This window comes from Flavobacterium sp. MDT1-60 (assembly GCF_014844035.1).
Lineage (GTDB): Bacteria > Bacteroidota > Bacteroidia > Flavobacteriales > Flavobacteriaceae > Flavobacterium.
Genome location: NZ_CP062159.1, coordinates 3344584 through 3459926, shown reverse-complemented (window position 1 = coordinate 3459926; position 115343 = coordinate 3344584). Strand labels below are relative to the sequence as shown.

The 115343-nt window shown below is 32.6% G+C and carries 111 protein-coding genes, 1 tRNA gene and 2 pseudogenes (2 of these 114 only partly in view); 82 read left to right on the top strand and 32 right to left on the bottom strand.

Features of this window, described 5'->3' with window-relative positions; translation table 11 throughout:
• The 10 genes and pseudogenes from IHE43_RS14450 to IHE43_RS14405 form a co-directional block, all read left to right on the top strand.
• Nucleotides 1-725: the 3' portion of a SusC/RagA family TonB-linked outer membrane protein gene (locus IHE43_RS14450; protein ID WP_192184540.1), read on the top strand. It extends 3004 nt beyond the left edge of the window; the window shows 725 of its 3729 coding nt (coding positions 3005-3729); the start codon falls outside the window, past its left edge; the stop codon is at nucleotides 723-725.
• Nucleotides 726-736: 11 nt separating this feature from the next.
• On the top strand, nucleotides 737-2215 hold the full coding sequence (locus IHE43_RS14445) for a RagB/SusD family nutrient uptake outer membrane protein (RefSeq protein WP_192184539.1): 1479 nt from the start codon (nucleotides 737-739) through the stop codon (nucleotides 2213-2215).
• Between the two features lie 19 nt (nucleotides 2216-2234).
• Nucleotides 2235-3095 carry a substrate import-associated zinc metallohydrolase lipoprotein gene (locus IHE43_RS14440; RefSeq protein WP_192184538.1) on the top strand — a complete coding sequence of 287 codons (861 nt, stop codon included), beginning with the start codon at nucleotides 2235-2237 and terminating at the stop codon, nucleotides 3093-3095.
• Nucleotides 3096-3105: 10 nt separating this feature from the next.
• The gene (locus IHE43_RS14435) at nucleotides 3106-4479 is read left to right on the top strand and encodes a DUF4302 domain-containing protein (RefSeq protein ID WP_192184537.1); all 1374 of its coding nucleotides are present in this window, start codon (nucleotides 3106-3108) and stop codon (nucleotides 4477-4479) included.
• An 84-nt stretch (nucleotides 4480-4563) separates the two neighbouring features.
• Complete coding sequence (locus IHE43_RS14430; protein ID WP_192184536.1) at nucleotides 4564-4836, top strand: hypothetical protein; 273 nt, start codon at nucleotides 4564-4566, stop codon at nucleotides 4834-4836.
• A gap of 207 nt (nucleotides 4837-5043) precedes the next feature.
• Nucleotides 5044-5790: a 3-oxoacyl-[acyl-carrier-protein] reductase gene (gene fabG, locus IHE43_RS14425; RefSeq protein WP_192184535.1), complete on the top strand. Its 747-nt coding sequence runs from the start codon at nucleotides 5044-5046 to the stop codon at nucleotides 5788-5790.
• 139 nt (nucleotides 5791-5929) lie between these two features.
• A pseudogene (locus IHE43_RS14420) lies at nucleotides 5930-7956 on the top strand (hypothetical protein).
• An 83-nt stretch (nucleotides 7957-8039) separates the two neighbouring features.
• Nucleotides 8040-8936 carry a LysR family transcriptional regulator gene (locus tag IHE43_RS14415; RefSeq protein WP_192184534.1) on the top strand — a complete coding sequence of 299 codons (897 nt, stop codon included), beginning with the start codon at nucleotides 8040-8042 and terminating at the stop codon, nucleotides 8934-8936.
• A gap of 74 nt (nucleotides 8937-9010) precedes the next feature.
• Entirely contained in the window at nucleotides 9011-9988 is a 978-nt protein-coding gene (locus IHE43_RS14410) for a YeiH family protein (protein ID WP_192184533.1), read from the top strand.
• A 150-nt stretch (nucleotides 9989-10138) separates the two neighbouring features.
• Nucleotides 10139-11137 carry a zinc dependent phospholipase C family protein gene (locus IHE43_RS14405; RefSeq protein ID WP_192184532.1) on the top strand — a complete coding sequence of 333 codons (999 nt, stop codon included), beginning with the start codon at nucleotides 10139-10141 and terminating at the stop codon, nucleotides 11135-11137.
• A 172-nt stretch (nucleotides 11138-11309) separates the two neighbouring features.
• Here IHE43_RS14405 and IHE43_RS14400 read toward each other — a convergent pair whose 3' ends face one another.
• Nucleotides 11310-13400 carry an LTA synthase family protein gene (locus tag IHE43_RS14400; RefSeq protein ID WP_192184531.1) on the bottom strand — a complete coding sequence of 697 codons (2091 nt, stop codon included), beginning with the start codon at nucleotides 13398-13400 and terminating at the stop codon, nucleotides 11310-11312.
• A 197-nt stretch (nucleotides 13401-13597) separates the two neighbouring features.
• On the opposite strand from IHE43_RS14400, the gene IHE43_RS14395 reads away from it, so the two are divergent.
• From IHE43_RS14395 to hisIE, 13 genes are all read left to right on the top strand, one after another.
• On the top strand, nucleotides 13598-14263 hold the full coding sequence (locus IHE43_RS14395) for a response regulator transcription factor (RefSeq protein WP_192188226.1): 666 nt from the start codon (nucleotides 13598-13600) through the stop codon (nucleotides 14261-14263).
• Nucleotides 14264-15433 carry a HAMP domain-containing sensor histidine kinase gene (locus IHE43_RS14390; RefSeq protein ID WP_225585120.1) on the top strand — a complete coding sequence of 390 codons (1170 nt, stop codon included), beginning with the start codon at nucleotides 14264-14266 and terminating at the stop codon, nucleotides 15431-15433.
• A gap of 1 nt (nucleotide 15434) precedes the next feature.
• Complete coding sequence (locus IHE43_RS23660) at nucleotides 15435-15665, top strand: ATP-binding protein (RefSeq protein ID WP_225585501.1); 231 nt, start codon at nucleotides 15435-15437, stop codon at nucleotides 15663-15665.
• A 308-nt stretch (nucleotides 15666-15973) separates the two neighbouring features.
• Complete coding sequence (gene hisG / locus IHE43_RS14385; protein WP_065450122.1) at nucleotides 15974-16831, top strand: ATP phosphoribosyltransferase; 858 nt, start codon at nucleotides 15974-15976, stop codon at nucleotides 16829-16831.
• A 105-nt stretch (nucleotides 16832-16936) separates the two neighbouring features.
• Entirely contained in the window at nucleotides 16937-18220 is a 1284-nt protein-coding gene (gene hisD, locus IHE43_RS14380; protein ID WP_192184530.1) for a histidinol dehydrogenase, read from the top strand.
• 106 nt (nucleotides 18221-18326) lie between these two features.
• Nucleotides 18327-19376 (top strand): histidinol-phosphate transaminase, encoded by a 1050-nt coding sequence (gene hisC / locus IHE43_RS14375; RefSeq protein ID WP_192184529.1) that lies wholly within the window; start codon nucleotides 18327-18329, stop codon nucleotides 19374-19376.
• A gap of 10 nt (nucleotides 19377-19386) precedes the next feature.
• Nucleotides 19387-19821, top strand: a complete 435-nt coding sequence (locus IHE43_RS14370; protein WP_192184528.1) for a hypothetical protein — start codon at nucleotides 19387-19389, stop codon at nucleotides 19819-19821.
• Nucleotides 19822-19859: 38 nt separating this feature from the next.
• A complete protein-coding gene (gene hisB / locus IHE43_RS14365) occupies nucleotides 19860-20996 on the top strand; it encodes a bifunctional histidinol-phosphatase/imidazoleglycerol-phosphate dehydratase HisB (RefSeq protein WP_192184527.1) in 1137 nt (378 codons plus the stop codon).
• Between the two features lie 68 nt (nucleotides 20997-21064).
• Nucleotides 21065-21658: an imidazole glycerol phosphate synthase subunit HisH gene (hisH, locus tag IHE43_RS14360; RefSeq protein ID WP_192184526.1), complete on the top strand. Its 594-nt coding sequence runs from the start codon at nucleotides 21065-21067 to the stop codon at nucleotides 21656-21658.
• A gap of 91 nt (nucleotides 21659-21749) precedes the next feature.
• Nucleotides 21750-22475, top strand: a complete 726-nt coding sequence (gene hisA / locus IHE43_RS14355; RefSeq protein WP_192184525.1) for a 1-(5-phosphoribosyl)-5-[(5-phosphoribosylamino)methylideneamino]imidazole-4-carboxamide isomerase — start codon at nucleotides 21750-21752, stop codon at nucleotides 22473-22475.
• 113 nt (nucleotides 22476-22588) lie between these two features.
• The gene (locus IHE43_RS14350; protein ID WP_192184524.1) at nucleotides 22589-22900 is read left to right on the top strand and encodes an NIPSNAP family protein; all 312 of its coding nucleotides are present in this window, start codon (nucleotides 22589-22591) and stop codon (nucleotides 22898-22900) included.
• Between the two features lie 98 nt (nucleotides 22901-22998).
• Nucleotides 22999-23754, top strand: coding sequence for an imidazole glycerol phosphate synthase subunit HisF (gene hisF, locus IHE43_RS14345; protein WP_192184523.1), 756 nt, complete (start codon nucleotides 22999-23001; stop codon nucleotides 23752-23754).
• Nucleotides 23755-23839: 85 nt separating this feature from the next.
• Nucleotides 23840-24439, top strand: a complete 600-nt coding sequence (gene hisIE, locus IHE43_RS14340; RefSeq protein WP_370526747.1) for a bifunctional phosphoribosyl-AMP cyclohydrolase/phosphoribosyl-ATP diphosphatase HisIE — start codon at nucleotides 23840-23842, stop codon at nucleotides 24437-24439.
• Nucleotides 24440-24586: 147 nt separating this feature from the next.
• Here the strand turns inward: hisIE and IHE43_RS14335 are convergent, their stop codons facing one another.
• Nucleotides 24587-25285 (bottom strand): carbohydrate-binding family 9-like protein, encoded by a 699-nt coding sequence (locus IHE43_RS14335; protein WP_192184521.1) that lies wholly within the window; start codon nucleotides 25283-25285, stop codon nucleotides 24587-24589.
• 168 nt (nucleotides 25286-25453) lie between these two features.
• Here IHE43_RS14335 and IHE43_RS14330 point away from each other — a divergent pair, with 168 nt between their 5' ends.
• Entirely contained in the window at nucleotides 25454-27109 is a 1656-nt protein-coding gene (locus IHE43_RS14330; protein ID WP_192184520.1) for a M1 family metallopeptidase, read from the top strand.
• Nucleotides 27110-27392: 283 nt separating this feature from the next.
• Here IHE43_RS14330 and IHE43_RS14325 read toward each other — a convergent pair whose 3' ends face one another.
• Nucleotides 27393-28937: a hypothetical protein gene (locus tag IHE43_RS14325; RefSeq protein WP_192184519.1), complete on the bottom strand. Its 1545-nt coding sequence runs from the start codon at nucleotides 28935-28937 to the stop codon at nucleotides 27393-27395.
• A 155-nt stretch (nucleotides 28938-29092) separates the two neighbouring features.
• Here IHE43_RS14325 and IHE43_RS14320 point away from each other — a divergent pair, with 155 nt between their 5' ends.
• The 7 genes from IHE43_RS14320 to acs all read left to right on the top strand — a co-directional run bounded on the left by IHE43_RS14320 (nucleotide 29093) and on the right by acs (nucleotide 39767).
• A complete protein-coding gene (locus IHE43_RS14320) occupies nucleotides 29093-30268 on the top strand; it encodes a 2-isopropylmalate synthase (RefSeq protein ID WP_192184518.1) in 1176 nt (391 codons plus the stop codon).
• An 82-nt stretch (nucleotides 30269-30350) separates the two neighbouring features.
• Entirely contained in the window at nucleotides 30351-31469 is a 1119-nt protein-coding gene (gene leuB / locus IHE43_RS14315; RefSeq protein WP_192184517.1) for a 3-isopropylmalate dehydrogenase, read from the top strand.
• A 271-nt stretch (nucleotides 31470-31740) separates the two neighbouring features.
• Nucleotides 31741-33414, top strand: a complete 1674-nt coding sequence (ilvD, locus tag IHE43_RS14310) for a dihydroxy-acid dehydratase (protein WP_192184516.1) — start codon at nucleotides 31741-31743, stop codon at nucleotides 33412-33414.
• A 148-nt stretch (nucleotides 33415-33562) separates the two neighbouring features.
• Nucleotides 33563-35251, top strand: coding sequence for a biosynthetic-type acetolactate synthase large subunit (gene ilvB, locus IHE43_RS14305; protein WP_192184515.1), 1689 nt, complete (start codon nucleotides 33563-33565; stop codon nucleotides 35249-35251).
• Between the two features lie 86 nt (nucleotides 35252-35337).
• Entirely contained in the window at nucleotides 35338-35859 is a 522-nt protein-coding gene (gene ilvN / locus IHE43_RS14300; RefSeq protein WP_056191322.1) for an acetolactate synthase small subunit, read from the top strand.
• Nucleotides 35860-35901: 42 nt separating this feature from the next.
• Nucleotides 35902-37371: a ketol-acid reductoisomerase gene (gene ilvC, locus IHE43_RS14295; protein WP_192184514.1), complete on the top strand. Its 1470-nt coding sequence runs from the start codon at nucleotides 35902-35904 to the stop codon at nucleotides 37369-37371.
• Between the two features lie 485 nt (nucleotides 37372-37856).
• Nucleotides 37857-39767 (top strand): acetate--CoA ligase, encoded by a 1911-nt coding sequence (gene acs, locus IHE43_RS14290; RefSeq protein WP_192184513.1) that lies wholly within the window; start codon nucleotides 37857-37859, stop codon nucleotides 39765-39767.
• Between the two features lie 64 nt (nucleotides 39768-39831).
• Here acs and IHE43_RS14285 read toward each other — a convergent pair whose 3' ends face one another.
• The 4 genes from IHE43_RS14285 to IHE43_RS14270 all read right to left on the bottom strand — a co-directional run bounded on the left by IHE43_RS14285 (nucleotide 39832) and on the right by IHE43_RS14270 (nucleotide 43686).
• Nucleotides 39832-40428 carry a PolC-type DNA polymerase III gene (locus IHE43_RS14285; RefSeq protein ID WP_192184512.1) on the bottom strand — a complete coding sequence of 199 codons (597 nt, stop codon included), beginning with the start codon at nucleotides 40426-40428 and terminating at the stop codon, nucleotides 39832-39834.
• Nucleotides 40429-40431: 3 nt separating this feature from the next.
• Complete coding sequence (locus IHE43_RS14280; protein WP_192184511.1) at nucleotides 40432-42348, bottom strand: DUF294 nucleotidyltransferase-like domain-containing protein; 1917 nt, start codon at nucleotides 42346-42348, stop codon at nucleotides 40432-40434.
• A 428-nt stretch (nucleotides 42349-42776) separates the two neighbouring features.
• Entirely contained in the window at nucleotides 42777-43160 is a 384-nt protein-coding gene (locus IHE43_RS14275; protein WP_192184510.1) for a hypothetical protein, read from the bottom strand.
• Nucleotides 43161-43269: 109 nt separating this feature from the next.
• Entirely contained in the window at nucleotides 43270-43686 is a 417-nt protein-coding gene (locus IHE43_RS14270; RefSeq protein WP_192184509.1) for a hypothetical protein, read from the bottom strand.
• Between the two features lie 150 nt (nucleotides 43687-43836).
• Between IHE43_RS14270 and IHE43_RS14265 the strand changes: the two genes are divergently transcribed.
• Both IHE43_RS14265 and IHE43_RS14260 read left to right on the top strand, forming a co-directional pair.
• Nucleotides 43837-45066, top strand: a complete 1230-nt coding sequence (locus tag IHE43_RS14265; protein WP_192184508.1) for a multidrug effflux MFS transporter — start codon at nucleotides 43837-43839, stop codon at nucleotides 45064-45066.
• 155 nt (nucleotides 45067-45221) lie between these two features.
• Complete coding sequence (locus tag IHE43_RS14260) at nucleotides 45222-45473, top strand: DUF4242 domain-containing protein (protein WP_192184507.1); 252 nt, start codon at nucleotides 45222-45224, stop codon at nucleotides 45471-45473.
• A gap of 47 nt (nucleotides 45474-45520) precedes the next feature.
• On the opposite strand, the gene IHE43_RS14255 is transcribed toward IHE43_RS14260, so the two are convergent.
• The 5 genes from IHE43_RS14255 to IHE43_RS14235 form a co-directional block, all read right to left on the bottom strand.
• The gene (locus IHE43_RS14255; RefSeq protein ID WP_192184506.1) at nucleotides 45521-46789 is read right to left on the bottom strand and encodes an NAD(P)/FAD-dependent oxidoreductase; all 1269 of its coding nucleotides are present in this window, start codon (nucleotides 46787-46789) and stop codon (nucleotides 45521-45523) included.
• Nucleotides 46790-46914: 125 nt separating this feature from the next.
• Complete coding sequence (locus tag IHE43_RS14250; RefSeq protein WP_192184505.1) at nucleotides 46915-47442, bottom strand: GNAT family N-acetyltransferase; 528 nt, start codon at nucleotides 47440-47442, stop codon at nucleotides 46915-46917.
• An 83-nt stretch (nucleotides 47443-47525) separates the two neighbouring features.
• Nucleotides 47526-48860, bottom strand: coding sequence for a DEAD/DEAH box helicase (locus tag IHE43_RS14245; RefSeq protein ID WP_192184504.1), 1335 nt, complete (start codon nucleotides 48858-48860; stop codon nucleotides 47526-47528).
• 225 nt (nucleotides 48861-49085) lie between these two features.
• Nucleotides 49086-50624: a DEAD/DEAH box helicase gene (locus IHE43_RS14240; protein ID WP_192184503.1), complete on the bottom strand. Its 1539-nt coding sequence runs from the start codon at nucleotides 50622-50624 to the stop codon at nucleotides 49086-49088.
• A gap of 108 nt (nucleotides 50625-50732) precedes the next feature.
• The gene (locus tag IHE43_RS14235; RefSeq protein ID WP_192184502.1) at nucleotides 50733-51266 is read right to left on the bottom strand and encodes a DUF6155 family protein; all 534 of its coding nucleotides are present in this window, start codon (nucleotides 51264-51266) and stop codon (nucleotides 50733-50735) included.
• Nucleotides 51267-51368: 102 nt separating this feature from the next.
• On the opposite strand from IHE43_RS14235, the gene IHE43_RS14230 reads away from it, so the two are divergent.
• Entirely contained in the window at nucleotides 51369-51656 is a 288-nt protein-coding gene (locus IHE43_RS14230; RefSeq protein WP_192184501.1) for a DUF3817 domain-containing protein, read from the top strand.
• Nucleotides 51649-52905 carry a mechanosensitive ion channel family protein gene (locus IHE43_RS14225; RefSeq protein ID WP_192184500.1) on the top strand — a complete coding sequence of 419 codons (1257 nt, stop codon included), beginning with the start codon at nucleotides 51649-51651 and terminating at the stop codon, nucleotides 52903-52905. Before IHE43_RS14230 ends, IHE43_RS14225 begins: the two co-directional genes overlap by 8 nt.
• 181 nt (nucleotides 52906-53086) lie before the next feature.
• On the opposite strand, the gene IHE43_RS14220 is transcribed toward IHE43_RS14225, so the two are convergent.
• On the bottom strand, nucleotides 53087-53515 hold the full coding sequence (locus tag IHE43_RS14220) for a hypothetical protein (RefSeq protein WP_192184499.1): 429 nt from the start codon (nucleotides 53513-53515) through the stop codon (nucleotides 53087-53089).
• 60 nt (nucleotides 53516-53575) lie between these two features.
• Nucleotides 53576-53959: an acyl-CoA thioesterase gene (locus IHE43_RS14215; RefSeq protein ID WP_192184498.1), complete on the bottom strand. Its 384-nt coding sequence runs from the start codon at nucleotides 53957-53959 to the stop codon at nucleotides 53576-53578.
• 69 nt (nucleotides 53960-54028) lie between these two features.
• Between IHE43_RS14215 and IHE43_RS14210 the strand changes: the two genes are divergently transcribed.
• The 4 genes from IHE43_RS14210 (at nucleotide 54029) to IHE43_RS14195 (ending at nucleotide 56754) form a co-directional block, all read left to right on the top strand.
• Nucleotides 54029-54436 carry a glyoxalase gene (locus IHE43_RS14210; RefSeq protein ID WP_192184497.1) on the top strand — a complete coding sequence of 136 codons (408 nt, stop codon included), beginning with the start codon at nucleotides 54029-54031 and terminating at the stop codon, nucleotides 54434-54436.
• A gap of 57 nt (nucleotides 54437-54493) precedes the next feature.
• Nucleotides 54494-55063: an RDD family protein gene (locus tag IHE43_RS14205; protein WP_225585118.1), complete on the top strand. Its 570-nt coding sequence runs from the start codon at nucleotides 54494-54496 to the stop codon at nucleotides 55061-55063.
• A complete protein-coding gene (locus IHE43_RS14200) occupies nucleotides 55056-55631 on the top strand; it encodes a Crp/Fnr family transcriptional regulator (RefSeq protein ID WP_192184495.1) in 576 nt (191 codons plus the stop codon). The genes IHE43_RS14205 and IHE43_RS14200 overlap by 8 nt, the downstream gene beginning before the upstream one ends.
• Before the next feature lie 151 nt (nucleotides 55632-55782).
• Nucleotides 55783-56754, top strand: a complete 972-nt coding sequence (locus tag IHE43_RS14195) for a zinc-binding alcohol dehydrogenase family protein (protein WP_192184494.1) — start codon at nucleotides 55783-55785, stop codon at nucleotides 56752-56754.
• 68 nt (nucleotides 56755-56822) lie between these two features.
• On the opposite strand, the gene IHE43_RS14190 is transcribed toward IHE43_RS14195, so the two are convergent.
• Both IHE43_RS14190 and IHE43_RS14185 read right to left on the bottom strand, forming a co-directional pair.
• Nucleotides 56823-58565, bottom strand: coding sequence for a DUF885 domain-containing protein (locus IHE43_RS14190; RefSeq protein ID WP_192184493.1), 1743 nt, complete (start codon nucleotides 58563-58565; stop codon nucleotides 56823-56825).
• A gap of 69 nt (nucleotides 58566-58634) precedes the next feature.
• Nucleotides 58635-60611, bottom strand: coding sequence for a thiamine pyrophosphate-dependent enzyme (locus IHE43_RS14185; protein ID WP_192184492.1), 1977 nt, complete (start codon nucleotides 60609-60611; stop codon nucleotides 58635-58637).
• A gap of 176 nt (nucleotides 60612-60787) precedes the next feature.
• Between IHE43_RS14185 and IHE43_RS14180 the strand changes: the two genes are divergently transcribed.
• The 10 genes from IHE43_RS14180 (at nucleotide 60788) to IHE43_RS14135 (ending at nucleotide 67656) form a co-directional block, all read left to right on the top strand.
• Nucleotides 60788-61738 (top strand): isopenicillin N synthase family oxygenase, encoded by a 951-nt coding sequence (locus tag IHE43_RS14180; RefSeq protein WP_192184491.1) that lies wholly within the window; start codon nucleotides 60788-60790, stop codon nucleotides 61736-61738.
• Nucleotides 61739-61848: 110 nt separating this feature from the next.
• Nucleotides 61849-62181 carry a translation initiation factor gene (locus tag IHE43_RS14175; RefSeq protein WP_192184490.1) on the top strand — a complete coding sequence of 111 codons (333 nt, stop codon included), beginning with the start codon at nucleotides 61849-61851 and terminating at the stop codon, nucleotides 62179-62181.
• 211 nt (nucleotides 62182-62392) lie between these two features.
• Nucleotides 62393-63262, top strand: coding sequence for a nucleoside phosphorylase (locus tag IHE43_RS14170; protein WP_192184489.1), 870 nt, complete (start codon nucleotides 62393-62395; stop codon nucleotides 63260-63262).
• Nucleotides 63263-63281: 19 nt separating this feature from the next.
• Nucleotides 63282-63722 carry a DinB family protein gene (locus IHE43_RS14165; protein WP_192184488.1) on the top strand — a complete coding sequence of 147 codons (441 nt, stop codon included), beginning with the start codon at nucleotides 63282-63284 and terminating at the stop codon, nucleotides 63720-63722.
• A 3-nt stretch (nucleotides 63723-63725) separates the two neighbouring features.
• Nucleotides 63726-64118, top strand: a complete 393-nt coding sequence (locus tag IHE43_RS14160; protein WP_192184487.1) for a VOC family protein — start codon at nucleotides 63726-63728, stop codon at nucleotides 64116-64118.
• 93 nt (nucleotides 64119-64211) lie between these two features.
• Nucleotides 64212-64685 carry a DUF4265 domain-containing protein gene (locus IHE43_RS14155; protein WP_192184486.1) on the top strand — a complete coding sequence of 158 codons (474 nt, stop codon included), beginning with the start codon at nucleotides 64212-64214 and terminating at the stop codon, nucleotides 64683-64685.
• Between the two features lie 48 nt (nucleotides 64686-64733).
• Complete coding sequence (locus IHE43_RS14150) at nucleotides 64734-65585, top strand: substrate-binding domain-containing protein (RefSeq protein WP_192184485.1); 852 nt, start codon at nucleotides 64734-64736, stop codon at nucleotides 65583-65585.
• Nucleotides 65586-65603: 18 nt separating this feature from the next.
• The gene (locus tag IHE43_RS14145; RefSeq protein ID WP_192184484.1) at nucleotides 65604-66536 is read left to right on the top strand and encodes a transglutaminase; all 933 of its coding nucleotides are present in this window, start codon (nucleotides 65604-65606) and stop codon (nucleotides 66534-66536) included.
• A 137-nt stretch (nucleotides 66537-66673) separates the two neighbouring features.
• On the top strand, nucleotides 66674-67042 hold the full coding sequence (locus tag IHE43_RS14140; RefSeq protein WP_192184483.1) for a hypothetical protein: 369 nt from the start codon (nucleotides 66674-66676) through the stop codon (nucleotides 67040-67042).
• A gap of 185 nt (nucleotides 67043-67227) precedes the next feature.
• Nucleotides 67228-67656, top strand: a complete 429-nt coding sequence (locus IHE43_RS14135; RefSeq protein WP_192184482.1) for a GNAT family N-acetyltransferase — start codon at nucleotides 67228-67230, stop codon at nucleotides 67654-67656.
• A gap of 76 nt (nucleotides 67657-67732) precedes the next feature.
• Here the strand turns inward: IHE43_RS14135 and IHE43_RS14130 are convergent, their stop codons facing one another.
• Both IHE43_RS14130 and IHE43_RS14125 read right to left on the bottom strand, forming a co-directional pair.
• A complete protein-coding gene (locus tag IHE43_RS14130) occupies nucleotides 67733-69193 on the bottom strand; it encodes a glycosyltransferase family 2 protein (RefSeq protein WP_192184481.1) in 1461 nt (486 codons plus the stop codon).
• Nucleotides 69194-69475: 282 nt separating this feature from the next.
• On the bottom strand, nucleotides 69476-69916 hold the full coding sequence (locus IHE43_RS14125) for a PepSY-like domain-containing protein (protein ID WP_192184480.1): 441 nt from the start codon (nucleotides 69914-69916) through the stop codon (nucleotides 69476-69478).
• A gap of 142 nt (nucleotides 69917-70058) precedes the next feature.
• On the opposite strand from IHE43_RS14125, the gene IHE43_RS14120 reads away from it, so the two are divergent.
• The 4 genes from IHE43_RS14120 (at nucleotide 70059) to IHE43_RS14105 (ending at nucleotide 72433) form a co-directional block, all read left to right on the top strand.
• The gene (locus IHE43_RS14120) at nucleotides 70059-70508 is read left to right on the top strand and encodes a GNAT family N-acetyltransferase (protein ID WP_192184479.1); all 450 of its coding nucleotides are present in this window, start codon (nucleotides 70059-70061) and stop codon (nucleotides 70506-70508) included.
• A gap of 18 nt (nucleotides 70509-70526) precedes the next feature.
• Nucleotides 70527-70988, top strand: coding sequence for an SRPBCC family protein (locus tag IHE43_RS14115; RefSeq protein ID WP_192184478.1), 462 nt, complete (start codon nucleotides 70527-70529; stop codon nucleotides 70986-70988).
• 59 nt (nucleotides 70989-71047) lie between these two features.
• Complete coding sequence (locus IHE43_RS14110; RefSeq protein ID WP_192184477.1) at nucleotides 71048-71617, top strand: Crp/Fnr family transcriptional regulator; 570 nt, start codon at nucleotides 71048-71050, stop codon at nucleotides 71615-71617.
• A 78-nt stretch (nucleotides 71618-71695) separates the two neighbouring features.
• Complete coding sequence (locus IHE43_RS14105) at nucleotides 71696-72433, top strand: SDR family NAD(P)-dependent oxidoreductase (protein ID WP_192184476.1); 738 nt, start codon at nucleotides 71696-71698, stop codon at nucleotides 72431-72433.
• Between the two features lie 160 nt (nucleotides 72434-72593).
• Here IHE43_RS14105 and IHE43_RS14100 read toward each other — a convergent pair whose 3' ends face one another.
• On the bottom strand, nucleotides 72594-73208 hold the full coding sequence (locus IHE43_RS14100) for a pyridoxamine 5'-phosphate oxidase family protein (protein ID WP_192184475.1): 615 nt from the start codon (nucleotides 73206-73208) through the stop codon (nucleotides 72594-72596).
• Nucleotides 73209-73255: 47 nt separating this feature from the next.
• Nucleotides 73256-74239: a type I glyceraldehyde-3-phosphate dehydrogenase gene (locus IHE43_RS14095; RefSeq protein ID WP_192184474.1), complete on the bottom strand. Its 984-nt coding sequence runs from the start codon at nucleotides 74237-74239 to the stop codon at nucleotides 73256-73258.
• Between the two features lie 326 nt (nucleotides 74240-74565).
• Here IHE43_RS14095 and IHE43_RS14090 point away from each other — a divergent pair, with 326 nt between their 5' ends.
• The 6 genes from IHE43_RS14090 (at nucleotide 74566) to IHE43_RS14065 (ending at nucleotide 82951) form a co-directional block, all read left to right on the top strand.
• Nucleotides 74566-75219 (top strand): AraC family transcriptional regulator, encoded by a 654-nt coding sequence (locus tag IHE43_RS14090; protein ID WP_192184473.1) that lies wholly within the window; start codon nucleotides 74566-74568, stop codon nucleotides 75217-75219.
• Nucleotides 75216-75392 (top strand): helix-turn-helix transcriptional regulator, encoded by a 177-nt coding sequence (locus IHE43_RS14085; protein WP_192184472.1) that lies wholly within the window; start codon nucleotides 75216-75218, stop codon nucleotides 75390-75392. The genes IHE43_RS14090 and IHE43_RS14085 overlap by 4 nt, the downstream gene beginning before the upstream one ends.
• A 145-nt stretch (nucleotides 75393-75537) precedes the next feature.
• Entirely contained in the window at nucleotides 75538-77274 is a 1737-nt protein-coding gene (locus IHE43_RS14080) for an amidohydrolase family protein (RefSeq protein WP_192184471.1), read from the top strand.
• 266 nt (nucleotides 77275-77540) lie between these two features.
• Nucleotides 77541-78827, top strand: coding sequence for a hypothetical protein (locus IHE43_RS14075; RefSeq protein WP_192184470.1), 1287 nt, complete (start codon nucleotides 77541-77543; stop codon nucleotides 78825-78827).
• Between the two features lie 225 nt (nucleotides 78828-79052).
• Nucleotides 79053-79505 (top strand): response regulator, encoded by a 453-nt coding sequence (locus IHE43_RS14070; protein ID WP_192184469.1) that lies wholly within the window; start codon nucleotides 79053-79055, stop codon nucleotides 79503-79505.
• Nucleotides 79506-79585: 80 nt separating this feature from the next.
• Nucleotides 79586-82951 (top strand): CheR family methyltransferase, encoded by a 3366-nt coding sequence (locus tag IHE43_RS14065; protein WP_192184468.1) that lies wholly within the window; start codon nucleotides 79586-79588, stop codon nucleotides 82949-82951.
• A 341-nt stretch (nucleotides 82952-83292) separates the two neighbouring features.
• Here IHE43_RS14065 and IHE43_RS14060 read toward each other — a convergent pair whose 3' ends face one another.
• Nucleotides 83293-84171 carry an SDR family oxidoreductase gene (locus tag IHE43_RS14060; protein ID WP_192184467.1) on the bottom strand — a complete coding sequence of 293 codons (879 nt, stop codon included), beginning with the start codon at nucleotides 84169-84171 and terminating at the stop codon, nucleotides 83293-83295.
• Nucleotides 84172-84250: 79 nt separating this feature from the next.
• Between IHE43_RS14060 and IHE43_RS14055 the strand changes: the two genes are divergently transcribed.
• Nucleotides 84251-84625 carry a helix-turn-helix domain-containing protein gene (locus IHE43_RS14055; protein WP_192184466.1) on the top strand — a complete coding sequence of 125 codons (375 nt, stop codon included), beginning with the start codon at nucleotides 84251-84253 and terminating at the stop codon, nucleotides 84623-84625.
• A 138-nt stretch (nucleotides 84626-84763) separates the two neighbouring features.
• Here the strand turns inward: IHE43_RS14055 and IHE43_RS14050 are convergent, their stop codons facing one another.
• Nucleotides 84764-85075 (bottom strand): helix-turn-helix domain-containing protein, encoded by a 312-nt coding sequence (locus IHE43_RS14050; protein ID WP_192184465.1) that lies wholly within the window; start codon nucleotides 85073-85075, stop codon nucleotides 84764-84766.
• A 260-nt stretch (nucleotides 85076-85335) separates the two neighbouring features.
• On the opposite strand from IHE43_RS14050, the gene IHE43_RS14045 reads away from it, so the two are divergent.
• Complete coding sequence (locus IHE43_RS14045) at nucleotides 85336-86256, top strand: DsbA family protein (protein WP_192184464.1); 921 nt, start codon at nucleotides 85336-85338, stop codon at nucleotides 86254-86256.
• A gap of 143 nt (nucleotides 86257-86399) precedes the next feature.
• Here the strand turns inward: IHE43_RS14045 and IHE43_RS14040 are convergent, their stop codons facing one another.
• Nucleotides 86400-86771 (bottom strand): helix-turn-helix domain-containing protein, encoded by a 372-nt coding sequence (locus tag IHE43_RS14040; protein ID WP_192184463.1) that lies wholly within the window; start codon nucleotides 86769-86771, stop codon nucleotides 86400-86402.
• Nucleotides 86772-86897: 126 nt separating this feature from the next.
• Here IHE43_RS14040 and IHE43_RS14035 point away from each other — a divergent pair, with 126 nt between their 5' ends.
• From IHE43_RS14035 to IHE43_RS13995, 9 genes are all read left to right on the top strand, one after another.
• A complete protein-coding gene (locus IHE43_RS14035; protein ID WP_192184462.1) occupies nucleotides 86898-87527 on the top strand; it encodes an FMN-dependent NADH-azoreductase in 630 nt (209 codons plus the stop codon).
• A gap of 148 nt (nucleotides 87528-87675) precedes the next feature.
• Nucleotides 87676-88689, top strand: a complete 1014-nt coding sequence (locus IHE43_RS14030) for an LLM class flavin-dependent oxidoreductase (protein ID WP_192184461.1) — start codon at nucleotides 87676-87678, stop codon at nucleotides 88687-88689.
• 609 nt (nucleotides 88690-89298) lie between these two features.
• The gene (locus tag IHE43_RS14025; RefSeq protein WP_192184460.1) at nucleotides 89299-89694 is read left to right on the top strand and encodes a hypothetical protein; all 396 of its coding nucleotides are present in this window, start codon (nucleotides 89299-89301) and stop codon (nucleotides 89692-89694) included.
• A 24-nt stretch (nucleotides 89695-89718) separates the two neighbouring features.
• Entirely contained in the window at nucleotides 89719-90561 is an 843-nt protein-coding gene (locus tag IHE43_RS14020) for a DUF5777 family beta-barrel protein (protein WP_192184459.1), read from the top strand.
• 20 nt (nucleotides 90562-90581) lie between these two features.
• Nucleotides 90582-90980, top strand: a complete 399-nt coding sequence (locus tag IHE43_RS14015; RefSeq protein ID WP_192184458.1) for a cytochrome c — start codon at nucleotides 90582-90584, stop codon at nucleotides 90978-90980.
• A 5-nt stretch (nucleotides 90981-90985) separates the two neighbouring features.
• Nucleotides 90986-91540: a YceI family protein gene (locus IHE43_RS14010; protein WP_192184457.1), complete on the top strand. Its 555-nt coding sequence runs from the start codon at nucleotides 90986-90988 to the stop codon at nucleotides 91538-91540.
• Between the two features lie 163 nt (nucleotides 91541-91703).
• Entirely contained in the window at nucleotides 91704-92105 is a 402-nt protein-coding gene (locus IHE43_RS14005) for a hypothetical protein (protein ID WP_192184456.1), read from the top strand.
• 171 nt (nucleotides 92106-92276) lie between these two features.
• Nucleotides 92277-92624, top strand: a complete 348-nt coding sequence (locus IHE43_RS14000) for a transposase (RefSeq protein WP_192184455.1) — start codon at nucleotides 92277-92279, stop codon at nucleotides 92622-92624.
• 145 nt (nucleotides 92625-92769) lie between these two features.
• Nucleotides 92770-93600 carry a transposase gene (locus IHE43_RS13995; RefSeq protein WP_225585116.1) on the top strand — a complete coding sequence of 277 codons (831 nt, stop codon included), beginning with the start codon at nucleotides 92770-92772 and terminating at the stop codon, nucleotides 93598-93600.
• 111 nt (nucleotides 93601-93711) lie between these two features.
• On the opposite strand, the gene IHE43_RS13990 is transcribed toward IHE43_RS13995, so the two are convergent.
• A tRNA-Val gene (locus IHE43_RS13990) sits at nucleotides 93712-93789 on the bottom strand.
• A 250-nt stretch (nucleotides 93790-94039) separates the two neighbouring features.
• On the opposite strand from IHE43_RS13990, the pseudogene IHE43_RS13985 reads away from it, so the two are divergent.
• Nucleotides 94040-95829, top strand: a pseudogene (locus IHE43_RS13985) (ABC transporter ATP-binding protein).
• Between the two features lie 217 nt (nucleotides 95830-96046).
• Here IHE43_RS13985 and IHE43_RS13980 read toward each other — a convergent pair.
• On the bottom strand, nucleotides 96047-97216 hold the full coding sequence (locus IHE43_RS13980; RefSeq protein WP_192184454.1) for a proline dehydrogenase family protein: 1170 nt from the start codon (nucleotides 97214-97216) through the stop codon (nucleotides 96047-96049).
• 270 nt (nucleotides 97217-97486) lie between these two features.
• Between IHE43_RS13980 and aroB the strand changes: the two genes are divergently transcribed.
• The 5 genes from aroB to recQ all read left to right on the top strand — a co-directional run bounded on the left by aroB (nucleotide 97487) and on the right by recQ (nucleotide 103995).
• Complete coding sequence (gene aroB, locus IHE43_RS13975) at nucleotides 97487-98554, top strand: 3-dehydroquinate synthase (protein WP_192184453.1); 1068 nt, start codon at nucleotides 97487-97489, stop codon at nucleotides 98552-98554.
• A gap of 298 nt (nucleotides 98555-98852) precedes the next feature.
• Entirely contained in the window at nucleotides 98853-100256 is a 1404-nt protein-coding gene (locus IHE43_RS13970) for an arginine decarboxylase (RefSeq protein WP_192184452.1), read from the top strand.
• A 96-nt stretch (nucleotides 100257-100352) separates the two neighbouring features.
• Nucleotides 100353-101321, top strand: coding sequence for a deoxyhypusine synthase family protein (locus IHE43_RS13965; protein WP_026985069.1), 969 nt, complete (start codon nucleotides 100353-100355; stop codon nucleotides 101319-101321).
• 7 nt (nucleotides 101322-101328) lie between these two features.
• Nucleotides 101329-101736, top strand: a complete 408-nt coding sequence (locus IHE43_RS13960; RefSeq protein ID WP_192184451.1) for a DNA primase — start codon at nucleotides 101329-101331, stop codon at nucleotides 101734-101736.
• 150 nt (nucleotides 101737-101886) lie between these two features.
• Nucleotides 101887-103995 (top strand): DNA helicase RecQ, encoded by a 2109-nt coding sequence (gene recQ, locus IHE43_RS13955; RefSeq protein ID WP_192184450.1) that lies wholly within the window; start codon nucleotides 101887-101889, stop codon nucleotides 103993-103995.
• Between the two features lie 68 nt (nucleotides 103996-104063).
• Here the strand turns inward: recQ and IHE43_RS13950 are convergent, their stop codons facing one another.
• From IHE43_RS13950 to IHE43_RS13935, 4 genes are all read right to left on the bottom strand, one after another.
• Nucleotides 104064-104579, bottom strand: a complete 516-nt coding sequence (locus tag IHE43_RS13950; RefSeq protein WP_192184449.1) for a DinB family protein — start codon at nucleotides 104577-104579, stop codon at nucleotides 104064-104066.
• A gap of 40 nt (nucleotides 104580-104619) precedes the next feature.
• Nucleotides 104620-107205, bottom strand: a complete 2586-nt coding sequence (locus IHE43_RS13945) for a phosphoenolpyruvate carboxylase (RefSeq protein ID WP_192184448.1) — start codon at nucleotides 107203-107205, stop codon at nucleotides 104620-104622.
• 90 nt (nucleotides 107206-107295) lie between these two features.
• On the bottom strand, nucleotides 107296-107775 hold the full coding sequence (locus IHE43_RS13940; RefSeq protein WP_007805990.1) for an Lrp/AsnC family transcriptional regulator: 480 nt from the start codon (nucleotides 107773-107775) through the stop codon (nucleotides 107296-107298).
• A gap of 77 nt (nucleotides 107776-107852) precedes the next feature.
• Nucleotides 107853-109007, bottom strand: a complete 1155-nt coding sequence (locus tag IHE43_RS13935) for a M14 metallopeptidase family protein (RefSeq protein ID WP_192184447.1) — start codon at nucleotides 109005-109007, stop codon at nucleotides 107853-107855.
• Between the two features lie 312 nt (nucleotides 109008-109319).
• On the opposite strand from IHE43_RS13935, the gene IHE43_RS13930 reads away from it, so the two are divergent.
• Nucleotides 109320-109796 (top strand): helix-turn-helix transcriptional regulator, encoded by a 477-nt coding sequence (locus IHE43_RS13930; protein ID WP_192184446.1) that lies wholly within the window; start codon nucleotides 109320-109322, stop codon nucleotides 109794-109796.
• Nucleotides 109797-109959: 163 nt separating this feature from the next.
• Here IHE43_RS13930 and IHE43_RS13925 read toward each other — a convergent pair whose 3' ends face one another.
• On the bottom strand, nucleotides 109960-110967 hold the full coding sequence (locus IHE43_RS13925; RefSeq protein ID WP_192184445.1) for a hypothetical protein: 1008 nt from the start codon (nucleotides 110965-110967) through the stop codon (nucleotides 109960-109962).
• Nucleotides 110968-111042: 75 nt separating this feature from the next.
• Entirely contained in the window at nucleotides 111043-111594 is a 552-nt protein-coding gene (locus tag IHE43_RS13920) for a 1-acyl-sn-glycerol-3-phosphate acyltransferase (RefSeq protein WP_192184444.1), read from the bottom strand.
• 66 nt (nucleotides 111595-111660) lie between these two features.
• Between IHE43_RS13920 and IHE43_RS13915 the strand changes: the two genes are divergently transcribed.
• Genes IHE43_RS13915 through IHE43_RS13895 form a run of 5 tightly spaced genes read left to right on the top strand, consistent with a single transcriptional unit; the run spans nucleotide 111661 to nucleotide 114555 of the window.
• On the top strand, nucleotides 111661-112326 hold the full coding sequence (locus tag IHE43_RS13915) for a spermidine synthase (RefSeq protein WP_192184443.1): 666 nt from the start codon (nucleotides 111661-111663) through the stop codon (nucleotides 112324-112326).
• A 12-nt stretch (nucleotides 112327-112338) separates the two neighbouring features.
• Nucleotides 112339-113016, top strand: a complete 678-nt coding sequence (locus IHE43_RS13910; RefSeq protein ID WP_192184442.1) for a peptidoglycan DD-metalloendopeptidase family protein — start codon at nucleotides 112339-112341, stop codon at nucleotides 113014-113016.
• Between the two features lie 6 nt (nucleotides 113017-113022).
• Nucleotides 113023-113499, top strand: a complete 477-nt coding sequence (locus IHE43_RS13905) for a hypothetical protein (RefSeq protein WP_192184441.1) — start codon at nucleotides 113023-113025, stop codon at nucleotides 113497-113499.
• A 9-nt stretch (nucleotides 113500-113508) separates the two neighbouring features.
• Nucleotides 113509-114033, top strand: coding sequence for a hypothetical protein (locus tag IHE43_RS13900; protein WP_192184440.1), 525 nt, complete (start codon nucleotides 113509-113511; stop codon nucleotides 114031-114033).
• Between the two features lie 51 nt (nucleotides 114034-114084).
• The gene (locus IHE43_RS13895) at nucleotides 114085-114555 is read left to right on the top strand and encodes a nuclear transport factor 2 family protein (protein ID WP_192184439.1); all 471 of its coding nucleotides are present in this window, start codon (nucleotides 114085-114087) and stop codon (nucleotides 114553-114555) included.
• A gap of 345 nt (nucleotides 114556-114900) precedes the next feature.
• Here the strand turns inward: IHE43_RS13895 and IHE43_RS13890 are convergent, their stop codons facing one another.
• Nucleotides 114901-115343, bottom strand: partial view of an aminotransferase class V-fold PLP-dependent enzyme gene (locus IHE43_RS13890; RefSeq protein WP_192184438.1) — the final stretch only. 1045 nt of this gene lie beyond the right edge of the window; only the last 443 of its 1488 coding nucleotides appear in the window; the start codon falls outside the window, past its right edge; its stop codon occupies nucleotides 114901-114903.

Below are 115343 nucleotides of genomic sequence, written 5' to 3'. Positions count from 1 at the left end.
TTGATTTAATTGATGCGAATGGAGGAAATACAATTGGTCATCCAAGAAATTCATTATACTCCTACCAATTTACAGGTTTAAATAATCAAGGTCTACCTACATTTATTTTACAGGATGGAGCTGAAAATAATATTACAGAAGCTAATTTTCAGGATAATTTAAATGTTACAAAATATTTAAAATATGAAGGATCAATCGAGCCAAATAAATCTATAGGTTTAGCAAATACATTTACATACAAAAACTGGTCTTTATATGTGTTTTTTGTTGGGTCAGGCGGAAACAAAGTTCGATTGAATCCAATTTACGACAGTACTTACGATGATTTAACTGTATTTACAAAAGATTTCACAAATCGCTGGATCAATCCAGGAGATGAAAATTTCACAAATGTTCCGGTTATTGCAGACAGACGTTTAAATGCTAATTATGATGGAGCACGTAACCTTGCGAAAGCTTATAATACGTATAATTATTCAGATGTTCGTATTGCAGACGGTGATTTTGTCCGATTAAAAAATATATCATTGAGTTGGGAATTTCCTAGTGATTTCAAGAGAAAAATTGGAGTAAGTACTTTTACTTTAAAAGGATCAGCGGTTAATCCATGGTTAATTTATTCGGATAAAAGATTAAATGGTCAGGATCCTGAGTTTCGTAATTCAGGAGGAGTTGCTTTACCAGTAACATCTCAATATACCTTTACTTTAAACCTTTCATTATAATAGTCAAAATCATGAAAAACTTAAAAATAACATTATCCCTGTTAATACTTATTTGTATTACTAGCTGTGATGATTTTCTGTCTGAAAAGCCAGATAACAGAACCGAAATTGATACGCCTGCAAAAATATCAGAATTATTAGTTGAAGCTTACCCTCAAATGAGCTATTTTGAGATTGCCGAAACAATGTCAGATAACGTTTTTGATAGCGGATTGACGGAAACATTACCAAAAAATGAACAAAACTATAACTGGCTGATTCAAACAGAAACAGCAGATATTGATACACAAGCTTACTATTGGGATGCATGCTATAAAGCAATTGCACATGCAAACAAGGCTTTACAGGCAATTGAAGAATTAGGAAATTCACCGAGTCTTAATCCACAAAAGGGAGAAGCACTTATTGCCAGAGCTTATTCTCATTTTATGTTGGTTTCACTTTGGTCAAAACGTTACAACCCCGCTACGGCAGCATCAGATTTAGGAGTTCCTTATGTAACAAAACCAGAAACAGAATTATTGACTAAATACAAAAGAAATACAGTTGCTGAAGTTTTTGATTTTATCGAAAAAGATATTGAAGAAGGTTTAAAATATGTAACAAACGATTACAAGGAACCCAGATTTCACTTTAATATAAATGCATCAAAAGCTTTTGCCAGCAGATTTTATTTAGTAAAAGGAAATTGGGATAAAGTTATTGAATTATCAAATGATTTGGGTTCAAAGCCAGTAGGTAAATTAAGAGATTATTCAGCTTATGAATCTATAGGTGTTGAAGATCAACAATTAAAATATGGAGCAAGTAGTGTTGAAACAAATTTGTTAATTGTTTCTGCGAATACAATTGTAAGCAGAGTTTATTATTTAAATCGTTTTAACTTATCAGGTACACGTCAGCCAGAAATTTTTGGAGGATCTACAAATCTTTTTGGGAAACCATATTATTATAATCTTTATTCATCAAACAGCAGTATCACTTTATTTGTTCCAAAGTTTTACGAATATTTTAAATATTCAAACGTAACAGCTGGAATTGGAGATCCTTATGTTGCCGAAGTCTTATTAAGTAACGATGAGTTTTTCTTAAACAGAATCGAAGCACATGTTATGAAAGGTCAGACCGCTTTGGCAAACGAAGAATTGGAGTACTTTTTAGCAACAAGAACACCAACATATAATAGTACAACAGATAAAGTAACTGAAGCCAAAGTAGTAGCAAGATTTCCGGTTATTGCAGATGAATACACACCATTTTATCCAATGACGCCAGTTCAGACTTCTTATATAAAAGCGATTGCAGAAACGAGAAGAAGAGATTTTATACATGAAGGATTAAGATGGTTTGATATCAAGCGTTTTAATATTGTAGTGAAACATGAAACGGCAAATAAACCGGTTAATACATTAGTAAAAGATGATAACCGCAGAGCCTTACAAATTCCATTGCATGCATCAAGTACAGGTGTTGAGCTAAATCCTAGATAATCTTTAAAAGCAAATTCTTATGAAACTAATAAAATATAGTAAAATAGCACTTTTGGTTATGGTTTCGATGGCTATAATTTCCTGCGCAAATGATGAACGTCCGGGAGATAGTCAGTTAGATTATACACAGCCAACTAAAACAGCATTAGATAATTGGATTACAACTACTTATTTAAATCCATATAATATCAATGTCCAATATAAATGGAATCAAAATACAGTCGATAATAGTCGCTATCTATTTCCTCCAACAATTGATAAAGTACAACCAGCACTTGAGATTGTACAGACAATATGGCTTAAAAGTTATGCAACAATCGGGGGGGCGGATTTCGTAAAAAAAATAGCTCCAAGAGAAATTGTTTTAGTAGGAGGAGTAAATTTAAACAGTGTAGGTACCAGAACTTTAGGTTTAGCCGAAGGTGGACAGCGTGTTACTCTGTTTGAAACAGATTATATTGATCAATCAGATCGTGACAACGTATCAGAGTTTATACACACAATTCAGCACGAGTATATACATATTTTGAACCAAAATAAACCATTTGATGAAAAAGCATGGAAAGCCCTAACGCCAGGAGGTTATACGGCAGATTGGTACAATTACGATATACCGGAATCGAACGAACTTGGTTTTATTACCAGTTATGCAAGATCAAATATCAATGAAGATTTTGCAGAAACAGCTTCAATGATTTTAATCTATTCTAAAGCAGAATATGCTGCGTTTTTAGATGGTATTGAAAGTCCGACTGCTTATGCTGCGTTAAAAGCAAAGGAAGCAATTGTAGTAAAATATTTCAAAGAAGCTTTCAACATGGATTTCTACGCTTTAAGAGATGAAGCCGAAAAAAATACAACAGCTGTAATAAATAATTAAAAAAATTATTATGAAAGTAAAACACATATATAAGTACTTATTTGCAGCATTTTTAGTGCTGCAATTGAGCAGCTGTAATAATGATACAGATGCTGAACAAAAGTTTGACCAAACGCCAACAGAGCGTTTAAATGCTCAAAAATCAGAATTGAATAATCTGTTACTTTCTTCGGAATTTGGATGGAAAGCGGTTTATTTTACTGATAATACCGTTTTAGGCGGATATACTCATTTATTCAAATTTGCCAAAGACGGGACTGTACAAATGGCTTCTGATTTTGATAGTGATACCAACGTTTATAAAAGTGAATTCGAAATTCAATTAGGAAGTACTGTTAGTGTAGTTTTTACTACCAAGAACAGAATTCATCTTTTATCAGAGTCAGATAATTATCCAATTGCGGCGTTAAGAGCAAAAGGATATTTAGGAGATTTTCAGTTTTTATATTACGGACAGGAAAATGGTGAAATCATTTTTAAAACAAACAGAACTGCTAAGGAATTACGTTTTGTAAAAGCAACTGCACAAGATTGGACTGATTTGCCAAAAAACATTGACATGATTGATAATGTAGTAGGTGATGATACGCGTCCGCTTTTTAGATTATTAGAAACTAATGACGGAACAGCAAAACACCAGTTTGATTTCTCATTTTCAGATGTAACCCGTTTTGCAGAAGCAAATTCCATAGAAGCTGGTTATTCTGTAAGTTATAACATGGGAGTTGGTTACACGCCAACCGGAATTGTAGTAAGCCCGGCTGTAGAAGTTGCTGGACAAAAATTAACCAATTTTGTATACAATGATGTTGATGGAAGTTTTACTGCCACAGGAACGAATGGGGTTACTGCTATAATAAAGTACTCTTCTAAGCCTCTTGTTTTAACAGATGATTATAAAATATTATTGCCTGGAAGCGCTAATAATGTATATGCATATATCTATAATATTACAAAACCGGAACCGGCAAATTCTCCTTTGTTTCTATCTCTATTAGCAAATGCAGAAGCATTGGCAGGTACAGGTTTAATGATTACCAGAATACAACCTTGGTTTAATAATCCTGACGGAACAAGTTATATAGAATACAGATTTGCTGCTGTTTCAAACCCAGCCGTAACAATTGCGAGAAGATATCATTATTTTACGATTCAAAGTAATGCAACAAACAAAACTGTGACTTTAGTTCCGGGAGTTTGGAAATCAGTAGCAACTGCAGCTTCACCCGCAATTGCAACTCCATCTTTCTTAAAAGCACTTGATGACCAGTTTATGAACCCTCAGGGACTTTATTTTGCTAAAACACCAGTTTCGGGTTATACTGCGTATACCTTTACAAGTACAACGACACCTTTTAGAATGGTTGCATACTCATTTCAGTAACCAATAATTTTTAGTTTTATTTTAATTTTGGAAAAGCAGCTCAATTTGAGCTGCTTTTAATAACTTTTACTTCAATTATTCATAATGAAAAAAACTATTAGACCAATAAATGTTGTTTTCTTTTTATGGGCACTTATACTTATTGCTGTAACGGGATTTTACCCAGAATATAAAAGAGATTACCTATGGCTGTCTTTAATAGTAATCATTCCGGTAATTATTATTGATTTTATAAAGAAAAAAAAAGAAGATAAGCTTAATGATACAACAGAGTTTCAATCATCAATTTATAGAATGCTTATTATGGGCGTAATGCTATTGGTGTTTTTTCTCATTACAAAGCAAAATGATATATAAGAATTTAGTTTTAATTTTATTTTGAAGAAGGAGCAGCTCAATTTTGAGTTGCTTTTTTGATTTTGTTTTATCTATAATAGCACTAAATATTTTGAACTGTTGAAAGGTTATTGCGATTGTTATTTTTTTAAAAAGGGAATTATCATATATTTGACGAGTCATTCATAGCAGGAATAGCTACAAATAATATTAAAATTAATTTTGAATATGAAATTACTAGAAGGAAAAGTTGCCATTATTACTGGCGCTAGTCGTGGAATTGGAAAAGGAATTGCTGAAGTTTTTGCTAAACATGGAGCAAATGTTGCTTTTACTTATAGCTCATCTGCTGCTTCTGCAGAGGCACTAGAAGTTGAATTGAACGCTTTAGGAGTTAAAGCAAAAGGATACCAATCGAATGCGGCCGATTTTAATGAAGCGCAAACTTTTGTTGAAGCTGTTTTAGCTGATTTCGGAACGGTTGATATCTTGATTAATAACGCCGGAATTACAAAAGATAATTTATTGATGCGTATGTCAGAAGCTGATTTTGATCAGGTTATTGATGTAAACTTAAAGTCAGTATTTAATATGACTAAAGCCATTCAAAAAACTTTCTTAAAACAACGTGCTGGTTCTATTATTAATATTAGCTCTGTAGTTGGTGTTTCCGGAAATGCTGGTCAAACAAATTATGCAGCGTCTAAAGCGGGTGCAATTGGTTTTACAAAATCTGTAGCCTTAGAGCTGGGTTCTCGTAATATTCGTTGCAATGCAATTGCTCCTGGATTTATCGAAACAGAAATGACTGCAAAATTACCTGAAGATGTAGTAAAAGGATGGAGAGACGGAATTCCGTTGAAACGTGGCGGAACTACTGAAGATGTCGCAAACGCATGTCTTTTCTTAGCTTCAGATATGAGTGCCTATGTTACAGGACAAGTGCTTAATGTTTGTGGAGGAATGCTTACTTAAGAGTTGCAAAGGTTCAAAGTTACACAGGTTTTAGTAATCAGTTTTATCTGACTCTAGAATGAAACTGGAACCGAATAGTCGCAAAATGATGACTTTTGAAATCTGATTACTGTAAACTGATACTGAATACTAAAAATATATGACTACAAATACGATTCTATTATTATTGCTTTCATTAGTAATAGCGGGTGGTTTGTCGTATTTTCAATATTATTTTAAAGCCAAAAACAAATCCAATGTGATTGTGTTTTTGGCTTTTTTACGTTTTCTGGCTATTTTCGGATTATTGGTTTTATTAATAAATCCGATAGTTTCTAAAAATTCGCTTGAAATAACAAAAACACCGCTGGCTATTGCGGTTGATAATTCGAGTTCTATTGTTGCCTTAAAAGCAGACAAAAAGTTGCCGAATTATATCAAAAAATCATTTCAAATCCTGCACTTCAGGAGAAATTTGATATTCAGTCTTATCAATTTGATGCTGATTTCAAGCCTTCAGAAAAATTTGATTTCAAAGGAAAACAAACCAATCTTGATGAAGTTGCCAAGAATTTAAAAAGCATCAATAAAAATCTGATTTTCCCAACGGTTGTTATTACGGATGGAAATCAAACTACAGGAAACGATTATGTATATCGTTTTGATCCTGTCAATAAAGTTTATCCTTTGGTTGTGGGAGATACAACTACTTTTTTTGATTTAAAAATCAATCAGTTGAACGTAAACAAATACGCTTTTCATAAAAACAAGTTTCCTGTTGAAGTATTTTTACAGTATGCGGGAGATAAAGTTACAAATGCAGATTTTACAATTTCGCAAGGAAATTCAGTTGTTGCAAAAGAGGAAGTTTCTTTCTCGCCTTCTAAAAAAACAGCTACTATAAATTTACTTTTGCCTGCTGATAAAGTGGGTTTGCAAATTTTTAAAGCGACTATCTCATCAAACGAAAAAGAGAAAAACAGTTATAATAATATCAAGAACTTTGCAGTCGAAGTGATTGACCAAAAATCAACTATTGCAATTGTTTCATCAATAAATCATCCTGATATAGCGTCGTTAAAACGCTCCATTGAAGTTAACGCGCAACGTAAAGTGATTTTGGTTAAACCAAATGATATTAATCAATTACAAGATGCTTCTGTTTTGGTTTTATATCAACCAACAACAGCTTTCAAGGCAATTTTTGATAATAATAAATTAGCAGGAAGAAACACTTTTATCATTACCGGAAACAATACCGATTTTAATTTTTTAAATCAACAACAAAACAATTTGGTTTTTAAAATGAGCGGACAAAGAGAAGATTATTTATCCGAATTTAAATCTGAGTTTAATTTGTTTGCCATTGAGGATTTTGGTTTTGAGAATTTCCCGCCTTTGCAAAATTTATTCGGAACAATTTCAACTAATGGAAATGTATCGGTTTTGCTTTCTTCAAAAATTAGAAATGTTGCTACAAATGCGCCTTTGTTGGCTTTCGCCGAAAATCAAGGAAAAAGAACTGCCTTTTTATTAGGGGAAAATAGTTGGAAATGGCGTTTGCAAAGTCATATTGATAATCAGTCATTTGAAAAATATGATGTTTTCATAGATAAGATTATTCAATACTTAGCTTCAACGACTTCGAAAAAATCTTTGGTGGTAACACATGAAAGTTTTTATAATTCAGGGGAAGCGATTGCAATCAATGCGCAATATTTCAACAAAAACTACGAGTTTGACGAAAAAGCAAGATTGACAATTACAGTTACAAATGCCGAAACGAAACAAAGTAAAAATTACGATTTATTAAAAGGAAATAACTCTTTCTCTGTAAATCTAGATGGCTTAACAGCCGGAAAATATAATTTTTCAGTAAAAGAACTAAATTCAAATACTTCTTATTCAAGTCATTTTGAAATTCTGGATTTCGATATCGAAAAGCAATTTGTAAATCCTGATGTTTTAAAATTGAAACAATTGGCATTACAAACCAACGGAAAAGCTTTCTTCGAAAATCAGGCAGATGATTTAATCAATACACTTTTAGAAAATAAAGAATATAAATCAATCGAAAAAAATGTCTCAACCAAAACTCCATTGATTGACTGGGTTTGGTTGTTGATTTTAATTGCTGCTTTATTGACAACAGAATGGTTTGTGAGAAAGTATAATGGACTTCTTTAAAGTTGCAAAGGTTTATAGGAGCAAAGGCTCAAAGTTTTTCCTTAACTTGAAACTTTATACTTGAAACAAAAATAAACAGCATAATGGATTTCAGGCTAAAAGTATTTTACACCGTTGCGCTCCGCCTTAACTTTACTAAGGCGGCAACGGAATTATACATTTCCCAGCCTGCAGTTTCAAAACACATTCAGGAACTCGAAGAAACCTATAAAACTAAGCTTTTTGAACGTAACGGTTCTAAAATTGCTTTAACTCCAGCCGGAGAAATTCTTTTAAAACATACTAAAAATATTTTCGAGATTTACAGAGAAATTGACTTTGATATGAGTTCGTTTATCAACGAACGTCAAGGTTTATTGCGGTTGGGGGCAAGTACGACAATTTCACAATATATTATTTCTCCGGTTTTGGCTCGTTTTCATCAAAAACAAAAAGAGATCAAAGTCAATTTACTAAACGGAAATACGGAGCAAATTGAAAATGCTTTAATCAACAAAGAAATTGAAATAGGAATTGTAGAAGGACAATCTAAGAATCAGTCTATTAAATATATTCCGTTTTTAAAAGACGAATTGGTTTTGGTTTGTAATACCAAAAATCCTTTGGTAAAACAGCATAAAATTGCATTAGGAGATTTAAAAGAAATGAAATTCATAACGCGTGAAAGAGGTTCCGGAACACTTGAAGTTATAGAATATGCTTTGAAGCAACTAAATGTAAAATTTACAGATTTACAAATCGAAATGCAATTAGGAAGTACAGAAAGCATAAAATCGTATTTACTAAACTCAGATTGTTTCGCTTTCATGTCAATACACGCGGTAAGCAATGAATTGAAAAATAATGAATTGATCGTTTTAGATGTTGAGAGTTTAAGTATTGAAAGATATTTTTACATTATAACATTAGTCGGGAAGTCAGATTCTTTATCGGAGCTCTTTATTCAAAATTTATCATCTTACTATAATTTAAAGTTATAATCAATTGTATTTTACGATTGGTGTTTTCAATAAATATGGCGGACATTTGTACAATAATTATCAAATAGCATATTTTGAAAACGAAGCAACATTCTGAAACCCATTTATTCGAAGTGAATCTTTATTTCCAGCAAGTAGTTTTTGTATTAATTATTGCATTGTGTCTTTTCTCGCTACTTTCTCCGCCAATCGCTTTGTTATTGGGAGTTTTGACAGTAAATGTTTTCGGAAACCCATTTGTTGCATTCAATCATAAAGGCATTACTTTTTTATTGCAATTTTCAGTTGTTGGTTTAGGTTTTGGTATGAACGCTACATCAGCAATTTTAGCAGGAAAAGAGGGTTTTCTATTAACTGTCTTCTCTATATTTAGCACGCTAATTTTCGGAACGCTATTAGGAAAATGGCTTAAAACAGAGAAAAAGACATCGCATTTAATTTCGTGCGGAACAGCAATTTGCGGAGGAAGTGCCATTGCAGCAATTTCTCCTGTAATAAAATCAAATGAGAATCAGACTTCAATTGCTTTGGGTGTAATATTTATTCTGAACTCTATAGCGTTATTTATTTTTCCTTTTATTGGGCATCAACTTGATTTGTCTCAAAAAGATTTCGGTTTGTGGTGTGCTATTGCTATTCATGATACCAGTTCTGTAGTCGGTGCGGCAAATAAATACGGTGCAGAAGCCTTACAGGTTGCAACAACGGTAAAACTGGCCAGAGCTTTGTGGATCATTCCAATTTCACTCGGAACAGCCATGCTTTTTAAAAATCAATCCGGAAGCGTTGGAACAAAAATCAAGATTCCATATTTTATTGGTTTGTTTGTTTTGGCAATGCTTTTTAATACATATGTGCCAGAAGCCATCATTGTAGCTCCATATATTGTGAGTATTGCCAAAGTCGGTTTAACTATAACTTTGTTTTTAATTGGTGCAACTCTAAATGTAAATACTTTAAAATCAGTAGGAGTGAAGCCCTTGTTGCAGGGAGTCTTTCTTTGGATATTTATTACAGCTTTAAGCTTAATGTCAATATTATATTTTAGCTGATACAATTAAAATTAGAAGCAATTTTAAAAATGATTTTATTGCAATTATATCTTTAAAAACCTGAAAAAAATTAAATTAATACATTCTTAATTGGTTTTCTTTTGAATTTCCTTTAAATGAGATAAATTTGCCCTTCAAACAAATTTACAAATGAAAAACTTTAAAATGAAGCCAAGACTAATCGCCTTTTTTGCATTAGGAATTGGATTTTTAACCTTGTCATGGGGAATCGTTGGTCACGAACGTATTAACAAAGCAGCTGTAATGGCTCTGCCTCGACCAATACAAATATTCTTTTACAATCATATTGACTTTATTACGCAGGAAGCTTCTGTTCCGGACATTCGTAAATATGCCCTGAATTCTAAAGACGAAAATCCAAGACATTATTTTGATATGGAAAATTTTGGTTCTGTTGACAGTTTACCAAAAACTATGGAAGAAGCAAAGAAAAAATACGATGCTAAATTCTTGAACGACAACGGAATTTTACCTTGGTATATTGAAGATATGATGGTTAAATTAACTAAAGCTTTCAAAGATAAAAACAGAGCAGAAATTTTATTTCTTGCTGCTGATTTAGGTCATTATATTGGTGATGCTCATATGCCACTGCACACTTCTGCAAATCATGACGGACAATTAAGCGATCAAAAAGGAATTCATTCACTTTGGGAAAGCAGATTACCAGAATTGTTTGCTAAAAATTATAAACTAAATGTTCCGCAGGCACAATATTATGGAGATGTTCATAAGGCAGTTTGGGATATGATTAATGATACACATAGTTTAGCTCAACCGTTATTAGATATAGATAAAAAACTAAGAACGGCAACTCCTGAAAATCAGGTTTTCAAGATGGATGCTGATGGAAAAGTTTTGAAAAGTAAATACAATTCGGCGGTTTTCTCTGATGAATACGCTAAAAAACTGCATAAAGAGTTAAATGGAATGGTTGAAAACCAAATGAGAAAAGCTATTACTGCAACAGCTAGTTTTTGGTATACTGCGTGGGTAAATGCCGGAAAACCTGACTTAAGCGATTTAGATTCATCTGCAGTTACACAAAGAAACAATCAGGCTTTAAAAGATGATCTTCAATTATATCAAAACGGAGATCTTTTTGGAATGCAGAATCAAAATGATTAAAAGTTTTGTTTCAAGTTTCTTTAGTTTGCTTCGCCAATTCGGCTAAAGCCTCGTGTCATGTTTCAAGTTTGAAAACTAAACAAGAAAGCCTCAAATTCAATTAGAATTTGAGGCTTTCTTTTGAATTATTTCCTTGCTAAATTTGCGGTTAAACTTGAAACCTGAAACATTTTTACTTTTCATATTTCTTGTGTTTCAACATGTCAGAAGCAGTCTGGTAAAACGAAATAGTTTCATTGACCAAATCAGTTCTTTCTGTTTGCAACGGAATTTCATCATAATAAATTTGATATTCCGGAGCAACTCCTGGTTTTGGATTCAATTTTAGTTCAAATTGTTTTACTATTTGTTTAGGAGATAAAATGGTCAAAATATTATCTTTTATCAAACCTAAATCCTGATAAGTTGCAATAAAAGCTCTTGGTTTATAATCAGATTTCAAAACATCCTGCCCAAAAAACTTGCTTTGATAATCAAAATGTAATAATCCAAAAAGCGTTGGCATTAAATCAATTTGAGACATTAATTTACTGCATTTTGCAGGTTTTTTACCGGGACTATAAATAAAAGCCGGAATTCTATATTTATCCAAAGGGAGCTGTGTTTTTCCGGCACTTGAAGCGCAATGATCGGCTACAATAACAAAAACAGTATTCTGGAACCATGGTTGTTTGCTTGCTATTTCAAAGAATTTTCTCAATGAATAATCCGTATATTTTACGCCGCCGTCACGAGATTTAATATCGCCAGGAATATCAATTTTATTATTAGGATAAGTAAAAGGCCTGTGATTGCTAACCGTCATAATATGATTAAAGAAAGGTTTGTTTTGTGTAAACTCAGTATTCATAACCTTTATGGCTTTGTTATACATGTCTTCGTCACAAACGCCCCAAACATTTGAGAATGTAATTTCTTCAGGAGAAAAACTAGATTTGTCTACAATTTGATAACCGTTTCCAGAATAAAAGTCCTGCATATTATCAAAAAATGCATCTCCACCGTACATAAATTTTACATTGTATCCTTTTTGTGTGAATATAGCCCCTGTAGAAAATTTATTTTTATTGTCTTCTCTTTTTACAACACTTTCTCCTGCTGTTGGAGGCAAACATAAAGTTACGGCTTCCAATCCACGAACAGTTCTGTTTCCTGCTGCATATAAATTGGTAAATTGAAGACTTTTTTGTGCCAGGCTATCTAAGAAAGGAGTAATATTTTGATTATTTCCATAAGCCTTCATAAAGTTGGCGCTATAACTCTCGATAGTAATTAATACTACGTTTTTATGATTTTCAATAGAATCTCCGGTAATTTTTCGGGTTGTGTTTTCTCCGGAAATAGCGTTAAGCTGCTGCTTTAAAATTACGAATGCTTTTTCATTAGGAAGCGTTTTGTAAAACTTAAAGTAATCTAATTTGTTATTCTGAAAAGCCAAATAGAATTTATAAATACCATTAGCTTGCAATTCATTAACAAAAACATTTTTAGAATTTTCAGTTTTAGCCAACGTAGGAATAGCGATTAAAGAAAGGGCAAATAAACTAAGGTAAACTAAAGTGATTTTTACTTTTTCACTTATGGTTGGAATATTATCTATGTAATTTCTGGAATTTTTGAGAATAAAATAGGTAACAACTCCTGTTACTAAAAATAAAGCTGAAAATATAGGAATTACGGGATAAGACTGCATTATATTTCCGATAACCTCATTAGTGTAAATCAGATAATTAACAGCAATAAAATTGTATTTTACTCCAAATTCATTCCAAAAGAAATATTCGCTTAAACCATTTTGAAGAATTAATAGAACGTATAAAAAGATCACAAAGGCAAATAACCAAAATCTGATTTTAACTCTCCATTTTGGAAGGAAAAGCAAAAGAGCAAATAGTAACGTTTTTATTCCAATAAAAATTAAAATAATCTCAGGCAATGCACCTCCGTATTCATCAAAAATACTTTTTCCGGAAGCTACATATAGAAATAGTGCAACAAATATCCCAAGAATAATATATCCAAAAGGTTTGCTGTATTTCGAATTTGAAATAAAAATTAAATACAACCACAAAAAAACACTCGCTACAATAAATACGAAAAAATCTGAAACAAGACCTAAACTAAAGATTTTCAGACTCTGAAGAATAGTAAAAGAGCTTTGCGTAATAGGATGGAAAAACAGCACAATTCGCAGCAGAAAACTTATGGCAAAATAGAAAAAAGCAAGATTGTAAAAAGGGGCAAGTTTCTTGTAAAAAGTCATGAGATTATTTTTTTACAAAATTAATTCCGATTCATTAATTCGGGATTAAGTTCCGCTTTTACCTTACTTAGTGTTAACTTAATGTTTTCTTAAGATGATTAAGTTTGTTTTAATCTAACGTTTTGATTCTCTAGTGCGCCTTAAAATATTTATCTTTGACTAATTCAAAAGAAATCAAATCTAAATTAAATAAATACATGCATATTTTAATAGTTGAAGATGAGTTAGGAATTGTTCAGTTTTTGCAACAAGGTTTACAAGAGGAAGGTTATGAGGTAACAACTGCCAATGATGGCTCAAAAGGCTTTGAATTAGTTCAGAATCAACAATTTGATTTGATTTTGTTAGATTGGATGTTGCCTAAAATCAATGGTTTGGATTTATGTAAAGCCATTAGAATTAAAGATCAAAAAACACCAATAATCTTTTTAACTGCAAAAGATACCGTGCAGGAAACTATAGAAGGACTTAAAGCTGGTGCAAATGATTATATTAAAAAACCATTTAGTTTTGAAGAATTGGTTGAACGTATTAAAGTTCATTTTAGAAATAGAAAAGAAAACGAAATACTTACTTTAGGAACCATTAAAATAGATTTGTCCAAACATATTGTATTAAAAAATGATGAAGAAGTCGCTTTAACCCAAAGAGAATTTGAATTGCTAACTTATTTAATTCAGCACAAAGGTAAGGTTTGTACCCGAAATCAGATCTTAAAAGATGTCTGGGAAATCAATTTTGAATATGATACCGGAGTTATAGACGTTTTTATGAATGCTATCCGAAAAAAACTCAATTTAAAAATTGAAGAAGATTATATAAAAACAATTCGCGGTATTGGTTACATCGCAAACGACTTATAAATGATACAAATTTCTTTTAAAAACAGAATTGCGTTAAATTATATAATCACTACTGGTTTATTGATTTTAGTGGTTTTTTCGGTAATTTACTCGATCGTAAAACATACTGTTTACAGTCATATAGATGAAAATATAAAGGTTGAAATCAAGAACCATTTAGCAGAAATCAAGGTCGTTGGCGACAAAGTAATTTTAATTGATGAAGAAGAATGGAATGAGCGCGAACACAATACTGTAGATGTAAATCCGGTTTTTGTTGAGTTTTTAGATTTGAACAAAAAGATTATCGAAAAAGCGCCTAATCTAAAAACAGAAACTCTTGAATTTAAAGATTCAGTAGAAGATTATGAGTTGTTTGAGACCAAAATGGGAGATCATGATATTAGACAAATTCAGGTACCGCTTCATGTCAAAAAGAAACAAATAGGATATATTATAGTTGCTATGTCATTGGCCGATTCCAAATTGGTCTTAAATAATTTATTTGACATCATGTGTTTGTCATTTTTAGCAATTTTATTATTGCTGTTTTTTATTGCCAGATTCTTTGCCGGACGAAGTATAAAGCCGATAAATGCGATTATAACTACTTCAAAAATTATTACAAAAGACAATTTGAAAACTCGAATTCCGTTGCCTAAAACTCGTGACGAATTATATACGCTTTCAAAAACCATTAATAACTTATTAAACCGAATTGAAGATGCAATTGAACGTGAGAAACAGTTCACGTCTGATGCATCTCATGAATTAAGAACACCACTAACTGTTATTAAAGGAACACTTGAAGTTTTGATTCGTAAACCTCGTGATAATAAGGAATATGAAGAAAAGATAAATTATTGTATAAATGAAGTGGATCATCTAAACAGGCTCGTTGATCAGCTTCTTTTAATAGCACGTTTTGAGAATCAAAAGCAAAATATTAATACAGAATCGGTTTATTTGAATGCTTTAATTTTAGATGTTTTGATATTGAATTCAGAAAAAATAAACAACAAAAAGTTAAATATAAAATTTGATGCTGAACAGGATTATTATATTCAATCTGATAATTTTTTGGTGATTACTATTTTAAGGAATATTATTTCGAATGCAATTAAGTACACTAATAGTAATGGACAAGTTTTGATTTTACTATCAAAACAAAACGGAAAAAACAGTTTGTGAAATTTCAGATAACGGAATCGGAATTGAGAAGGGAGATTTAGACGCAATTTTAAATCCTTTTTTTAGATCAAACTCTACAGATCATCCCGAAATTAAAGGAACTGGACTAGGTTTGTCGATTGTGAAAAGAACTACCGAGTTACTTGGTATTAAATTTAAAATTGAAAGCGAAATAGAAGTAGGAACCTCAGTTATTTTAAGTTTTAACGAAAATATGAAAACGTTATCGTAATTGAAAAAATCTAATAAAAATAGCCTCTAGAATATTTTTTAACAATAAACTATCGTTAAGTTAAATTAAAAATTGTTTTTTTATGAAATTAACTAGTATATTTGCAACCGAATCAAAGAATTATAAAACAAACCAAACAATGATTTCAAATCAATTACATCACCATCATTTTCATTATTGCTCTCAGGCGATGTGTTAATGGTATGCATGTAAATCATCATATTTTAAAACCCGTTTGAGTACATCAAGCGGGTTTTTTAATTCCAATTCTTTGTACTCAAACTATTAATTCAACAAACAACTAAAAAATGAGTACTTTAAAAATTGCAATTCAAAAATCAGGTCGTTTAAACGAAGACAGCATTCAAATCCTAAAAGATTGTGGTATTTCGATCAATAACGGAAACGATCAGTTAAAAGCAGAAGCTTCCAATTTTCCATTAGAAGTTTTATACCTAAGAAATTCAGATATTCCTCAGTATTTAATTGATGGAGTAGTAGATTTAGCTATCGTTGGCGATAATTTATTAGTAGAAAAAGGAAAACATATCGAAGTAATTCAGAAACTTGGATTCTCGAAATGCAAGGTTTCTGTAGCTGTTCCTAAAACTTTCGAATATAATTCGATTCAGGATTTAGCAGGATTGCGTATTGCAACTTCTTATCCAAACACGGTTAACGAATATTTCAATTCTTTCGGATTGACGGTTGATATTCACCAAATTTCAGGTTCTGTAGAAATTGCACCAAACATTGGTCTTGCTGATGCTATTGTGGATATCGTTTCAAGCGGAAGCACTTTATTCAAAAACAATTTAAGAGAAGTAGAAGTGATTCTGAAAAGTGAAGCTGTTTTAGCGGTTTCTCCAAAAGTTTCTCCGGAAATTCAAAAACACATCGATACTTTAAAATTCAGAATTCAATCCGTTTTAAGAGCGCGAAATTCAAAATACATCTTGATGAACGTTCCAAACGATAAAATCGATGAAATCGGAAAAATTCTTCCAGTTTTAAGAAGTTTAACTGTTTTGCCATTAGCTCAGGAAGGTTGGAGTAGTGTTCACTCGGTAATCGATAAAGACACTTTTTGGGATGTAATTGATAAATTAAAAGAGGCAGGAGCCGAAGGGATTTTAGTTTGCCCAATTGAGAAAATGGTTCTTTAAGACTTCGTCCGCTTTAAGCTTTAGGCAATATGCTTTAGGCTAAAAAAATAAAGACAAAGTAAATAAAGCTTACAGCCTACAGTTTATAGCATAAAGCAAAAAATAATGAATAAGATAGACAATCCAAAACCAGAAACCTGGTCAGAAATATTAAAAAGATCAACCAAAACAATCGAAGATATCGAAGTTACGGTTAAAGAAATTTTTAAAGAAGTACAGAAAAAAGGGGATGAAGCCGTTGCAAAATACACATCAATTTTCGACGGAATTGCTTTTGACAATTATGAAGTTACTCCGGAAGAAATTGAAGAAGCAATTAATTCGATTTCAGACGAGTTGAAAGCTTCAATTCAATTGGCAAAAGCAAATATTCTAAAATTTCACACGGCTCAAAAAACAGATCGAATTTCAGTTGAAACGACAGAGGGTGTAAATTGCTGGCAGGAAAAAAGACCAATTCAAAAAATTGGTTTGTATATTCCGGGTGGTACAGCGCCTTTGTTTTCAACAGTTTTAATGTTGGCAGTTCCTGCTGAAATTGCAGGCTGTAAAGAAATTGTTTTGTGTTCGCCTCCAGACAAAACAGGAAAAATAAATCCGGCGATTTTGTATACGGCCAACTTATGCGGAGTTACCAAAATATTAAAAGTAGGCGGAATTCAGGCAATTGCGGGAATGACATTTGGAACGCAATCAATTCCGAAAGTGTATAAAATTTTCGGACCAGGAAATCAGTTTGTAACAGTAGCAAAACAATTGGCAACTCAGTTTGGAGTAGCGATCGATATGCCGGCCGGACCTTCAGAATTGTTGATTGTTGCTGATGATACCGCGGTTCCGTCATTTGTAGCATCCGATTTATTATCTCAGGCAGAGCACGGAACAGATAGTCAGGTCATTTTGGTTTCGACTTCAAATAAATTAATTGATGCTGTTGAAAAAGAAATTCAAATACAACTTGAAGCACTTCCGAGAAAAGCAATTGCTAAAAAAGCTATTGAGAATTCAAAATTAATTTATATTGAAAATGATCAGATTGCTTTGGATTTAATCAATGAATACGGTCCCGAACACTTTATTATTTGTTCCGAATACGATGATTTTTATTGCAACGGAATTGTAAACGCAGGTTCTGTTTTTATTGGTAATTATACACCGGAAAGCGCTGGAGATTATGCTTCTGGAACAAATCATACATTACCTACAAACGGTTACGCTAAGAATTATAGCGGAGTAAATCTGGATAGCTTTATGAAATCAATGACATTTCAGAAAATCTCTAAAACCGGAATTCTAAACATTGGAAAAGCTATTGAAATTATGGCTGAAGCCGAAGGGTTACAAGCGCATAAAAATGCTGTAACGTTGAGATTAAAGAGTATAGAGTAAAGAAAATAGAGTAAAGAATATAGAACAAAGAATATAGAAAATTTTACAGATAAAATGAGAAGTCTATTCTCTTTATTCTATTTTCTATATTCTAAAAATTAAGATAATGGAATTCGATATAAATACAATAACACGTGAAAACGTAAAAACATTAAAACCATATTCCTCTGCACGAGATGAGTTTGAAGATTTTGATACTGCCGAAATGATTTTTTTGGATGCCAATGAAAATCCGTTTCAGAATGGTGTGAATCGTTATCCTGATCCACAGCAAAGTTCAGTAAAGGCGATTTTGGCTAAGAATAATAATGTAAAATCAAGTCAGATTTTACTAGGAAACGGAAGCGACGAAGTTTTGGATTTACTTTTCAGGGCTTTTTGTGAACCAAAAACAGATAATATTATTTCATTGCCACCAACCTACGGAATGTACAGTGTTTTGGCGAATATTAATGCGGTAGAAAATAGGGAAGTTTTACTTTCAACAGATTTTCAACCACAGGTTGAGAAAATTTTAGAAGCTGTTGATGCTCATACAAAAATCATCTTTTTATGTTCGCCAAATAACCCAACAGGAAATTCTTTCTCTGATGAAAGTGTGGTGAAATTACTTCAAAATTTTAAAGGATTGGTTGTCATTGATGAAGCTTATATTGACTTTTCAGACAAAGAAAGCTGGTTGACAGAAATGGATGAGTATCCAAATTTGGTTATTACACAAACACTTTCAAAAGCGTATGGTTTGGCCGGAATTCGTTTAGGAATTTGTTATGCTTCTGAAGCTGTAATTTCGGTTCTGAACAAAATAAAACCACCGTATAACGTAAATGAATTAACTCAACAGAGGGCCATTTTACGTTTAAAGGATTCTGATAAGATAAAACAAGAAATAACTTCTATAATTGAGCAAAGAGAGGAATTACTTAAAGTTTTACTTGAGGTTAGTTTTGTTGAAAAAGTGTATCCAACAGAGGCAAATTTTGTACTCGTAAAAGTAGATGATGCCAACAAAAGATATGACGAATTAATTGCAAAAGGAATCGTAATTCGCAACAGAACAACTCAGCCCTTATGCGAAAATTGTTTGCGTTTTACAATTGGAATTCCAGAGGAGAATGATAAATTGAAGGACATTTTATTGGGATTAAATAAGTAGAAATTTTGAAATGAAAATAGTAAAACTAAATAAATTTTTAATTATAACTTTTTTGAGTATTACTGCACTAATGAAAGCGCAAGATAGCGTAAGTATTCCAAAAAAAGCAAAGGTGTATTTTTTAAGATCAACTGGTTTTGTAGGATCTGGAGCTTCTTTTAAAACCTATATTGACGGTGAACTCGTTTCTAAATTAAGTAATAAAAAATATTCGATTCATGAAGTTTCTGAAGGAAAGCATGAATGTTATGTTTTGTTTGGAGGATTAAAGATTAATGAAAAGGTTGAAAAATGTGAAATTGAGGTTCAACCAAACAAAATAACTTATGTTCAGTTTTTTTTAGATAATGGAATTTTAGGCTTTAAAATTTATTGTAAAGAAATCACAGAGGAAGATGCAAAAAAGAAAATAGAAAAAATGAAAGAAGAAGTAAAATACCTATGATTTTATTCTGAATTCATCATTAATATAAGAAATATAAAATGAAAAAAGTACTTTTTATCGATCGTGACGGAACGATTGTTTTAGAACCTGAAAATTTACAGTTGGATAGCCTGGATAAATTAGAATTTTACCCAAAAGCTTTTCAATATTTGGCTAAAATTGCCAATGAATTAGATTACGAATTGGCAATGGTTACGAATCAGGACGGATTGGGAACGGATAGTTTTCCGGAAGATACGTTTTGGCCAACACAGAATTTTATTTTAAAAGCCTTTAAAAATGAAGGGGTTTTGTTTGATGCTATTTTTGTTGACAGATCTTTTCCTGAAGACAATGCACCAACACGCAAGCCACGAACCGGAATGCTGACAAAATATTTGAATAACTCTGAATATGATTTAGCCAATTCTTTTGTTTTAGGAGATCGTTTGACGGATGTTGAATTAGCAAAAAACCTGGGTGCTAAAGCGATTTACATGAATATGACAGACGGAATTGGAAGCAATGAAATTTCGTCTAAACGTGAAGAATTGGATGATACAATTATCCTGCAAACAACGGACTGGAAAACAATTTATGAGTTTTTGAAATTGGAGGCACGTTCGGCATCGATTAAGCGTAAAACACATGAGACCGATATCTTCATTAATGTAAATTTAGATGGAACCGGGAAAAGCAAAATAGATACAGGTATCGCATTTTTCGATCATATGTTAGATCAAATTTCTCGTCACGGTCAAATGGACTTGGAAATACTCGTAAAAGGCGATCTTGAAGTTGATGAGCATCATACAATTGAAGATACTGCAATTGCTCTGGGAGAAGTTTTTGCAAAAGCATTAGGAAATAAATTAGGAATCGAGCGCTATGGTTTCTGTTTGCCAATGGATGATTGTCTGGCGCAAGTGGCAATTGATTTCGGCGGAAGAAACTGGTTAGTTTGGGAAACCGAATTTAAACGTGAAATGGTGGGTAAAATGCCAACGGAAATGTTTTATCATTTCTTTAAGTCATTCTCTGACGGAGCCAAAGCTAATATTAACATTAAAGCGGAAGGAATCAATGAGCACCACAAAATTGAAGCGATTTTTAAAGCTTTCGCAAAAGCTATAAAAGTAGCAGTGAAAAGAGATACTGAAAAAATGATTTTACCTTCAACGAAAGGAATGTTGTAAAACGCTATAAGCAATAGGCTATAGGCATTAGGCCTAAAGTTTAGAGCTTAAAGCTTAAAGCTTTTTTAATGAAAATAGTAATTATAAATTACGGAGCAGGAAATATTCAGAGCATAATGTTTGCTATTGAGAGGCTTGGTTTTAAAGCTGTTTTGAGTAATAATCCGGAAGAAATTAAGCAGGCTGATAAAGTGATTTTTCCTGGTGTGGGTGAAGCAAGTTCGGCTATGAAAAAACTGAAGGAAAGCGGTTTGGATAATTTGATTCCGACATTGAGACAGCCGGTTTTAGGTATTTGTCTGGGAATGCAATTGATGTGCAAATCATCTGAAGAAGGAAATACCAAAGGTTTGGGGATTTTTGATGTTGATGTGATTAAATTTACTTCGAAAGTAAAAGTACCACAAATGGGATGGAATCAGATTTACGATTTAAAATCAGATTTATTTAAAGGTATTCCGGAAAATGAATTTATGTATTTGGTACATAGTTTTTATGCTCCAAACTGCATTGAAGCTATTGCAACAACGGATTATGAGTTAGAATATGCATCGGCATTGCAAAAAGATAATTTTTATGGAACTCAGTTCCATCCGGAGAAAAGCGGAGCTGTTGGAGAGAAAATATTAGAGAATTTTTTGAAATTAAATTCCAATATCTAGAAATTCAAAAACAATATCAAAAATCAATTTCAATCCAATATCAGTTTTCAGAAATCTAAAATCTAAAATCTGAACTCTAAAATAATAAAACATGAGAATAATACCAGCCATAGATATCATTGACGGAAAATGTGTTCGTTTGTCAAAAGGCGATTACGATACCAAGATAATTTACAATGAAAATCCGCTAGAAGTGGCGAAATCATTTGAAGCGCACGGAATTGAGTATTTACATTTAGTAGACTTAGACGGTGCAAAATCGAGTAAAATTGTCAATTATAAAATTCTGGAGCAAATTGCGACACAAACGAGTTTGCAAATTGATTTTGGAGGTGGTTTAAAATCAGATGAAGATTTAAAAATTGCTTTTGAAAGTGGTGCAAATCAAATAACTGGCGGAAGTATTGCGATTAAAAACAGGGCAATCTTCGAAAAATGGATTTCAGAATATGGCTCTGATAAAATCATTTTAGGCGCTGACGCCAAAGACGAAAAAGTTGCGATTTCAGGTTGGTTAGAAGATTCTGATGAAGATTTGATTCCGTTTATTCAGGAATATCAAATGAAAGGAATTCAATATGTTATTTGTACAGATATAGCCAAAGATGGAATGCTTGAAGGCCCAAGTTTTGATTTATATAAGAAAATTTTAGATGAAGCAAATGGAGTAAAACTTATTGCTTCAGGTGGAATCTCGACTTTTGATGAATTGCCAAAATTAGCTGAATTAGGTTGCGAGGGAACGATAATCGGAAAAGCCATCTATGAAGGTAGAATTACGTTGAAACAGTTAGAGAACTACATAATTAGAAAATGAGAATTAATTAGATAATGTGCCAATGAGAAAATTAGAAAATTTTTGACATTGCGTTTAAATTATGTAATTTTCTAATTGACACATAAGAAACTAACACATTAAAACTACAGATTATGATAACTTGTCACTTAAAATACGTTATAGATCCTTATCAATTAGAGGCATTTGAAGATTACGGTAAAAGGTGGATTAAAATAGTAAATCGTTTAGGAGGCAAACATCATGGTTATTTTATGCCTTCGGAAGGAGCAAATAATATAGCCTATGCTTTATTTTCATTTCCAAGTCTATCAGATTATGAAAATTATAGAAAAAAAATGTTTTCAAAAGACGATCAGGAGTGTGTAGAAGCTTTTAAAATTGCTGAAAACACAAGATGCATTATAAGTTACGAAAGAACCTTTTTGAGTCCTGTATTCGAGTAGAAAAAATTAGATAATGAGAGAATTAGACAATTAGATAATTTAATACGGAGCGTAAAATTATCTAATTGTCAAATTTTCTAATTAACACATTTAAAAAGATGTTAGCAAAAAGAATCATCCCCTGTTTGGATATAAAAAACGGAAGAACCGTAAAAGGCGTTAACTTTGTTGACTTGCGCGATGCTGGTGATCCGGTAGAATTGGCGGAAATTTATTCAGCAGAAGGTGCGGACGAATTGGTTTTTCTGGATATTTCGGCTACTGAAGAACGTCGTAAAACGTTGGTCAATATGGTGCGAAGTGTTGCGGAAAAAATCAACATTCCGTTTACAGTTGGTGGTGGAATTTCATCTGTAGAAGATGTTGAAATTCTTTTGAATAATGGCGCTGATAAAGTTTCGATTAATTCATCGGCAGTTAAAAATCCACAGTTGATTAATGATTTGGCTCAGAAATTTGGAAGCCAATGTGTTGTGGTTGCTATTGATGCCAAACAAATCAACGGACAATGGATCGTACATTTGGTTGGTGGAAAAGTACCCACAGAACTAAATTTATTCGATTGGGCTATAGAAGTTGCTGAACGTGGGGCAGGCGAAATCTTATTCACATCAATGGATAATGACGGAACTAAAAATGGTTTTGCAAACGAAGCTTTAGCAAAATTATCTGAATTAATCAATATTCCAATTATTGCTTCAGGCGGAGCGGGAAACATTCAGCATTTTGTAGATTCATTCAAAAAAGGAAAAGCAGATGCAGCTTTAGCAGCCAGTGTTTTTCACTTTAAAGAGATTGAGATAAAAGCTTTGAAAGAGGAATTGCGAAAAAATGATATTGAGGTTAGACTTTAAGAGAATAGAGTCAAGAAGAAAGAAGAAAGAAAACTAAAATAAAAGAGATCAGCAATCTAAAATCTGAGATCTAAAATCTAAAATTATAATGAATATAGATATTAAAAGCTCACGCGGATTGATTCCGGCCATAATTCAGGATTCAGAAACAAAAAATGTTTTGATGCTGGGTTATATGAATGAAGAATCGATTCAAAAGACAATAGAAACTCAAAAAGTAACTTTTTATAGCCGTTCGAAACAAAGACTTTGGACAAAAGGCGAAGAGAGTGGTAACTTTTTAGAACTTGTAGATATTAAAAATGACTGTGATGGTGATACACTTTTAATCCAGGCAAAACCAGTTGGACCAACGTGTCACACAGGCGCAGATACGTGTTGGCAGGAAGAAAATAAAGAAAATTACGGTTTCATTTCTAACTTAGAAAAAACAATTGCAACTCGTAGAGAAAATGCCGATTCTGAGAAGAGTTATGTAGCTTCATTATTCGAAAAAGGAATCAATAAAATTGCTCAAAAGGTAGGCGAAGAGGCTGTTGAAGTCGTTATTGAAGCCAAAGACGACAATGACGATTTATTCTTAAGTGAAAGTGCTGATTTATTATTTCATTATTTGATTTTACTACAAGCAAAAGGCTTTCAATTGAATGATGTTGTTGATGTTTTGAAGAAACGTCAAAAGTAATACAAGATTGTCAGACTGAGCAAAGCCGAAGTCCGCAAAGTGATTCAGCATAAGAAACTTCGACTTCGCTCAGTCTGACAATAACAACAATAAGAATAAAATCAGCAATAATCCGTTAAAATCCGCGTCATTCGCGTTCCATTTTAATTAATCCACAAACTCAAAAATCGCAAATTCCTGTGGTTGATGAAATCCAAATTTTAAGCTTTTGTAAGATTGTATGGCAAGATATTCGGTAGTATTACCGTAATCAATTCTAAAAGTATTTCCTTTCCATTTTGTTCCAAATGTTGGCTTCTTGAAATTTCCATTTTGAACTTTATCCAAACTCGAAAACGGAATTTTAATTTCGGTAGTATAGCCTTCAGATGTAATTGTACTTACTGCTTCAAGACCTTCAATATCAAAAGTCATTGAAGTTTTCCATCCACCACAATCAGATGAAATGCATTTCAATAACATATCATAATTAGTTGAAAAAGCATTCACTCCAATTTCGATGTAATTTTGGCCATCCCCGTCAGGATCAATAAAAATTTCCACTAAATCATCAGTTTTAAATATTTGAGCATCTTTTTTCTTACTTGATCCAATGATTTTAGAATCGACTGAATTATAAGCAATATAAAGGTTTTCATCATTCCACAAAAGTGAAACCATTGTATTTTGAGTAGCATTTGCATCAGAATTATGAATTACAAATGGGCCCAAAAAAGGTGTTTTCCAATCTGATAAATCTCCATCAATAATTAATTTATCAGTTGTTTTATGAATCGGAATGTTTTGCGAATACATTGTTATCGAGCACAAACAATATAAAAAAGAAGCAATTGAAATGGTTTTCATAAAACAATAGTAAAAAAATGAATTGGCTAAAATAAGGAAGAATTGTAAACTTTAACATTAAATTTTTCTAATCGAAATTATAAAATTATTAAAAACTTGATTCGAATGTTTACTTTTGTTGACGATTAAGTTCGATTAAATACCCTATTTATTTCAAATTTCTAATTTATGAAAAATTACTTTGGAGGCATTTTTATTGCTTTTTTGGTTGGTTTTAATGCCAATGCGCAAGGACTTCTAAATAAGTCTGAGACTGCTTTTACACATCAGGATTCTTTACGCGGAAGCATTACAAAAGAACGATCCTGGTGGGATTTAAAATATTATCATCTTGATGTAAAAGTAAATCCGGCTGGAAAAACAATTACGGGTTCAAATACGGTAAAATATACTGTTTTATCAGAATACAATAAAATGCAGATTGATTTGCAGCAACCAATGCAGATTTACAAAGTAATTCAGGATGGAAAAGAATTGAAATTTGAAAGAGATGGAAATGCATTTTTCATTCAGTTAACAGCTAAACAAAAAGTAGGCGAGACCAAAGAAATCGTAATTTCTTTTGGAGGAAAACCTAAAGAAGCCGTTAGACCACCTTGGGATGGCGGAATTACATGGAAAAAAGATAATAACGGTAAAGATTTCATCGCTTCTTCTTGTCAGGGTTTAGGTGCCAGCGTTTGGTGGCCAAACAAAGACCATATGTATGATGAAGTTGAAAATATGTTGATTAGTGTTAATGTTCCGGGAGATTTGACAGATGTGTCGAACGGAAGACTAAAAAGCGTTAAAAAAGAAAAAGACGGTACTAAAACTTTTAATTGGTATGTTTCAAACCCAATTAATAATTACGGAGTAAATATCAATATTGGAGATTACGTTAATTTCTCTGAAAAATATAAAGGAGAAAAAGGAGAATTGGATTGTAATTATTATGTTTTGCGTGATAATTTGGCTAAAGCCAAAGAACAGTTTAAAGATGCTCCAAGAATGCTAAAAGCTTTTGAGAACTGGTTTGGACCTTATCCATTCTACGAAGACAGTTACAAATTGGTTGAAGCGCCTTATTTAGGTATGGAACATCAAAGTAGTGTTACTTACGGAAATGAATATAAAAATGGTTATTTAGGTCGTGATTTAAGCGGAACTGGCTGGGGATTAAAATTTGATTTTATAATTATTCACGAATCCGGACACGAATGGTTTGCCAACAATATTACGTATAAAGATATTGCAGATATGTGGATTCATGAGAGTTTTACAAACTATTCTGAAAGTCTTTTTGTCGAATATTATTACGGAAAAGAAGCCGGAGCAGAATATGTTCGTGGATGCAGAAAAAACATTCAGAACGATACGCCAATTATTGGGCATTATGATGTAAATAACGAAGGATCAGGTGATATGTATCCAAAAGGAGCAAACATGTTGCATACAATCCGTCAAATTATAAATGATGATGCAAAATGGAAATCTATTTTAAGAGGTTTAAACAGTACTTTTTATCATCAAACAGTTACTTCTAAACAGATTGAAGAGTATATCAATACGCAATCCGGAATTAATTTCAACAGAGTTTTTGCTCAATATTTAACCACAACTCAAATTCCGGTTTTTGAATATATGTTCAAAAACGGAACTTTAGGGTACCATTGGACTAATTGCGTTGCAAAATTTGATATGCCGGTAAAAGTAAAAATAAATGGTGTTGAAACTTGGTTGAAACCAACAACAGAATGGCAATCAGTGAAAACAGCCAATGAAAACAGAACTTTAGAAGTGGATAAAGATTTTTATGTAACGAGTTCTAATATTGTGGAATAAATTCTTTTAAATTTCAATAAAAAAATCCCAAATTCCAATTCTGGGGAATTTAGTAAACCCGACAGGTTTTTAAAACCTGTCGGGTTTGTTATATAAAAACTATTCACAAAGTATGTCATTTCGACGAAGGAGAAATCCTCGCAAGAAGCTCCGTGGAAAAAATCGGCAATCTTTGTCGAGTTACTTGCGGGGATTTCTCCTTCGTCGAAATGACATAAAAGGGTTAAAGATTAATAACCCTTTTATTGGAATTTGGAATTTTAAAAATTGGAATTTAAACTTTCTATCTGCTGCTTAATTTCGCTTTTTCCTTAATAATATCAGCAATTTTTCGGTTTTCAATTTTGCTTTCCAGCCACGAAATAATATCTAAATAAAGGAAAGCTCTTTTCTCGTAGGTATTTTTCTCCAATTCGATAAAACGCTCTCGCATCTTAATAAATTCTTTTTTAATGTCTGTTGGATAGAAGTTGTTTAAGTTTCTCAGGAATTTAATGATTTCCTTTTGAACTTCATGTAAATCATTCATTTTCAATAAAAACTTGTACGTGCTTTTAAGATGATTTTCTAAATAATAATCTTTTCCTAACTCATAATGTGCAATCAACGATAATAGTCTCGCAAAACACATTAAATCCTCACGCATCGTTAAGTTCTTGTTGTTAATTATTTTATCTAAATAAAGAATGCATTCGTTATACTTTTCATTTCCAAAGTAAATTGATGCAATTTTATAGAAAAATAACATTTCGTGATGTTCGTCAAGATGATCGCTGTGAATTTTTATTTTCTCCAGAATCTCCGGAATCAAATATTCGCTTTCGGCAAAAGTACCTTCTAGTATATGTAAATTTAACTTATTGTTATAAACATATAGAAATGATAGTGATGCAATGTTATCGTTTACCGGAAATTTATCATCCTGAATAGTTTGCTCTAAAAGCGATAAATATTTTTTGAAATTAGATTTGTATTTTAACATGTAAAGCGATTCCAAAAAGTAATGGTTTCCCTTTAAGAAAAAAACCGGATTTTGGTAAATCATATTTGGGTTATCATAAAATAATGTAACCCATTTATAAGCGTATTTATAACTTGCCAGGAAATCCTGAACAAGGAAACTGCGCCAAAGATTGGCATTGTAAAACCAATATTTTTCCCGGAATCCAAATTTACTTTCGTCTAATTTCGCAGTATGTCTGTTGAAATAATCATCAATATATTTATACTCTTCATCATTTTTTACGTAACCTGTTTTTAACATGATTCCGTATAACTGCAGCGATAAATTTGACAATTTGCTTGAAATGGTATTTCTGTAATTCAATTCTTTTGCCTGAATCACCAACTCATCTGCACGGCCCTGAATACTTCGGGTAATATATTGTGATTCGATTAGTTTTTCGAACTCGACAATTTCATATGCCATATATTTTTCATCATTTTCCAGTGCAATGATTTTTGTCTTATCCAGAATTTTCAAACTCTGTTTGTACAATCCTTTATTATATAAAATCCCTGCAAAATCAATTTGTTCACGCAATTGATATCGAATATTCTGACTCGGAATATTCAATCGAATACTGACTAGGATTTGTTTGTATAAATATGATTTTAAGTTAGATAGCTGTATTTTTTTTATGATGCCACTTTTTAGAATAAGCTTTTCATCATAGGTTTCAGATTTATCTAAAATATTAAATAATTCAATGAATTTAGTATTCGAACTTGTTTCCAATCGGCTTGCAAAAATTTTAAACTGTCTTTTTTCAGATTTGGAAAGCGATTTTATCAGAACAAATAAGAAATCTTTTTGATGGTTAGCCATTGTAAAATATAATAATATAACTTATTGATTGTTAGTGATTTAACTCGTTATAAATTGTGTTATGAACAGTATAATTTCATTAAAATGAATTTCATACTGTATAAGTACAATATATATTTGTTATCAAGATGTGAAATTACATTAAATAAATGAATATGAATAGAGAGAAAGTTCAAATTTTTGACACCACTTTGCGCGATGGTGAACAAGTTCCAGGATGTAAGTTAGATACTAAACAAAAATTAGTTATCGCAGAACGACTAGACAAAATGGGAGTTGACGTTATCGAAGCAGGTTTTCCTGTGTCAAGTCCGGGCGATTTTTTATCGGTCTCTGAGATTTGTAAAATTGTAGAAAATGCAACCGTCTGTGGACTAACAAGAGCCGTAAAAAACGACATCGATGTTGCTGCAGCAGCTTTAAAGCATGCTAAAAGACCTAGAATCCACACAGGAATCGGAACATCTGAATCTCATATACTCCATAAATTAAATACTACCAGAGAAGATATTATAGCAAGAGCAAAATATGCTGTTTCTCACGCAAAATCATATGTAGAAGACGTTGAGTTTTATGCAGAAGATGCAGGTAGAACAGATAACGCGTTCTTAGCACAAGTTTGTGAAGAAGTAATTAAATCCGGAGCAACTGTATTAAATATTCCTGATACAACAGGATATTGTTTGCCGGAAGAATACGGAGCAAAAATTAAATATTTAAGAGAAAACGTAAAAGGAATCGAAAACGTAATCCTTTCATGTCACTGCCATAATGATTTAGGAATGGCAACTGCAAACTCTATTGCAGGAGCAATAAATGGAGCAAGACAAATAGAATGTACTATTAATGGTATTGGTGAAAGAGCAGGAAATACTGCACTTGAAGAAGTGGTAATGATTTTTAAACAACATCCTTACCTTAATTTGGATACAAACATCAATACAAGAGAATTGAACGAAATGAGTCGTTTGGTTTCTGAAAGTATGGGAATGATTGTTCAGCCAAATAAAGCTATTGTAGGAGCAAATGCTTTTGCACACAGTTCAGGAATTCATCAGGATGGTGTGATCAAGAACAGAGCAACTTATGAAATCATGGATCCGCTTGATGTGGGTGTGAATGAATCATCCATTATTTTGACAGCAAGAAGCGGAAGAGCTGCTTTGGCGTATCGTGCTAAAAAAGTAGGTTACGAACTAACAAAAGTACAATTGGATATTGTTTATGTTGAGTTTTTGAAATTCGCCGACATTAAAAAAGAAGTTGTAGATGCTGATATTCATCAGATCATTGAAGCTTCTAAAATTCAGGGTGACTTGATCAGAAGCTAGTTAGAAATAAAATAGAGCAAAGAAGAAAGAAAATAGAAGAAAGATAAAAATAAAGATTTAAATACATAAAGAACGAGACGTTATGAATTTGAAAATAGCAGTTTTACCAGGAGACGGAATTGGACCAGAAGTAATTTTACAAGCCAAAAAAGCGTTGTACGCAATTGGTGAGGTTTACAATCATGAATTTGTATTTGAAGAAGCACTCATGGGTGCGATTGCTATTGACAAAACAGGTAATCCGCTTCCGGAACAAACTTTAAATCTTTGTTTAAATACTGACGCTGTTTTATTTGGAGCGATAGGAGATCCTAAATATGACAATAATCCAAATGCAAAAGTTCGTCCGGAGCAAGGATTATTGAAATTACGTAAGGAACTAGGCTTATTTGCAAATATTCGTCCAATAAAACCGTATAAATCACTAATTGATGCTTCTCCTTTAAAAAGAGAAATTATTGAAGGAGCTGATTTTACTATTTTCAGAGAATTAACAGGCGGTGCTTATTTTGGAGCCAAAACACTAAATGAAGAAGGAACACATGCTTCTGATTTATGTGAATATTCAGAAGAAGAAATTACCAGAATTGCACATTTAGCTTTTAAATCGGCACAAAACCGTCGTAAGAAGTTAACAATGGTAGATAAAGCAAATGTTTTAGAAACCTCAAGATTATGGAGAAAAGTAGTTCAGAAAGTAGGCGAAAACTATCCAGATGTAGCTTTAGACTTTTTGTTTGTTGATAATGCAGCAATGCAAATTATCTTAAATCCAAAACAATTTGATGTGATTTTGACAGAGAATTTATTCGGAGATATTTTATCAGATGAAGCAAGCGTTATCACAGGTTCAATCGGTTTACTGGCTTCGGCATCTTTAGGAGAAAAAAATGCTTTGTTTGAGCCAATTCACGGTTCTTATCCACAAGCAAAAGGAAAAAATATTGCCAACCCAATTGCTTCTATTTTATCAGCCGCAATGCTGTTAGAGCATTTTGGTTTGTTTAAAGAAGCCAATATAATTTATCAGGCAATTGAAAAAGCAATTGAATTTAAAGTAGTTACTGTTGATTTAAAACCAGATTCAAAATTCGGTACAAATGAAGTAGGGGAGTTTGTTTCTAATTTTATTTTCAGCAAAGACGACTTATTATATTTTAATAATGACAACGTTCATATCGGACAATCGACAATTGTTTAATATTTTTTGTTAAAACTTAAAAGAAATAACAAGAAGTATTTAAAATGTTGAGATTTTATTTTTTTAGTCACTTAAGTTTTTATACTTTTGTCACACTAAAAAAAATAAAAAGATGCAAATCTCAATTATTATTACTTCTGTCGTTGTTGTCAATGTGATTTTCACATCTGCATCGGGAATGGTATAAATATAATTGAAAAACTATATTATAAACCTTCCAAATACTGGAAGGTTTTTTTTTGAATAAAAATTAAAAATAAATTAATACATAATGGAATTAAATAAGTACAGCAAAACCATCACTCAAGATCAAACACAACCTGCGGCGCAAGCCATGTTGTATGGTATTGGTTTAACTGAAGAAGATTTGAAAAAAGCACAAGTAGGTATTGTGAGCATGGGTTACGATGGTAACACCTGCAACATGCACCTGAATGATTTAGCTAAAGATGTTAAAAAAGGTGTTTGGGATTCAGATTTAGTCGGACTTATTTTTAATACCATTGGTGTTAGTGACGGTATTTCAAACGGTACTGAAGGAATGCGTTTTTCACTAGTTTCACGTGATGTAATTGCAGATTCTATTGAGACTGTTATGGGAGCACAATTTTACGACAGTTTAATTGCTATTCCGGGTTGTGATAAAAATATGCCAGGAGCTTTAATAGCAATGGGAAGAGTAAATCGTCCGGCTATTATGGTTTATGGAGGAACGATACATTCTGGAAAATGGAAAGGTGAATCTTTAAATATTGTTTCTGCTTTTGAAGCATTAGGAAAAAAATTCAACAATACAATTTCTCCTGAAGATTATAAAGGTGTTATTCAAAATGCATGTCCGGGAGCTGGTGCTTGTGGCGGAATGTACACTGCAAATACAATGTCTTCTGCAATTGAAGCATTAGGAATGAGTTTACCATACAGCTCTTCAAATCCTGCTTTGAGTGAAGAAAAAAAACAAGAATGTCTGGACGCCGGAAAAGCAATCAGAAATTTATTGGAAAAAGATATCAAGCCAAGAGACATTATGACTCGCAAGGCATTTGAAAATGCTATCACCCTTGTAGCAGTTTTAGGAGGTTCTACAAATGCAGTTATGCACTTAATCGCTATGGCTCATTCAGTTGATATTGAAATTACAATCGATGATTTTCAAAGAATTAGTGATAAAACTCCTGTACTTGCTGACTTAAAACCAAGTGGTAAATACATGATGGAAGATCTGCATGCTGTTGGAGGAGTTCCTGCTGTATTGAAATATTTATTGAAAGAAGGACTTATTCATGGTGATTGTTTAACAGTAACAGGAAAAACAGTTGCTGAAAATTTAGCTTCAGTACCGGATTTACAAGATGGACAAGAGGTAATACATGAAATCCAAAAAGCATTAAAGACAACAGGAAATATTCAAATCTTATATGGTAACCTTGCTTCTGAAGGATGTGTTGCAAAAATAAGTGGAAAAGAAGGTGAGTTTTTTGAAGGACCTGCTGTAATTTTTGAAGGTGAATTTGATGTTATTCCTGGTATTCAGGCCGGAAAAGTAAAACCAGGTGATGTAGTCGTCATCAGGAACTGTGGACCAAAAGGTGGTCCGGGGATGCCTGAGATGCTAAAACCTACATCGGCCATTATTGGAGCTGGACTAGGAAGCAGCGTTGCTCTTATTACAGACGGAAGGTTCTCTGGAGGTTCACATGGATTTGTGGTAGGTCACATTACACCAGAGGCTTATGATGGTGGTGGTATTGCACTTGTAAATGATGGTGATTTAATTGCTATCGACGCTGTGAAAAATACAATCAACCTGAAAATATCTGACGAAGAATTTGCAGCCAGAAAAGCGGCTTGGGTTCAACCACCGTTAAAAGTTTCAAAAGGAGTTTTGCTTAAATATGCAAGATCGGTTTCAAGCGCTTCTACAGGTTGCGTTACCGATAATTAATTTATTAAATAACAATGTCAATTACAATATCAATGACAATAAGAAAAATCGATAGCAATAATAAATAGATCAATTAAGATTGATTCTTGACATTGCGATTGAATTTTGAAATTGATTTTTGATATTGATTTTTGAGAAAAAATATACTATGAAAATATCAGGGGCAGAAGCCGTTATAAGATGTTTATTAGCAGAAGGAGTAGACTTGGTTTATGGATATCCGGGAGGAGCAATCATGCCGGTTTATGACGAATTATATAAATTTCAGGACCAATTACACCATGTTTTAGTACGTCACGAACAAGGTGCAACTCATGCAGCTCAGGGATATGCCAGAGCTACTGGAAAAGTAGGGGTGGCAATTGCTACTTCTGGACCGGGAGCAACAAATTTAGTTACAGGAATTGCAGATGCTCAAATCGATTCAACGCCAATGGTTTGTATTACAGGTCAGGTTGGAAAACATTTATTAGGTTCTGATGCTTTTCAGGAAACTGATATTATCGGAATTTCAACTCCGGTTACCAAATGGAATTATCAGATTACTGAAGCTTCAGAAATTCCTGAAATCATTGCAAAAGCGTTTTATATCGCACGTTCTGGTCGTCCAGGCCCTGTTTTGATTGATATTACTAAAAACGCTCAGTTTGATGAGTTCGAATTTAGTTATGAAAAATGTACAGGAATCAGAAGTTACAATCCTGTTCCTAAATTAAAATTAGATAAAGTAGCAGAAGCTGCTGCTTTGATCAACAATGCTAAAAAACCATTTATTGTTTTTGGTCAGGGAATTATTCTCGGTCAGGCCGAAGAACAACTAAAAGCTTTTATTGAAAAATCAGGCGTACCAGCAGGTTGGACTATTTTAGGACTTTCAGCTTTACCAACAGATCATCCTTTAAACGTTGGGATGTTAGGAATGCATGGAAATTATGGTCCTAATATGTTAACAAACGAATGTGATGTTTTAATTGCATTGGGAATGCGTTTTGATGACCGGGTTACTGGAAAGTTAGCGACTTACGCAAAACAGGCAAAAGTAATTCACTTTGAAATTGATCCTGCTGAAATTGATAAAAACGTAAAAACTGAAGTAGCAGTTTTAGGTGATGTTAAAGAAGCTTTAAATGCAATATTGCCTTTAATTGAAAAAAGATCACACGATTCATGGCATAATGAATTCAAAGAATTGTATAAAATAGAAGTGGAATCTGTTATAAATGAAGAATTAAATCCAACCAATGGTAAAGGTATTTCGATGGGGGAAACCATGGAAATGATCAATAAACACTCAAAAGGTGATGCGATTATCGTTTCAGATGTTGGCCAACACCAAATGTTTGCTTGCCGTTATGCAAAATTTAATTCGACTAAAAGTAATATTACTTCTGGTGGTTTAGGAACCATGGGATTTGCTTTACCAGCTGCTATTGGAGCTAAGATGGGAAGGCCAGATCGTGAAGTGGTAGCTATTATTGGTGATGGTGGATTCCAGATGACCATTCAGGAATTAGGAACTATTTTCCAGACACAAGTGCCGGTAAAAATTGTCATTTTAAATAATGAGTTTTTAGGTATGGTACGTCAATGGCAGGAATTGTTCTTTGATAACAGATATGCTTCAACAAAAATGATCAATCCGAATTTTGTTGCAATCGCTGAAGGATATCATATCAAGTCTAAAAAAGTAACACAAAGAGAAGATTTAGATGCTGCTGTAGCCGAAATGATGGCTTCAAAAGATTCTTATTTCTTAGAGGTTATGGTAGAAAAGGAAAACAATGTTTTTCCAATGATTCCAACAGGAGCTTGTGTTTCTGAAATCAGATTAAGCTAAAAAAAGTTTCAGGTTTCAGGTTTCATGTTCCAAGTTAAGCAAAACTTGAAACATGAAACCTGAAACAAAATAAACTAAAAAAACAAATGGAAGATAAAACATTTACCATATCGGTATACTCAGAAAATAACGTGGGCTTATTGAATAGAATATCAGGAATATTCTTAAAGCGTCACATTAATATATTAAGTTTAAACGTTTCAGAATCAGAGATAGAGAATGTGTCTCGTTTTATTATAGTAGTGGATACAACTGAAAAATGGGTTCAGAATATCGTTGGACAAATAGAAAAACAAATTGAAGTAATAAAAGCATTTTATCATACAGATGAAGAAACTATTTATTTGGAAAATGCTCTATTCAAAATACAGTCAAGTTTGTTGTTTGATGAAAAACAAATTCAGAATATCATTAAAGAAAGCCAATCTACAATTGTGACCGTTTCTCGTGATTTCTTTGTGATTTCAAAATCGGGAAGACGTTCAGAAATTGAAGAATTATATGCCAAATTTAAACCTTACGGTATTATGCAATTTGTGCGTTCAGGCAGAATATCTGTTTCTAAAGAAAAGATGGAAATTTCATCATTGTTAGAAGCTCTTAATTAGTATCAATTATAAATTACATATCATTAAATATTTTAAAAAAAAATGGCAAATTATTTCAACACATTACCACTTAGATTACAATTAGAACAATTAGGAGTTTGTGAATTTATGGAGCAATCTGAATTTGCAGACGGAATCGCAGCATTGGCAGGGAAAAAAGTTGTTATTGTAGGTTGTGGTGCACAAGGATTGAATCAAGGTTTAAACATGAGAGATTCAGGTTTAAACATTTCATATGCATTACGTGCAGATGCAATCGCTGAAAAAAGAGCTTCTTATAAAAATGCTACTGAAAATGGTTTTACTGTAGGTACATATGAAGAATTAATTCCAACTGCAGACTTAGTTTGTAATTTAACTCCGGATAAACAACATACAGCTGTAGTTACGGCTATTATGCCATTAATGAAACAAGGCTCGACTTTGGCATACTCCCACGGATTTAATATTGTTGAAGAGGGAATGCAAATTCGTAAAGATATCACAGTAATTATGTGTGCTCCTAAATGTCCTGGATCTGAGGTTCGTGAAGAATACAAAAGAGGATTTGGTGTACCAACTTTAATTGCAGTTCACCCTGAAAATGATCCAAACGGTTTTGGTTTAGATCAGGCAAAAGCTTACGCTGTAGCAACCGGAGGTCATAAAGCAGGAGTTTTGAAATCATCATTTGTAGCTGAAGTAAAATCAGATTTAATGGGTGAGCAAACTATTCTTTGTGGATTGTTGCAAACGGGATCTATTTTATGTTTTGATAAAATGGTTGAAAAAGGAATCGAACCAGCGTATGCTTCAAAATTAATTCAGTACGGATGGGAAACTATCACTGAAGCTTTGAAACATGGTGGTATCACAAATATGATGGACCGTCTTTCTAACCCTGCAAAAATCGAAGCTTACGAAATTGCTGAAGAATTAAAAGATATCATGCGTCCGTTATTTCAAAAACATCAAGATGATATTATTTCTGGAGAATTCTCAAGAACTATGATGATCGACTGGGCTAATGACGATAAAAATTTATTGACATGGAGAGCTGCAACAGGAGAAACTAATTTCGAAAAAACTCCTCCAACTGATGCTCCAATAGCTGAACAAGAATATTTTGACAATGGAGTTTTAATGATTGCAATGGTAAAAGCTGGAGTTGAATTAGCTTTTGAAACTATGACAGAAGCCGGAATCATTGAAGAATCAGCTTATTATGAGTCATTACACGAATTGCCATTGATTGCAAATACAATTGCAAGAAAGAAATTGTTTGAAATGAACCGCGTTATTTCGGATACAGCTGAATACGGATGTTATTTATTCGATCACGCTTGTAAGCCGTTATTAACTGAATACATGAAAACTGTTGAAACAAATGTAATCGGAAAACCATTTTCAACTTCAAACGGAGTAGATAATGCTATTTTAATTGCGGTTAACAAAGAAATTCGTCAACACCCTATCGAAGAAGTAGGAGCATGGTTGAGAGAATCTATGACAGCAATGAAAAAAATTGGATAATAAATTGGGGAATTACCACACATTCGACTGTGATGGGATTTGCACTGTATCTCTGTTTTATTTAATATTTTGAATTAGTAAGCACTTATTAAGAAAAAAGAATATAGATGCAATATTGCATTCACTTAACTTCTTTAAGCAAGTTAAGTGAGGTAATCCCTTTATAATGGGGTATGTTTAGTAATAGATATACTTGTAGAGATTTCTATTTTAATTAATAAAGCTGCTGCTATTTTCAAAATAAAAATGCAGATTACAAGAAATTAATTGTTATTGAAATTGTTAAAATTAAAAAGGCATGGTATTTATTTATCATGCCTTTTTTGCAATATGTATTTTTACGCGAAAAACTAAAATTTTAAATTATATATATTAAAAGATTGTGTTTTTTTTAATATGTGTTTTTTTTTGTCAAAATTTATGAATTAAATAATTTTAAGAATACGCTGATATTTAATACATTTATAAAAAAATTCCAAAAACATATGAGTTATTATAAAATTGAAAATTTAGAACAATATTTTAAACATTACAATAAGTCAATAAGAGAACCAAGGAAATTCTGGGGAAAAATAGCTGAGGAAAATTTCACTTGGTATCAACAATGGGATAAAGTAGTTGATTTTAATATGGCTGATGCCGAAGTAAAATGGTTTACTGAAGCTAAAGTTAATATTACAAAAAATTGTATCGATAGACATTTAAGTAAAAGAGGAGAAAAAACGGCTATTATTTTTGAACCGAATGATCCTTCTGAAGAAGCTTTGCATATAACATATAACGAACTTTACGAAAGAGTTTCTAAAATGGCGAACGTACTGCGTGATCAGGGCGTGCGTAAAGGAGACAGAGTTTGTATTTATTTACCAATGATTCCGGAATTGGCTGTTGCTGTTTTAGCCTGTGCGAGAATTGGAGCTATTCACTCTGTGATTTTTGCCGGATTTTCAGCTTCTGCAGTTTCTGCCAGAATTAATGATTGCGAATGCAAAATGGTAATCACATCTGATGGTGGTTATAGAGGAAACAAAACTATTGATCTTAAAGGAATTGTAGACGAAGCATTAGATTCTTGTCCATCAGTTTCTAAAGTTTTAGTGGTGAAAAGAACTCAAACTAATATTAAAATGAAAGAAGGTCGTGACGAATGGTTACAGCCTTTATTAGATGCAGCCCTAGATAATAGTGTTGCTGAAATCATGGATGCTGAAGATCCTTTATTTATCTTATATACTTCAGGTTCTACTGGAAAACCAAAAGGAATGGTGCATACCACAGCCGGATATATGGTTTATACAGCGTATACTTTTAAAAATGTTTTTGCTCACGAAGAAAATGATATTTTCTGGTGTACTGCTGATATTGGTTGGATTACCGGACATTCGTACATCTTATACGGACCATTATTAAACGGAGGAACAACTGTAATTTTTGAAGGAGTTCCATCTTACCCTGACTTTAGCCGTTTTTGGGATATTATTGAAAAACATAAAATCACACAATTCTATACAGCGCCAACTGCAATTCGTTCTTTAGCAAAAGAAAGTTTAGATTATATTCAAAAATATCCTCTAAAATCATTAAAAGTTATTGGGTCAGTTGGAGAACCAATCAACGAAGAAGCCTGGCACTGGTTTAATGACCACGTAGGAGATAAAAGATGTCCAGTGGTTGATACATGGTGGCAAACAGAAACAGGTGGAATCATGATTTCGCCAATTGCTTTTGTAACACCAACAAAACCAACTTATGCAACTTTACCATTACCAGGAATTCAGCCTGTTTTGATGGATGAAAAACGCAATGAGATTGAAGGAAACCAAGTAGTTGGAAGTTTATGTATTAAATTTCCATGGCCTGGAATTGCGAGAACTATTTGGGGAGATCACCAACGTTACAAAGACACCTATTTTTCTTCTTTCCCTGGGAAATATTTTACGGGAGATGGAGCTCTTAGAGACGAAGTTGGATATTACAGAATTACCGGTAGAGTAGATGACGTTGTTATTGTTTCTGGTCATAATTTAGGAACAGCCCCTATTGAAGATGCAATTAACGAACATCAGGCTGTAGCAGAATCTGCTATTGTTGGTTTCCCGCATGATATTAAAGGAAATGCTCTTTATGGTTATGTAATCTTAAAAGAAACGGGAGAAGTTAGAAATAAAGAAAACCTGACTAAAGAGATTAATCAATATATTGCAGATCATATTGGACCAATTGCTAAATTAGATAAAATTCAGTTTGTTTCTGGTTTACCAAAAACACGTTCCGGAAAAATTATGCGTAGAATTTTACGTAAAATAGCTGAAGGAGATTTTTCTAATTTTGGAGATACTTCAACATTATTGAATCCTGAGATTGTTGAAGAAATTATGAAAGAAAGAATTTCTTAATTCTGAAATAAATAGAAATAAAATGCCTCTTAAAATTAAGAGGCATTTTTTATATGGTTAGACTTTATTTTATCCCCAATCTTGATTTTAATTTTAAAAACAAAAGCGCAATTCTGTACGCATCTTCGGCAGATGAATTTCGATCGCTTTTTGGAATTTTATATATTTCGCATAAATCATCCAACGAAAACTGTTTGTCATTCACATCCATCAATTTTCTATACATGATATCAACATCCAAAGCTTCATTTTTTATTCTGCCACAATCCAGGCGCTCCAAGGCTGAGTTCAGCATTTCGATATCAAAGTTAATATGATGGCCGACTAAAATTGCATTTCCGAGGAATTTTATAAAAGCTTCTAGTGCATCTGGTTCCGGCATTTTTATCATTTTACTTTCAATGATAAACTCATTTGAAAGTCCGTTATCCTGCAGGTATTTATATTGCAGCAAAACCGATTCAAAATTATCTTTAATTACAATACCGTCGTCAATAACTGAAAATGCTCCTAAAGATAAAATAACATCTTTATCGGGATTTAATCCTGAAGTTTCAGTCGATAAAACCACAAATCTATTGGGTTTTGTTTCGAATTTCGTTAAATAGTCTTTCCAGAAATCCGGATACTCTTTATTGATATTTTTTAACCAGTCTAGCATATATTATGAGAATTGGGTAAGTTGAAATTTACTCTTAATTAATTCCTCAAGATCTTTCATTGGTGTCAAAGCATTTTTCAATTTTTCCTTATCTGTCTTAGACATTTCTCTAAGATTGATGTATTGTCCTGAATCATCATTTTTCAATCCTTCAACAGTTCTAAACTTTGATAATGTTAAAAAAGCTTCAGCACAACTTAAATATATTTCAGCATTTTTAGAGTCGGTTATTGCTAACTGTTTAAATCTTAAATAGGTATTTTTTATTCCTTTTATATTGGCATTCAAAATTAGCAAACGCGCGCCATCAATCAAAGGCATTAATGCACGGGTTTTAATGTCAAATTTTGTTTTGTGCGGACCTTCTTCTTCTACAATGAATTTTTTGAAGAAACTTAAAGGAGAATTTTTCTTTAAGGCATCGTTTCCTAAAAAGTCAAAGAATAAAGTATTATTTACAGCATTTTTGAAAATAACGTTTTCAATTACTTCCTCAATTTTTGGCTCTCCAAAAACGATCTCGTAATCAAAGAAAATACTACTCAGGTCATTACTATTTTCACCTGGAGTATTCATCCAACTGTTGTATTGTTTTGTCCAGTCAGTCAAAGACTTACACCATAACATATTACTTCCCATATGACCATTTGGGCAATATTCATAACCCACTTTTTCTAATATAGCCGTTGCTCTTTTAGCCAGTCTTAAAAAATAATCTTTTGTTTCTCTGTATTTCTCAGGTGTAACATCTTCAAATATTAAAATACTATCCTGATCTGTTAATAAAAGTTGCTCTTTACGTCCTTGGCTACCTATACTTAACCATGCAAATCGAGCAGGAGGTGAGCCTAAGTCTAAAATTGATAACTCAACGGCGCGTTTAATTATAGCAAGATTAATTTCACTGGCAATATTACTAATATGTGAAATTGGAATATTTTTCTGAATAGAATTCTGAATCAAATCAGACAAACGATCACGAATTTGTTTTAAGTCCTTCGGAAGCTGTGAACGTTTAATTTCTTTTATCAAAACACCAGGATTACTGGCTTGAGCAACAATTAGATCGTGCTCAGAAATAATTCCTTTAACAGCAGATTTACTTGTACCGTCTTTAGTAACACATAAGTGCGTTACGTTGTGTTTTAGCATTAATAACTGAGCTTCGGCAAGTGACACATTTTCAATTACGGTAACCACTGGCGAAGACATGATTTTATCAATCGTTTCAGTAATAGGATAGCGCCCTGTAGCAATTTTAGATGATAAATCTGTAGCAGTAACAATCCCAATTGGTTTGTTTTTCTCGCATACAATGATATTATCAACCATGGCCTCAGTCATTAAAATAGCAACATCTTTAACAATATGATTTGCTTCAGTTGTTAAAGGTGAATTGTTATAGCTAAGTGACTGTATATATTGCATTTCTGATCCCTGATCTACATAAAAAGAGGTGTCAGAAATTACTTTTCCATTAGAATTTACACTGTCTTTAGTGTGTCTTGAATTTACAGCAAAACTTTCTAGTAAAAAATTTAAAACATCAGAATTATTAGCCACAAAAGGTCTGAAAACAGCGATCGGAATAGCGTAAATAATACTTTCTTCACGTGCTTTCGCAGTCATCATATAATTATTTTTGGCAAAAAATGGTCTTAAACCAAAAATATCTCCTTCATGGCATTTATTGATAATTGTTTCCTCGGCATCCGCAATTGTAGTTAAATTAATGACACCAGACGCCACAACATAAAAACTATCATGAAGCGCGTCATTGTTTTGAAACAATACGGTATGTTTTTCTAAATTGATAACTCGGATATTGATTGCAATATCAGATAATTCCTGAAAAGTCAAATTATCAAATGGCGGGTATTCTTTTAAAAAATCGGCAATATGCTCAGCAATTGTATTCATATGTTTTGATAATTTTTTTAAAGTATCGAATGTAAAAATAATAAAATAAACTCTTACAATGAAAGCATCTTTATCAGAATGTAATTATTTTAAAGAAATGTTAAAATTTACAGTTTTATAAGCTTTAAAATGATTTTTTATTGATTAATATCTTTATTATTTAACTTTCGTTTTACCGCAAAGCTTTTAATAACAGTAAATTATTAAATAGAAGCAGAATTTAAAGTGTTAGATTTAATTTTATTTATACTATTTTGCTATTTGTTGTACGCGGAGTAAATAAAGTAACTGCCAGGTATAATTGAAGAGGGATATGTTTTTAAGAATTTTCTATTTTACATAATATAAATTATAGGTCATTCTGCATATGCTTTAAATTTGGCTGTCAACACTTTATTGTTCCTTGATTCTAATCTATCTAAGCGAACTTATTCAGATAGCTTTGTCAGAATTGTTTCATCTGGTACTAAATCAGAACCGCCTCTTTTGATAAATTGTAAAAGATTCTCGTTTGCAAATAATACTGCATTTGTTGACTGACCATTTTCAGCTTTAATTTTTATCTGCGCTTTTTCCCCAAGAACATATACATAACCAGTAACATCCATAACACCAGAATTTAATTCTGCATTATCACTTATAATTTCTGCAGTTCCCACAATCTTGTTATTAGATTGCGCTATAGTAATTTTAAAAATATATTTTTTGCTACAGTCCTTACAATTTTCATTGATCCAGGTTCCTGTAAACAGATTTGTTTGTGCATATGTTGAAAAAGAAACAAATAATAACAATAAGACGATTTTTTTCATTTTGAGAAAATTTTGACATTTATTTTGTGACTCAAATATAAATTAAAAAAGCATCACAAACGTGATGCTTTTTTCTATCAAAAAGGATAGTTTAATATACATTTCAGAATTAAATTTTTGTTTGGTAAACAGCTTTACCATTTAACGAAACTTCAACTTCTCCGGTTTTTTCAGTAAATGTTGTTCTTAAAACACTCCCTTTAAAAAGAGAAACATCTCCGTAAACTTTTCCGTTTTCATCTGAAACATATTCGAACAATACTTTTTTATTATCAGGTTCAATTCCAATTTTATAACTGGAAAATTTGGTTCCTTTTAATTTAAATTCTTGTTGTGAATCAATTATTTTTCCGTCAGCATAAAAATTAGTGACTGTTTTACTCAATGTAATGTCCGGATAAAATTCGTTTACTTTTTGAAGCAAAGCATATTGTGCTGCGTTTGCATCTTCTTGTTTAGATGTAATGGTTTGAGCAAATGAAATGGTTGTTGTGATAAAGGCTAATAGTAAAATGTACTTTTTCATGTTTTTTATTTTAGATTAATCGTTTTCAAAACACTTTTGAAAGCCGAATATGCAGAAAAACCAGTCTTTTTAAGATATAAAGAGTTTCTCTACCTAACAAGGTACTAAATATTTACCTTTGCCGAAAATAAAAAGCAATCTTTTAAGAAAATGACAACAAAGAAATATATACAACTAATTCTTATTTTAGGTTCATTGACAGCGCTTGGTCCTTTTTCAATTGACATGTATTTACCTGGTTTTTCGGGTATTGCAAAAGATTTACACACAACTGTAGCAAAAGTTTCGATGAGTTTGTCAAGTTATTTTATTGGAATCTCTGCCGGGCAATTACTATACGGACCTTTGTTAGACCGTTTTGGACGAAAAAAACCTTTATTTATGGGTTTGATGGTTTATATTTTAGCTTCACTCGGCTGTGTTTATGTAACTGATATAGACACTTTTATCGGATTACGTTTTATTCAGGCTATTGGTAGTTGTGCTGCAACAGTAGCTTCTGTGGCAATGGTTCGTGATTTATTTCCGGTGAAAGATATTCCGAAAGTTTTTTCCTTATTAATGCTTGTTCTTGGGCTTTCGCCGATGTTAGCGCCAACAATTGGTGGTTATGTAACTGAAGATTACGGCTGGCATACCGTGTTTTTTATTTTGATGTGTATGGGAGTTGCTATTTTAATCGCCTCACAGATTGGTTTGCCAAATAGTTATAAACCAGATACTAGTATTTCATTAAAACCAAAGCCAATTATTTCTAATTTCCTAAAAGTGTTGAAAGAACCACAATTTTATACTTACGCTTTTACTGGTTCTATAGCATTTTCCGGGTTATTTACATACGTAGCGGCCTCTCCTATAGTTTTTATGGACATTTATCATGTTGATGCCAAAACATACGGTTGGATTTTTGCTTTTATGTCTGTAAGTTTTATTGGTTCTAGTCAATTAAATTCGGTTTTGTTAAGGAAATTTTCTAGTGAACAAATGATTTTTGCAGCACTAATTTCTCAGTCTGTAATTAGTATTATCTTCTTAATACTGGCACTAAACGATCTTTTGGGCTTATATCAAACAATAACAATGTTATTTTTATTTCTAGGCTGCTTAGGAATCTCAAACCCAAATACGGCCGGACTTACAATGGCTCCCTTTGCTAAAAATGCAGGAAGTGCTTCAGCCTTGATGGGTGCAATTCAACTAGGTTTGGGCGCGCTGGCTTCTTTTGCTGTCGGAGTTTTTGTGAAAGATTCTGTTGCTCCAATGGTTCTCATTATGACCGTAACAACTTTGATTGCCCTTGTTGTTTTGAACGTTGGTAAACGATTTATCAAGGAACAGGTAGCGGTAGATACTGAAAATGAAATATCCGTTAGGCATTGATATTTTGAATATTTAAAATACTGTTTTTAAGTGATTTAGTGTTGTTTATTTCGTAATTTTATACTGCTTAAAATTAAATGGAACCCAGAAACCATTTTGAAAAACGGGGCGAAACCGAAAAGCCACACGAGTAGGAAAATAAACTTTTAATTATTATGCCTAAATATGTTATTGAAAGGGAAATCCCAAATGCCGGTAAACTTACATCTGATCAGTTAAAAAGTATTTCGCAAGCCTCATGTGGTGTACTTAATCAATTAGGAACTCAAATTCAATGGGTAAACAGTTATATTACAAGCGATAAACTGTATTGTATATACATTGCTCCAAATGAAGAAATGGTTTATGAACATGCCAATTCAGTTAGTGAGGTTTTTGGTATTATAGATCCAACGACCGCCGAATAATAAAAAAGCCAGAATTTATTCTGGCTTTTTTATATAATTTAGATTTATCATTCAATTTGTTGTTTTTTATCAGGTCTGATAATCATTCTTAGAGATTGATCTCTGGCGAAATAAGCGATCATCCAGTTCCAAAAAGTCTTTAATCTGTTTCTATAAGTTATTAGCGAAATTAAATGAATAAACAACCAAATAATCCAGGCAAAAAAACCATTAAAATGCCATTTAGGATTTGGTAAATCAACTACAGCTTTATTTTTTCCGATAATAGCCATTGAGCCTTTATCATTGTAAACAAAAGGTTTAAGAGGTTTGCTCTGAGCCATTGCTTTAAAGTTTTTTGCCAAATTTAATCCTTGCTGAATAGCAACCTGAGCCACCTGCGGATGTCCGTCAGGGAAATTTTTATCTCCGGCTAAGATAGCAGTATCACCAATAGCATAAATATTCTGAAGCCCGTTTACCTTACTATATTGATCAGTTGCCATACGTCTTCCGCGACCATAACTTTCTTTCGGAATTCCTTCAAAAAGTTTGGCAGAAACTCCTGCTGCCCAAATTAAATTTTTGGTTTTGATGGTTTCTCCGTTTTCAAAAAACACAGTATCATCAACATAATCTGTAACGCGAGTATGAAGTTTAACTACAACGCCCAATTTTGTAAGTGCCTCTAATGTATCTTTTTGAGAAGCTTCGCTCATTGGTGATAACAATGCATCACCTCCATCTACCAAATAAACATTACTGGCTGACGTTTCTAATTCCGGGTATTCTTTCAGTAAAATATTTTTTCGCATTTCTGCAAACATTCCGGAAACTTCTACTCCTGTAGGCCCTCCTCCTGCGACAACAATCGTTAATAATTTACGGCGTTTGCGTATATCTTTGGTAATTGCGGCTTTCTCAAGGTTTTTAAGTAATGCATTACGCATTTCGATGGCATCATTTAAGGTTTTCATCGGAATGGCGTTTTTCATCACGTTTTCCATGCCAAAGTAGCTTGTTTCAGCTCCCGTAGCAAAAACCAAATGATCATAGGTCAATTCTCCATTGTTGAGAATTATTTTATTTTCTTCAGGAACAACAGAAAGTAATTCTCCTAAACGAAATTGCAGATTCTTTTTGCCTGCAAAAAATTTTCTGAAAGGATAACTGATACTTGAAGGTTCTAAAAATGCCGTAGCAACCTGGTATATAAGTGGTGGGAAAAAGTTATAATTGTTTTTGTCTACAAGGGTTACTTGTATTTGTGGGTGGTTTACAAGCTCTTTTGCGAGATTGATTCCTGCAAAACCACCTCCTATAATTACTATGTTCATATATGTTGTTATTAAGTAGGCCTCTATGAATAAAACTATTTCTGCTTATAGCAGTTGTATAAATTTAACATTATAATTCCACATACAAAAACCAATTTTAAGATTTATGTTAAATATTTTCAGAATTAATTATCCAATTTTAGTTTCATCATAAGGTCGGTTTGCTCATCATTTCCTAGCTTAAAAATATGTTTGTCAAATTCAACAAAACCATTTTTTCTATAAAAACTTAATGCTCTAAGATTTTCCTCCCAGACACCCAGCCATACATATTCACTATTTTTTTGTTTTGCTATTTCGATAGCTTTGTCATAAAGCAATTGTCCGATTTTTTTTCCATGAAATTCTTTTGAAACATAGATTCTTTCGATTTCAAGAGTTTTATCGTTTTTTAATTCGGTTTGAGAGGATCCGAAATTAATTTTCAAATATCCGATTACTTCATTATTAAGGGTTGCGAAGTAAAATTCAGAGTTTTCATCTGTAAGTTCAGCTGTAAGCTTTTCATATGAAAACCCTCTTTCCAGATAATTTTTCATATTTTCTTCAGAATTTGCTTCTGAAAATGTTTCATAAAAAGTTTGTCGCCCGATTTTTTGTAATTGGTCAATCTCGTTTAGGGATATTTTTTTTATTTGGATATTTTCTGCCATTGTCAAATTGTATTTTTATAATTCAAATTTTCATTTGCTTATAAAAATACAACATAAATCAGCTAAATCAATGGCTTCAAATATTACTTTTTGAATTTTTTAACAGGCTTTTCTGTTACTTCAACTTTGTTTTGTAAAACGTAATTTGCCATTAATTTCTCTATCAATTCATCTTTGGTAAGATGATGAAAAACGGTTTTTACTTTTGTTTTTAAATCAGCTGAAATATCGTGATTTGGCTTTGTTTTGAAGATTTGCTTCGCCCATAAAAGCGTATTGTTTTCTTCTAAACTTATTACTGATGGTTTTTGAAATTTGGTAAATTTAATTCCTAATTCTTTTTCAAATTCCGGAATTTCAATTACTTCTTCCTCCTGCAAAACGGTTAAAGAAAGCCCCTTTGCTCCTGCCCTTGCCGTTCTTCCACTTCTGTGAACGTAAGTTTCGTAAGTGTCCGGCAAATGATAATTGACCACATAAGAGATCTCTTTTACGTCAATTCCCCTTGCAGCTAAATCGGTTGCAACTAAAATATTGATGTGTCCTTCACGAAATTGCTCCATAATTCTGTCACGAATTCCCTGAGACAAGCTTCCATGAAGTGCTCCTGAAGAAAAACGGTTTATGGCCAGATTTTTAGCTAATTTATTGACTGCAGCTTTGGTTTTACAGAAAATAATTCCGCGTTCTCCTTCTTTAGAATTTAAAAAGTGCATCAAAACATCTAATTTTTCAATCGGGTCAACTACAATATATTCATGATCTATTCCTTGGTTACCAACAGTTTCCATATTGGCACTTACCTGAACTACATTTTTATTTAAGTAATTCTGAATCAGTTGTTTTATTGTTCCAGGCAAAGTTGCTGAAAATAATAAAGTGCGATGTTTTTTAGGAAGTTCGGCTACAATTTCGTCCAAACTTTCTTTTAGGATAGAAACCATTTCATCGGCTTCATCTAAAACTAAATACTGAGTTTGTTTTAAGTCAATTGCTTTACGCTGAATTAAATCAATTAAACGCCCTGGTGTTGCCACAACAATTTGTGTTGGCTGTGTTAGACGTTCAATTTGTGGTTTTATTGGGATTCCACCACAAGTTGAAGCTATAGATATATTTGGAATATGTTTTCCAAAATCTTCTAAATTTCTAAATATTTGTTGTCCAAGTTCTCTTGTCGGAACTAAAATTATAGCTTGAACTGTTGCTATTTCGGTATTAATTAACTGCAATAATGGCAATCCAAAGGCAGCTGTTTTTCCGGTTCCTGTTTTGGCTAAACCAACTACATCGTGCGTTTCAGACAGTAAAAGCGGAATTGTTTTTTGTTGAATTTCTGTCGGTTCAACAATGTTTAATTCGCTTAATGCTTTTAATATTGGTGCTGAAACTCCTAATGCTGAGAATTGTTTAGACATAACTTGTATTTTAGAGTTCTGATTTTAGATTTTAGATTTCTGCCACAGATTACTCAGATTAAAATGATTTTATAGAATCTTCGATTCTTTTTATCATTTCGACGAAGGAGAAATCACATAATCCTTAGCATGCAATGCGATGCTTTGTAATATGATTTCTCCTTTTTCAAAATGATAGTCTTTTGAAACTTTTAACTTTTTGCAGTTAACATTTAATTTAAAAAATCAATCCGGTTCGTTCATGATTTTTTCACGGTATTTTTTACCGATTAATAAAACCATTTTCAATTTATAATCGTCAACCAGCCATTCGCGGTAGTTTTTACTGCATTGACTCAAACATTTTGCGTAACGTTTGATTCGGCATTCGATATCGTCGTCAAGCTCTTTTCCTAATGATTTTGCTTCTTGTAATGTTTCAGTATTGTCTACGCACATTGCAGCATGCTGCTCTAGTGATTTGTCTAATACTACTTTAGAACGTAAATTCTGTTTGATGATTAATTTATGTTCCTCATCAACATCAAAAGTAACATCGGCAGTTTTACTGAATTTTGCACGTAATTCCGGAGGCATACTATATTTGAAATACAATTCAATTTCAGTGTCATCACGCAGATTTTCCAAATAAAATTCAGGTGATTTAAAGATATGTTGCCAGTTAACCGGCTCACTCCACAATCCAAAACGCGCGGCATTATTACCTAAATCGATAACCGTAAATTCGTCTTTACCAGGTAATTTACGAGATCCACGACCGATCATCTGGTAGTATAACGTTAAGGATTTTGTTGCTCTGTTTAAGATAATGGTCTCAACAGTTGGCTCATCAAAACCGGTAGTTAAAATTCCTACTGATGTTAAAATCGCATCCGGAGTTTTCTTAAACCATGCTAAAATATCTTTACGTTCTTCTGAACTACTTGTGTTATCAAGGTGTCTAATGTCGTAACCCGCTTCTCTAAACGTTTCATATACATATAATGAAGTATGAATACCGTTGTTGAAAATCAAGGTTTTTTTACCCAAAGAACGTTCTGTATAAGCATGTAACAGTTTTTCCTGCATAATTGTATTGGTATACAAATCATCAGAAGATTTTACGGTATAATCTCCGTTGATACCCACTTTTAATGAAGTTAAACCAACATCATAACTGTAAGTTGTAGCGCGTGCAAGGAATCCTTTGTCAATCAACGAACTAATTGTATCTCCTACAATAAGTTCGTCGTAACTCTGATGCATTGGTAATTTTATATTTGAACTCAAAGGTGTTGCTGTTACTCCAAGAATAAAAGCGTTTTTGAATGAGTTTAATAATTTTCTAAATGAATTGTAATGTGCCTCATCAATAATCACCAAACCAATGTTATCAAGATGTAATTTCTCGTCATTGATACGATTTTTTAAAGTTTCAACCATCGCCACGAAACAAGAATAATCGTTTTGATCAGGCAATTCTTTTACTTTACTATTGATTATTTTGTTGCTGACACCAAACCCTTTAAGCATTTTTGAAGTTTGCTTACAAAGTTCTATACGGTGTGTTAATACAACCACTTTTTTGTCATTATGAGCTAAATAACGACGAACGATTTCAGAAAAAATTACAGTTTTTCCTCCACCGGTAGGTAATTGGTACAATAGATGATGTTGAGCAGGAGCATTATCTAAACGTTCAAAAATAGCGTCAATATCGCCTTTTTGATATGCATAAAGTTCTTTTTTCTCTTCTCTTTCTATTTCTAAAGTGTTTTGAGACATTGTTTATTTTTGGATTTTTGCAAAAATACACCTAAAAAACAGTTATTCATCTTATTTTAACCTAAAATAAATGTTTTTTTTAAATAAGATTTTTTATGAGAAGTGTTTTTATAAGTCGATTTTGTCCAGAATTGCTTCAAAATCATACTTGTTTTTCCATTTTTGTTGAATAGTTTGCTGTTGAATATCTAAAATTCTTGCTTTAAATTCAGATAAAATCCCGTTAGAAATTATAAAATTTACAGCTTGCTCGAAAGAATTAAACATGCTTTTGTAAAACAATTCCTGCTTTATTAAGTTTCCTGAAGAAAACGTTTGCGCTATTTCGATATTATACAACATCAAATCAGCAATGATAAAAGGATCAACACCTAACAGAATAAAATGCTTGATCATTTTCTGTGCTACAGACCGACGCATTTTGGCTTTTGGACGCCATTTTGCGTTTGGCTTTTTGACAGGAAAATATTCATGAGAAATTTTTGTTTTACTTTCCTGTAAGAGTTTGTCTTCTTTGGGATTGAAAACAAAATCATAAAAGGTTTTTACCGGAATAAATTTCTCGTATAATTCGATAATTTGCTCTTCGAGTTGTTCCTTATTTAATTCGGCTAAATATTTTTTTAAATCGCGCTTACTCATTATCAAAGTTTAAGATACAAAAATAAATTAGTTTCCGGATTCATATCGCAAAAACCAATCCTAATACTTAATTTTGCTCGTATAAATTCAAAAAATAGATACATGCTCAAGATTTTCAAAGTTACTGCAATTTTAGAAGGAATCTCCTATTTAGTTTTATTCGCAAACATGCTTTTCATTAAAACCAATAACCCTGAACTCTATCATACTTTACTACGTCCGTTAGGAATGACACATGGAGTATTATTTATTGGGTATATTATTTTGGCCTTTTTACTTAGAAAATCTCAAAACTGGGATCTCAAAATCTTCGGAATTATTTTGATTGCATCTCTTATTCCGTTTGGAACTTTCTACATCGAGAAAAAATATTTAGAAAATAATGCATAAGCCTTTGGATAAAATATTTAACTTTTTATATCCGCTTTTTAGAGATTGGGGAATGAGTCGCAACTTTGCGTCTTATATCAGCCTGATCTTTAATATTGCCATTATGGTGGCTTTGGCTTACGCCATTTATTATGTCGCAAAATTTGTTTTAGTTACCTTGACCGCCATTTTTGCGCAAAAAACCAAAACAAAGTTTGACGATTACCTGATTCATAATAAAACAACAAAATATACGGCGTATTTAATTCCGTTTTTCTTTATCTATAAGGCTGTACCCATAATCCTGGATCGCTATGAATATTGGGAAACTCTTTTTGGGAAAATAGTGGGTATTTATATCGTTTTGATCAGTTTATGGATTATCAGAACGATTTTTAATGCCTTACGTGATTATTTAAAACAAAAGCCCGAATACAGCGACAAACCGATCGACAGCTTCGTTCAGGTTATTATGATTGTGCTTTGGATTTTTGGCGTTGCCATGATTATTTCGACATTATTCGGAATCAAAAAAGGGGAATTACTTACTATTTTAGGAACACTTTCTGCTATTATCATCTTGATTTTCAGAGATACTATTTTAGGATTTGTTTCCAGTGTTCAGGTTGCTATTAACGATATGGTTCGTATTGGCGACTGGATTACGATGGATAAATTTGGTGCCGATGGAGATGTAATTGAAATTAACTTAACGACCGTGAAAGTTCGAAATTTTGATAATACCATTACAACGATTCCAACCTATGCTTTAAGTTCAGACTCTTTTCAGAACTGGCGCGGTATGCAAAAATCTGACGGAAGACGTATTAAAAGACATGTATTAATCAAAAGCAGCAGTATTCGTTTTCTGACAAATGAAGATTTGAATCAGATGAAAAAAGTACAGCTTATTTCTTCTTATATCGTAACCAGACAAGCTGAAATTGAAAAATATAATGTTATGCACGGTATCGATAAAACCTTGTCTTTGAATGGTCGAAATATGACGAATTTAGGTTTGTTTCGAAAATACATCATGCAGTATCTGCTTGATCATCCCGGATTGAATAAAAACATGCATATCATGTGTCGCCAGCTGCAATCGAGTGAGCATGGAGTTCCTTTAGAAATTTATGCATTTTCAAGTGATAAACGCTGGGCAAATTACGAATATATTATGTCCGATATTTTTGATCATATAATGGCCTCTGTTGAATATTTTGATTTGGAAATATTCGAATTGCCTTCCAAAATAGGGAGATTGGAGTAAGTTTTTTTTGTTTCAGGTTTCAGGTTTAAAGTTTCAGGTTGTGTTACTTTGAACATAATTTAACCGCAAAGTTCGCAAAGGTTTACGCTATGAACGCAAAGTCGTCATTTGTGAACCTTGCGAACTTTGCGGTTAAATACATCATCTAAACTTGAAACCTGAAACAAAGAAAACCTGAAACTTATTTTTCAATCTTTTCAAAAACAAACGCTGATTTATTGTATTCTATCGGAATTTCATGAATAAAAAGCGGAAGATTGAAATAGGTTCCGATTACACCTTTTCCCAGAATCAGTTTATTATCTTTTTTTAATAAAGCTATCGGGATTCTTTTCCAGCTTCCTCCGTTAGCAATAAAATGAAAGTCACCTCGTAGGGTGTCGCCTCTCAGATCCCCTCTTACATCGCCGGAATCCTTACCGAATTTATGATATAGTATTTCATAACGCCCGTAAAATCTCTTGTCGTTTATTTTGATGTCTAAAATCGCGGTGTCCTTGCCATTAACTGCACGATAGATAATACGATTGTATTTATCCTTTTCTTCTTTTGAATTACAGGAAATTAAAAATGCAGACAAAAAAGTAACGATTACAAAATTTTTAAGCATTGGTAAATGTTTTTTTAAACTTAGTTAAAATGAACTTCTGTCACTTATATGGTAAAAAAATTATAAACGGTCTTTTACGAATTCGATTTGGGTTTTTCCGTGCGCTTTTGGTTTACCATCTTCATCTAAATTAACCATTGTTGTATGGTCAATTGTAATAATGATTTCACGCGTCATCATGTTTCTTACTGCGCATTTTAAAACCAGTGATGTATTTCCGAATTTAACGACATCAATTCCAATTTCTACGATATCACCCTGACGGGCAGAACTTTTAAAATTGATTTCTGACATGTATTTGGTTACTACTTTCGGGTTTTGAAGTTGCACAATGGAGTACAAAGCTAGTTCTTCATCAATCCACGCTAATAATTTTCCTCCGAATAAAGTTCCGTTTGGATTTAAATCTTCGGGCTTAACCCACTTTCTGGTATGAAATCGCATAATTTTAATTTATAAGAGTAAAAATAGATTTTTTTGTATTGGAATTTTTTCTAAATTTAAAGAAAAAACATGGCAGATAGAGACACTTTTTTAAGAGAATTCAGAGGCGAAACTTTAGGAACTGTAAGTGCTCAATCTTCGGCAGATGAGTTGTTTCAAAATCAGACGATTAGGCCTATTTTAAAACTGCAAAATGATTTGTTTATTGCGGTGTTTATCAACTACGTAAATAAAAACAAAGCCGATTTCTATTCGTATACCGTCGAAAAGAAACTCCAGGTGATAGAAAATTCCATTCAAAAAGATATTAAATTCAGAAACTCTTTAAAAGGAATTGTGATGGCACTTTTTACGATTGAAGAATATGAAACTTACATTCAAAATTCGTCAAGTCTAAATAAAAGAATGATGAATTTGTTGATTGACCGATTGAAAAGTCAGGTGCAATTGTTTGAATTGAAATCGAATTCAAATTAGTTTTATATTGTTTAAATAATATTGATGTCAAGTATGGAGAACAACTTTACCAAGGTAATGTCTAACAAAACAGACGAAGAATTAATTAAAATCGTTACAGTAAATCGTACCAAATATCAAGAATCGGCTATTGACGCTGCAGAAAAGGAAATTGATTTAAGGCAAATTGATGCTTCTAAATTTGAAAAAATAACAGCAAAAGTTGAACTCGAAAATCAGGTTATCAAAAAGATTGAAAACAATACAGTTGGAGCAAGAATTCGATTTGTAAATTTTATAATTGATTTTATTGTGATTTTTATTCTTTATTGCATTATTGTTCCAGTCTTGGAAACCTTTTTACCATTAGTAGGCAGAGCTCAATTATCTATTTATAGACTTGGTTCTCTAGTTTTTTTTGTAGCACTTTATTATATCCCGCTTGAGTATGGATTTCAAAAAACTTTGGGAAAGATTATAACTAAAACTAAGGTTGTAACTTTAGAAGGAAATAAACCAGAACTTATCGATATTATCAGTAGAACATTTTGCAGACTTATTCCTTTTGATAGATTTTCATTTTTCTATTCTCGAAATGGCTTTCATGATGCAATTTCAAGAACTAAAGTAGTAAAAGATAATGTTTGATAAATTCCGAAATAAATTCCCTCTCGACGATTCAAAATGGAATGAATATACAAGTTACTTCCAACGCCTTGAAGTTCCAGCAAAAACAAGTCTTCTGGAAGAAGGCGAAATCTCAAAAAAGCTTTTTATAATCGAAAAAGGCTGTATTCGGGTTTGGTTTAATAATAACGGAAAAGATTTAACTACTCAGTTTTTTTTCGAAAATCAAAGTGTGGCTTCTATTGAAAGTTTCATGAAAAAATTACCAAGTCCGGTTGTTATTGAAACCATTGAATCTTCTGTTTTGTGGTGTATTCAAAAAAAAGATCTGGATAAAATTTTAGAAGAAATCAAAGAAGTTCCAGAATTGCGAGATAGGTTTATTAATATGCTTTTTGAGCGTACATTTGATTATATAAAACATTTTGTTTCTTTTATAAAAGACTCCCCTACTCAACGTTATCTTAGTTTAATTAAAGAAAGGCCTCAAGTACTGCAGCGAGTGCAACAACATTACATTGCTTCTTATCTTGGAGTTAGTACAGTTCATTTAAGCCGAATTAAAAGTCAATTGCTTCATAAAAAATAATTGAATTTCACCAAATAAAGTATATGATTAATTATAAGCCAAGTTTAAATGAGCTTATATAACTTATATGGTGGAAAATTTCATTTGATAACAAATGTTATCGTCAGCTCATAAATCGCACTCTAACTTTGCCTCATAAAATTTAATAATTATGAAAGCAGCAGTAGTTTATAAAAAGGGCGAATCGCCAAAATATGCAGAATTTGCAGAACCAATTCCACAAAATGATAACGAAATTTTACTTTTGGTAAAAGCCGTTGCTATTACCAATTTAGATAAAGGAAAAGCCAGCGGTAAACATTATTCTTCAGAAAATCACAATGAAAACGGATTTGTTGTTGGTAGTGATGCCATAGGTTTGTTAGAAAATGGCACAAGAGTGTATGCCCGTGGCATTACCGGTACAATCGCAGAGAAAACAATTATAGATAAAAATATTCTTGTTCCATTGCCTGAAGGAATTAGCAATACGATAGCAGCCGCGATGCCAAATGCAGTTGCAGGATCTGCAATTGCGCTTAAATTTAGAGCAGGAATAAAACCAGGAGAAACTGTTTTGATAAACGGCGGTGCTGGTTTTACAGGTCAAATGGCCATTCAGATTGCAAAACATTATGGAGCAAAAAGAATAATTGTTACCGCAAGAAATGAAAAAACATTCCAAAAACTATTAGATTTAGGCGCTGATGAAATTATTTCATTAAAACAAGATGACGAAACGATTATCAAAAAGCTTAAGGAAATTCATTTAAATACACCAATAGATATCGTTTTAGATTATTTATGGGGACATACTGCGGAATTAATCCTTTCAGCTTTAAAGGGCAATGGTTCCTTTACCCATAAAGTACGTTATGTTAATATTGGAAGTATGGCTGGAGATGCTATTCAGTTGTCAGCAGGAATTTTAAGAAGCGTTGATATTCAATTATCAGGCTCTGGTTTAGGCAGTTGGTCAAAAGAAGAACTAAAATTGTTGTTATCGGAAATACTTCCGGAAATGTTTCTTCTGGCCGCTCAAAACAAAATAAAGGTAGATATTGAAGAAGTTAAACTAATTGATATTGAACAAATGTGGAATGCTGATGTTTCAGACGGTAAACGTTTAGTTATAACGATCTAACAAAAGAAAAAGGTTTGATAAGATACTAATCTCATCAAACCTTTTCAATTTAAATATCTTGTAAAATGTTACTCTTTAGATAACATTAATTCTTTGATGTATTTTACGGGAGCGCTTCCAAAACTTAGGAATTTTTCATGAAATTGTTTTAAATTAAAGGTATCACCTTCTTTTTTCTTAAGTTCTTCTCTTAAATTATAAATCTCGGTATATCCTGTAAAATAAGAGCATAATTGCACTTGTGATAACGTTACACGCTTCCACTTCCCTTCTGCTTCGGCTTGCTGCTGAAAAGCTTCTCTGGTAAGTAAAATCATGGCATCTTCTTTAGACATGCCTTTGGTGTGAACACTGTTATCTAAAATGGTATTACAAGTTGCTCTCAAATTCCATTTATAATACATTAACCACATTTCATCAGAGTTTTTATAACCGCTCTCTAACATCATTTTTTCAGCATAAACTGCCCAGCCTTCTACCATGGCGCCGTTCCCTAAAATAGATTTTATAATACTTGGCGACTGATTGCTGTAAACCAATTGTGTGTAATGCCCTGGAACTGCTTCGTGAATGTTTAAAATTTGAAGAATATAGTCGTTGTATTCGCGTAAATAACTTTCGGCATTTTCAGCCGTCCAGCCAGACATACTTCCTACGTTATAATAAGTATCTGCATTTTTATCATATGGTCCCGGAGCAGAAATGGAAGCACCTGCAACACCCGCCATATAAGCTGGTTCTTTACGCACTACTAAAGGTTTTGACGGATCGATATATAATAAATTTTTCGCTTTAACGTAGGTTATCAATTCTGGAATTTGTTTTTCGATTTCCGATTGAAATTTCTCCGGAGTAGTGTGCTGTAATGAAATTTTATCAATAACCTGTTTGATTAAATCCAGTTTATCAGTGGGTTTTGGCGCATTTCCTTTGTATTTTGACCAAAGTTTATCTGCAATTACAAACATTTTGTCATGCAAATCATTTTTGTGATCAACTGCAATTTTATAAATTTCGTCAGCTGTATAACTGGATTGAATGTCGAAGTTGAATTTCTTCGCATACAAATCGGCTCCTAATCTAAAAGAACGAGGCGTTTTATTTGGTAATTTTTGTAGCCAGTCAGCATAATCTTTAATGGCTTTTATTGAAACTTTTGCTTTGTCTTGCATTTCTTTTTTCTCAGCAGCACTCAATTTGCTTTGTGTTAAAGCAGCGTTTAAATCATCTTCAAAAACAGAAGAACCGCCAATGTTCTGTGCAATTGCAAGATCAGTATGTTCAATTGTTGGATTTTTTATATTCTTTTTTGCAGCTTCGTAATAAGCCGGAATGTTATTCATTTTGATATTAAAAGCACGTAAGCGAACTTCTGCAGCATCGTATTTTCCATTTAAAATTTCTGCGAAAGCACCACAGACATTATATTCTGCAGGATTCCATTCAGACGCTTTTAGTTCTTTAATACTGAAAATCGTCGCTTCTAACTGATTTTTTATCATTTGAAAATCGGTCTTATTATTATTAGACAAACTTTCAATATCATATTGTTTTAGTGAATCCAATTGGGCATTGGCAAAATCAAGTTGTGCTTTCGTTTCCTTCGCGTCCGGAATCACCAGAATACTATCTAATTTATGATAACCAACTCCCGAAGCCCACCCCGGATTAATTTTCCATAAATCGGTAACAAATCCGTCTTTGTACTTATCAAATTTTTGATCTAAAGCTTTGTCTGTAGTGGTTTTAGCGCTTTTATTACAGGAAAAAAGTAATAAAATGGCAAAAAATGAAATAAACAGTTTTTTCATAAGTTAAGTTTTTTTGTGCTTTAAAGATAGAAAAAATGTTTATTCTGCAAAGCAATTTACTCTTTGCAATTAATATTTCAATAAATCGAATAAAACCTCTTCAAAACGATTTTTTGGTAAGAATTGATCTTCTAATGCTTTTGTAAACGGAATTGGCGAATCTAAACTGGCTACTCTTTTTACCGGAGCATCCAGATATTCAAAACATTCTTCCATAATTAAAGCCGAAATATCGCTGGCAATCCCACCAAACAGGGTGTCTTCCTGATAAATAATTACTTTTCCGGTCTTTTTAACCGATGCAAAAATTGTTTCGGTATCTAAAGGTTGAAGTGTCCGCAAATCAATTAAATCAGCATCAATTTCAGGATTATTGGCTAATGTATCTAATGCCCAGTGAACTGGAGCGCCAAAAGCAATAATAGTTACATTATTTCCTTCTTTTAAAACAGCTGCTTTTCCTAACGGAATAGTATAATAATCAGTTGGAACATCCTGATAAACGCTTCGGTACAATTGCTTATGTTCAAAAAATAAAACTGGATTCGGATCATTAATTGAGGTATTTAATAAACCTTTTGCGTCATAAGGAAAGGCTGGGTAAACTACTTTTAAACCCGGAGTTTTGGTAAACCAGGCTTCGTTTGTTTGCGAGTGAAACGGGCCAGCTTGTGTACCGCCACCACAAGGCATACGAACCACAACATCAGCTTTTTCTCCCCAGCGGTAATGTGATTTTGCCAATAAATTCACAATCGGATTAAATCCTGTTGAAACAAAATCAGCAAATTGCATTTCTACTATCGCTTTGTAACCATTAATTGATAACCCCATTCCTGTTGAAACTACAGCGCTTTCACAAATTGGCGTATTGCGAACTCTGTCTTTTCCAAAAAACTCAACAAAACCATCTGTGATTTTAAAAGCACCACCATACTCTGCAATATCCTGACCCATAATAATCAGGTTTCTATGATTTTGCATCGATTGTTCAAGACTATTTCTGATCGCATCTATAAATCGAATATTTTTAGTTTCTTCAGAATGAGTAACTTCTTCATAAATAAATGGTTTATAAACATCATCTAATTCTCCACTGTAAGTTGGAATGATTTCTGGTTCAGCGTTAGCAATAGCTAAGTTTTCATCGATTTCCTGTTTGATTTCAGCATGTAATTGTTCATCAAATTCAGCTGTTAAGACTCCAGTTTCTGTTAAAAATTTTCGATAATTTGTCACAGGATCTTTTTCAGCCCATTCGTCCATCAATTCCTGCGGAACATATTTGGTACCACTCGCCTCTTCGTGCCCACGCATTCTAAAGGTTTTAAATTCTAATAAAACCGGATGTGGATCGTTTTGCATTTGTTCTTTTAATTCCGAAAGTTTGTTGTAAACTTCCAGAATATTATTTCCGTCAATAATATGACTCTCAATGCCGTAACCAATACCTTTGTCAGCGAGATTGGTACATAAATATTGTTCATTTGTAGGCGTTGAAAGCCCGTAACCATTATTTTCAATAATAAACATTACAGGCAATTTCCAAACGGCAGCAATATTCAATGCTTCGTGAAAATCTCCTTCGCTGGTAGCACCTTCGCCAGTAAATGCGGCTGTTATTTTTTTATTATTCTGAAGTTTATCGGCTAACGCAATTCCGTCTGCAATTCCTAATTGCGGACCCAAATGCGAAATCATCCCTATGATTTTATACTCCTGAGTTCCAAAGTGAAAACTGCGGTCTCTTCCTTTTGTAAAACCATTTGCTTTGCCCTGCCATTGCGAAAATAATCGATGTAATGGAATATCACGAGTGGTAAAAACTCCCAAATTCCGGTGCATTGGTAATATATATTCGGATTCATCTAAAACAGCTGTTACTCCTACTGCAATGGCTTCCTGCCCTATTCCGGAAAACCATTTTGATACTTTTCCCTGACGAATCAGGATGAGCATCTTTTCTTCGATCAAACGAGGTTTGAGGATTCTTTTATATAATTCTAGTAATTTGGCATCAGTAAGGTTTTGTCTGTAAAAGATCATAGGGTTGTTAGTTTTTTTTTAGCGTTTCAAATATAGAAAAATATAACAATTTTATTCGTTTTTGTTATATTTTTTTGATTTTATTATAACTTTTAAAATTCAATTCTAAAATATTCTCTACCTTTGTTATTGAAAGGTTTTTCGACACCTTTCATCTTAAACAAAAAATGTAAAGTATGCAAAACATTCCTAGTGTAGACTTACGTGATTTCCTTTCGGACGACCCGAAACGTAAACAAAAATTTGTAAATGAAATCGGCAGTGCATTTGAAAACATTGGCTTCGTAGCCCTAAAAGGTCATTTTTTAGACGACCAGTTAGTAAACGAGCTTTATAGCGAAATTAGAAAATTTTTCGCTTTGCCAGTAGAAACTAAGCATAATTATGAAATTCCCGGTATTGGCGGACAAAGAGGTTATGTATCTTTTGGAAAAGAGCATGCTAAAGGACGTAAAGAGGGAGATTTGAAAGAATTTTGGCATTTTGGTCAGTATGTTGACAAAGATTCAAAATACGCTTCAGAATATCCTGAAAATGTTGAAGTTAAAGAATTACCACGTTTTAATGTAGTTGGTAAAGAAGCGTATCAAATGCTTGAAAAAACAGGTGTTTATGTCTTAAGAGCTTTGGCTTTGCATTTAGGTTTAGACGAGTTTTATTTTGATCAGTATGCTAAAGAAGGAAACTCAATTTTAAGACCAATTCATTATCCACCAATTACTTCTGAGCCAGAAAACGCCATTCGTGCTGCGGCTCACGGTGATATCAACCTGATTACACTTTTAATGGGCGCTCAGGGAAAAGGGCTTCAGGTTCAAAATCATGATGGAGAATGGATTGACGCAATCGCAGCAGATGATGAATTAGTAATTAATGTTGGAGATATGTTGTCAAGACATACCAATAACAAACTAAAATCAACGATCCACCAGGTTGTAAATCCGCCAAGAGAATTATGGGGAACATCTCGTTTTTCTGTACCGTTTTTCATGCACCCTGTAAGCGATATGCGTTTAGATTGTTTAGAAAACTGTATTGATGCTGAAAATCCTAAGAAATTTGAAGACATCACAGCAGGAGATTATTTATACGAACGTTTAGTAGATTTAGGTTTAATTAAAAAATAAACTTATTAAATTTCAATATTAAAATTCCAAATTCCAATTCAACCTGGAGTTTGGAATTTGATTTTTATGAACTATATTTATTGAAGCTTATTTTTTAGAATAAAAAATTTATGGACTTACAAGATCAATTAAAAAATTTATTTCCGGATCACGTTGAATCAAATGAACCTGAGAAAATTCAGGAACAAGAGCACGTTCTGTATGTTCAGAAAGAGCCTATGATCTGCAAATTTGAAAAACGAAAAGGAAAAGCAACCACCATAATAGAAGGCTACGAAGGATCTGATGAAGATTTTAAAATTCTGGCCAAAGAAATTAAAACCAAACTAAGTGTTGGCGGGACTTTTAAAGATGACTCGATCATCATCCAGGGCGATTATCGTGACAAAATCATGGCTATTTTAAAAGAAAAAGGCTTTAAAACAAAAAGAGTTGGTGGCTAATATTAAATCCCAATTTTTAAAAATCCCAAATTCCAATTCAAAAAAAATGCAAAGCCCGCTAAGAATTATAATTCGAAGTTTTAATTAAAAAAACACAAAGTTTGCAAAGCTTTGGCTAAATTTAAGATTGGAATTTGGAATTTTAAAAAATTGGAATTTATTTTTTAAGCCTTAGAACCTTAGCTACTCAGAACCTTAGCACCTCAAAAAAATGATACAAGCATCAGAATTAATACTAAATCCAGACGGAAGTGTTTACCACTTAAACCTGCGTCCTGAACACATTGCACACGATATAATTTTTGTTGGAGATCAGAATAGAGTTGAAAAAATTACTCAGTTTTTTGATACCATTGAATTTTCTACACAAAAAAGAGAATTTAAGACCCAAACCGGAACTTATAAAGGAAAACGAATCTCTGTAATGTCAACCGGAATTGGGCCGGATAACATTGATATTGTTTTGAATGAATTAGATGCGTTGGTAAACATTGATTTAGAAACACGTCAGCCAAAAGAAAATTTGACTTCTTTGAATATCATCAGAATTGGAACTTCGGGTTCTTTGCATGCTGACATTCCTGTGGATAGTTTTGTAATGTCTAAATTCGGATTAGGATTAGATAATATGCTCCGCTCCTATTTAATTGACGATGTTTCGCAGGATGCATTAGAAGATGCTTTCATAATGCATACCAATTGGGATATCCGAAAAGGAAGACCTTATGCGATTCCGTGTTCTGAAACTTTAGAAAAAATTATAGAATCTGATAAAATTTTTAAAGGAATTACAGCAACTGCCGGTGGGTTTTATGGCCCACAAGGCCGTGTATTACGTTTGAATATTCAAGATTCAGCATTAAACAATAAAATGGATAATTTTGATTTTGACGATAATAGAATCACTAATTTAGAAATGGAGACAGCGGCTATTTATGGACTTTCGGCACTATTAGGACATAATGCACTATCTTTAAATGCTATTATTGCCAACCGTGCTTCAGGAACTTTTAGTGAAGATCCTTATAAAGCAGTTGATGAACTTATTGCTTATACATTGAATAAGCTGGCAGGGAAATAATTAGATAATTAAATAATTCATGGAAGATTCAATTTTTAAATTTGAGCAATTGTTGAATGAAAATTCAAATTATTTTTCAACAATTGATCCAATTATTTTAGAAGAAAGAAAACCAGGGAAATGGTCTAAAAAAGAAGTTTTAGGCCATTTAGTTGATTCTGCAATTCACAATTTAGTTCGCTTTACAGAAATCAATTATCTGGAAAAACCATATCGTCACAGACCTTATAATCAGATTGATTTAGTAAATTTAAATCAATATCAGTCTAAAGAAATTAATGAACTAAACCAATTATGGCTTTCGCTAAACAAACAAATCATCAGAATTATGAAATCTGTTGATGAGAAAGCTTTAGATTATAAAATTATTTTAAGCGATGAATCTGTTATTGATTTAAAATTTTTAATTACAGATTATGTAGAACACTTAGAGCATCATATTAATCAAATCAGATCATAGATTATGTTTTTAAGAGTGGCCCGACACACGAATGATTTAGAGAGAATTGAAAATTTTTATGTTGACATTCTCGGTTTCGAACGATTAGGCGGTTTTCAGAATCACAATAATTACGATGGTGTTTTTATTGGAAAATCAGGTTTGGACTGGCATTTTGAATTTACGCAATCTGACTCAAAAGCGAAACATACTTTTGATGAAGAAGATGTAATTGTACTTTATCCGAAGACAATTTCAGATTACAATGAATTGGAAAATAAGCTTGTACGTAACAATATTTCAATAATAGCTGCAATTAACCCATTTTGGAATGAAAATGGAAAAATGTTTCAGGATCCTGACGGATATCGAATAGTTATATCACCATTAAAAGCAGTAATTGACGAGATTGATTAGATAACTAATTAGTCAATTTGAAAATTAGATAATTAATAAGCATCACTCAAAATTATTATTGTGATGAGCTTAAAAAAAAGTATAAATTAAATAATGGCAGACACACATAAAAAAATCTTATTTAAATATTACAGTGATTTTTTAGGAGAAACAGTTTCAGAAACCATGTGGGCTGAAATTATTAATTTGGAGAAGGGATTTTTCAAATTAGATAATATTCCGTTTTTTGGAGCATCTATAGCAACAGCTGATCTTTTTTATGCTGAATATGATGAAAATGAAAAGAATTTCGTTTATCTGGAAACCATCGAACATTCAGGAAATTCAATAGTTCAGATTTTAATTTTAGAAAAAGATTTTGATAAAGAGGCAATTAGAGAAAAACTAAAAGCTATTAATTGTTTATCAGAAAACTTGAATGATACCTTTCTCGCTGTTGAAATAGTGAGAGATATCGACTATTCAATTGTAAAAAATATCCTCAAAGAATATGAGACACAGGAAATAATAGAATTTGCGGAGCCTTATATCTCTGAGAAACACAGAGCAGATTTATTAAAAAACTAAACAAATTTAAAATACGCACACCAAACAACTTAACTTAAACTTAAACTAATGAAAACTGTAAAAATTGTTGGTGTTCCTGAACACTTCAATTTACCATGGCATCTATGCATTGAAAATGGCGAATTTGAAGCAGAAAATATTGATTTACAATGGAAAAATATTCCTGAAGGTACCGGCAAAATGTGTCAGATGTTGCGTGATGGTGAAGCTGATATTGCCGTTATTTTGACAGAAGGAATTGTAAAAGATATTGTTGCCGGAAACCCAAGTAAAATCGTTCAGATTTACGTGCAATCTCCTTTAATTTGGGGAATTCACGTTGCTGCAGAATCAGATTTTCATTCTATAAAAGATCTTAAAGACAAAAAAGCAGCTATTTCCAGATTAGGTTCAGGCTCGCAACTGATGGCCTACGTAAACGCACATGAGCAAGGTTGGGCAACAGATAGTTTGCAATTTGAAATTATAAATACAATTGATGGTGCTGTTGAAGCTTTGACAAACGGAACTGCTGATTATTTTATGTGGGAACGTTTCATGACCAAACCACTTGTTGATCAGGGAATTTTTAGGCGTGTTGGCGACTGCCCTACTCCATGGCCATCCTTTGTAATTACAGTTCGTGATGAGTTTTTGAAAAAGAATCCAAAAGTTGTAGAGAAAATCCTCGAAATCATCAACAAAACAACTCATGATTTTACTGAAATTCCGGATATTGACAAAACTCTGGCAGATCTTTTCAATCAAAAAATAGAAGATATTCAGGAATGGCTAAAGCTAACACAGTGGTCTCAAAAACATTTAAATGAAAAAGCATTTGATAAAATTCAAAATCAATTATTTGATCTGGGAATTATTGATAAAAAAAGTACTTTTGTTGAAACGGTAAAAGCGCTGTAAAAACTGCTTTTAATTCTTATGATGAAATTCCCTAAAATCGACTTTCCGCAATTAAAATCCAAATTACAGGTGAAATCACCTTGGGATAGGATTATTATTATGCTCTTAAGTCTTTTAATTACAATTCCGGTATTCATCATTCTGCATCAAAATTTAATCGATCTGAAATGGCCTTTCAATTTAGATCGTGTTTTTATTTTTATATTGGTTTTTGCGGCTATTTTCTTTTTTTTGATGTTGCTTCGAACGATTATTATTCTTTGTGTTGCCTTGTATTTATTAGTTTTATTTTATGGAAGTGTTATCGGGAATTATGGTTTCAATGAAATTTCTGAAGATTATAATTCGATGATTTACACCATGTCTGATAATCCTTTTCCACAAGATATTATCGCAGCAAAACTTCTACCGTTCCCAAACAAATCAAAAATTATCAATGCAATAGAATATCAAAACCCGAAGGTTCGTAATTTTGCTATAATGGCTACAACAAAGCATTTTAAAGGGATTAAAGGATATTCAGATTACAGAACTATAATTCAGTGTTTTGCTGTCTTTAAAGAGATCAATAGCCGTTGGAATTATGTAAATGACCCTAAGGAAGGAGATTATATTGCAACTGCCAGTGAATCATTAGAATATTTTTCAGGAGATTGTGATGATCATTCTATTTTAATGGCTGCGGCTATTCGTTCTATTGGTGGTACTCCAAGACTTATTCATACAAAAGGACATATTTACCCTGAAATTTTGATTGGTTCCTTAATTGATCTTGAAAAAGTCAATTATCTTATAAAAAATGTACTTTTTGTAAAGGAAAGTTACGGAAAAAGAATTCATTATCATATTGATGACCGCGGTCAGGTTTGGATGAATCTCGATTATACGGCGACTTATCCCGGTGGGCCATTTTTATATGAAGAGATTCTTGGAGCTCTTACACTGAACTAGATTTGAGTCTGTAAAAGGAAATCAAAAAGAATTATTTTTAATCCTAAGAGACTAATTATTAGATATTTTCCTAGAAAAATATAAAACGAATATATTTTTTTTGTAACTTTTCATGTTTAATTTTTAATCTCAAAACCATGAAAAAGTCTAAATTATTTATCCTCGGAATTGCATTGTTGACATTATTTATGATTTCATGTCATAACAAGAGAAACAAATTGGTAAATTCCTGGAAGATTACTGCCGTAGAACCTAAAATGCCACTGTCAGATTCTGCTAAAACTGCAATTTTAACAAATGGAATGCTGACGTTTACTGAAGATGGTCATGTAACAGGATATTTACAAAGAGAAATAACCGATGGAACTTATGCCTTAACAAAAAAAGGAAAAAGCCTGGTAATTAAGGATGAAACAGGAACTCCATACCCTTGTGAAAGTACTATTACAGACGATCAGTTAATATTGGACAGCAGAGAAATGAAATTAACACTTAAGAAAATATAAGCAGAAATTTCATTCTACAGCAATTTAAAATAAAAGAATAACATACCAAAAAAACATATTAGCTCCTAACTACCTTGGTCGTTAGGAGTTTTTTTGTGTTTAAGAGTCATACATTTTGTAAACTTAAAAAGCAAATAAAACCTATTTTATTGTAAATTTGAGTTGTATGAGTTTAAATGAAAAAGATGCTTCAAATCGTTGAAAAAAATAAAAATCACATAACCGATTTACAAAGAATATTTCAGGAAGTTCGCCAAAAGACATTTTATTGGCTGGATACTCAAAATTATAATCTTACAGATTTTGATCATGAAACACAAGGTGAATTTGTTCTGGTTGCTCTGTTTAATGATAAAGTTGTCGGATTTATTTCGTTATGGCTTCCGGGAAATTTTATTCATCATTTTTATATTGATGATGAATTTCAGCAGCATAAAATTGGAACAAAACTACTGGAAGAAGCTATTCAGATAATGAAAACTCCAATCACACTAAAATGTTTGGAAAAGAATACCAGAGCTATTGAATTTTATAAAAAAAGAGGTTTTATTGCTGGAGACAAAGGCATTTCAGATCATGGTGAGTATATTTCTTTTGTGCTTCATAAAACATAATTTCAAAACATTAAATCTATAAACTAAAACGCCACAAAATCATCTGTTTTGCGGCGTTTTGATATATAAAAAAACTTTATTTTACTTCAGATAAACCTCTTGTTAACCAGCCTCTTTTATTGGCTGTTGCAATAGCATATGGCGTAATCCAGAATAAACTGAAAGTATAAAAAATACTGTATGAGTATGCCCAGAAAGCTTCAGATAAACTATATCTTTTTGCATAAAATAATACAGAGAAACTCGATACTATTAAAATGCTTAAAAGTGTTGAACTAAAAAACAATATTGGATGTATCGCGATAAAAAATAGCATAAATAGTAAAAAAGGATAAGCCATAACAATTTTTAGCGATTGATTTAAAAATAGAAGTCGGGCACCAAATTTAGACTCCTTTCTAAAATCTTTAAAAACATATTGTGCCATCATAATATTCTCACGTACATTGCTTCTGCCCCATCTGATAAACATTTTATATAAACCCACATATTCTTCCGGAACATTTGTAAGAACCACTGCGTTTCTTTGGAATAAAACATGTAATCCTTGTTTCAAAATCATATTGGTCATAGCTCGATCTTCACCAATGTCAGACGGCTGTCCCATAAAAGTTTGATCAATCCATTCTGACAGACAATTAAATACAGCATCACGGCGATACGCTGCTGCTGCACCCGGAGTACAAAGAACAGAACCTAACATGCTTTCAGCAGAACGCATGAATTCAAAACTCATTACGAAACTCACATTTAGCATTTTAGGCAACAAAGCTTTTTTATTGTTCAAAACGTGAACATTTCCAGCAACAGCGCCACATTTTTCATCAACAACAAACGGACTTACAATGTTTCGTAAAGTATCTTTTTTCACAATTGAATCACTGTCAACGGTTACAAAAATTTCTCCTGTACCAAGTTCAAATCCGCGATGTAAAGCATGACGCTTCCCTTTATTTTCGGGTTGTTGGTAGATGGACAAACGATCTCCTAATTTAATTTTTGCCTGTTGCATCCAGTACCAGGTATCGTCCTTACTTCCATCATCAATAGCAAGAATTTGTAGCTTTTGTTCCGGAAAATCGCTGTCTGCAAGACTTAATAAAGTTTCCCAAACCAATTTCCCTTCGTTATATGCAGGTACAATTACGGTACACGTTGGTAATAATTCATCTGAAACGGATTCAATCGGTTTATATTTAAAATACAGATATAAATTATATAGAAACGAACCTGTTTGAAAGAAGAATAAAGCTGCAGTTAAAATTAAAAAAGGCAGGCCCCACGCGGAGTTTATTCTGTCGATGTGAAACTGATCAAAGTCTGATTGTAATTTATAGACTAAAAAAGACCCCGCAAGCATTAAGGCAAAAGTGCCAATAAGCACAATAAAACTTAATGAATTTACGTTTTTCTTTAAATCTTTATTTGAAGATTGATTCTTAATATTGAAAATGGAACTGTTAATATGAAGTTCATTTTTGTTGCAAATATTGCTTGAAGTGTAAAATTGTTCCTGAATAATTGTTTCGCTTTTCATAATGGCAATTGCTGTTTCTTAATGGCTTTTATTAAATTGGCATTCCTTTTGAATATTAATTAATGTCAAAAAATGATAAAAATATTTATTCGAAGAAATATGACTATATCCCATTTTACAAGCCTTATGCCATTATCATTTTAAACTGACAATGAGTTGATTAGAAGTTTTAAGCTAAAATAGCGATGTATAAAGATTATACACTTGTGAAAAGTTTATACTAAAAACTCAAAAAAAAAGCCTCCAAATTCATTGATTTTGGAGGCTTCTCTTTTTCAAAAATTACTTGACGTTATTTTTATCTTTTAAAATTTTACCTTCTTTAGTAAATTCAAGGTCAATGTTATTTGTTAAATCAACATCAAGATCTTTGTGGCCATAATCGATATGGGTTATTTTTTCATTTGGATAATTTTTTGCGACATAATCTTTGACAGACGCAGGAATAAATCCGGTCGGAATTGGTTTATCATCGCCATCGACTTCGCGATACGAACCGTCTTTCCAGAATTCAACTTCGGTTCCATCTTTTAGTTTTACCTCATACCCTTTTTCACCATGTTCAGCATCTTTTTTGGCAATATCAATTGTGGTATTGCTAAAGTATTTTTTAAGAAATTCCTGTGCCGGTTTAGGTAATTCGGTAGTTTCAATTTTTTTTTGTGCTTTCGCCGATATTACAAAGCCTAGTAATAAAACGACCATTAGGATTCTATTTTTCATGGTTTTTATATTTAAATTATCGTATATAGCTAATTTACAATAACTAAGAATGCATTCAAACCAATTTAAGAAAGCTTTAATTTTTTAGCAACAACTTTTTTATCTAATTTTAGTGTTCAATTTTTAAGTTTTTATAAAAGAAATGACCATAGAAAAAGCGATTAATACCGATCATCAGATTTTGACCCAAATTACCAGAAAATCAAAAGCATTTTGGGGATACTCAGAAGAACAAATTGAAATTTGGTCTGAATTTCTAACAATCACTTCGAGTTATATAGATGCAAATCCGGTTTATAAATTATCTGTTGAAGATCAGATTGTGGGCTACTATTCCTTCTTTAATCAAGATGAGAAGACTATAAAACTGGATAATTTATTTGTTCTTCCGGAATATATTGGGAAAGGATTAGGTCGGCTATTAATGGAACACTTTTTATTTAACATCAAAACAAACGCAAATACAATAACTCTTAATTCTGAACCTAATGCAGAGCCCTTTTATTCTAAATTGGGTTTTGTTAAAGTGGGAGAAATTGAAACTTCTATTAAAGACAGATATATGCCAATAATGGAATTAACTATTAAATAATTTAATACGAAATAAAAAATGGCGACAGTAACTTTTCCTACAACTGCTGACTGCGAAATTGTAAGTTCGAGAGTCATAAACTTTTCTCAGGAACTTGTTTTTAAAGCCTGGACAGATCCAAACCATCTAAAAAACTGGTGGGGACCAAAAGGTTTTACCAATACATTCGAAGAATTTGATTTTAGACCGGGTGGTAGATGGAAATTTGTAATGCACGCTCCGGATAAAGGAAATTTTCAAAATGAATGTGAATTTGTGAAAATTGAAAAACCAAGCGAAATTGCCTGGATTCGCATTTCTAAGCCTTTATTCAACATCGTGGCTACCTTTGCGAAAATAGCTGATGACCAGACAAAAATAGTTTTCAGAATGGTTTTCGATACTGCCGAAGAGTGTGCAAAACTTAGGCCGTATGTGGTAGATAAAAATGAAGAGAATTTCGATCGTCTTGAGGATGAGTTGGACAAAATGACGCTATAAATTAATTTTTTTTGCCATATGACAAATTCTACTACATTAACTATCCTTAAATTGCGCGTATGAAAGAATTTATAGAATATATACTGCAATTTGGAAACTTAAATCAACATCAACTTGACTTAATTTCAAAAAAAGCAACAGAGAAAATCCTGCTGAAAGATGAGTATTTTTCTGAAGCAGGGAAAATTGCTCAGGAAGTTGGTTTTACTTTAGAAGGAATTATTAGAGTTTGTTACTACAACAACAAAGGCGATGAAATTACCAAATATTTTATTGATGAAAACAATCTGGTGGTAGATTTGGAGAGTTTTAACAATGATATTTGTTCAAATGCTTATGTTCAGGCAATTACAGATTGCAGAATACTGGTTTTTTCTAAAAAGGACTGGAAAGAACTTTTAGATATTATCATTCCGTGGGAAGCCATTGTAAATAAAATTACTTCAAGGGCATTAATACTAAAAATAGAAAGAAGAAGTCCGTTGGTTTCAGAAGATGCTACGACACGTTATTTGATGTTTCTAAAAATTTATCCCAATGTTGTCAATCGTATTCCGCTTTCCTATATCGCTTCATATTTAGGTATTACACAATCTTCATTGAGCAGAATTAGAAAAAGTATTCGTTAAAATGCTTTTTGTCATTTGGCAAATGATTTCATTTTTTAATGAAGGAACTTTGCTTCAATAATTTAAAACAATAAAAAAATGAAGATAGTATTAATTACAGGAGCTAATAGAAGTATTGGATTAGAAATTTCAAAACAACTTTCAAAAAAAGGATTATTCGTTTATTTAGGAGCCCGTGATCTTGAAAAAGGAAATGCAGTTGCGCAGGAATTGAAAAAGGATGGATTTGAAAATATCAAAGCCATTGAAATTGATGTCACGAAACCAGAATCGATTTTAGCAGCAAAGAATATTGTAGAAAAAGAACAAGGTAAATTAGATATTCTAATTAACAATGCCGGTATCAGCGGAGAGTTTCCTCAAAATGCTTCAAATACATCCATTACAGATATTCAGCATGTATTTGATACCAACTTTTTTGGTGTAATTAGTGTTACGCAGACATTTTTAGAATTGCTTAAAAAGTCAGAGAGTCCAAGAATCAGCAATATTACTTCGGGTTTAGGGTCTTTAACCTTACACAGCGATCCAAGCTGGAAATATTATAATTTTAAAGCCACTAGTTATGTGACTTCAAAAGCTGCCCTAAATGCCTACACTATTACATTAGCATATGAACTTAAGGATTTGTCATTCAAAGTAAACGCAATTGACCCTGGCTATACCGCAACAGATTTTAATCACCACAGTGGTCCCGGAACAGTTGAAAGTGCTGCAACTTTTATCATTAAACATACCGTGACAGCTGATGATGCGCCAACAGGAATGTTTTATAGTAATGATATTGAAGATGAAAGCGGAGTTAGCCCGTGGTAAAAAACTAATTTTAGTTTATTTGAATAAAACTCCATTCGCCGTGGCTAATGGAGTTTGTTCTATTATAATAAATCCAGTAAATTAAGAGTTCCCGGATAACGTTCCACTCTACATCATCAGGATGCGCACCGAAAGCCAAAATATCAATATTCCTGTTTGCCTATTTTTCTAATAATTTCAATTCAAGTTCTTTTACTTTATTTTCGAGATCACTGATGTATTTTTTTTGAGGCAATAAGGCTTCTTCAATTTCTTCGGTTGAATAACGTGGCGTAATATGCTGTGGGCAATTCCAATCGTATGCCTGAATTTCAAAAACCATCATTCTTTCCGGTCGGAATTTATAATCTTCGGGTTTTAAAGAATTATATAATGCTTCATTGTCTTTCAGTTCTACAATTTTTGCTTTTGCATAGATTTTTAATCGTGCTCTTTGCGGATATGAAACCATTATAAGTGCTACTTTTTCATTCTTAGAAATATTCCCTGTAGAAATGTATTGTCTGTTTCCTGAAAAATCAACAATTCCAATTGTTTTGTTGTCAATGACTTTAATAAATCCGGCGGGTCCGCCACGATGCTGAATGTACGGATATTCATTTTCTCCAAAACTGGCCATATAGAAACTATCCCTGTCATCAATAAAGTTAATTTCATTGTCCGTTAATCCATCCACAACCGACATTTTTTCCATTCGGTCATAAGAATTTCTGCTTCCGGCTTCTTCCTGAATCTTTTTAATATTATCTGTAAATGCTAATTGTGCGTAATTCATAACTGATGCTTTAGATTTTCTACTTTGCTTCTGGAAAATTTTAAACTTTATAATTCCTGAATCTGTCTGATCATTTGGTTGGTAAAACCCCATTCATTGTCATACCATGCCATTACTTTTACCAAATCACCATCTACAACTCTTGTCATTTCTAAATCGACAGTGGCAGCAAAAGGACTTTTTATAATATCCGTAGAAACCAGTGGTTCATCAGTCACAGCAACTACTTTATGATAGCGATCTGTTTTTGCTTCTTCGATTAAGACCGAATTAATTTCTTCAACTGTGGTAGGTTTTTCGGTTACAAAAGTAATATCAGATATTGAACCAACGGCAACCGGAACTCTCACTGCAACACCGTCAAACTTTCCTAAATATTGAGGTAAAGCTTTTGTGGTTGCAATTGCGGCACCTGTAGCAGCTGGAGCTAAATTCATTCCTGCTGTTCTTCCCATTCTTGGTTCTCTTTTAGACGGAGCATCAACCAATGTTTGTGATGCTGTGTATGCGTGAGTTGTATTTAGAATGGCTTTTTTAATACCAATTCTTCTTCCTAAAATTTCTATGATCGGACTTATATTATTCGTAGTACAGCTTGCACATGAAAAAACGGCAACTTTGCCATCTTCGGTATTCACTCCGTGAACAACGGTTGGAGTATCTTTAGTTGGTCCGGATATTACAACAAATTTAGATCCTGCGGTTAAGTGTTTCTCTGCATCTGCTTTATTGGTAAAAAAGCCAGTACTTTCTATTACTACATCGACTTGCAAATCTTTCCAGGGCAATTCAGCAGGATCTTTTATAGATGTAAATCTTATTTTGCGATCATCAATCAATATAAAATCACCTTCAAAAGTTACTTTTTTGTCGTACTTGCCATAAATACTGTCGTACTTTAATAAGTAAACTGCATTTTCAATTGTCATTAAATCATTAATTCCTACCACCTCTAAATCCGGAGTATCCAAAATTATTTTTAGTGATGATCTTCCAATTCTTCCAAAACCATTAATTGCTATTTTTTTCATTTTATTAAAATTTTAAATATATAAAGACACTACAAAGTTCCACTTATTCCTGTCGTCGGGGTTAGACAAATTTTCCCGAAGAGTTGGCTATTTTTCCTTAAGATGTAAAAAACTTTGCCTATTTTTCAACACTAACGAGAAGTTTTATAAATATACAACTTTAATAATCAAGTAAGTAACTGTATTATTTGTTATATCCTACAATCTAATCAAAATCAGATTGCAGGATTTTAATTTTTTTTTATAGTTATTAAGTAACATTGTTTGAATAACATTTTAAAACCTATAATAATTACATTTACACTTCATAACTGCTACATCTAATTATGGTTTATAAAGGAACTTCACACGAATTTTTATTGTTGACAGAGATTAATGCTGAGAATAAAGATCTGGTATTTGGAGCTAAAGACACCGAATTGACATTACTTTGGAATACAGGCTCTCAAATGAATATTTCGATTGATAAAGTCAAATACAAATTATCTCAAAATGAAATTATTTTTTTGACTGAATTTCATCAAATTGATTATTTAGAAGTTGAAAGTACCAAAATGCTAAGATTCAATCAGAACTTTTTTTGCATCATAAATAATGATAATGAAGTGGGAAGCAAAGGACTTTTGTTTTATGGCGCCATGGGAATTCCGGTAGTTTCGATTTCAGAAACCCACCTTCAAAGCCTGGAAACTACATGGGATATTTTGTTAGAAGAAATGGATGCTAAAGACAATTTACAAATCGACATGTTACAGTCGATGTTAAAACGTGTGCTGATTTTGTGTGCTAGAAGCCTGATGGCGACCGCCAATTATGTCAAACTTGAAAATAGTCAGGCCGATATTATAAGAGAATTTAATTACCTTGTTGAAGGGCATTTTGCCAAACATCATGATGTGGCCTTTTATGCTTCAAAACTTAATAAATCTCCAAAAACCTTATCTAATCTTTTTGCTGTTTTTTCTGAAGACCTCCGTTGAGTATAATTCATGACCGTATTATGATTCATGCAAGAAAACAAATTGCTTATACACAACTGTCCATAAAAGAAATTGCTTACGATCTTGGTTATCAGGATTTACAAAGCTTCAGCAGGTTTTTTAAAAATAAGGAAGGGATTTCTCCTGCTCAATTCAGAGAAAAAGTAAATTGATTACAGATCATATTGCCGATTTGATTAATTATTCAGAATAAAGATATTTCTTATATTAGCTAAGTCTAATTACACAATATCAGCTTATTTTGCTTGTATTTGAATTAAATGAATAACATCAAAAAATAATTAATAAAGGTTCACTATGATAAAAAAACTTCTTTTTACAATCGTATTTCCAGTTTTATTTTCTCCGCTTTTCGCCCAGACTTATATTACTAATGTTACGATAGCCGATGTTGAAAAACAAAAATTAGTTTCTAACCAAACCGTTGTTATTACCAATGATTTAATTTCTAAAATTCAATCCGGTAAAATAAAAATACCTGCGAATGCAACAGTAATTGATGGAAAAGGTAAATTTCTGTTTCCCGGACTGACCGATGCCCACGTACATTTTTTTCAGAATGGCGGATTGTACACACGCCCTGATGTCATTAATTTAAGAAGTGAATTTCCTTATGAAAAAGAAATGAAACTGGCGCATGAGACAATGGAAGACAAATTAAGAAGATATCTTCAAAATGGTATTACTAATGTGATCGATGTTGGTGCATCATACAGTTATTTAAAACAAAGAGAATCATTCAAAAATAAAGATTTCGCACCATCCATTTATATGACAGGTCCGTTATTGACAACTTACGAACCTAAAGCTTATGAAAATCTAAAAGATGAAGAACCATTTAGTTTAGTTAAAAATATTGATGATGGAATAAAAATGGTTCAGGAACAATTGCCACATCATCCTGATTTTATCAAAATTTGGTACATCGCCGGAGCAGATGGTTTAGAAACCGAAGCAAGTGCCCGAAAAAATTTGCCGATCATTAAAGCAATTATTGAAGAAGCACACAAAAACAATTTAAAAGTAGCGGTTCATGCTACAGAAAGAATTACGGCACAGTTAGCGGTAGAAAATGGTTGTGATTTTCTGGTACACAGTGTGGAGGATGAAATTATAAAAGATGATTTTGTTCAATTACTGAAAAAGAACAAAACGATCCTCTGTCCTACTTTGGTCGTATATAATGGCTATGAGAATACTTTCGGACAGAAACTACAAATGAGCAATCATGAATTACAAACTGCAAATCCTTTTCAATTAGGATCGCTTTTAGACCTGAAACATTTATCTGATACGTTGCTTGTCAATAAATACAAAAGGCGAATGGATTCAGAAAAAGAGATTGCAAGAATTAATAAGGTTAATGCCATAACTTCAGAAAATCTTAAAAAACTTTCAGATGCAGGGGTTTTAATTGCGACAGGAACAGATGCCGGAAACATTGGTACTTTGCATGCTTCATCTTATTTAAATGAACTTATGGCGATGCAAAAAAGCGGAATGAGTACTTGGAAAATAATTGAGGCATCTACCATTAACGGCGCTAAAATTTTAAATAAAGAAAACGAATTTGGAACGATTTCCGTTGGTAAAAAAGCAAATCTGATTTTGCTGGATGCTAATCCGGTTGATAATATTGAAAACCTTTCAAAAATATCTCGTGTAATCAATAAAGGCGTTGTTTTTAATCCCGAATCAATTATAGAAGAAACTCCAATTGCATTAGTTCAAAGACAATTAAATGCTTACAATTTCAGAAATATAGATGCTTTTTTAGAACCCTATGCCGAGGATGTTGAGATTTATACTTACCCTGACAAATTAATTGAAAAAGGCAAAGCACAAATGCGTAAAAACTACGCTGCAATGTTTGATAAGTTTCCAAATTTGCATTGTGAATTAATTGGCCGAATTGTTCAGGGCAATATCGTGATAGACAAAGAACGTGTTCAGTTTGGAAAAAAAATAGTTGAAGCTGTTGCAATCTATCATATTGAAAAAAATAAAATTAAAAAGGTTTATTTTGTTGATTAATGAAGATAAGATGCAACAGGACAAAAAGCTCCCATTATTATCCGGAGCTTTTTTTGGTTTAAAAGCTATTTTAAAACCAATTTTTACAAGATTTAAAAACCAAAACACGAAGTAGCACTCAATTTCTTAACAAAATATAACATAACCACAGTTTAACAAACTACTATGCAGATAAAGATAAAATTTACTATTACTATATTTGTATATTAAATCTATAGGATAAAAGAAATATGATAGTAAATATGCTGGTTAAAAAAAATCTGTTCTTGTTTTTTCTCGTCATATCTATCATTCAGGTAAATGCGCAACAAAAAGATAGCTTGTCTCAGCAGTTCTTTATGAATATTGAAATAAGACCAAGGGCCGAGTATACTTCCAATTATATACTTCCTCCTAATGACTCAATCGATCCTTACTTCTATATTACACAGCGTAATAGGATTTCGATGCAATATGCAAGAGAAAAATGGCTGGTCAAATCTGATTTGCAGGAAATTCATCTTTGGGATGAAAACAATAAGGCTTCTAAAGTTGGAAGTATTAACTTTTATCAGCTATTTCTTGAAACGAAATTTAAGTCAATAAATGTTCGTTTAGGAAGACAGAGTATTTTGTTAGATAATGGCAGATTGTTTTCGGATGCTCCGTGGGCACAGCAAGGCAGAGCTCACGAAGGGATACGAATAATGAAATCTTCGAAACATTTTTCTAATGACTTCTTTTTTTTATTCACCAGAAACTATGGCAATGAATTCGAACCTACCTATTCTCCCGTGGCGTCCAATAAATACAAATATTTATTAGTTAACAACTTTAACTACAATTTTAATAACGGGTTTTCTTTTAATTCTTTAAATGTCATTGATTTTTTAGAAGATGCAAATTCAGGACAAATGTACACGCGCGCCACATCAGGTGGGCGAATAGAGCTTAAAAAGAAACAGTGGTACTATACCCTGAATAGTTATTTACAATTTGGTCACAATCCTAAAGGACAGAAATTATTTGCCTACTATTTTCAGCCCGAAATTAAATTGTCTTTACAAAAAATTATATGGCGTTTGGGTGCTGAAATAATCAGTGGTAGCAGTCCTCATTTATCGATAAATAATTCTGGGGATTTTGATGTTTTATATGGTGTAACATGGAAGTTTAACGGAAATATGAATGTATTTACTCGTTTCCCAAATGATGTTAATGGAAAAGGCTTAGTGAATCCTTATCTTTTTACTACAATATCATTAAGTCCTAAACTTTCACTCCGTTCAGATTTCCATCTATTTTATACACAATACCCTTTGGTGAATAATTTAGGTAATGAAACCTCAAAATTTCTTGGATTTGAAAATGATCTGTCATTAAAATATATACCTGTAAAAGAGCTGGAGATTAACTATGCATTTTCTTTTTATAAATCAACAGACGCAATGAAATACTTACCAAAAATACAAGATGAAAATAAGTTAGCACTGTGGAGTTATCTTATGGTATCCTATTCTTTTAATGCAGTGAATATGAAACGATATAAAATTGGATCAGGTAATTCGAACTGATTAATACTTTTAAAATATATGTATTTATAAATTTGGCTATTAAACTTTATTCTTATTTCCAATAGAATATAAAAAATAAATTCAATAGGAGGGTTTTGTCGAACACAAATTGCGGTAAACTTCCCCATTTTGGCTTTAGTTTTTATTAAAATGGGAAGAAAAGTATTGTAATTGAACTCCTGCCATTTATTAAAGCGTACATTTGAAGTAAATCATAAATATATAATGCATAAAAAAGAGAATATAAGGATTTTGCTAACTGATGATGATGCCGATGACAGGGATTTCTTTGCTGATGCAGTAGCAGATATTCATCTTAATTTTCCGATTGAATATTGTGAAAATGGTTTGCAACTTTTAAATCGTCTTAATGATAAAGAACTTGGTATTCCCGATATTATATTTTTAGATCTTAACATGCCTGTCATGTCAGGCTTTGAAAGCTTAAAACAAATTCGAGATGATACTAAATTTAAAGACATCCCCATAATAGCAATTTATTCAACATCGGCAACAGAAGATGGTATCAAGAATACTTTTGGATTAGGAGCTAATGCTTATATTGTAAAACCAACTGATTTTAATGATTTAAAGAAATTATTAAAAAAAGTTATTGAAATGGATTGGGAAGAAAAGTTAAAGCACTTGGAATTTGAATCTTTTATCATTAGGGTTTAGTTTAAGCAATGCAGTAACAAAGCCCTCTTTTGCATTGATTTACATTGATAATACTCACTTTGAAATTTAAAATTAAAATCATGCATATCTCCGACAAAACTTTACCAAAGGCTACACGCCAGGATTTTCCCATTGTTGGTATTGGAGCCTCAGCTGGTGGATTAGAAGCCTTTAGCCAGTTTATTGATGCTATTCCTGTCGATTCTGAAATGGCTTATGTAGTTGTACAGCATTTGCATCCGCATCATGACAGTATACTTACCAAGCTGCTTGCGAGAGTTGCTAAAATTCCCATTAATGAAATTACAGACGATATTCATTTAGCGCCAAATAATATTTATGTTATTCCGGAAAATAAAATGCTAACCTCTTTTGATGGAGTACTAAAATTAAGTCCCCGTGTAAAAGACACCAAAAATCAGGCAATAGATATTTTTTTTACTTCATTGGCCGAAGTCCATCTTGACTTAGCCTACGGTGTTTTGCTTTCAGGAAATGGTTCTGACGGAACAATCGGATTAAAGGCCATCAAAAAACACGGAGGTATTACTTTTGCGCAGGATCTTGATGCTACTCATAATGAAATGCCACAAAACGCAATTAATGAAGGAGTTGTTGATTATGTAATGCCACCGGCAAAAATGATAGAAAAATTGATCAGTCTTTCTAAATCAAAAGATATTGTTAGTGAAGAAAATGATCCTGACGATGAAGCGATTTTTGAGGAAATTATTAAAATTTTACGCCATCACAGCGGAGTTGATTTTACCTATTATAAACAAACTACCGTGCGACGTCGTATTGCAAGAAGAATGGCATTGAGCAATATTGTAAGTCTTAAAGATTATCTTACATTGTTGCGAGGAGATAAATTAGCATCAGAAGATTTGTTTAACGATCTGCTTATACCTGTCACTGAGTTTTTTAGAGATGCCAAAATTTTTGAGATAATGAGAGAAAAAGTTTTTCCATTATTATCAGGCAGAATCACGGAAAGCAACACTATACGCATCTGGATTGCAGGCTGTTCTACCGGTGAAGAAGCTTATACAATAGCTATCGCTCTTCATGAATTTTTAGGAGATAATCTACAAGGAAAGGAAATTCAGATTTTTGCTTCGGATATTTCAGAAGCGGCTATTAAAAAAGCCAGAATTGGATTTTATAGAAAATCCCAAATGCGTAATGTTTCTGAAGATATTCTTTCCAAATATTTTACAACTAATACTAATGGCTATACTATAAAACGACAAATTAGGGATTTGTGTGTTTTCGCAGTTCATAATTTTTTAAACGATCCTCCTTTTGCCAAAATGGATTTAGTAACCTGCAGAAATGTATTTATATATATGGATTCTTTGTTGCAGAAAAAATCACTGACCACTTTTCATTACGCATTGAAAGAAAATGGTTTTTTACTTTTAGGAAAATCAGAAACCGCAGTTCCTGCTGCTGAACTTTTTCAGTCATTCGATAAATCTGGAAAAATTTATATTCGCAAGAACGTATCAGGAAGATTTGTTCATTCGGGATTAGGAGCTAATGAGAAATTAAAAACGTTCAAATCTGTTATAAAAAGAAAAGAAATTATAAAAGAAGATTTTAGTAAAAGTGCTGAATCACTTTTACTCGCCAACTATACTCCGGCCAGCGTAATTGTGAATGAGCAAATGGATATAGTTCATATAAACGGATCTATTACCGAATTTGTTGAGCTTTCGACAGGAAAACCAACCTTCAATCTACTAAAAATGGCTCGGGAAGGACTTGCTTTTGAGCTTCGCAATGCCTGGCATAAAGTCAAAGAAACTGGGTTGCCTATAAAAAAAGAAGACATACAGATTAAAAGCAAGGGAGTTATTAGTGTAATTACAATTGAATTACTGCCACTCAAGGATACTTCCGAACCTTACTTTTTAGTGTTGTTTTACAAAAGCGTTGTTAGTAAACTGGAAACTGACTCGACGAAGTTCAGCGTGGATGAGATGTTTGAAAATGTAAATTTAAAAAGGATTGCACAGCTTGAAAAAGAATTGGCAAAAATACATGATGATGTTAATGCTATCAATGAGGATCAGGAGGCGTCTAACGAGGAACTGCAGAGTGCCAATGAAGAATTATTAAGCGGGAGTGAAGAGCTGCAAAGCCTTAATGAAGAATTAGAAACATCTAAGGAAGAACTGCAGTCGAGTAATGAAGAACTTTTGCAGATTAATCAGGAACTTTTAAATAAACAGCAGGAGATTAATATTTCTAAAAATTACACTGAAGCTATTGTAGCCACACTAAGAGAACCTATAGTGGTGCTGGATTCTGATTTAAGAATTAAAAATATTAACCGTGCATTCGCAAAAAAATACAGTATTGCAAAAGAAGAGGCAGCCGGTAAACTTATTTATGAAATTCAAAATCACCTTTTTGATAATAATCCGATGCGTGAAATGCTTGAAAAGGTACTTAAAGAAAAATCACAGATTGATGATTATCAGGTAAATTTAAATCTTTTGCCTTACGGTGAAAGTATTATGCTGTTAAACGTTAGGCAGGTAACAAATGAAACCAGTAAAAAACAATTGATACTGCTCGCTATTGAAGATATTACAGAAAGAAGGATTGCTGAAAAAAAACTGCAGGTTCTTTCAGATGGTTTTGAGGCCAAGGTTTTGGAACGTACAGCAGATTTGCTAAATGCTAATACTGAACTTGAAAGCTCTGTCAAAAAACTGCATGTTGCCAATGTCAGGCTACAAGAATATGCATACGTAGCAAGTCATGATTTACAGGAACCTTTACGTAAGATATTAATGTTTATCAGCAGATTGTTAGATATGGAGGAAAATATTTCTGATGAAGCCCTGATTATATTGGAAAAAATCAGTAAATCCTCTGTAAGGATGAATACGCTGATTAAAGATTTATTAGCCTATTCGTATCTTAATAATCCTGAGAAACAATTTGTAAAAACTGATCTAAATAAGATTGTTGAAAATATCCTTGTTGATTTTGAGTTGCTAATAGAGCAGAAAAGCATTGAAATTAAACAGCATAAATTGCCTTTTATTAATGCTGTTCCCTTGCAAATGAATCAACTTTTTTACAACTTAATTAGTAATGCTCTTAAGTTTTGCAAAAATGACGATTCAATTTGCAAGATAGAAATAAGTTCACGCGAACTTACTTTAACTCAAATTAAAAAGTTTCCAACTTTGGATCAAAAATTGGGTTACTGCGAAATAATTATTAAAGATAATGGTATAGGTTTCGACAAACAATTTGAAAACAAGATCTTTACTATGTTTCAAAGACTGCACAGCAATGAAGTGTATACTGGTAACGGAATTGGGTTATCTATTGGTAAAAAAATTGTAGAAAATCACAATGGTATTATTTTTTCTAAGGCAAAAGAAAATGTTGGTGCAGAATTTCATGTAATATTACCAATATAAAAAATGCGAGCCTAATTTTACTGGGAAGAGGCTGATTTTAAATTTTTAGAATTCACCATAACAGTCATTCAACAGCCTTAAATCTTTTATTAAAAGGCTTGAATTTTATCCTATGAAGTTCACATAAAAGAATTTTAAATTTTATACGTTCTTTACTTTCCAAAAAAATGACGCCATCTGTCTTCAGTTAGCGCCATTTAATATTGGCAGGCAATCAGGGTTCACAATCGTACACTTGATTCCAGTTTTAACATTTTTGATAACTTAAGGTAAATTTCCTAATGGTTCAAATACCGTAATTGTTCATCCTCTAAAATATTTCAAAAACAAAATGAATAGGCTTAATAACTTAGTGCAAATTCCTTTGCAAAATCCTCAAGTTTAGTATTTCCTGCAATAGGTGATTTCTTATCTAAAAAATCCTTCTGTAAAACTCCAGTTCTAATTCCCAGTCCCATTTCTGTAAATATGCCTGCAATTTCCTCTGGCAATCCTGCCTGCTGCATTCCTTGCAGAGACTGCTCATCTGTAAATTCTACCCATTTTAAGTCACTCTTTTCTATTGCTTTTCCAAGAACTTCCGCAATATCGTCCGCAGTACGATAGTCGCTGACAATATATTGTATACTGTTTTGAGTACCTACTTTTATTATATCATTGGCCACAGCCACAGCGATATCTTTAGGATGAACTAAAGCAATAGCAGCCGAGCCTGGGTAGTTCCCTCCTATTATTCCCATTTCTTTAATCATCGGTATGTTTCCATATAGATTAGTATAAAAATAACCCGCACGTAAAATTGTAACCGAAACATCTTGAAGTTCATTAAATAACTGTTCTATATTATACAAGCTTTTTATAGGACCATTATCAACCGGTGAATCAGCTCCAATACTGCTTAGCATAACTACACGCTTGATACCGGAATTGGAAATAGCCTTTGCAATAATTCCGCCTGCATTAGTTGTATTTTTAATGATGTCACTTCCTCCCATGTTAGGTGGTGTCATAGTGAAAACAGCATCACTTTGCTTAAATACGCCTGTTAAAAAATCAATGTCATTAATGGTGCCAATTGCGGCTTTTGCACCCAGGTTTTCTATTTCAGTTTTTCTATCCTCGCTGCTGCTAATAACAGTAACCTCATGGTTGCCATTTACAAGTAATTCAGTTAATGGTTTTCCAATATTTCCAAGTGAGCCTAAAATCGTAATTCTCATTATTTATTTTTTTAAATTGAAATACAAAGGTATATTTGTACTTACTTTTATACAAGTACTTACCCTAAAGTATGTAATTATGACAGCAATTAAAGAAAGCTCTACAATTCAGGAAAATAAGAGAATCGCATTACAGTTATGCCCGGTAACTTATGTTATGGAAAAGATAAGTGGTTACTGGAAGCCCATTATAATTTACCAATTATCAACGGGAAGCAAGCGGTATAGTGAATTAAGACGGGCTATACCGGCAATTACAGAAAAGGTACTAATCCAGCATTTGAAACAGCTGGAAAAAGATGGATTGGTTATCAGGGAATCCAAACCTGTAGTGCCGCCATTTGTTACTTACTCTTGCTCAGAATCAGCCGTAAGGCTGATACCTGTAATCCATGCTATGGTAGAATGGGCTCTGGAGGAAATGGAGACGTCAGATTTTAAAAAAAAGAATTAATAATCTTTCTTATACAAAATGGAATACCGATTGCTTAGAAGTGAACTATTCTTTTAAAATTTAGTACGGCACCAAAAATTAAACAATATTTATGTGCATCCAGTAATTTTTAATCTTTAAAATTAGCATTTGCAACGGTTATTGCCCCGAAAATAATTCAAGCTGCTTTAATACGGGAACCAGGGATCTGCCTTTAGGCGATAAATTGTATTCAATATGAAGCGGCTTTTGACTGATAATACTCCTCTCTAAAAAACCTGATTCTTCTAATTCACGAAGTGCTGTAGCAATGGATTGCTTGCTGGATCCATTGATTTCTCTTAACAGCCCGTTAAATCGTACCGCACCTTTCAGCGCAAGCAGAAATATCTGTGGCTTCCACTTTCCTGAAAGTTGCTTTAGCATTCCCTCTGCGGGACAATCACTATCTAAATTTTCATTTTTTTTCATAGTCCAGTTTTTTTGACTAATTGACTTGTATTTGTAAAGTTGTCAACTTTGCGTCAAAATTAGAACAAATTCATGTATAAAACATTGGGGAGTTATGAAAACAAATTTTACGATTATCTATTTCGTTGCAAAATCATTTTTAAATATCTCCGGTCAAATACTGAAAGCGTTGAAAAACTGTCTGGAAAGAAATGAAATTATTAACACTAATATTAATCCTGACCGGCACTATGACCTGCCAGTCCCAAAATACAAGTAAAATGAACGAAAATAAAACAAACCCTTTAATGTGTGACCCTGAAAGCGGCTTATGTGAGATGCCTGCTGGTGGTGAAACTTCTAAAGAAGCAGTGATTAAACTAACCAGCAAACCTGTCAAGATTATATACTATACCGACCCCATCTGTTCTTCATGCTGGGGGATAGAGCCAGAGCTTAGGAAGCTAAAACTCGAATATGGTGATTATTTTGAAATTGATTACAGAATGGGCGGACTTCTGCCAGACTGGAGCTATAACAGCGGAGGTATTAGCAAGCCTTCAGATGTTGCGCATCATTGGGATGAGGCAAGTTTGTATTATGAAATGCCAATTGATGGCGATGTATGGCTTGAAGATCCCTTAGATTCCTCTTATCCTTCCTGTATTGCAATGAAGGCTGCACAAATTCAGGATAAGGAAAAAGCAGTTGTCTTTATGCGAATACTGCGCGAGAAATTATTTCTTGACAAGAAGAATATTGCTAAATGGGAAAACATAGCCGCCGCAGCCGCACTGGCAGGCCTTGATATCAAAAAATTAGAAGCAGACTATGCCGGTGATGGTAAAATAAACTTTAAAAAAGATTTAGAGTATGCCAGAGATCTTGGAGTTCGCGGTTTCCCAACCTTAATTTTTGCTGATGACTCAGGGAATAAACTCACCGTTAATGGATCCAAGTCCTATGAATCTTATGAAAATGCACTATTGGCTATGCATCCCGAGGCGAAGAAAAAAAAGGCAGTATCTTCAGATGAACCCCTTGAGCTGTTTAAAGTTTATCCAACGCTCTCGGCTAAAGAATATGCTGTTATTTTGGATAAGCCAACACAGGAAGCAGCTGCAATTCTTGAAGAGCAGTTATGGGATGGACACTTGAGTGCAAAAACAATTAAAACAGGTAAACTGTATATAAAAAAGTAAGTTTTCTATATTTATAAAATGAAAGAGCAGCCTTTATCAGGTAATCCGGGCTGCCATTTTATTTTTAGTCTGTTATATTGCTTTAGAGAAAACTATGTCTAATCTTTAAAATACTTTTATTACGATTCTTGAATATAAAAAAACTATGATTCTTGTGTAATTTTAAGTTTATGGTTGAGACCCCATTCTGTTAAAGCTGAGATTATTTTCCCCAAACTCTGCGCATATTCTGTTGGAACATATTCTACAATTACCGGCTTTAAATCTGCATGTACAACCCTTGTAACCAGCCCATTTATTTCCAAATCCTTTAATTCATTCGAAAGCACCCTTGCTGAAATTCCATTTATCGTACGCTGCATTTCATTAAACCTTACATAACCGCTCACCAGTGCGATGATTATCCTCAATTTCCATTTGCCTCCTACAACATATAATGCATCTTCTATTGCTGCTATATTCCTCAGGCACTGTACCTCTGTGTACATCACTTTCTGACCTTCTTTTGCTATCATAATTACTGATTATCTAAAAGCACTAACCTAAAAGTTACTACTAACCTTTTTATTACTACTAACTATTTGTTAGCAAATGTACATACATTTGCTGAATAAAATTAATATTATTTAAAAAGTAAAATCATGAAAAAAATATTGCACGTTAAATCAAGTCCCCGAATGGATATATCTATTAGTAGAAAATTAGGTAATGCTATCGTAGACAAAATTATTGAAACCTACCCAGGAAGTGAAGTGAAAGAATTTGACCTAATTAAGAATCCTTTTCCTCATTTGAACGAAAATCTAATAAACGCATTTTATACCCCTGAAGAAAGCCGCACACCGGAACAAATTACTGCTGTAAAATTCTCCGACGATGCCATTGCGGCATTAACAGAAGCAGACATTATTGTAATTGAGTCTCCTATGTTTAATTTTACAATTACTTCTAACTTAAAAACTTTTTTGGATCATATTACCAGAGCTAATGTCACTTTCCAATATACCCCGACAGGTCCGGAAGGTCTAGTGCATGGTAAAAAAGTATATATCGCTTTTTCATCAGGCTGGATATATAATATAAACGCTCCTGAAATTCCGGAATTCAACATACCTTATCTTGATAAAGACTTTAATGTGCCTTTGCTTAAAGCAAGTTTAGCATTTCTTGGACTAACCGATTTTACTGCTTTCCGTGCAGATGGTGCCCAACTTGAAGGTATTAAAGAGGCAGCAATCCAAAGAGCATTTGACAGCATAGTAATAGCATAATTCGATATAAATCAATTAGTATAATCTCATAGGTTTTGAAAATCTATGAGGTTTTTTATTATTAAAAAGTTCTATTAATACTTTGTATAAATGAATATAAGTATTTAAAAATAGCAGTGCGAATATAATTTTGTTTTAAGAAAATAGTATGGAAATAGGAATAAACAGTTTTGCATCAGGTACAATTGAAAGCGCAGCTGAAGGTGCAGTTATACTCGAAAATTTACTGACTCGAATAGAACAGGCTGATCAGGCGGGTTTATCAATCTTTGGCATTGGTGAACATCATCGCAGTGATTTTTTTGATTCAGCGCCAACGGTTATTTTAGCTGCGGCTTCCGCCAGAACTAAAAAAATAAAACTAACCAGCGCAGTAACTATTTTGAGTGCCGCCGATCCGGTCAGAGTTTTTCAGGAATTTGCAACACTTGATCTTATTTCCAGAGGGAGAGCAGAACTAGTGTTGGGACGCGGCTCGTTTACAGAATCATTTCCTTTATTTGGATTTAAATTTGAAGATTATAATGCTCTTTTTGAAGAAAAATTAGATCTTTTAATCCAAATACAAAATAATAAAGAGGTAAGCTGGTCAGGGAAATTCAGAGCACCTTTAAAAAATCAAATGATATACCCTAGACCTTTTCAAGAAACGATACCTCTGTGGATTGGCGCTGGCGGAACCCCTGAATCCTTTGTAAGAGCGGGTAAATTAGGACTGCCGCTTATGATTGCCATTATTGGAGGTGAACCAAAACGGTTTAGAGGGTTGGTTGATTTGTATAAAGAAGCAGGACGACTGGCTGGACATTCTCCTGAAAAATTAAAAGTAGGCATTCATTGTTTCGGATATGTAGCATCTAATAAAAGCAAGGCACTGAATGATTACTTTCCCGGATACGCAGAAACGTTTACCAGAATAGGTAAAGAACGAGGATGGCCAGCTGTAACACAATCTTATTTTAATACTCAGGTAAGTGGTGCTGGATCTTTGCTTGTAGGAGAACCTCAGGAGGTAGCAGACAAAATAATGAAAATTAGTGAAGATTTAGAGGGTATCTCCAGATTTACTTTTCAAATGGATAATGCCGGATTATCGCATAAACAGCTCATGAGATCAATTGAATTGATTGGAAGCAAGTTAATTCCAATAATTAATAACTAATCAGATATTGAAGACGACAAATAATTCCAACAAACAGTCTTATTAACAACTGGAAATAGCGAATTCATAGTTGAAAGCTTTCAAAGAAAGAAGAATTCATTGGTAAATTATAGTAGAGATTTAAAAAGAATAAAGCCACTGTCTTCCAGTGGCTTTATTTGTTTTTCTGTGGGCGATGAGGGGTTCGAACCCCCAATCAGTTCCGATTAAAAATCAGAATGCTCTTAACGAACAGAGCTAATTTTGTTTTTTAATTATTGTCTCAATTTTATTTCGCAGGTTAATATTTCCTCTACTTATAAGTGGAAAACCGCAAATGGAATTCAATACAATTTAGGTGTATCAATCTTAATTATCTTAAACAGTAAAAATGAAATCAGCGAATATTATAGAATAAGTTCTTTCACAAATTCTATAGAAGAAGTTGAAACATTTGCATTACAAAGAACTTCAAATATGTGCTTTAGAGTTTCTCTCTAAAGCTATTTATACAGGATTTATAAAAAATCCCATTCCCTTTTTTTATTTTTTTTCATAAAATAACAATTCTTTGGTAGGGTAATCTGCATCAAAGCTGTTTTAGTATTGAACTTTATCAAAAGAATAAATATGAAAAGAAAAAAAATAGCATTTGTAATTGTCGCCTTGTTGTTACTGGTTTCGGCGGGTATATATTTTTATTACGGATTTCTCTTTAAGGAAGCACGTAATATAGAATCAGAAATGCCGGATTTTAGTATAACAGCAGCAAAATTACTTAAAGATTATAACTCAAATCCGAAAAAGGCAGATTCACTGTATCTCAATAAAACAATTGAAATTACCGGTAAAGTAACCAAAGAAACAGACTCTGTGATCATACTTGAAAGTACTGTTTTTTGTTTGTTTACCCAAAAAATAAAAGAGAAACATATAAATAATAAAGTAACGGTTAAAGGCAAATGTATTGGTTATGATGAACTATTTGAGGAGGTTAAATTAGACCAATGCACCATTAATAAATAAATAAATAAAATAATTAATCAATTTATGAAGAAATTTTTAGTCCCAATCTGCCTTTTTTTTGCTACCATGGCATATTCGCAAGAAGATTTACTGAACGGTCTTGATTCTACTCAGGTAGAAGAAAGCTACTCGACAGCAACTTTTAAGGCTTTACAGCTGGTAACCTTACAGACAACGAAAATGCCTGCGAAAAAAGAGTTTTATTTTGTAGTCTCACACCGTTTTGGTACTGTAAAAGATGGTTTTGATAGTTTTTTTGGTCTTGATAACGCTACTACAAAATTAGGTGGTATTTATGGAGTTACAGATTGGTTATCAGTAAGTCTTTCCAGACATACGTTAAACAAAATGTATGAAACCGGAGTGAAATACCGAATGATGAGGCAAGATGCCAATTTTCCTGTAGATATTGTCGGGTACAGTGTTGCGGATATCAATACATTTTTAGAAACGGATCAATATCCCGGCTTAGAATTTAAACATCGTATGACTTACGTGCAACAGTTGTTGATATCAAGAAAAGTGAGTGAAAAATTATCATTAGAATTAGTGCCATCATTTGTACACAAAAACCTCTATAACCCTGATATAGAAAGAGATAATCAGTTTTCTTTTGGTGGTGGAGGACGTTACAAAATAACGAAAAGATTATCTGTCAATTTAGAGTATATGCACAATTTTGACAAACCTGAATTTTACAAAAACCCATTATCAGTAGGTCTGGATGTAGAAACCGGCGGACACGTTTTTCAACTAATATTTACCAATTCACAAGCCATGAGTGAGAGCGGATATCTTACTAATGCCTCTGGTGACTGGGGAAAGGGAGATTTCTTTTTTGGATTTAACCTATACAGAGTATTTTAATAACTACAAACAAATAAATTATGAAAAAGGCAATAGTACTTACAATTTTACTTGCTGCACTAACGAGTTGCAGTGATTCTGACACATTTCAGGATATCGAAACACCGCCAGACACAGTAACACCTCCTGGACCCGGAACACCAACTCCTGAACCAGTAGCCACATTTAGCTATACTAAAAACGCTAAAGCAGTTATTGATGCCAATTGTATAGGCTGTCATCAAAGCGGAAGATCTGCAGGTTTCAGACCTCTTACTACATATGCCGAAGTAAAAGCAGCAGTTGAAAACGCAGGTTTATTAAGTCGAATTCAATTACAAACCGGACAACAAGGTATCATGCCTCAGGCAGGAAGAATGTCTCAGGCAAATATAGATATCATTGTAAAATGGAATACAGACGGACTTAAAGAAAATTAATCATTATGAAAAAACCACTTATTAATTTCGTTGTATTGCTATTGATAATTGTTGTAAATACAAATGGATTTGCGCAAAAATTGATTACAAAAACAGGCAGTATAAAATTTCAGGCTTCTATGTCTTCGTATGAAGAAGTTTCTGCTGAAAATAAAAGTGCGTCTGCAGTTTTAGAACAATCAACAGGAGATTTTGCTGCTTTGGTTCTTATAAAAGGCTTCCGTTTTAAGGTGGCTTTAATGGAGGAACATTTCAACGAAAATTACATGGAATCTGAAAAGTTCTCAAAAGCCACATTAAAAGGTAAAATAGAAGATTTTGATATTTCTAAAGTTACAAATACAGCTAAAAATTTCACTTTAAAAGGAGATCTTACCATTCATGGAAAAGCACAACCTGTATCAGTTATCGTAAAAGTTTCAAAAGCTGCTAACGGGGTTAATGCTATTGGTTCTTTTGAAGTAAAACCGGAAGATTTTGATATAGAAATACCGAATTTGGTTAGAAAAAAAATTGCTGATAAAATAAAAATTAATTATAATTTTTTATTGATTAAATGATCGTTTTCAATACATCAATATTTAGATAATAGAAATTACCCACTACTATTAGCTAAATAGATATCTTTTTGATTTGGAAGATCATCAAACATGACTAATGTTATGAGGTCAGTTTCATACCTAGCTGACCTCTTTTTTTAAATAATCCTAACTAAAATTTTAAATGATCTGTAAAAATTATGTTGTTACCGGAGAGGATGTAGATGATGTTATGGTAATGGAAAGTAATGCGTATATCTCATACACGCTTCGATTATTATATCATTTTTTGTTTAATAACGGATTTTCAAAAGAGAAACTCAATGCTTCGCATCTAGGCTTACAAGAAGGAAATCATGTATTAGTCTGTTATAAAAATTTGATGTTTACCGAGCCTTTTTTTGTTAAAATGGAAAATTGTTATATGGATGACAAAATCAAAATTAAAAGTTGCTTTTTCAACTCAAAAAACGAATGCTGTGCAGAAGTTACTAAAGAAGTAGAATGGTTTGATTCTATTCGTAGAGAAGTAATCGTAGCACCCAAACAAATACTGCAGCATTTTAATCAGAATACAAGAGTGTAAAACTAACTTAGGAACTGTGTCTATTATCTGTTCACACTATGAATGGATATGCTAATAAAAAACGGATAGGAAGTTAAGGTTAATTAAGAGCAAGATTTTTTTGGATCAAGAACAAATCTTGGGGATGAAATGTCAAAATAAAATGAGAAATTTGCAATCTAAGAATTTAAGATGACCCCTATAGAGCTTTTAAAATTTATGCTTCCTGATTTTTTAGTAGATCATTTTGAAGTAGTTTCTTCCGCTAATACAGAAGAGATATTACACTTGTATTTTGAAGAGAAAATTAAGCCTCCACAAGAATTTAGTTCCTTTGAACTGGTCTCAAAGGGATTTCAGGATGAGATTACTATTCAGGATTTCCCTTTGAGGGGTAAGTATGTGTATCTGCACATTAAAAGACGTCGTTGGACCAATAAAAACACAGGAGAAATTATTAAAAGAGATTGGAATTTAGTAGCCAAGGGAACCCGCATGACTCAAGAGTTTGCGGCTTTTTTAAAAGAAATTAATAGATAAGAGTTCTACTGATTGTCACACCATTGGAGGCTTCTTCGGGGTTAACGGTAAAAAACTTCAAAGACAATATAAAAAGCACCTGAGTTGCTTCACTTCCTGGGCTCCACGCGAACATGCTCACCAGTGGATTGTTTACCCTGGGAATATGGGTACACATTTATCAATTGATGAAGTAGCTTTGTCTCAGGGAGAGCTTTACACCATTGTGACCAACAAGAAATTTAAAGGTAAAAAAGGCTCCCTGGTGGCTATTGTTGCCGGAACAAAAGCAGATCAGGTCATAGAGCACATTAGTAAGATAGATTACAAAAAGAGATCGGGTGTACAAGAAATAACACTCGATATGGCCAATTCTATGAAACTAATATCAAAAAGATGTTTCTCCAAAGCCATACAAGTTACCGATAGGTTCCATGTTCAAAAGTTAGCGCTGGAAGCCTTACAAGAGATCAGGATCAAACACCGATGGGAAGCCATGGAGGCTGAGAATCATTTGATATCGCTGGCAAAAAGAGAAAATAAAGCATATATACCACAACTTTTATCCAATGGAGATTCCGTTAAACAGCTACTGGCAAGAAGTAGATATCTGTTATACAAATCTCGAGAAAAATGGACCAAGGATCAACAAGAAAGAGCGCAAATCCTCTTTGAATTATATTCCGATATAAAAACAGCATATAATCTAAATCAACAACTTCGAGGGATTTACAATAACAACAATGACAAACACATTGCAATGACCAAACTGGCTCATTGGTATAGAAATGTTGAGGAGTCAGGTTTTAAAAACTTTAATAATTTACTCAATACCATAACTTTTAATTACCAGTCAATCTTAAACTATTTTGATAACAGAAGTACAAATGCTTCGGCAGAATCTTTCAATGCAAAAATAAAAGCATTTAGAAGCCAATTTAGAGGAGTAAGAAATATAGACTTCTTCTTATTTAGATTATCTAATCTTTTTGCATAATCCCCAATTTTTGCGCATGATCCATTTTTTTGTTCTTGATCCAATATTTACTCTACTATTTCCAACTAAAAAAACCTCCAAAATCAAATGACTATGGAGGTTTATAAATTTTGGTGGGCGATGAGGGGTTCGAACCCCCGACCCCCTCGGTGTAAACGAGGTGCTCTGAACCAGCTGAGCTAATCGCCCTATTTTACTAGGTTGTTATTTGTGATAGCGAATGCAAATATACAGCTAGAATTCGTATTTGCAAGTATTTTTAGAAAAAAAATGAAATATTTTTTAATGATTCTGTTTACCTCGCTATTCTTCAGCTTTTTAAAAAGTAACGTTTTCTTAGTATTAAGTTAAAAAATGAAAACTGAAAAGGTAATTTGGAATATTCTTTTGTATTCACTCGCTAGAATCATACATTTGCATACCTTAATTGTATACTCAAATGGCTAGATTTCAAGAAAACGATTTACCTAAAGCTAAATTAGACTCTAATTCCCTTCAAAAAGCACTCCGAATTTTTAAATATGGTAAAAGTCACAAATGGAAATTTTTCCTTGGCTTGATTTTTCTCTTATTAACCAGCGCCACTGCCCTCGCCTTCCCTAAATTAATGGGAATGTTGGTCGATTGTGTTACCAATAAAGATCTAAGCAGGGCAAACGAAATTGCTGCTGGACTTATGGTAATTCTTACCTTACAGGCAATCTTCTCTTTTTCAGAATTTCTCTTTTTGTAAATTTTACTGAAAACTCACTTTCTAATATTCGTTTTGCATTATACGAAAACCTGGTAAAACTACCAATGTCTTTCTATTCTCAAAAACGTGTTGGAGAATTGAACAGCCGTATCAGCGCTGATATTTCGCAATTACAAGATACTTTTACCACAACAATTGCTGAGTTTTTACGTCAGTTAATTTTGATTATTGGAGGTTTTGTTATTTTAGGAAGTATTAGCCCTAAATTAACTTTAATGATGTTGGCCATTGTTCCGATTGTAGCCGTTGCTGCGGTTATTTTTGGAAGATTTATTCGTAAATACGGAAAAAAAACACAGGACAAAGTAGCCGAAAGCCAGGTAATTGTTGAAGAAACTTTACAAGGAATCAGCAATGTAAAAGCTTTTGCAAACGAATGGTACGAAATTCAGCGTTATAAAAATAAGATCAAAGAAATTGTGAAAATCGCAATTAAAGGTGGTCAGTACAGAGGATATTTTGCATCGTTTATTATTCTATGCCTTTTTGGATGCGTGGTTGCGGTAGTATGGTACGGAATCACATTGACTATAAAAGGTGAAGTTGAAGGTGTCGGAGATTTAATTTCATTCGTACTTTATACAACCTTTATTGGTGCTTCTTTTGGAGGAATTGCCGAGATGTATGCTCAAATTCAAAAAGCGGTTGGAGCAACTGAACGCGTTTTTGAATTATTAGAAGAAGTTCCTGAAGCTATCAATGCAAATCAAAAAGGAACTCTTATAGAAAAAATTAAAGGGAATGTTTCTTTCAAAAATGTTGCTTTTAGTTATCCTTCCCGCAAGGAAGTTGAAGTTTTAAAAGATGTGAATTTCACTGCAGAATTCGGTCAAAAAATAGCGATTGTTGGTCCGAGTGGTGCCGGAAAATCTACTATTTCATCTTTATTATTACGCTTTTACGATATAACTTCAGGTGGAATTCTGGTTGACGGTAAAAATATCTACGATTATGACTTAGAAAATCTTCGTGGAAACATGAGCATTGTTCCCCAGGATGTGATTTTATTTGGAGGAACCATCAGAGAAAACATTGCATACGGAAAACCTGATGCTTCTGAAGAAGAAATCATGTTAGCAGCAAAACAAGCTAATGCATTAAATTTTGTAGAAGGTTTTCCTGAAAAATTTGAAACATTGGTTGGAGAACGCGGTGTAAAATTATCTGGAGGTCAACGTCAAAGAATTGCGATCGCAAGAGCTTTACTTAAAAATCCGAGTATTTTAATTTTAGATGAAGCAACTTCATCTTTAGATAGTGAAAGCGAAAAATTAGTTCAGGAAGCGCTGGAAGTTTTGATGGAAGGAAGAACAAGCATTATTATTGCGCACCGTCTTTCAACTATTAGAAATGCAGATAAAATCCTGGTTTTAGATAACGGAAAAATTACAGAAGAAGGAACACATCAGGAGCTTATAAATCTCGAAAACGGTATTTATAAAAACCTGAGTAATCTGCAGTTTAGTAACTCTTAAGAAATTCTAAATTCCAATTATAAAGCAAACCCGACAAGTTTTAAAAGCCTGTCGGGTTTGCTTTTTCTGGATATAAATGTTAAACCGAACTAAAGGCCGGTTTATATATGAGGAATAGATAATGTTCAAAAAAACTATAGGGTTTAATGCAAAAAGCTCCAATAATAAATTGGAGCTTTTTTTATATAAATTGTAAACTGACATAGAAAACTGAAAACTATTTTCCTTTTCTACGTTTACGTTCTGCTTTAATCATAGATAATTCGCGGCTTGTTTGTCCTGCAACTGAAGTGTTTTCCTCAGCACGACGAATTAAGTACGGCATAACATCTTTTACGGGGCCAAATGGCAAGTATTTAGCGACGTTATAACCATTTTCAGCTAAGTTGTAACTAATGTTATCACTCATGCCATATAATTGCCCAAACCAGATTCTGGTATCATTTTTAGCAATTCCTTTTTCCTGCATCATTTCCATCAATTTATAAGAACTCAATTCGTTATGAGTTCCTGCGAAAATTGACATAGTCTCTAAATGATCTAACATATAATGAACAGCTGCATCGTAGTTTACGTCTGTTGCTTCTTTAGAAACGCAAATTGGTGAAACGTAATTTTTTTCTTCGGCTCTTTTGTTTTCTTTTTCCATATAAGCACCGCGAACTAATTTCATTCCAATAAAAAAGCCTTCATTTTTGGCAATTTCATGTAGTTTTTTCAAATAATCCAAGCGATCCCAACGGTACATTTGCAATGTGTTGAAAACAATAGCTTTTTCTTTATTGTATTTACGCATCATATCGGTAACCAGGTCATCAGCTGCATCCTGCATCCAACTTTCTTCACCATCAATTAATAAAGCCACATCTTTTTTATGAGCTTCACTGCAAACTTTGTCAAAACGCGCTACAACTCTATCCCACTCTGCTTGTTCTGCCGGACTTAAAGTTTGTTTTTCGCCCAATTTCTCATATAATTCAAAACGTCCTAAACCTGTTGGTTTGAAAACAGCAAATGGAATTGCTAAACGTTCTTTAGCAAATTCGATTGTTTTTAAAGTCATTTCTAAAGCTGCATCAAATTGTGCTTCTTCTTCCTTTCCTTCCACTGAATAATCTAAAACAGATGAAACGCCTTTTGTAAACATTTTATCTACTACAGTTATACAGTCATCTTCATTTACTCCTCCACAAAAATGATCAAAAACTGTTGCACGAATCAATCCTTCAACTGGAAGATGCGCTTTGATAGCAAAATTAGTTACAGCAGTTCCAATTCTTACCAAAGGTTCGCTATCAATCATTTTAAAAAGAAAATAAGCTCTGTCAAGTTCAGTATCACTTTTAAGCGAAAATGCTACTTGAGTGTTATCAAATATTTTTTTCATTTAGGTTGTTTTTTGTGCAAATATAGAGAGAGTTTTGAATATTATTTAATAAAACAGGTCGTATTTTGCGTTCAGTACTGTTAAAATGCTAAAGTAAGCTTTAACAGAAAAAACAATATTTTGCAAAATGACAAAAAAATATGACAAAATAGAATTTGGTTATTTAATACCATTTTATTTAAGCTGTTTTTGAAACAAATTATACTTAAAGTTTGAATATTATTTAGTTAAAAATGCCGTATTTTGTGGTTTCATAAACCAAAAAGAAATATGCAATCAATTCAAGCCAATAATTATCTAGTGCATTTCAACCAAAATGCATATATAGCCTTAAATGCACATTTAAAAGAAAATAAATACTCTAATTTGTTTATTGTAGTTGATAATGAAACAAATGAACATTGCTTACCAAAATTTTTGCCTTTACTTGAAACCGATTTAAATATTGAAATTATTGAATTTGAAGCCGGGGAAGCGAATAAAAATATAGAAACCTGTATTCAGATATGGAATGTATTAACAGAACTTGGTGCGGACAGAAAATCGCTTATAATCAACGTTGGTGGTGGTGTTGTGACTGATTTAGGCGGATTTGTGGCTTCAACTTTCAAACGTGGCGTTAATTTTATCAATATTCCAACAACTTTATTATCTATGGTTGATGCTTCTGTTGGAGGAAAAACGGGAGTTGACTTAGGAAATCTTAAAAATCAAATTGGCGTTATTAACGTACCTCAAATGGTTTTAATCGATACAAACTATCTTGAAACTTTATCGCAAAGCGAAATGCGTTCTGGTTTAGCTGAAATGCTAAAACACGGACTGATATATGACTCCGCCTACTGGAAACAGTTTTTAGATTTAAAATCGATTGATTATGCTGATTTTGATGAACTAATTTACCGTTCTGTTGAAATTAAAAATAATATCGTAATTCAGGATCCAACAGAAAAAAACATTCGTAAAGCTTTAAACTTCGGGCATACTTTAGGACATGCTATTGAAAGTTATTTTCTGGAAAGCGAAACCAAAACAACTTTATTGCACGGTGAAGCAATCGCTATCGGAATGATTCTGGAAAGTTATATCTCATTGCATAAAAACTTAATTTCTACTGAAGAATATAATGAAATTAAAAGTACTCTTAAAAGCATTTATGACGATGTCCAAATTGAAGAAAATGACATTGATCCGATATTGGAATTGCTTATTCATGACAAAAAAAATGAGTATGGATTAATTCAGTTTGCTTTAATTGAAGGAATCGGGAAAATAAGAATTAATCAATCTGTTGAAAATAAATTGATTCTGGAAGCGTTTCAAGATTATAAATCTTAAACTTTTTTTAATCAAAAGCATTGCTTTAGGTATATATTATTTTTTACATTTGCCACGATGAAAACAAACAGAAAACAAAGACACTTTAGTTCTTATAGAAACCGCCTCAATAGTTCTTTACTAAGAATACTGAATCGTTTTTATAATAGTAAAAGTCCTTTTTGTTTTGAAGTGTTTTTAGACTCGAAAGCAGAACACGAAAAACTGGAAATTGTATTTGCCAATATTAGGGTTTGAATTTTAGATTTAACTCCGTTTACTAAATTTAAAAATTTCAACTTAAAATATTTAAAAATAAATGAATACAAAATATTCCGACCTAATTAATCAAACGTATTACTTTCCTCAAGAGGAATTTAAATTGAACAAAGACAACTTACAGTTTCATAATATCGATTTGATGAAATTGGTTGAACAATACGGAACCCCATTAAAATTTACCTACTTACCACAAATTTCTGAAAACATTAATAAGGCAAAAGCCTGGTTCAGAAAATCAATGGAAAAAAACAAATACGAAGCAAAGTATTACTATTGTTATTGTACAAAAAGCTCTCATTTTGAATATATTATGAATGAAGCTTTTAAGAATAATATTCACGTAGAAACTTCTTCTGCATTTGACATCAATATTGTTGAAAATTTGTTGGAGAATGGTAAAATCAACAAGAGTACGTATGTAATTTGTAATGGATTTAAAAGAGACGAGTATATTTCCAATATTGCAAGACTAATTAATAACGGACATAAAAATACTATTCCGATTATTGATAATTATGAAGAATTAGATTTGCTTCAGGCTGAAATCAAAGGAAAATTCAAAATTGGAATTCGAATTGCGGCTGAGGAAGAACCTAAATTTGAGTTTTACACGTCAAGATTAGGTATAGGATACAAAAACATAGTTTCGTTTTATAAAAAACAAATTCAGGAAAATGATAAATTAGAGCTAAAAATGCTTCACTTTTTTATCAATACCGGAATTAACGATACAGCATATTACTGGAATGAGTTGGTAAAGTGTATTAAAGTATACATTGCGCTTAAAAAGGAATGCCCTACTCTTGATGGCTTGAACATTGGAGGTGGTTTCCCAATTAAAAACTCTCTTGCATTTGAATATGATTACCAATATATGATTGATGAAATTATCAATCAGATTAAAATTGCATGCGATGAGGCCGAAGTTGATGTTCCAAACATCTTTACAGAATTTGGATCATTTACAGTTGGTGAAAGCGGTGGCGCAATCTATCAGATTTTATATCAAAAACAACAAAATGATAGAGAGAAATGGAATATGATTGACTCGTCATTCATTACCACTTTGCCAGATACTTGGGCGATAAACAAACGTTTTATCATGTTGGCGGTTAACCGTTGGAATGATACTTACGAGCGGGTTTTATTAGGTGGTTTGACTTGCGATAGTGACGACTATTACAATTCAGAACAAAATATGAACGCGATTTATCTGCCTAAATACAACAAAGAAAAGCCATTGTACATTGGTTTCTTTAATACAGGTGCGTATCAGGAAACAATTGGAGGATACGGAGGTTTACACCACTGTTTGATTCCGCAGCCTAAACATATTTTAATAGATCGTGATGAAAACGGAATTATTGGCACTGAGGTTTTCTCAGAACAACAGACTTCTGACGATGTTTTAAAGATTTTAGGCTACACAAAAAAAATATAAAAAAAAACTTGCAAATTAAATGTTAATATCTATAAAATTATTAATTTGCAGTATCATCTAAAAGGTTAAACTTTTAATTCAAAAAAAACAAAAAAAATGAAAGGACCAATCAGTCAGTTTATTGAAAAACATTATTTACACTTTAACTCTGCTGCCTTAGTTGATGCTGCAAAAGCATATGAACAACAACTGGCAAACGGTGCTAAAATGATGGTTAGTATGGCTGGCGCTATGAGTACAGCAGAAATTGGTAAAATTTTTGCCGAAATAATTAGACAAGATAAAGTACAAATTATTTCTTGTACCGGAGCCAATCTGGAAGAAGATGTCATGAATTTAGTTGCACACTCTCACTATGAAAGAGTGCCAAATTATCGTGATTTGACACCTGAAGACGAATGGGCTTTACTAGAAAGAGGATTAAATCGTGTTACCGACACTTGTATTCCTGAGCATGAAGCATTTCGTCGTTTACAAAAACATATTTACAAGATCTGGAAAGATGCTGATGATAAAGGAGAACGTTATTTTCCACATGAATTTATGTATAAAATGCTGTTGTCTGGTGTATTAGAAGAATATTATGAGATCGATTTAAAAGATAGCTGGATGTACGCTGCTGCTGAGAAAAATTTGCCTATTATTGTTCCGGGATGGGAAGATAGTACAATGGGAAATATCTTTGCTTCATATGTAATCAAAGGCGATTTAAAAGCATCTACCATGAAATCAGGAATTGAATATATGACATTCCTTGCTGACTGGTATCCAAAAAATAGTGCTAATGGAATTGGATTTTTCCAAATTGGTGGTGGTATTGCAGGAGATTTTCCTATTTGTGTGGTACCAATGTTGTATCAGGATATGGAAATGCATGATATTCCATTTTGGAGTTATTTCTGCCAAATCTCAGATTCAACAACCAGTTATGGTTCTTATTCTGGAGCAGTACCAAATGAGAAAATCACTTGGGGTAAATTAGATATAAAAACCCCGAAATTTATTATTGAGTCGGATGCTACGATTGTTGCACCGTTAATTTTTGCTTATTTATTAGATTTATAGATATTTTATGAAAAGAGTTATAGTAGACTACGCTAAACTTACCAATGAAATTTTAAACCTTTTGGTAGAAAAGTTTCCTGATGGTTATGATGATTCGGATGTAATCCGTTTTAGAAATGCTAAAAACGAATTGATCGAAGCTGTTGAAGTTCGTACTGAAGACACTATTTATTTAGTAAAAATTAGTACTAAACTTGCTGACAGAATCGAGAACTACGATGAAGACGATGATATCGACGTAGATGTTGACGTAATCGAACCAGTAAAAGGACTTGATCTTGATGATGATATTGATGATGACGAGGAAGATGAAAAAGAAGATAAGCCAGATGTTGATGGTGGTGATGACGATGATGATGACAGAGACCCGGATGATATTGCTGACGAAGATGATGATGAAGACGATGAGGATTAATTTCTCTTTCTAAATAAACTAAAGGAACTCTACTCGGGTTCCTTTTTTTATTAACCCGGATTAAAACCTGATATTTTCTTTAAATAATAAATTTAATGTTTTATGTTTTATAAGAAATTTCTTTAAATTTATATTTAAAAATAACACTCAATGAACACAGAACTATTACACGCCAAACTAAAAGAGAATTTTGGATTTGAAAAATTTCGTCCAAATCAGGAAACAATAATCAATACAATACTTACCGGTCAGGATACTTTGGCAATTATGCCTACAGGTGGCGGAAAATCGATATGTTTTCAACTGCCTGCTTTAGTTCTGCCTGGAATTACTATTGTCATTTCTCCACTAATCGCGTTAATGAAAGATCAGGTTGATAGTTTAAAAACTAACGGAATTAATGCCTGTTATATCAATAGCAGTCAATCTGGCGAGGAACAGCAATTTTATATTGATAATTTAAAATCGAATAATTTTAAACTGGTTTATATTGCTCCTGAAAGTTTATCTTATCTGGATGTTGTTTTTAATGAACTGACTATTAGCCTTATCGCAATTGACGAAGCACATTGTATTTCATCCTGGGGACATGATTTCAGACCTGCTTACACTAATTTAGGATATTTAAAGAGCCGCTTCCCTTCTACTCCGGTTTTAGCTTTGACCGCAACAGCTGATAAAGCAACGCGTACCGATATTACAAAACAACTCAAATTAAAAAACCCGAAAACATTTATAGCTTCATTTGACAGGAAGAATTTAAGTTTAGAAGTTCGCCCGGCGCTTGATCGTGTAAAACAAATTATAGATTTTGTCGAAAATAAACCAAATGAATCAGGGATAATTTATTGCCTAAGCAGAAAGACAACTGAGGAACTTGCTGATAAATTACAAAAGCAGGGAATTACGGCAAAAGCATATCATGCAGGTTTAGATAATAAACTGCGAGCCAAAACACAAGATGAATTTATAAATGATGATTGTCAGGTGGTTTGTGCTACAATTGCTTTCGGAATGGGAATTGATAAATCGAATGTTCGTTGGGTGATTCATTATAATTTACCCAAAAATATTGAAGGCTATTATCAGGAAATTGGCCGTGCCGGCCGTGATGGCTTGCCTGCAGAAACTATTTTGTTTGAAAGTTATGCCGATGTGATTCAGTTACAGAAGTTTGCTTCTGAAGGGTTGAATTCTGATGTTCAGCTGGCAAAGTTGGAAAGAATGAAACAATATGCCGATGCATTGAGCTGTAGAAGAAAAATTCTACTCTCCTATTTTGGTGAATTGGTTAAAGAGAATTGCGGTAACTGCGATATTTGTAAAAATCCTCCAACTTTTTTCGATGGTACGATTCTCGCGCAAAAAGCTTTATCAGCTATTAGTCGCTTACAGGAATCTGAACCTTTGGCTGTAATTGTAGATTTTTTAAGAGGCTCAAAAAATGCGTATATCTACGAAAAAAATTATCAAAACTTAAAAACATACGGAATTGGTGCTGATATTTCATGGTACGATTGGAATCAATATTTAATTCAACTAATTAATTTGGGTTATTGTGAGATTGCCTTTCATCAGCACAACAAAATCTTACTAACTCCTTTTGCTAAAAAAGTTTTGTTCGAAGGCGAAAAAGTAAAATTAAACACAGTTGTTAAAAAAGTAATTGATAAAAGCGAAATCAAAGAACCAAAAGCTAAAACAACTAAAAGTTCTCTTTTTGAAATACTTCGAAAATTACGTTACGAGATTGCTAAAGATGAAGAAGTTCCTGCCTATGTAATTTTTAGCGATGCCGCTTTAAGACAAATGGAAACGCTACGACCAATGAGCGACGAAGAATTCCTTGCAATTGAAGGTGTTGGAAAAGCTAAACTCGAAAAATATGGCTCTGAATTTATAGATGCAATTATTTATTATGAAAAAGTAAAAAAAGCAAATACTAAAGTTAAAAAAGAAAGCAATACTTATAAAACAACTTTAGAACTTTTTAAAAACGGAAACAGCATTGAAGAAATTGCGGGAAAACGAAATTTAGGGCAAACAACAATTGTTTCACACCTGACAAAACTATATGTAGATGGTGAAGACATAGATCTAAGTTCATTTATTACTGAGGATGAAGTTAAACAATTGCATAAAGCACAAATAGTACTGGAGTATCCAACAGCACTAAAACCTTATTACGACCATTTTGAAGAAAAATTATCTTATGATAAGATACGCTTTGGTCTCGCTATTGTTGAAAGGAATAAATAGTCTTGTGTCAAAACAAAAAATCCTGTGAAATTATTCACAGGATTTTTTTATGCTAAATATTTTAAAGATTATAAATATCTCTCCTGAAAAACATTTTGATGATGCTTTTGATGCCCTATGATAACAAAACCTAATGCTCGAACAGAAATCTGAATATTAGAAGCTGTTCCAATACGTTTAAGCTGTTCTTCAGATAAACTTTTGTATAATAATAACGTTGAATGTCTTAACGCAGAAAGTTCAGTTAATAAATCCTGAATACTTCTACTGTTTGAGTTGGTGCTGTTTGCGTAATCATCTTCTTCAAAACTAGCCAAAGGAGTTTTGTCATTTCTTGAAAATCGTAATGCACGATATGCAAAAATACGTTCGCAATCTATAAGATGCTGAATAATATCTTTGATGGTCCACTTTCCTTCTGCATATCGATAATCAAATTTATCCATCGGAATATTTTGAACAAACCTGATAAAATCATGAAGTGAAATTTCTAATTCTTCGATCAAATTAACCTCTCCGGCTTCTTTAATATAAGTTGCAAATCCACCTGAATACTCATTTTCTAATAATTGACTTGAATTCATTTTTACTATTTTTTATAAAATAAATTTAAATTATCTAATCTTAAGCAGAGTTACGACTCGCATTTGTATTTCCGAAAAGAGATCTTGTTACGATTTTTTCATATACTTTAATCAACTCTTCATTACCGCTTTTGTCATTATTCAATTCGTTAATTCTTAATAACGCATATTGTTGTATTGTCAACAATGGCAGCACAATACGCTCTCTTATCTGAATTGAAGCTATACCATCAGGATAATTTTCCATTAAGGTTTTATGGCCCGCAATTTTAAGTAGAAGACGTTTTGTTTCTGAAAATTCATCGTAGATGATTTGCCAGAATTCACCAAACTCTGGATCATTTCGCATATACGCTGTTAATGGTAAAAATGATTTTGCCAATGACATCATACTGTTTTCTAATAACGTTTTAAAGAACAATGAATTATGGTATAAATCACTCACTTTATCCCATTGACCACTTTCTTCAAAATATTTTAAAGCAGAACCTACTCCAAAGAAACCGGGTACATTTTGTTTTAACTGGCTCCAAGAGCCAACAAATGGAATTGCTCTTAAATCAGCAAAATCTAAAGATTCTGATTTGCTTCTTTTTGACGGGCGGCTTCCGATATTTGTTTTAGAGTAATATTTCAAAGTACTCATCTTTTCTAAATACGGAATGAATTTCGGATGATTCTTAAAACTTAAATATTTCTCATATCCTAAATCAGCCAATTGCGTCAAAATCTGAGTCTCATCAGCATTCAATTCATTATCTTCTTTACTAAAAACCTGATTGGTAACACCTGCACTTAATAAGTTTTCGATATTATAACGACAAGAATCCAAAGTTCCAAAGTTTGAACTGATTGTTTGTCCCTGAACCGTAATCTGGATCTCATTATTTTCAATTTTTGGACCAAGTGATGCATAAAATTTATGCGTTTTTCCACCTCCACGAGCCGGAGGTCCACCACGTCCATCAAAGAAAATAGCGTGAATACCATATTTTCGTGAGATTTCAGTCAATGAAATTTTAGCCTGGTAAATACTCCAGTTGGCCATCAAATAACCACCATCTTTAGTTCCATCAGAGAAACCAAGCATAATAGTTTGTTTGTTACCTCTTTCCTGTAAATGCTTAGAGTATTCAGGATTGGTATATAACTGCTCCATAATTTCATGCGCATTCTGCAAATCGTCAACCGATTCAAAAAGCGGAATGATATCAACAGATGGATTCTCCCAATTATTCAGACGAATCATGGCGAAAGTTTCCATTACGTTTAATGCACTTTCGTTATTACTAATAATATAACGATTGGCACCAAATTCACCATTGCGTTGCTGAATGGTTTTAATAGCTTGTACAGATTCTAATGTTGATCTTGTAATTTCATCATTAAAATGAGCAGGATTTAATTGTCCTTTAACCTTAGACAAAACATCTAATTTTTCTGTCTCTGATAATTCGAAATAATTTTGAGGAAATATGTCTGAACCTGAATTTAAATAATAATTCACAACATCTTTAAAAACAGCGTCATGAATTTTACTATTCTGACGAATATCTAAAGTTGCAAAATGAAAACCAAATAAATTGATTTTTACCAAAAAGGCTTCCAATTCGTCTAAATATAGCGATTGGTGTTTTTCGATAATGATAGTCCTGATTTTATTTAATTGTGCTAATAATTCTTCTAAAGTAATGTAAATTTCACCTTTAGAATAAAAAACGGAACGGTAAAGTTTATGTTCAAGTTCGGCTACCAAAGTATCTACACCTGAAAAAGTTAACTTTCTCTTTAAGTTTCTCATTTCAACATAATAACACTTCAAAATAGAGGTACGCAAACGTTCTGCTACTTTTAAAGTGATTTCAGTTGTCACAAAAGGATTTCCGTCACGATCACCTCCTGGCCAGAAACCAAGTTTGATTAATTGGTTTTTAATAGCGCTTCCATGAAGGATGTTTTTTTGCAAATAATGAACAATTTCTCCGGAAGTGGCATAAAATACATTTTCTAAATACCAGATCAAACTAACCGCCTCGTCATATGGATTTGGCTTTTCATTCTGAATAAAAGGTGTCTTTCCTAATTGTGCCAGTAATTGTTTTATTTTTAATAAATCATTTAGACGAATAGCATCCGTTAAATCATTTATAATTCCTAAAACTGGTCCAGGGTAGAATTGTGTTGGATGCGCTGTTAGAACCGTTCTAACATTAAAATTTTCAAGAAATTCAACTAATTCCTCATTTTTCTCCTTAGCATCCGTTTTTTCTTTGATATCGCGCAGAGATCCGCGTCCTTCCATATTATTAACGGCAGGAAAAGCGGCGTCTTCAATAGCATCAAACAATACGATCTGACGTTCTATATATTGAATAAATCGAAACATTAAGTCGATTTTTTCTTTCTCAGAAGCGTTATTTAAGTATTTATTTGAAAAGAAATCAAAAATTTCTTTTGGTGTTTCTTGTTTTCTAAACCCCGTTTCGCATGTTTCTGTGAATAACGGCAGTAAAACTCCCGTATTATCAATAGAATCGAAGGGTAATGTTATGAAAACACTATTATAAATGTGATATTTTGAGAGAACATCTTGATTAAAACGTTCAATTTTTGGCAACGTGTACATAATCGTGTTGTAGTTGGTTGGTTAATTAGTCATAAAAAAACCCCAAGAATAAACTTGAGGTTATATTTTAATATAGCATTCAAGAAAAGATTACATATTCTTAAAAATAGTATGCATCAAACGCTTCTTATCGTTAATACTTTCCTCTAATGAAATCATAGTTTCTGTTCTGTAAACCCCTTCAATATCGTCAATCATAAAGATAACTTCTTTCGCGTGTTTAGTGTCTTTTGCTCTAATTTTGCAAAAAATATTAAATTTTCCTGTAGTTACAGAAGCTACGGTAACGAATGGAATTTGATTGATTCGCTCTAATACAAATTTTGTTTGAGATGTATTATTAAGGAATACACCCACATAAGCAATAAATGAATACCCTAATTTGTCGTAATCTAAGGCTAATGAAGATCCCATTATTATACCGGCGTCTTCCATCTTTTTTACTCTAACATGTACTGTTCCAGCAGATATCAATAGTTTTTTTGCAATGTCAGTAAACGGAACTCTCGTATTGTCTATTAACATATCTAAAATCTGGTGATCTACTTCATCTAAACGAAATTTACTCATAATTCTTTAATTAATATTACTAATTGCTATTACAAAGTATAAAAATATATATAAAAAACAACAAATTCACATAAAAATTAACTTTTTATCAATCCGTTAACAAATTTAACATTTTTATTTAAATAAAAATCTGCTTTTTCGTTCACTTTCGGAAAATTATTGTGATTATCTGAATAAATTGCTCCCTGAGCGTCATATTCATAATGTCCAAAATAATTTTCTAATTCACCTACTTCAGCGATGCAGGCATTAAAGTGAATCTTATTTTCAATCAATTCTTCTTTGTATTGTGCGACAAAATTCGTAATAATTTCGATACCATCATAATTTATTTTGATGTTTTTATACATAAAATCATAAAAAACCACTTTATTTTGTGAAATATTCAAATAATCATTAATTCTATTATCAACTAAATCGTTTTCGCTAAGCAATTTAAAACTTGAAATAAGTGAGAAAAATATGAACTTTCGAGTGATCTCACGCTCATAATCATTAGGAAAATGACCCGCTTCAAATAAAATAGTAGGTACACCTAAAAATTGAAAAGTATCCCCTATGCAGTTGATATTGAATGAATCATCAAAACGTCCAACTTGTCCTGGAATATATTTTTGCAGTACATCATTCAGTCCTGCAATTAAATTTATAGCCTTTAATCTGTTTTCGTTTATTTCTCTTTCTTCATTATAAGATGGTGCTAAAAACGAAACTGTTGCTGGTTTCCCAGTATCACCAGCACCAAAAATAGTGCGCTGATCATGAAGATTAAAGCAATAATGTGGTTTAATAGTTTCAAAAACTTCTCTTAGAACTTTGCTTTCTGGTTGAGTGAGGTTTTGAGAATCGCGATTTAAGTCAATTTTATTGGCATTTTCACGTGTATAAAGTGCTGCTCCATCAGGATTCAGAATTGGAATTGCGTAAAAGGTAAATACTTGAAGCAGTTTCTGAGCAAAATCTGATCCGCTGTTTAGGACATTAATAAAATCAAAAAGTGCTTTAGTTGTTGTGCTCTCGTTTCCGTGCATTTGCGACCAAAGATAAATACGAGTTTCCCCTGTACCAATTTCGTAGCTATATATAGGTTTATCCAAAACAGATTTACCAATAAGTTTTACTTGATTATTAGTATTTAATTTGTCTAATAAAGGTTGAATATGTTCTAATGTCAGGTATCGTCCTTCTATAGATTGTTCTTTGTATAGGCTAAATAATTCTTCTAAATTCATTGTCTTTTAATTAGTTTACAAAAGTAAACATCTTTATTTTTACAATTGTAAACAGTTGAAAAAGAAAGAAATTTATAATTGTAAACAGTTTTTTAAGGTTTAAACTGTTCTTTATTAGATTAATAATTAACATTTGTTATTAATTCAAATAATAAAGTTTAAATTTCAGTATATCAGTACATTAACTATATACACCTAAAGCTACATATAGCCTTATTAAGCTCCGTATTGATTATTTACAACTGTAAAATTGCTATATTAGATTCTTTTGGTTACATTTGTAAACATAGATATTTGAAACAATAATTTACAATGGTAAACATCGATGATTTTGTAAAACGGCTTGAAATTATATTAGATTATTATAATTTAAATGCCTCTTCTTTTGCCGATAAAATTGGCGTGCAGCGTTCTAGTATGTCTCACCTGCTTTCTGGCAGAAACAAACCTAGTTTGGATTTTGTAATGAAAATTTTGGAAGTTTTTCCAGATGTAGATCTTTATTGGATATTAAACGGGAAAGGAAATTTTCCTAAAACAGAAGATGAAAGTTTAAATTCAAAACAAGATATAGCTTCTGAAATTGTAAAACCTCTCGCTCCTATTTCATCAAATGAAAATTTTATTGGTGGAAATTTATTTTCTGAGATCAATTATAAGGAAGATGAAAAATCAGAAACAAGAAATTCAGTTGAAGCAAAAAACTCAAATTTAATTTCAACAGAAGGCGAAATTGAGAAAATTGTCTTTTTTTATAAAAATGGGACATTTAAGGTATATATCCCGTAATTTTAAATTTTCGCATATTTAAAAAAAATTCAAAATATTTTTCATTTAAGCGATTCTCACGTAACTGAAAAAAAAGATCTTTTTATGTCAAAAAAAATATCCTTAGCTCCAATTTCGAAGCCAAGCATATTTTCTGATAATTTAATAGTTTACACAAAGTAAATTATTTTCGGAGAAGAAAGATTGACGTAACACCAGCTTCTGCTCTTACATTAATTGGGGCGAAATCACCCGATGCCATTGGAAAACTGTAGGTTAAAACTTGTCCGCCTGCATTTAATCTTTCTGCAACATATATTTTCTGAGTTGCATTATCATATGCTACATCTACAGGGTTTCCTAGAGTAGAATTTGGTCCATAAATTCGAATCTGGTTCATTAATGCAATCGTGGCCGATGCCTCAGTTTTATTAAAAACGTTTGAGAAATTTTTTATTATAATTAATCCTCCATCAGTTCCTGAGGCTGCACTTGCAACATCTGTTAAAATCATTATGTCATCAGACGAAGAGTAGGTAATTCCATGCGAACGTGTTAAGCCCGCAATTGTAACTCTTTTTGTTGCAGGAATAGTTCCGGAGGCATTAGTCATAAAATTCTTAAAGAAAACTAAATCTCCTGTCAGGTCAGCTACAGCAAATAAATCATTTCCGTTAATGTGGATTCCCCAAAGTTTGAAATCAGTTGTAAATGTTTTTAACAATGTAAAACCATTAGTTGTTTTTTGATAAACAAAAAGTTTGTTTATCATACCGTTAGAGGCAAGCTGATCTTGTGCGACTACAACTATGTCTCCGGAAACTGCAGTTTCCCTGGCGTTAGTAAAGTCACCAGTGATACTGCTTAGGGACAACATTAAATTATCAGTACCCGCTGCAAGAGCATTTTTTATTCCAGAATAGACTTCTAATTTATTTGTCGTTCTTGAAGCTACAATTACAGCATCAGTTTCACTGTTATATGAAATTCCCTCGGCATCTAAAGAAGCTATTGTAAAAGATTTTACATTTGGTGCAGTAGCTAATAAATTGGTGAAGGTAATTTTTCCTGAAGTATTACTTGATGTTACTAAAGTGGATTCAGGCATTGGCGCATTATTCTCTGTATCATTACTGTCACAAGATGAAAAGCATAAAATCAAAAAAGCAGATGTAATAAATAGATTTTTCATAAGTATAATTTTAGAAAGTTATCTATACTTACGATGAAACCATTAAATTGGATTTAATTGTTTAAAACTAGAAAATTACAACCTAAATCCATCTTGCGGAATTTTACCCAGAACGTCATCATAATGCTTTTTCAAAATTTGTAAGTCGGCTTCGTAATCTCCTGTTGGACAAAAAGGCTTTCCTAAATTAACTTCTTTTTTACCCCAATCAAAAGCAACTGGGATAATTGGCACATTTGCTTTAAGTGCAATATAATAAAATCCACTTTTAATTTCTGCTACTTCTTTACGGGTTCCTTCTGGAGCTACGGCTAAACGAAAAACTTCTTTGCGATCAAAAATTGCAGCAATTGAATCGACTTTATTCAACCCACCCGAACGATCTAGAGGTTCACCTCCTACACTTCTGAAATAATATCCAAAAGGAAATCTGAATAATTCTTTCTTTCCAACCCAGTTCATTTCTAATCCCGAAATTCCACGAGTAAAAATTCCTAAATAAAAATCATGATTACTTGTATGTGGCATCACCATCATCACACATTTTTTAACTTCCGCATTTTCAATTCCTCTTATTTTCCAGCCCATCAGCTTAAAAAAGATGAATTTGTACAACTGTTTCTTCATTAAAAATTTATTATTTCATGCAAAATAAAAGATTTAAAATGGTATTTTTGAATAAAAGCTTTACAAATGATCCAAAAATTTTTTAGTTATCTGATTCCAATCAAAATTTTCAAGAAAAAATCGGCAAGAAGCAAAATGATCGAAGTTACATGGGCAAATGGTGAATTGGTTTTGGATTCTGAAAACACAAATTATTCTTATGGAAGTTTACAACGTATATTAAGGTATGGATTACGGAATATCGGATATAAAGCCATTCTTACTATGGATCATATTTTATTGTTAGGAGTTGCCGGTGGAAGTGTTGTCAAAACTTTAGTTGACGAAATTGAGTACAAAGGTAAAATTACCGGTGTTGAAATTGACGCAGACATGATTCAGATTGCAAATGATTATTTTAATCTCAATCAGATCAAACAACTTGAAGTCATAATTGACGATGCTTTTGAATTTGTTTTAAAAACCAAACATCAATATAACCTTATAATCATTGATATTTTTGAGGATACCAAAATGCCTAATTTTTTGTTTGAACGGTTTTTCAGTGAAAGAGTATGTTCTCTTTTAAAAGATCAGGGATTTGTACTTTTTAATACAATGATTCTGGACGAAGCACATAATGTCAGAAATCGGAAGTATATTGCAGAAATAAATTCTAAACTTTTCTCTTCAAAAATGTTGCCCCGCATTGAAGATCATAATGAACTAATAATAATTGAAAAAGTCGCCTAAATTTTACCTTTTATGAAAACCCTAGTTTCTATTTTAAAAGCCATTCCACCTACTAAAATTATCGATTCCAGCATTGATTTTTCACAATATATTCCTTTAGATTTATCAATAACGAATAAAGAGTTGATGGATAGCAAACCAGAAAATGCTACTGAATTTGAAATTTTTATTTCTAATTATTTAAAAAATAATAATGGCGAAGTAGCCTTTGGAGGTTATATAGAAGGTCGAACCTTATATAAAAGAAGTACCATTTTTAAAAATGAATCTATTCCGGAACGTAATATTCACATAGGTCTTGATCTCTGGACAAAAGTTGACACATCTGTATTGGCGGCACTTGACGGAAAAGTACATAGCTTTAAAAATAATATTGGTTTAGGAGATTATGGACCGACAATCATTTTAGAACACGAAATTGAAAATGAAAAATTTTATACTTTATATGGACATTTATCGTTAGAAAGTATAAAAGACCTAAGTGTTGGGAAGCAATTTAAGAAGGGTGAAAAAATTGGAACTCTTGGAAATGCAGCTGTTAACGGAGATTATGCGCCACATGTACATTTTCAGATTATACAAAATATTGAAGATTATTGGGGAGATTATCCCGGCGTTTGCAACAGTAATGATTTGAATTTTTACATTCAAAATTGCCCCGACCCTAACTTATTATTAAAAATAACATAAATAGTTATGAAGAAAGCAGTATTGATTATATGTTTGTTGTTGCTAATTGGATGTAAATCTAAAACTGTTAACAGGGATACCGAAGATTTAAAAATTAAACCAGTTTCGACCGCTGAAATTAATGCCAATCAGCAGAAAAAAGCATATGATTTAGGTAAGCGGGTTTTAGAAACCTGTAACACGTCAAAATTTAAACCTTTTAATGAAACTGAGGTTACACAATCAGTTATGGAAAATACGACCGAAGAACGATTGACGAAAACCTGCCAGAGGTTTAGACAATATTACGGAAGTTTTATTGATTTGAAACTGGATGGCGTTTATAGAACTAAACAGGAAGTTATTTACCGTTATCACGCGCTCTACACCAAAAAAGTGGCCAACAAAGAGTTACGCGTTTTTGTAAATGAAGATAATTTAGTTTCTGCAATAAAATCAATGGATTGGGATGAAAAATTTGATTCTAAATTAGAAGGACAATAAACAAAAACTATGAAATTTAAAACACCTTTTTTAATCTTACTGTTACTTTCAACTTTTGTAAATGCTCAGGAAACAATGAGCGTAAAAGGCTCAAAAGCGTATCCGGCAACGCAAAGTTATGTGTTTATTTGTGAGAAATATGCTTTTTCAGGAGAAACCAATGTTCAGATTGCGAAAACAGAAAAAGGTGGTATTTTAAAATTATCAATTGCAACTGCAAATGCTGAAGCAAGAATTTCTGGAGGCGTTTATGTCGATTTGGCTAATGGAGATGTTATTGCCTGTGTCGACAAAAATGTAAAAGAAACTGTCGAAGGCAAAACTACTTCTTATTATTACTTTACTCCAAGCGAAATGGTTAAGCTTAAAAAAGCAGATATACAAGGTATCAGATTTATTGTAACCGGAAATTCAAAATCTTTTGGAAATCAAACGGGTTATTTTACTGCAGTAAATAAAATAGCTTACTTTTCGACAGCATACGATAAATCAAAAAAAACATTTGATACTGCAGCCGTAATTAATACTTTATAAATAAAAATTTTAATATAATTACTCTTATATTTATATTCTAATTTTATTTAAATGAATGTCAACGAAAATTTAATTGCAAAATTCTACACTTCTTTTGCAAATGCCGATGCTAAAACAATGAGTGAATGTTATCACCCAAAAGTACATTTTATTGATCCTGCTTTTGGCTTACTAAAAGAAGATCAGGTCTCTAAAATGTGGGAGATGTTGATTTTAAAAAGCAAAGGCAATCTTAAAATTGAATTTTCAGATGTTAAGGCTGATGAATTTACAGGTTCTGCAAAATGGGTAGCTACTTATAATTTCAGTAAAACAAACCGAAAAGTAATCAACAAAATTTCAGCTGAATTTATTTTTCAGGACGGCTTGATTATTAAGCATACTGATAATTTTGATGTGTGGAAATGGTCCAAGCAAGCCTTTGGAGTTACAGGATATTTGCTGGGCTGGACAGGTTTTTTTCAGGCAAAAATCAAAGAGCAAGCCTTATTGTCACTTAAAAAATTTCAGCAATCAAAATAATTTTCATAAATTGAAAGTTAAAAATTCTGATTAGTCAAAAATATTTCCGCCTTATTTTTATTCCGTTCTTATGTTATAATTTCAACGAAGGTGACTCGAGTGATAGCGACTGACGAAGCAAACACACTAGTAACTCGCTTTTAGGAACCGAGTTACTAGTGTGATTTCTCATCGCAACAAAATTTATTAAAGGTAAATTTTGTTACCGAAATATCTAACCTTTACAGAAATGACAAACGATACCAAATATTGAATTTACTATTAATAATATGGTTACCACAAAGCTTTGCAAACTTTAAGAAGCATATTCAAAAAACGATCTTTGCGGTTAAAAAAACATTCCAATTAAGACTTAAACCAACCAGCAACTAAATCATCTTCAAATGAAGTAGCATTTTTATGAACAAATTCGTTGGTTTTGTTATTATAAGAATAATCTAAAGCCCACGTTACGTGATTTTTAGCCAGGTCTTTAATGCTGTCACAAACATAAGCGATTTCTTTATCTGTTGTAGTCGGGTGAATAGACATTCTGATCCATCCTGGTTTTTTGATCAAATCTCCAATCGTGATTTCATCAACCAGTTTATTTGAAGTTTCCTGATCAACATGCAGTAAAAAGTGTCCGTAAGTTCCGGCACAGCTGCATCCTCCACGTGTTTGAATTCCGAATTTATCATTCAGTAATTTTACACCTAAATTAAAATGTAGATTTTCAATAAAAAAAGAAACCACCCCTAAACGGTTTTTATGTTGTCCGGCAAGAATCTTAATATTCTCAACTGGTT

Excerpts from the sequence above, each read along its gene's own strand:
- IHE43_RS14100 (WP_192184475.1), bottom strand. The coding sequence starts at position 73,208 with ATGAATTACGCACAATTAGCATTTACAGATAATATTAAAAAGATTCAG.
- IHE43_RS14115 (WP_192184478.1), top strand. The coding sequence starts at position 70,527 with ATGGCGACAGTAACTTTTCCTACAACTGCTGACTGCGAAATTGTAAGT.
- IHE43_RS14240 (WP_192184503.1), bottom strand. The coding sequence starts at position 50,624 with ATGTCTCAAAACACTTTAGAAATAGAAAGAGAAGAGAAAAAAGAACTT.
- IHE43_RS14070 (WP_192184469.1), top strand. The coding sequence starts at position 79,053 with ATGCATAAAAAAGAGAATATAAGGATTTTGCTAACTGATGATGATGCC.
- IHE43_RS14055 (WP_192184466.1), top strand. The coding sequence starts at position 84,251 with ATGACAGCAATTAAAGAAAGCTCTACAATTCAGGAAAATAAGAGAATC.
- ilvD (WP_192184516.1), top strand. The coding sequence starts at position 31,741 with ATGGAATTAAATAAGTACAGCAAAACCATCACTCAAGATCAAACACAA.
- IHE43_RS14265 (WP_192184508.1), top strand. The coding sequence starts at position 43,837 with ATGACAACAAAGAAATATATACAACTAATTCTTATTTTAGGTTCATTG.
- IHE43_RS14325 (WP_192184519.1), bottom strand. The coding sequence starts at position 28,937 with ATGGCTAACCATCAAAAAGATTTCTTATTTGTTCTGATAAAATCGCTT.
- IHE43_RS14335 (WP_192184521.1), bottom strand. The coding sequence starts at position 25,285 with ATGAAAACCATTTCAATTGCTTCTTTTTTATATTGTTTGTGCTCGATA.
- IHE43_RS14405 (WP_192184532.1), top strand. The coding sequence starts at position 10,139 with ATGAAAAACTTTAAAATGAAGCCAAGACTAATCGCCTTTTTTGCATTA.
- hisH (WP_192184526.1), top strand. The coding sequence starts at position 21,065 with ATGAAAATAGTAATTATAAATTACGGAGCAGGAAATATTCAGAGCATA.
- IHE43_RS14035 (WP_192184462.1), top strand. The coding sequence starts at position 86,898 with ATGAAAAAAATATTGCACGTTAAATCAAGTCCCCGAATGGATATATCT.
- IHE43_RS14185 (WP_192184492.1), bottom strand. The coding sequence starts at position 60,611 with ATGATCTTTTACAGACAAAACCTTACTGATGCCAAATTACTAGAATTA.
- IHE43_RS14060 (WP_192184467.1), bottom strand. The coding sequence starts at position 84,171 with ATGAGAATTACGATTTTAGGCTCACTTGGAAATATTGGAAAACCATTA.
- IHE43_RS14195 (WP_192184494.1), top strand. The coding sequence starts at position 55,783 with ATGAAAGCAGCAGTAGTTTATAAAAAGGGCGAATCGCCAAAATATGCA.
- IHE43_RS14270 (WP_192184509.1), bottom strand. The coding sequence starts at position 43,686 with ATGAAAAAGTACATTTTACTATTAGCCTTTATCACAACAACCATTTCA.
- hisC (WP_192184529.1), top strand. The coding sequence starts at position 18,327 with ATGGAATTCGATATAAATACAATAACACGTGAAAACGTAAAAACATTA.
- recQ (WP_192184450.1), top strand. The coding sequence starts at position 101,887 with ATGAACACAGAACTATTACACGCCAAACTAAAAGAGAATTTTGGATTT.
- IHE43_RS14320 (WP_192184518.1), top strand. The coding sequence starts at position 29,093 with ATGAATAGAGAGAAAGTTCAAATTTTTGACACCACTTTGCGCGATGGT.
- IHE43_RS14415 (WP_192184534.1), top strand. The coding sequence starts at position 8,040 with ATGGATTTCAGGCTAAAAGTATTTTACACCGTTGCGCTCCGCCTTAAC.
- IHE43_RS14095 (WP_192184474.1), bottom strand. The coding sequence starts at position 74,239 with ATGAAAAAAATAGCAATTAATGGTTTTGGAAGAATTGGAAGATCATCA.
- IHE43_RS14390 (WP_225585120.1), top strand. The coding sequence starts at position 14,264 with ATGATACAAATTTCTTTTAAAAACAGAATTGCGTTAAATTATATAATC.
- IHE43_RS14135 (WP_192184482.1), top strand. The coding sequence starts at position 67,228 with ATGCTTCAAATCGTTGAAAAAAATAAAAATCACATAACCGATTTACAA.
- hisG (WP_065450122.1), top strand. The coding sequence starts at position 15,974 with ATGAGTACTTTAAAAATTGCAATTCAAAAATCAGGTCGTTTAAACGAA.
- IHE43_RS14120 (WP_192184479.1), top strand. The coding sequence starts at position 70,059 with ATGACCATAGAAAAAGCGATTAATACCGATCATCAGATTTTGACCCAA.
- IHE43_RS14225 (WP_192184500.1), top strand. The coding sequence starts at position 51,649 with ATGCATAAGCCTTTGGATAAAATATTTAACTTTTTATATCCGCTTTTT.
- IHE43_RS14260 (WP_192184507.1), top strand. The coding sequence starts at position 45,222 with ATGCCTAAATATGTTATTGAAAGGGAAATCCCAAATGCCGGTAAACTT.
- ilvN (WP_056191322.1), top strand. The coding sequence starts at position 35,338 with ATGGAAGATAAAACATTTACCATATCGGTATACTCAGAAAATAACGTG.
- IHE43_RS14005 (WP_192184456.1), top strand. The coding sequence starts at position 91,704 with ATGATCTGTAAAAATTATGTTGTTACCGGAGAGGATGTAGATGATGTT.
- IHE43_RS13900 (WP_192184440.1), top strand. The coding sequence starts at position 113,509 with ATGAAATTTAAAACACCTTTTTTAATCTTACTGTTACTTTCAACTTTT.
- IHE43_RS13970 (WP_192184452.1), top strand. The coding sequence starts at position 98,853 with ATGAATACAAAATATTCCGACCTAATTAATCAAACGTATTACTTTCCT.
- hisA (WP_192184525.1), top strand. The coding sequence starts at position 21,750 with ATGAGAATAATACCAGCCATAGATATCATTGACGGAAAATGTGTTCGT.
- IHE43_RS14010 (WP_192184457.1), top strand. The coding sequence starts at position 90,986 with ATGAAAAAACCACTTATTAATTTCGTTGTATTGCTATTGATAATTGTT.
- IHE43_RS14125 (WP_192184480.1), bottom strand. The coding sequence starts at position 69,916 with ATGAAAAATAGAATCCTAATGGTCGTTTTATTACTAGGCTTTGTAATA.
- IHE43_RS14280 (WP_192184511.1), bottom strand. The coding sequence starts at position 42,348 with ATGAATACAATTGCTGAGCATATTGCCGATTTTTTAAAAGAATACCCG.
- IHE43_RS14040 (WP_192184463.1), bottom strand. The coding sequence starts at position 86,771 with ATGATAGCAAAAGAAGGTCAGAAAGTGATGTACACAGAGGTACAGTGC.
- IHE43_RS14000 (WP_192184455.1), top strand. The coding sequence starts at position 92,277 with ATGACCCCTATAGAGCTTTTAAAATTTATGCTTCCTGATTTTTTAGTA.
- IHE43_RS13930 (WP_192184446.1), top strand. The coding sequence starts at position 109,320 with ATGGTAAACATCGATGATTTTGTAAAACGGCTTGAAATTATATTAGAT.
- IHE43_RS14235 (WP_192184502.1), bottom strand. The coding sequence starts at position 51,266 with ATGAGTAAGCGCGATTTAAAAAAATATTTAGCCGAATTAAATAAGGAA.
- IHE43_RS14080 (WP_192184471.1), top strand. The coding sequence starts at position 75,538 with ATGATAAAAAAACTTCTTTTTACAATCGTATTTCCAGTTTTATTTTCT.
- IHE43_RS14045 (WP_192184464.1), top strand. The coding sequence starts at position 85,336 with ATGAACGAAAATAAAACAAACCCTTTAATGTGTGACCCTGAAAGCGGC.
- IHE43_RS13905 (WP_192184441.1), top strand. The coding sequence starts at position 113,023 with ATGAAGAAAGCAGTATTGATTATATGTTTGTTGTTGCTAATTGGATGT.
- IHE43_RS13960 (WP_192184451.1), top strand. The coding sequence starts at position 101,329 with ATGAAAAGAGTTATAGTAGACTACGCTAAACTTACCAATGAAATTTTA.
- IHE43_RS13920 (WP_192184444.1), bottom strand. The coding sequence starts at position 111,594 with ATGAAGAAACAGTTGTACAAATTCATCTTTTTTAAGCTGATGGGCTGG.
- IHE43_RS14350 (WP_192184524.1), top strand. The coding sequence starts at position 22,589 with ATGATAACTTGTCACTTAAAATACGTTATAGATCCTTATCAATTAGAG.
- IHE43_RS14190 (WP_192184493.1), bottom strand. The coding sequence starts at position 58,565 with ATGAAAAAACTGTTTATTTCATTTTTTGCCATTTTATTACTTTTTTCC.
- IHE43_RS14285 (WP_192184512.1), bottom strand. The coding sequence starts at position 40,428 with ATGCTAGACTGGTTAAAAAATATCAATAAAGAGTATCCGGATTTCTGG.
- IHE43_RS14330 (WP_192184520.1), top strand. The coding sequence starts at position 25,454 with ATGAAAAATTACTTTGGAGGCATTTTTATTGCTTTTTTGGTTGGTTTT.
- IHE43_RS14030 (WP_192184461.1), top strand. The coding sequence starts at position 87,676 with ATGGAAATAGGAATAAACAGTTTTGCATCAGGTACAATTGAAAGCGCA.
- IHE43_RS14230 (WP_192184501.1), top strand. The coding sequence starts at position 51,369 with ATGCTCAAGATTTTCAAAGTTACTGCAATTTTAGAAGGAATCTCCTAT.
- IHE43_RS14430 (WP_192184536.1), top strand. The coding sequence starts at position 4,564 with ATGAAAAAAACTATTAGACCAATAAATGTTGTTTTCTTTTTATGGGCA.
- hisF (WP_192184523.1), top strand. The coding sequence starts at position 22,999 with ATGTTAGCAAAAAGAATCATCCCCTGTTTGGATATAAAAAACGGAAGA.
- leuB (WP_192184517.1), top strand. The coding sequence starts at position 30,351 with ATGAATTTGAAAATAGCAGTTTTACCAGGAGACGGAATTGGACCAGAA.
- IHE43_RS14160 (WP_192184487.1), top strand. The coding sequence starts at position 63,726 with ATGTTTTTAAGAGTGGCCCGACACACGAATGATTTAGAGAGAATTGAA.
- IHE43_RS14020 (WP_192184459.1), top strand. The coding sequence starts at position 89,719 with ATGAAGAAATTTTTAGTCCCAATCTGCCTTTTTTTTGCTACCATGGCA.
- IHE43_RS14445 (WP_192184539.1), top strand. The coding sequence starts at position 737 with ATGAAAAACTTAAAAATAACATTATCCCTGTTAATACTTATTTGTATT.
- IHE43_RS14145 (WP_192184484.1), top strand. The coding sequence starts at position 65,604 with ATGATGAAATTCCCTAAAATCGACTTTCCGCAATTAAAATCCAAATTA.
- IHE43_RS14155 (WP_192184486.1), top strand. The coding sequence starts at position 64,212 with ATGGCAGACACACATAAAAAAATCTTATTTAAATATTACAGTGATTTT.
- IHE43_RS13945 (WP_192184448.1), bottom strand. The coding sequence starts at position 107,205 with ATGTACACGTTGCCAAAAATTGAACGTTTTAATCAAGATGTTCTCTCA.
- fabG (WP_192184535.1), top strand. The coding sequence starts at position 5,044 with ATGAAATTACTAGAAGGAAAAGTTGCCATTATTACTGGCGCTAGTCGT.
- IHE43_RS14400 (WP_192184531.1), bottom strand. The coding sequence starts at position 13,400 with ATGACTTTTTACAAGAAACTTGCCCCTTTTTACAATCTTGCTTTTTTC.
- IHE43_RS13950 (WP_192184449.1), bottom strand. The coding sequence starts at position 104,579 with ATGAATTCAAGTCAATTATTAGAAAATGAGTATTCAGGTGGATTTGCA.
- IHE43_RS13965 (WP_026985069.1), top strand. The coding sequence starts at position 100,353 with ATGAAAGGACCAATCAGTCAGTTTATTGAAAAACATTATTTACACTTT.
- IHE43_RS14105 (WP_192184476.1), top strand. The coding sequence starts at position 71,696 with ATGAAGATAGTATTAATTACAGGAGCTAATAGAAGTATTGGATTAGAA.
- IHE43_RS14180 (WP_192184491.1), top strand. The coding sequence starts at position 60,788 with ATGCAAAACATTCCTAGTGTAGACTTACGTGATTTCCTTTCGGACGAC.
- IHE43_RS14165 (WP_192184488.1), top strand. The coding sequence starts at position 63,282 with ATGGAAGATTCAATTTTTAAATTTGAGCAATTGTTGAATGAAAATTCA.
- IHE43_RS14140 (WP_192184483.1), top strand. The coding sequence starts at position 66,674 with ATGAAAAAGTCTAAATTATTTATCCTCGGAATTGCATTGTTGACATTA.
- IHE43_RS14205 (WP_225585118.1), top strand. The coding sequence starts at position 54,494 with ATGTCTAACAAAACAGACGAAGAATTAATTAAAATCGTTACAGTAAAT.
- ilvB (WP_192184515.1), top strand. The coding sequence starts at position 33,563 with ATGAAAATATCAGGGGCAGAAGCCGTTATAAGATGTTTATTAGCAGAA.
- IHE43_RS14210 (WP_192184497.1), top strand. The coding sequence starts at position 54,029 with ATGGCAGATAGAGACACTTTTTTAAGAGAATTCAGAGGCGAAACTTTA.
- IHE43_RS13895 (WP_192184439.1), top strand. The coding sequence starts at position 114,085 with ATGAATGTCAACGAAAATTTAATTGCAAAATTCTACACTTCTTTTGCA.
- IHE43_RS14275 (WP_192184510.1), bottom strand. The coding sequence starts at position 43,160 with ATGAAAAAAATCGTCTTATTGTTATTATTTGTTTCTTTTTCAACATAT.
- IHE43_RS14065 (WP_192184468.1), top strand. The coding sequence starts at position 79,586 with ATGCATATCTCCGACAAAACTTTACCAAAGGCTACACGCCAGGATTTT.
- IHE43_RS14220 (WP_192184499.1), bottom strand. The coding sequence starts at position 53,515 with ATGCTTAAAAATTTTGTAATCGTTACTTTTTTGTCTGCATTTTTAATT.
- IHE43_RS14370 (WP_192184528.1), top strand. The coding sequence starts at position 19,387 with ATGAAAATAGTAAAACTAAATAAATTTTTAATTATAACTTTTTTGAGT.
- IHE43_RS14215 (WP_192184498.1), bottom strand. The coding sequence starts at position 53,959 with ATGCGATTTCATACCAGAAAGTGGGTTAAGCCCGAAGATTTAAATCCA.
- IHE43_RS14150 (WP_192184485.1), top strand. The coding sequence starts at position 64,734 with ATGAAAACTGTAAAAATTGTTGGTGTTCCTGAACACTTCAATTTACCA.
- IHE43_RS14130 (WP_192184481.1), bottom strand. The coding sequence starts at position 69,193 with ATGAAAAGCGAAACAATTATTCAGGAACAATTTTACACTTCAAGCAAT.
- IHE43_RS14170 (WP_192184489.1), top strand. The coding sequence starts at position 62,393 with ATGATACAAGCATCAGAATTAATACTAAATCCAGACGGAAGTGTTTAC.
- IHE43_RS13925 (WP_192184445.1), bottom strand. The coding sequence starts at position 110,967 with ATGAAAAATCTATTTATTACATCTGCTTTTTTGATTTTATGCTTTTCA.
- IHE43_RS13995 (WP_225585116.1), top strand. The coding sequence starts at position 92,770 with ATGGGTACACATTTATCAATTGATGAAGTAGCTTTGTCTCAGGGAGAG.
- IHE43_RS14050 (WP_192184465.1), bottom strand. The coding sequence starts at position 85,075 with ATGAAAAAAAATGAAAATTTAGATAGTGATTGTCCCGCAGAGGGAATG.
- IHE43_RS13980 (WP_192184454.1), bottom strand. The coding sequence starts at position 97,216 with ATGAAAAAAATATTTGATAACACTCAAGTAGCATTTTCGCTTAAAAGT.
- ilvC (WP_192184514.1), top strand. The coding sequence starts at position 35,902 with ATGGCAAATTATTTCAACACATTACCACTTAGATTACAATTAGAACAA.
- hisB (WP_192184527.1), top strand. The coding sequence starts at position 19,860 with ATGAAAAAAGTACTTTTTATCGATCGTGACGGAACGATTGTTTTAGAA.
- IHE43_RS13915 (WP_192184443.1), top strand. The coding sequence starts at position 111,661 with ATGATCCAAAAATTTTTTAGTTATCTGATTCCAATCAAAATTTTCAAG.
- IHE43_RS14200 (WP_192184495.1), top strand. The coding sequence starts at position 55,056 with ATGTTTGATAAATTCCGAAATAAATTCCCTCTCGACGATTCAAAATGG.
- IHE43_RS14255 (WP_192184506.1), bottom strand. The coding sequence starts at position 46,789 with ATGAACATAGTAATTATAGGAGGTGGTTTTGCAGGAATCAATCTCGCA.
- IHE43_RS14250 (WP_192184505.1), bottom strand. The coding sequence starts at position 47,442 with ATGGCAGAAAATATCCAAATAAAAAAAATATCCCTAAACGAGATTGAC.
- IHE43_RS14090 (WP_192184473.1), top strand. The coding sequence starts at position 74,566 with ATGGTTTATAAAGGAACTTCACACGAATTTTTATTGTTGACAGAGATT.
- IHE43_RS14110 (WP_192184477.1), top strand. The coding sequence starts at position 71,048 with ATGAAAGAATTTATAGAATATATACTGCAATTTGGAAACTTAAATCAA.
- IHE43_RS14440 (WP_192184538.1), top strand. The coding sequence starts at position 2,235 with ATGAAACTAATAAAATATAGTAAAATAGCACTTTTGGTTATGGTTTCG.
- IHE43_RS14025 (WP_192184460.1), top strand. The coding sequence starts at position 89,299 with ATGAAAAGAAAAAAAATAGCATTTGTAATTGTCGCCTTGTTGTTACTG.
- IHE43_RS13935 (WP_192184447.1), bottom strand. The coding sequence starts at position 109,007 with ATGAATTTAGAAGAATTATTTAGCCTATACAAAGAACAATCTATAGAA.
- IHE43_RS13940 (WP_007805990.1), bottom strand. The coding sequence starts at position 107,775 with ATGAGTAAATTTCGTTTAGATGAAGTAGATCACCAGATTTTAGATATG.
- aroB (WP_192184453.1), top strand. The coding sequence starts at position 97,487 with ATGCAATCAATTCAAGCCAATAATTATCTAGTGCATTTCAACCAAAAT.
- hisD (WP_192184530.1), top strand. The coding sequence starts at position 16,937 with ATGAATAAGATAGACAATCCAAAACCAGAAACCTGGTCAGAAATATTA.
- acs (WP_192184513.1), top strand. The coding sequence starts at position 37,857 with ATGAGTTATTATAAAATTGAAAATTTAGAACAATATTTTAAACATTAC.
- IHE43_RS14175 (WP_192184490.1), top strand. The coding sequence starts at position 61,849 with ATGGACTTACAAGATCAATTAAAAAATTTATTTCCGGATCACGTTGAA.
- IHE43_RS14435 (WP_192184537.1), top strand. The coding sequence starts at position 3,106 with ATGAAAGTAAAACACATATATAAGTACTTATTTGCAGCATTTTTAGTG.
- IHE43_RS14245 (WP_192184504.1), bottom strand. The coding sequence starts at position 48,860 with ATGTCTAAACAATTCTCAGCATTAGGAGTTTCAGCACCAATATTAAAA.
- IHE43_RS13910 (WP_192184442.1), top strand. The coding sequence starts at position 112,339 with ATGAAAACCCTAGTTTCTATTTTAAAAGCCATTCCACCTACTAAAATT.
- IHE43_RS14015 (WP_192184458.1), top strand. The coding sequence starts at position 90,582 with ATGAAAAAGGCAATAGTACTTACAATTTTACTTGCTGCACTAACGAGT.
- IHE43_RS14395 (WP_192188226.1), top strand. The coding sequence starts at position 13,598 with ATGCATATTTTAATAGTTGAAGATGAGTTAGGAATTGTTCAGTTTTTG.